The organism is Thermodesulfovibrio aggregans, from assembly GCF_001514535.1.
GTDB classification, from domain to species: domain Bacteria; phylum Nitrospirota; class Thermodesulfovibrionia; order Thermodesulfovibrionales; family Thermodesulfovibrionaceae; genus Thermodesulfovibrio; species Thermodesulfovibrio aggregans.
In genome coordinates this window covers 330,001-445,000 of sequence record NZ_BCNO01000001.1, presented here as the reverse complement: position 1 = coordinate 445,000, position 115,000 = coordinate 330,001, and the positions used below count along the sequence as shown (strand labels likewise).

At 36.5% G+C, this 115,000-nt stretch carries 124 protein-coding genes, 2 tRNA genes and 1 other RNA gene (2 of these 127 running past the window's edge); 46 read left to right on the top strand and 81 right to left on the bottom strand.

What is annotated here, in order from left to right; translation table 11 throughout:
* The 6 genes in view from TAGGR_RS02215 to TAGGR_RS10215 are tightly spaced (at most 44 nt apart) and all read right to left on the bottom strand, a layout consistent with a single transcriptional unit that may run on beyond the window.
* Positions 1-55, bottom strand: partial view of an MBL fold metallo-hydrolase gene (locus TAGGR_RS02215; protein ID WP_059175729.1) — the beginning only. 674 nt of this gene lie to the left of the window's left edge; the window shows 55 of its 729 coding nt (coding positions 1-55); its start codon is at positions 53-55; its stop codon lies beyond the left edge, outside the window.
* Positions 52-894, bottom strand: coding sequence for an Mrp/NBP35 family ATP-binding protein (locus TAGGR_RS02210; RefSeq protein ID WP_059175728.1), 843 nt, complete (start codon positions 892-894; stop codon positions 52-54). Before TAGGR_RS02210 ends, TAGGR_RS02215 begins: the two co-directional genes overlap by 4 nt.
* The gene (locus TAGGR_RS02205; RefSeq protein ID WP_059175727.1) at positions 891-1,208 is read right to left on the bottom strand and encodes a NifB/NifX family molybdenum-iron cluster-binding protein; all 318 of its coding nucleotides are present in this window, start codon (positions 1,206-1,208) and stop codon (positions 891-893) included. Before TAGGR_RS02205 ends, TAGGR_RS02210 begins: the two co-directional genes overlap by 4 nt.
* A 14-nt stretch (positions 1,209-1,222) precedes the next feature.
* Positions 1,223-1,582, bottom strand: a complete 360-nt coding sequence (locus TAGGR_RS02200) for a NifB/NifX family molybdenum-iron cluster-binding protein (protein ID WP_059175726.1) — start codon at positions 1,580-1,582, stop codon at positions 1,223-1,225.
* Between the two features lie 10 nt (positions 1,583-1,592).
* The gene (locus tag TAGGR_RS02195) at positions 1,593-1,970 is read right to left on the bottom strand and encodes a CGGC domain-containing protein (protein WP_059175725.1); all 378 of its coding nucleotides are present in this window, start codon (positions 1,968-1,970) and stop codon (positions 1,593-1,595) included.
* A 44-nt stretch (positions 1,971-2,014) separates the two neighbouring features.
* Positions 2,015-2,344: a DUF5320 domain-containing protein gene (locus tag TAGGR_RS10215; protein ID WP_082673525.1), complete on the bottom strand. Its 330-nt coding sequence runs from the start codon at positions 2,342-2,344 to the stop codon at positions 2,015-2,017.
* A 126-nt stretch (positions 2,345-2,470) separates the two neighbouring features.
* Between TAGGR_RS10215 and TAGGR_RS02185 the strand changes: the two genes are divergently transcribed.
* From TAGGR_RS02185 to TAGGR_RS02155, 7 genes are all read left to right on the top strand, one after another.
* Positions 2,471-2,875 carry a winged helix-turn-helix domain-containing protein gene (locus TAGGR_RS02185; RefSeq protein WP_059176538.1) on the top strand — a complete coding sequence of 135 codons (405 nt, stop codon included), beginning with the start codon at positions 2,471-2,473 and terminating at the stop codon, positions 2,873-2,875.
* 48 nt (positions 2,876-2,923) lie between these two features.
* The gene (locus tag TAGGR_RS02180) at positions 2,924-3,817 is read left to right on the top strand and encodes an ABC transporter substrate-binding protein (RefSeq protein WP_059175724.1); all 894 of its coding nucleotides are present in this window, start codon (positions 2,924-2,926) and stop codon (positions 3,815-3,817) included.
* Between the two features lie 38 nt (positions 3,818-3,855).
* A complete protein-coding gene (locus TAGGR_RS02175) occupies positions 3,856-4,659 on the top strand; it encodes an ABC transporter substrate-binding protein (RefSeq protein ID WP_059175723.1) in 804 nt (267 codons plus the stop codon).
* Complete coding sequence (locus TAGGR_RS02170) at positions 4,656-5,369, top strand: ABC transporter permease (RefSeq protein ID WP_059175722.1); 714 nt, start codon at positions 4,656-4,658, stop codon at positions 5,367-5,369. Before TAGGR_RS02175 ends, TAGGR_RS02170 begins: the two co-directional genes overlap by 4 nt.
* Positions 5,360-6,016, top strand: coding sequence for an ATP-binding cassette domain-containing protein (locus tag TAGGR_RS02165; protein ID WP_059175721.1), 657 nt, complete (start codon positions 5,360-5,362; stop codon positions 6,014-6,016). The genes TAGGR_RS02170 and TAGGR_RS02165 overlap by 10 nt, the downstream gene beginning before the upstream one ends.
* A gap of 72 nt (positions 6,017-6,088) precedes the next feature.
* Entirely contained in the window at positions 6,089-7,429 is a 1,341-nt protein-coding gene (gene trkA / locus TAGGR_RS02160) for a Trk system potassium transporter TrkA (RefSeq protein WP_059175720.1), read from the top strand.
* Between the two features lie 56 nt (positions 7,430-7,485).
* Entirely contained in the window at positions 7,486-8,871 is a 1,386-nt protein-coding gene (locus tag TAGGR_RS02155) for a TrkH family potassium uptake protein (protein ID WP_269083323.1), read from the top strand.
* 1 nt (position 8,872) lies between these two features.
* Here TAGGR_RS02155 and TAGGR_RS02150 read toward each other — a convergent pair whose 3' ends face one another.
* The 39 genes from TAGGR_RS02150 to TAGGR_RS01960 all read right to left on the bottom strand — a co-directional run bounded on the left by TAGGR_RS02150 (position 8,873) and on the right by TAGGR_RS01960 (position 44,359).
* Positions 8,873-9,691, bottom strand: a complete 819-nt coding sequence (locus TAGGR_RS02150) for an SDH family Clp fold serine proteinase (RefSeq protein ID WP_059175718.1) — start codon at positions 9,689-9,691, stop codon at positions 8,873-8,875.
* Between the two features lie 42 nt (positions 9,692-9,733).
* On the bottom strand, positions 9,734-11,863 hold the full coding sequence (locus tag TAGGR_RS02145; RefSeq protein ID WP_059175717.1) for a methyltransferase domain-containing protein: 2,130 nt from the start codon (positions 11,861-11,863) through the stop codon (positions 9,734-9,736).
* Complete coding sequence (fliW, locus tag TAGGR_RS02140) at positions 11,860-12,270, bottom strand: flagellar assembly protein FliW (RefSeq protein WP_153000417.1); 411 nt, start codon at positions 12,268-12,270, stop codon at positions 11,860-11,862. The genes TAGGR_RS02145 and fliW overlap by 4 nt, the downstream gene beginning before the upstream one ends.
* Positions 12,267-12,485: a carbon storage regulator CsrA gene (gene csrA, locus TAGGR_RS02135; protein WP_059175716.1), complete on the bottom strand. Its 219-nt coding sequence runs from the start codon at positions 12,483-12,485 to the stop codon at positions 12,267-12,269. The genes fliW and csrA overlap by 4 nt, the downstream gene beginning before the upstream one ends.
* Before the next feature lie 12 nt (positions 12,486-12,497).
* The gene (gene flgL, locus TAGGR_RS02130; protein WP_059175715.1) at positions 12,498-13,931 is read right to left on the bottom strand and encodes a flagellar hook-associated protein FlgL; all 1,434 of its coding nucleotides are present in this window, start codon (positions 13,929-13,931) and stop codon (positions 12,498-12,500) included.
* A gap of 3 nt (positions 13,932-13,934) precedes the next feature.
* Positions 13,935-15,575: a flagellar hook-associated protein FlgK gene (gene flgK / locus TAGGR_RS02125; protein WP_059175714.1), complete on the bottom strand. Its 1,641-nt coding sequence runs from the start codon at positions 15,573-15,575 to the stop codon at positions 13,935-13,937.
* On the bottom strand, positions 15,576-16,019 hold the full coding sequence (locus tag TAGGR_RS02120; protein ID WP_059175713.1) for a flagellar protein FlgN: 444 nt from the start codon (positions 16,017-16,019) through the stop codon (positions 15,576-15,578). It abuts the gene before it with no gap.
* Complete coding sequence (flgM, locus tag TAGGR_RS02115; RefSeq protein WP_059175712.1) at positions 16,003-16,302, bottom strand: flagellar biosynthesis anti-sigma factor FlgM; 300 nt, start codon at positions 16,300-16,302, stop codon at positions 16,003-16,005. Before flgM ends, TAGGR_RS02120 begins: the two co-directional genes overlap by 17 nt.
* A 91-nt stretch (positions 16,303-16,393) precedes the next feature.
* On the bottom strand, positions 16,394-17,122 hold the full coding sequence (locus TAGGR_RS02110) for a M23 family metallopeptidase (protein ID WP_059175711.1): 729 nt from the start codon (positions 17,120-17,122) through the stop codon (positions 16,394-16,396).
* A 7-nt stretch (positions 17,123-17,129) separates the two neighbouring features.
* A complete protein-coding gene (locus TAGGR_RS02105; protein WP_059176536.1) occupies positions 17,130-18,224 on the bottom strand; it encodes a flagellar basal body P-ring protein FlgI in 1,095 nt (364 codons plus the stop codon).
* Positions 18,225-18,272: 48 nt separating this feature from the next.
* The gene (locus tag TAGGR_RS02100; RefSeq protein ID WP_059175710.1) at positions 18,273-18,989 is read right to left on the bottom strand and encodes a flagellar basal body L-ring protein FlgH; all 717 of its coding nucleotides are present in this window, start codon (positions 18,987-18,989) and stop codon (positions 18,273-18,275) included.
* A complete protein-coding gene (flgA, locus tag TAGGR_RS02095; RefSeq protein ID WP_059175709.1) occupies positions 18,986-19,657 on the bottom strand; it encodes a flagellar basal body P-ring formation chaperone FlgA in 672 nt (223 codons plus the stop codon). The genes TAGGR_RS02100 and flgA overlap by 4 nt, the downstream gene beginning before the upstream one ends.
* 3 nt (positions 19,658-19,660) lie before the next feature.
* Entirely contained in the window at positions 19,661-20,449 is a 789-nt protein-coding gene (gene flgG / locus TAGGR_RS02090) for a flagellar basal-body rod protein FlgG (RefSeq protein ID WP_059175708.1), read from the bottom strand.
* A 12-nt stretch (positions 20,450-20,461) separates the two neighbouring features.
* Positions 20,462-21,181, bottom strand: a complete 720-nt coding sequence (flgF, locus tag TAGGR_RS02085; RefSeq protein ID WP_059175707.1) for a flagellar basal-body rod protein FlgF — start codon at positions 21,179-21,181, stop codon at positions 20,462-20,464.
* A gap of 117 nt (positions 21,182-21,298) precedes the next feature.
* Entirely contained in the window at positions 21,299-21,478 is a 180-nt protein-coding gene (locus tag TAGGR_RS02080; protein ID WP_059175706.1) for a hypothetical protein, read from the bottom strand.
* Positions 21,479-22,318, bottom strand: a complete 840-nt coding sequence (locus TAGGR_RS02075; protein ID WP_059175705.1) for an HDOD domain-containing protein — start codon at positions 22,316-22,318, stop codon at positions 21,479-21,481.
* Positions 22,319-22,327: 9 nt separating this feature from the next.
* Complete coding sequence (locus TAGGR_RS02070; protein ID WP_059175704.1) at positions 22,328-23,383, bottom strand: protein-glutamate methylesterase/protein-glutamine glutaminase; 1,056 nt, start codon at positions 23,381-23,383, stop codon at positions 22,328-22,330.
* An 11-nt stretch (positions 23,384-23,394) separates the two neighbouring features.
* Positions 23,395-24,579: a protein phosphatase CheZ gene (locus TAGGR_RS02065; protein WP_059175703.1), complete on the bottom strand. Its 1,185-nt coding sequence runs from the start codon at positions 24,577-24,579 to the stop codon at positions 23,395-23,397.
* Between the two features lie 11 nt (positions 24,580-24,590).
* Complete coding sequence (locus tag TAGGR_RS02060; protein WP_059175702.1) at positions 24,591-26,285, bottom strand: chemotaxis protein CheA; 1,695 nt, start codon at positions 26,283-26,285, stop codon at positions 24,591-24,593.
* Positions 26,285-26,689, bottom strand: coding sequence for a chemotaxis response regulator CheY (locus TAGGR_RS02055; protein WP_153000416.1), 405 nt, complete (start codon positions 26,687-26,689; stop codon positions 26,285-26,287). Before TAGGR_RS02055 ends, TAGGR_RS02060 begins: the two co-directional genes overlap by 1 nt.
* Before the next feature lie 12 nt (positions 26,690-26,701).
* The gene (locus TAGGR_RS02050) at positions 26,702-27,076 is read right to left on the bottom strand and encodes a response regulator (protein WP_059175701.1); all 375 of its coding nucleotides are present in this window, start codon (positions 27,074-27,076) and stop codon (positions 26,702-26,704) included.
* Positions 27,077-27,089: 13 nt separating this feature from the next.
* On the bottom strand, positions 27,090-27,941 hold the full coding sequence (locus TAGGR_RS02045; protein WP_059175700.1) for a CheR family methyltransferase: 852 nt from the start codon (positions 27,939-27,941) through the stop codon (positions 27,090-27,092).
* Complete coding sequence (locus TAGGR_RS02040; protein WP_059175699.1) at positions 27,938-29,818, bottom strand: HEAT repeat domain-containing protein; 1,881 nt, start codon at positions 29,816-29,818, stop codon at positions 27,938-27,940. The genes TAGGR_RS02045 and TAGGR_RS02040 overlap by 4 nt, the downstream gene beginning before the upstream one ends.
* Before the next feature lie 42 nt (positions 29,819-29,860).
* A complete protein-coding gene (locus TAGGR_RS02035) occupies positions 29,861-30,577 on the bottom strand; it encodes a sigma-70 family RNA polymerase sigma factor (RefSeq protein ID WP_059175698.1) in 717 nt (238 codons plus the stop codon).
* A 4-nt stretch (positions 30,578-30,581) separates the two neighbouring features.
* Complete coding sequence (locus tag TAGGR_RS02030) at positions 30,582-31,388, bottom strand: MinD/ParA family protein (RefSeq protein WP_059175697.1); 807 nt, start codon at positions 31,386-31,388, stop codon at positions 30,582-30,584.
* The gene (locus tag TAGGR_RS02025; protein ID WP_059175696.1) at positions 31,378-32,403 is read right to left on the bottom strand and encodes a flagellar biosynthesis protein FlhF; all 1,026 of its coding nucleotides are present in this window, start codon (positions 32,401-32,403) and stop codon (positions 31,378-31,380) included. The genes TAGGR_RS02030 and TAGGR_RS02025 overlap by 11 nt, the downstream gene beginning before the upstream one ends.
* Positions 32,404-32,413: 10 nt before the next feature.
* Positions 32,414-34,456: a flagellar biosynthesis protein FlhA gene (flhA, locus tag TAGGR_RS02020; RefSeq protein ID WP_236698881.1), complete on the bottom strand. Its 2,043-nt coding sequence runs from the start codon at positions 34,454-34,456 to the stop codon at positions 32,414-32,416.
* 5 nt (positions 34,457-34,461) lie between these two features.
* Positions 34,462-35,520: a flagellar biosynthesis protein FlhB gene (gene flhB, locus TAGGR_RS02015; RefSeq protein WP_059175694.1), complete on the bottom strand. Its 1,059-nt coding sequence runs from the start codon at positions 35,518-35,520 to the stop codon at positions 34,462-34,464.
* A 3-nt stretch (positions 35,521-35,523) separates the two neighbouring features.
* Positions 35,524-36,255: a flagellar biosynthetic protein FliR gene (locus tag TAGGR_RS02010; protein WP_059175693.1), complete on the bottom strand. Its 732-nt coding sequence runs from the start codon at positions 36,253-36,255 to the stop codon at positions 35,524-35,526.
* On the bottom strand, positions 36,252-36,521 hold the full coding sequence (gene fliQ, locus TAGGR_RS02005; protein WP_059175692.1) for a flagellar biosynthesis protein FliQ: 270 nt from the start codon (positions 36,519-36,521) through the stop codon (positions 36,252-36,254). Before fliQ ends, TAGGR_RS02010 begins: the two co-directional genes overlap by 4 nt.
* Entirely contained in the window at positions 36,518-37,528 is a 1,011-nt protein-coding gene (gene fliP / locus TAGGR_RS11055; protein ID WP_082673523.1) for a flagellar type III secretion system pore protein FliP, read from the bottom strand. Before fliP ends, fliQ begins: the two co-directional genes overlap by 4 nt.
* A gap of 8 nt (positions 37,529-37,536) precedes the next feature.
* Positions 37,537-37,944, bottom strand: a complete 408-nt coding sequence (gene fliN, locus TAGGR_RS11210; protein WP_059175691.1) for a flagellar motor switch protein FliN — start codon at positions 37,942-37,944, stop codon at positions 37,537-37,539.
* A 1-nt stretch (position 37,945) separates the two neighbouring features.
* Positions 37,946-38,914 (bottom strand): flagellar motor switch protein FliM, encoded by a 969-nt coding sequence (gene fliM, locus TAGGR_RS01990; protein ID WP_059175690.1) that lies wholly within the window; start codon positions 38,912-38,914, stop codon positions 37,946-37,948.
* A gap of 2 nt (positions 38,915-38,916) precedes the next feature.
* Entirely contained in the window at positions 38,917-39,417 is a 501-nt protein-coding gene (locus TAGGR_RS01985) for a flagellar basal body-associated FliL family protein (RefSeq protein WP_059175689.1), read from the bottom strand.
* Positions 39,418-39,581: 164 nt separating this feature from the next.
* A complete protein-coding gene (gene mutL / locus TAGGR_RS01980) occupies positions 39,582-41,189 on the bottom strand; it encodes a DNA mismatch repair endonuclease MutL (RefSeq protein ID WP_059175688.1) in 1,608 nt (535 codons plus the stop codon).
* Between the two features lie 11 nt (positions 41,190-41,200).
* Positions 41,201-41,770, bottom strand: coding sequence for a Slp family lipoprotein (locus TAGGR_RS01975; RefSeq protein ID WP_082673522.1), 570 nt, complete (start codon positions 41,768-41,770; stop codon positions 41,201-41,203).
* On the bottom strand, positions 41,709-42,107 hold the full coding sequence (locus TAGGR_RS01970) for a PleD family two-component system response regulator (protein ID WP_059175686.1): 399 nt from the start codon (positions 42,105-42,107) through the stop codon (positions 41,709-41,711). The genes TAGGR_RS01975 and TAGGR_RS01970 overlap by 62 nt, the downstream gene beginning before the upstream one ends.
* Before the next feature lie 3 nt (positions 42,108-42,110).
* A complete protein-coding gene (locus tag TAGGR_RS01965) occupies positions 42,111-43,283 on the bottom strand; it encodes a type IV pilus twitching motility protein PilT (RefSeq protein ID WP_059175685.1) in 1,173 nt (390 codons plus the stop codon).
* Positions 43,280-44,359, bottom strand: coding sequence for a type IV pilus twitching motility protein PilT (locus TAGGR_RS01960; RefSeq protein WP_059175684.1), 1,080 nt, complete (start codon positions 44,357-44,359; stop codon positions 43,280-43,282). The genes TAGGR_RS01965 and TAGGR_RS01960 overlap by 4 nt, the downstream gene beginning before the upstream one ends.
* Positions 44,360-44,418: 59 nt before the next feature.
* On the opposite strand from TAGGR_RS01960, the gene TAGGR_RS01955 reads away from it, so the two are divergent.
* Genes TAGGR_RS01955 through mazG form a run of 3 tightly spaced genes read left to right on the top strand, consistent with a single transcriptional unit; the run spans position 44,419 to position 46,560 of the window.
* Positions 44,419-45,060: an HAD-IA family hydrolase gene (locus TAGGR_RS01955; RefSeq protein WP_059175683.1), complete on the top strand. Its 642-nt coding sequence runs from the start codon at positions 44,419-44,421 to the stop codon at positions 45,058-45,060.
* Complete coding sequence (locus tag TAGGR_RS01950; protein WP_059175682.1) at positions 45,057-45,809, top strand: nucleotide-binding protein; 753 nt, start codon at positions 45,057-45,059, stop codon at positions 45,807-45,809. Before TAGGR_RS01955 ends, TAGGR_RS01950 begins: the two co-directional genes overlap by 4 nt.
* Complete coding sequence (mazG, locus tag TAGGR_RS01945; protein WP_082673521.1) at positions 45,793-46,560, top strand: nucleoside triphosphate pyrophosphohydrolase; 768 nt, start codon at positions 45,793-45,795, stop codon at positions 46,558-46,560. The genes TAGGR_RS01950 and mazG overlap by 17 nt, the downstream gene beginning before the upstream one ends.
* A gap of 13 nt (positions 46,561-46,573) precedes the next feature.
* On the opposite strand, the gene hisF is transcribed toward mazG, so the two are convergent.
* Genes hisF through hisA form a run of 4 tightly spaced genes read right to left on the bottom strand, consistent with a single transcriptional unit; the run spans position 46,574 to position 48,892 of the window.
* Positions 46,574-47,413 (bottom strand): imidazole glycerol phosphate synthase subunit HisF, encoded by an 840-nt coding sequence (gene hisF / locus TAGGR_RS01940; protein ID WP_059175681.1) that lies wholly within the window; start codon positions 47,411-47,413, stop codon positions 46,574-46,576.
* Positions 47,414-47,416: 3 nt separating this feature from the next.
* Positions 47,417-47,884: a hypothetical protein gene (locus TAGGR_RS01935; protein WP_059175680.1), complete on the bottom strand. Its 468-nt coding sequence runs from the start codon at positions 47,882-47,884 to the stop codon at positions 47,417-47,419.
* Complete coding sequence (locus TAGGR_RS01930; protein WP_059175679.1) at positions 47,881-48,180, bottom strand: nucleotidyltransferase family protein; 300 nt, start codon at positions 48,178-48,180, stop codon at positions 47,881-47,883. The genes TAGGR_RS01935 and TAGGR_RS01930 overlap by 4 nt, the downstream gene beginning before the upstream one ends.
* A complete protein-coding gene (hisA, locus tag TAGGR_RS01925; RefSeq protein WP_059175678.1) occupies positions 48,167-48,892 on the bottom strand; it encodes a 1-(5-phosphoribosyl)-5-[(5-phosphoribosylamino)methylideneamino]imidazole-4-carboxamide isomerase in 726 nt (241 codons plus the stop codon). The genes TAGGR_RS01930 and hisA overlap by 14 nt, the downstream gene beginning before the upstream one ends.
* Positions 48,893-48,913: 21 nt before the next feature.
* Between hisA and TAGGR_RS01920 the strand changes: the two genes are divergently transcribed.
* Genes TAGGR_RS01920 through TAGGR_RS01905 form a run of 4 tightly spaced genes read left to right on the top strand, consistent with a single transcriptional unit; the run spans position 48,914 to position 52,699 of the window.
* Positions 48,914-49,510: a class I SAM-dependent methyltransferase gene (locus tag TAGGR_RS01920; protein ID WP_059175677.1), complete on the top strand. Its 597-nt coding sequence runs from the start codon at positions 48,914-48,916 to the stop codon at positions 49,508-49,510.
* 33 nt (positions 49,511-49,543) lie between these two features.
* Positions 49,544-50,512, top strand: a complete 969-nt coding sequence (locus TAGGR_RS01915; RefSeq protein ID WP_059175676.1) for a KpsF/GutQ family sugar-phosphate isomerase — start codon at positions 49,544-49,546, stop codon at positions 50,510-50,512.
* Positions 50,512-51,567 carry an LptF/LptG family permease gene (locus TAGGR_RS01910; protein ID WP_059175675.1) on the top strand — a complete coding sequence of 352 codons (1,056 nt, stop codon included), beginning with the start codon at positions 50,512-50,514 and terminating at the stop codon, positions 51,565-51,567. Before TAGGR_RS01915 ends, TAGGR_RS01910 begins: the two co-directional genes overlap by 1 nt.
* Positions 51,568-51,601: 34 nt before the next feature.
* Positions 51,602-52,699, top strand: a complete 1,098-nt coding sequence (locus TAGGR_RS01905; protein WP_059175674.1) for an LptF/LptG family permease — start codon at positions 51,602-51,604, stop codon at positions 52,697-52,699.
* Positions 52,700-52,709: 10 nt separating this feature from the next.
* Here the strand turns inward: TAGGR_RS01905 and TAGGR_RS01900 are convergent, their stop codons facing one another.
* From TAGGR_RS01900 to TAGGR_RS01880, 5 genes are read right to left on the bottom strand one after another with little or no spacing between them, the layout of a single operon-like run.
* Positions 52,710-53,072: an LA_3696 family protein gene (locus TAGGR_RS01900; RefSeq protein WP_153000415.1), complete on the bottom strand. Its 363-nt coding sequence runs from the start codon at positions 53,070-53,072 to the stop codon at positions 52,710-52,712.
* Positions 53,073-53,112: 40 nt separating this feature from the next.
* Positions 53,113-53,451, bottom strand: coding sequence for a YraN family protein (locus tag TAGGR_RS01895; RefSeq protein WP_059175672.1), 339 nt, complete (start codon positions 53,449-53,451; stop codon positions 53,113-53,115).
* Complete coding sequence (locus TAGGR_RS01890; RefSeq protein WP_059175671.1) at positions 53,439-53,897, bottom strand: toprim domain-containing protein; 459 nt, start codon at positions 53,895-53,897, stop codon at positions 53,439-53,441. The genes TAGGR_RS01895 and TAGGR_RS01890 overlap by 13 nt, the downstream gene beginning before the upstream one ends.
* Positions 53,884-55,119, bottom strand: a complete 1,236-nt coding sequence (gene pfp, locus TAGGR_RS01885) for a diphosphate--fructose-6-phosphate 1-phosphotransferase (protein WP_153000414.1) — start codon at positions 55,117-55,119, stop codon at positions 53,884-53,886. The genes TAGGR_RS01890 and pfp overlap by 14 nt, the downstream gene beginning before the upstream one ends.
* A gap of 8 nt (positions 55,120-55,127) precedes the next feature.
* Positions 55,128-56,471 carry a class II fructose-bisphosphate aldolase gene (locus tag TAGGR_RS01880; protein WP_059175669.1) on the bottom strand — a complete coding sequence of 448 codons (1,344 nt, stop codon included), beginning with the start codon at positions 56,469-56,471 and terminating at the stop codon, positions 55,128-55,130.
* Positions 56,472-56,570: 99 nt separating this feature from the next.
* On the opposite strand from TAGGR_RS01880, the gene TAGGR_RS01875 reads away from it, so the two are divergent.
* The 8 genes from TAGGR_RS01875 to TAGGR_RS01840 are packed head-to-tail and all read left to right on the top strand — an operon-like array spanning position 56,571 to position 62,788.
* The gene (locus TAGGR_RS01875) at positions 56,571-57,080 is read left to right on the top strand and encodes a transcriptional repressor (protein WP_059175668.1); all 510 of its coding nucleotides are present in this window, start codon (positions 56,571-56,573) and stop codon (positions 57,078-57,080) included.
* Between the two features lie 30 nt (positions 57,081-57,110).
* Positions 57,111-57,527 carry a ferritin-like domain-containing protein gene (locus TAGGR_RS01870; RefSeq protein ID WP_059175667.1) on the top strand — a complete coding sequence of 139 codons (417 nt, stop codon included), beginning with the start codon at positions 57,111-57,113 and terminating at the stop codon, positions 57,525-57,527.
* A 2-nt stretch (positions 57,528-57,529) separates the two neighbouring features.
* Positions 57,530-58,750, top strand: a complete 1,221-nt coding sequence (locus TAGGR_RS01865; protein WP_059175666.1) for an FprA family A-type flavoprotein — start codon at positions 57,530-57,532, stop codon at positions 58,748-58,750.
* Between the two features lie 2 nt (positions 58,751-58,752).
* Complete coding sequence (locus tag TAGGR_RS01860; RefSeq protein WP_059175665.1) at positions 58,753-59,247, top strand: rubrerythrin family protein; 495 nt, start codon at positions 58,753-58,755, stop codon at positions 59,245-59,247.
* 41 nt (positions 59,248-59,288) lie between these two features.
* Positions 59,289-59,864, top strand: a complete 576-nt coding sequence (locus TAGGR_RS01855; RefSeq protein ID WP_059175664.1) for a flavodoxin family protein — start codon at positions 59,289-59,291, stop codon at positions 59,862-59,864.
* Positions 59,857-60,771, top strand: a complete 915-nt coding sequence (locus TAGGR_RS01850) for a radical SAM/SPASM domain-containing protein (RefSeq protein ID WP_059175663.1) — start codon at positions 59,857-59,859, stop codon at positions 60,769-60,771. The genes TAGGR_RS01855 and TAGGR_RS01850 overlap by 8 nt, the downstream gene beginning before the upstream one ends.
* A gap of 5 nt (positions 60,772-60,776) precedes the next feature.
* Positions 60,777-61,547 (top strand): ABC transporter ATP-binding protein, encoded by a 771-nt coding sequence (locus tag TAGGR_RS01845; protein ID WP_153000413.1) that lies wholly within the window; start codon positions 60,777-60,779, stop codon positions 61,545-61,547.
* Positions 61,538-62,788: a SufB/SufD family protein gene (locus TAGGR_RS01840; protein WP_059175662.1), complete on the top strand. Its 1,251-nt coding sequence runs from the start codon at positions 61,538-61,540 to the stop codon at positions 62,786-62,788. The genes TAGGR_RS01845 and TAGGR_RS01840 overlap by 10 nt, the downstream gene beginning before the upstream one ends.
* On the opposite strand, the gene TAGGR_RS01835 is transcribed toward TAGGR_RS01840, so the two are convergent.
* The 16 genes from TAGGR_RS01835 to accC all read right to left on the bottom strand — a co-directional run bounded on the left by TAGGR_RS01835 (position 62,780) and on the right by accC (position 78,742).
* A complete protein-coding gene (locus TAGGR_RS01835) occupies positions 62,780-63,700 on the bottom strand; it encodes an ABC transporter ATP-binding protein (RefSeq protein ID WP_059175661.1) in 921 nt (306 codons plus the stop codon). The genes TAGGR_RS01840 and TAGGR_RS01835 overlap by 9 nt on opposite strands.
* Entirely contained in the window at positions 63,701-63,979 is a 279-nt protein-coding gene (locus TAGGR_RS01830; RefSeq protein ID WP_059175660.1) for an HU family DNA-binding protein, read from the bottom strand. It abuts the gene before it with no gap.
* An 88-nt stretch (positions 63,980-64,067) separates the two neighbouring features.
* Positions 64,068-64,925: a signal peptide peptidase SppA gene (gene sppA / locus TAGGR_RS01825; protein WP_059175659.1), complete on the bottom strand. Its 858-nt coding sequence runs from the start codon at positions 64,923-64,925 to the stop codon at positions 64,068-64,070.
* On the bottom strand, positions 64,915-66,519 hold the full coding sequence (locus TAGGR_RS01820) for a 30S ribosomal protein S1 (RefSeq protein WP_059175658.1): 1,605 nt from the start codon (positions 66,517-66,519) through the stop codon (positions 64,915-64,917). The genes sppA and TAGGR_RS01820 overlap by 11 nt, the downstream gene beginning before the upstream one ends.
* Before the next feature lie 14 nt (positions 66,520-66,533).
* Positions 66,534-67,379, bottom strand: coding sequence for a 4-hydroxy-3-methylbut-2-enyl diphosphate reductase (ispH, locus tag TAGGR_RS01815; protein ID WP_059175657.1), 846 nt, complete (start codon positions 67,377-67,379; stop codon positions 66,534-66,536).
* A gap of 23 nt (positions 67,380-67,402) precedes the next feature.
* Positions 67,403-68,071, bottom strand: coding sequence for a (d)CMP kinase (gene cmk, locus TAGGR_RS01810; protein WP_059175656.1), 669 nt, complete (start codon positions 68,069-68,071; stop codon positions 67,403-67,405).
* Entirely contained in the window at positions 68,068-69,360 is a 1,293-nt protein-coding gene (gene aroA / locus TAGGR_RS01805; RefSeq protein ID WP_059175655.1) for a 3-phosphoshikimate 1-carboxyvinyltransferase, read from the bottom strand. Before aroA ends, cmk begins: the two co-directional genes overlap by 4 nt.
* 38 nt (positions 69,361-69,398) lie before the next feature.
* On the bottom strand, positions 69,399-70,214 hold the full coding sequence (gene kdsA / locus TAGGR_RS01800; RefSeq protein ID WP_059175654.1) for a 3-deoxy-8-phosphooctulonate synthase: 816 nt from the start codon (positions 70,212-70,214) through the stop codon (positions 69,399-69,401).
* A complete protein-coding gene (locus TAGGR_RS10790; RefSeq protein WP_059175653.1) occupies positions 70,211-71,191 on the bottom strand; it encodes an NHL repeat-containing protein in 981 nt (326 codons plus the stop codon). Before TAGGR_RS10790 ends, kdsA begins: the two co-directional genes overlap by 4 nt.
* Before the next feature lie 17 nt (positions 71,192-71,208).
* Positions 71,209-72,570 carry an adenosylmethionine--8-amino-7-oxononanoate transaminase gene (gene bioA / locus TAGGR_RS01790; RefSeq protein WP_059175652.1) on the bottom strand — a complete coding sequence of 454 codons (1,362 nt, stop codon included), beginning with the start codon at positions 72,568-72,570 and terminating at the stop codon, positions 71,209-71,211.
* A gap of 17 nt (positions 72,571-72,587) precedes the next feature.
* A complete protein-coding gene (locus TAGGR_RS01785; protein ID WP_153000412.1) occupies positions 72,588-73,040 on the bottom strand; it encodes a hypothetical protein in 453 nt (150 codons plus the stop codon).
* A gap of 3 nt (positions 73,041-73,043) precedes the next feature.
* Entirely contained in the window at positions 73,044-73,763 is a 720-nt protein-coding gene (locus TAGGR_RS01780; RefSeq protein ID WP_059175650.1) for a HesA/MoeB/ThiF family protein, read from the bottom strand.
* Positions 73,751-74,737: a tryptophan--tRNA ligase gene (trpS, locus tag TAGGR_RS01775; protein ID WP_059175649.1), complete on the bottom strand. Its 987-nt coding sequence runs from the start codon at positions 74,735-74,737 to the stop codon at positions 73,751-73,753. Before trpS ends, TAGGR_RS01780 begins: the two co-directional genes overlap by 13 nt.
* An 85-nt stretch (positions 74,738-74,822) precedes the next feature.
* Positions 74,823-75,482, bottom strand: coding sequence for a site-2 protease family protein (locus TAGGR_RS01770; RefSeq protein WP_059175648.1), 660 nt, complete (start codon positions 75,480-75,482; stop codon positions 74,823-74,825).
* On the bottom strand, positions 75,482-77,305 hold the full coding sequence (gene oadA, locus TAGGR_RS01765; RefSeq protein WP_059175647.1) for a sodium-extruding oxaloacetate decarboxylase subunit alpha: 1,824 nt from the start codon (positions 77,303-77,305) through the stop codon (positions 75,482-75,484). Before oadA ends, TAGGR_RS01770 begins: the two co-directional genes overlap by 1 nt.
* Before the next feature lie 21 nt (positions 77,306-77,326).
* Positions 77,327-78,742 (bottom strand): acetyl-CoA carboxylase biotin carboxylase subunit, encoded by a 1,416-nt coding sequence (gene accC / locus TAGGR_RS01760; protein ID WP_059175646.1) that lies wholly within the window; start codon positions 78,740-78,742, stop codon positions 77,327-77,329.
* A 79-nt stretch (positions 78,743-78,821) separates the two neighbouring features.
* Between accC and mqnE the strand changes: the two genes are divergently transcribed.
* From mqnE to TAGGR_RS10210, 9 genes are all read left to right on the top strand, one after another.
* Positions 78,822-79,895, top strand: coding sequence for an aminofutalosine synthase MqnE (mqnE, locus tag TAGGR_RS01755; protein WP_059175645.1), 1,074 nt, complete (start codon positions 78,822-78,824; stop codon positions 79,893-79,895).
* Positions 79,889-80,977, top strand: coding sequence for a cyclic dehypoxanthinyl futalosine synthase (gene mqnC / locus TAGGR_RS01750; protein ID WP_059175644.1), 1,089 nt, complete (start codon positions 79,889-79,891; stop codon positions 80,975-80,977). Before mqnE ends, mqnC begins: the two co-directional genes overlap by 7 nt.
* The gene (locus TAGGR_RS01745) at positions 80,961-81,902 is read left to right on the top strand and encodes an NAD(P)/FAD-dependent oxidoreductase (protein ID WP_059175643.1); all 942 of its coding nucleotides are present in this window, start codon (positions 80,961-80,963) and stop codon (positions 81,900-81,902) included. Before mqnC ends, TAGGR_RS01745 begins: the two co-directional genes overlap by 17 nt.
* A 4-nt stretch (positions 81,903-81,906) precedes the next feature.
* Entirely contained in the window at positions 81,907-82,323 is a 417-nt protein-coding gene (locus TAGGR_RS01740; protein WP_161936155.1) for a HEAT repeat domain-containing protein, read from the top strand.
* Entirely contained in the window at positions 82,320-82,730 is a 411-nt protein-coding gene (locus TAGGR_RS01735; RefSeq protein ID WP_059175641.1) for an archease, read from the top strand. Before TAGGR_RS01740 ends, TAGGR_RS01735 begins: the two co-directional genes overlap by 4 nt.
* Positions 82,731-82,771: 41 nt before the next feature.
* Positions 82,772-85,663 (top strand): intein-containing RtcB family protein, encoded by a 2,892-nt coding sequence (locus TAGGR_RS01730; protein ID WP_059175640.1) that lies wholly within the window; start codon positions 82,772-82,774, stop codon positions 85,661-85,663.
* The gene (locus TAGGR_RS01725) at positions 85,660-86,445 is read left to right on the top strand and encodes a menaquinone biosynthesis protein (protein WP_059175639.1); all 786 of its coding nucleotides are present in this window, start codon (positions 85,660-85,662) and stop codon (positions 86,443-86,445) included. The genes TAGGR_RS01730 and TAGGR_RS01725 overlap by 4 nt, the downstream gene beginning before the upstream one ends.
* Before the next feature lie 295 nt (positions 86,446-86,740).
* Positions 86,741-86,866: a hypothetical protein gene (locus TAGGR_RS10990; RefSeq protein ID WP_269083318.1), complete on the top strand. Its 126-nt coding sequence runs from the start codon at positions 86,741-86,743 to the stop codon at positions 86,864-86,866.
* Positions 86,863-87,300 (top strand): IS1634 family transposase, encoded by a 438-nt coding sequence (locus TAGGR_RS10210; protein ID WP_082673520.1) that lies wholly within the window; start codon positions 86,863-86,865, stop codon positions 87,298-87,300. The genes TAGGR_RS10990 and TAGGR_RS10210 overlap by 4 nt, the downstream gene beginning before the upstream one ends.
* Before the next feature lie 150 nt (positions 87,301-87,450).
* On the opposite strand, the gene ssrA is transcribed toward TAGGR_RS10210, so the two are convergent.
* The 5 genes from ssrA to purF form a co-directional block, all read right to left on the bottom strand.
* Positions 87,451-87,802: a transfer-messenger RNA gene (ssrA, locus tag TAGGR_RS01715) on the bottom strand.
* A 10-nt stretch (positions 87,803-87,812) separates the two neighbouring features.
* On the bottom strand, positions 87,813-88,256 hold the full coding sequence (smpB, locus tag TAGGR_RS01710; protein ID WP_059175637.1) for an SsrA-binding protein SmpB: 444 nt from the start codon (positions 88,254-88,256) through the stop codon (positions 87,813-87,815).
* Between the two features lie 39 nt (positions 88,257-88,295).
* A complete protein-coding gene (locus tag TAGGR_RS01705; RefSeq protein WP_059175636.1) occupies positions 88,296-88,481 on the bottom strand; it encodes a hypothetical protein in 186 nt (61 codons plus the stop codon).
* Between the two features lie 9 nt (positions 88,482-88,490).
* Positions 88,491-89,618 (bottom strand): aminopeptidase, encoded by a 1,128-nt coding sequence (locus TAGGR_RS01700; RefSeq protein ID WP_059175635.1) that lies wholly within the window; start codon positions 89,616-89,618, stop codon positions 88,491-88,493.
* Positions 89,615-91,027: an amidophosphoribosyltransferase gene (gene purF, locus TAGGR_RS01695; protein WP_059175634.1), complete on the bottom strand. Its 1,413-nt coding sequence runs from the start codon at positions 91,025-91,027 to the stop codon at positions 89,615-89,617. The genes TAGGR_RS01700 and purF overlap by 4 nt, the downstream gene beginning before the upstream one ends.
* A 75-nt stretch (positions 91,028-91,102) precedes the next feature.
* On the opposite strand from purF, the gene TAGGR_RS01690 reads away from it, so the two are divergent.
* The 10 genes from TAGGR_RS01690 to hepT are packed head-to-tail and all read left to right on the top strand — an operon-like array spanning position 91,103 to position 102,674.
* On the top strand, positions 91,103-95,176 hold the full coding sequence (locus TAGGR_RS01690; protein ID WP_059175633.1) for a PEP/pyruvate-binding domain-containing protein: 4,074 nt from the start codon (positions 91,103-91,105) through the stop codon (positions 95,174-95,176).
* A gap of 24 nt (positions 95,177-95,200) precedes the next feature.
* On the top strand, positions 95,201-96,418 hold the full coding sequence (locus TAGGR_RS01685; protein ID WP_059175632.1) for a type I glyceraldehyde-3-phosphate dehydrogenase: 1,218 nt from the start codon (positions 95,201-95,203) through the stop codon (positions 96,416-96,418).
* 13 nt (positions 96,419-96,431) lie between these two features.
* Positions 96,432-96,737: an MTH1187 family thiamine-binding protein gene (locus tag TAGGR_RS01680; RefSeq protein WP_059176531.1), complete on the top strand. Its 306-nt coding sequence runs from the start codon at positions 96,432-96,434 to the stop codon at positions 96,735-96,737.
* A complete protein-coding gene (locus TAGGR_RS01675; protein ID WP_059175631.1) occupies positions 96,734-97,570 on the top strand; it encodes a universal stress protein in 837 nt (278 codons plus the stop codon). Before TAGGR_RS01680 ends, TAGGR_RS01675 begins: the two co-directional genes overlap by 4 nt.
* A gap of 21 nt (positions 97,571-97,591) precedes the next feature.
* Complete coding sequence (locus TAGGR_RS10395; protein WP_059175630.1) at positions 97,592-98,026, top strand: MOSC domain-containing protein; 435 nt, start codon at positions 97,592-97,594, stop codon at positions 98,024-98,026.
* On the top strand, positions 98,023-98,505 hold the full coding sequence (locus tag TAGGR_RS10390) for a MogA/MoaB family molybdenum cofactor biosynthesis protein (protein WP_059175629.1): 483 nt from the start codon (positions 98,023-98,025) through the stop codon (positions 98,503-98,505). Before TAGGR_RS10395 ends, TAGGR_RS10390 begins: the two co-directional genes overlap by 4 nt.
* The gene (locus TAGGR_RS01660; protein ID WP_059175628.1) at positions 98,502-99,179 is read left to right on the top strand and encodes a cytochrome c biogenesis CcdA family protein; all 678 of its coding nucleotides are present in this window, start codon (positions 98,502-98,504) and stop codon (positions 99,177-99,179) included. Before TAGGR_RS10390 ends, TAGGR_RS01660 begins: the two co-directional genes overlap by 4 nt.
* A gap of 57 nt (positions 99,180-99,236) precedes the next feature.
* Entirely contained in the window at positions 99,237-101,789 is a 2,553-nt protein-coding gene (leuS, locus tag TAGGR_RS01655; RefSeq protein WP_059175627.1) for a leucine--tRNA ligase, read from the top strand.
* 23 nt (positions 101,790-101,812) lie between these two features.
* Entirely contained in the window at positions 101,813-102,259 is a 447-nt protein-coding gene (locus tag TAGGR_RS01650) for a nucleotidyltransferase domain-containing protein (protein ID WP_059175626.1), read from the top strand.
* The gene (hepT, locus tag TAGGR_RS01645; RefSeq protein WP_059175625.1) at positions 102,222-102,674 is read left to right on the top strand and encodes a type VII toxin-antitoxin system HepT family RNase toxin; all 453 of its coding nucleotides are present in this window, start codon (positions 102,222-102,224) and stop codon (positions 102,672-102,674) included. The genes TAGGR_RS01650 and hepT overlap by 38 nt, the downstream gene beginning before the upstream one ends.
* On the opposite strand, the gene recN is transcribed toward hepT, so the two are convergent.
* Positions 102,665-104,299 carry a DNA repair protein RecN gene (recN, locus tag TAGGR_RS01640; RefSeq protein WP_059175624.1) on the bottom strand — a complete coding sequence of 545 codons (1,635 nt, stop codon included), beginning with the start codon at positions 104,297-104,299 and terminating at the stop codon, positions 102,665-102,667. The two genes, hepT and recN, sit on opposite strands and share 10 nt — an antisense overlap.
* Positions 104,300-105,175 carry a 4-hydroxy-tetrahydrodipicolinate synthase gene (gene dapA / locus TAGGR_RS01635; RefSeq protein WP_059175623.1) on the bottom strand — a complete coding sequence of 292 codons (876 nt, stop codon included), beginning with the start codon at positions 105,173-105,175 and terminating at the stop codon, positions 104,300-104,302.
* 137 nt (positions 105,176-105,312) lie between these two features.
* Between dapA and TAGGR_RS01630 the strand changes: the two genes are divergently transcribed.
* The 5 genes from TAGGR_RS01630 to TAGGR_RS01610 all read left to right on the top strand — a co-directional run bounded on the left by TAGGR_RS01630 (position 105,313) and on the right by TAGGR_RS01610 (position 110,152).
* Positions 105,313-105,384 (top strand) — tRNA-Val (locus TAGGR_RS01630).
* Positions 105,385-106,357: 973 nt separating this feature from the next.
* Complete coding sequence (locus TAGGR_RS01625) at positions 106,358-107,794, top strand: alginate export family protein (RefSeq protein WP_059175622.1); 1,437 nt, start codon at positions 106,358-106,360, stop codon at positions 107,792-107,794.
* Positions 107,795-108,407: 613 nt separating this feature from the next.
* Positions 108,408-108,698 carry a GIY-YIG nuclease family protein gene (locus TAGGR_RS01620; RefSeq protein WP_059175621.1) on the top strand — a complete coding sequence of 97 codons (291 nt, stop codon included), beginning with the start codon at positions 108,408-108,410 and terminating at the stop codon, positions 108,696-108,698.
* 694 nt (positions 108,699-109,392) lie between these two features.
* Complete coding sequence (locus TAGGR_RS01615) at positions 109,393-109,959, top strand: hypothetical protein (protein ID WP_059175620.1); 567 nt, start codon at positions 109,393-109,395, stop codon at positions 109,957-109,959.
* Positions 109,960-110,078: 119 nt separating this feature from the next.
* Positions 110,079-110,152 (top strand) — tRNA-Met (locus TAGGR_RS01610).
* 71 nt (positions 110,153-110,223) lie between these two features.
* Here the strand turns inward: TAGGR_RS01610 and acsB are convergent.
* The 4 genes in view from acsB to TAGGR_RS01590 are tightly spaced (at most 9 nt apart) and all read right to left on the bottom strand, a layout consistent with a single transcriptional unit that may run on beyond the window.
* Positions 110,224-112,356, bottom strand: a complete 2,133-nt coding sequence (acsB, locus tag TAGGR_RS01605; protein WP_059175619.1) for an acetyl-CoA decarbonylase/synthase complex subunit alpha/beta — start codon at positions 112,354-112,356, stop codon at positions 110,224-110,226.
* Complete coding sequence (acsC, locus tag TAGGR_RS01600; RefSeq protein ID WP_082673519.1) at positions 112,353-113,696, bottom strand: acetyl-CoA decarbonylase/synthase complex subunit gamma; 1,344 nt, start codon at positions 113,694-113,696, stop codon at positions 112,353-112,355. The genes acsB and acsC overlap by 4 nt, the downstream gene beginning before the upstream one ends.
* Positions 113,668-114,627 (bottom strand): acetyl-CoA decarbonylase/synthase complex subunit delta, encoded by a 960-nt coding sequence (locus TAGGR_RS01595; RefSeq protein WP_059175617.1) that lies wholly within the window; start codon positions 114,625-114,627, stop codon positions 113,668-113,670. The genes acsC and TAGGR_RS01595 overlap by 29 nt, the downstream gene beginning before the upstream one ends.
* A gap of 9 nt (positions 114,628-114,636) precedes the next feature.
* Positions 114,637-115,000: the end of a dihydropteroate synthase gene (locus tag TAGGR_RS01590; protein WP_059175616.1), read on the bottom strand. Its footprint extends 419 nt past the window's final position; only the last 364 of its 783 coding nucleotides appear in the window; the start codon falls outside the window, past its right edge; the stop codon is at positions 114,637-114,639.

Below are 115,000 nucleotides of genomic sequence, written 5' to 3'. Positions count from 1 at the left end.
CAAACCCTTCCTCTGCATGATAGTTGTCAAAAAGAACAGTCAGGTCAATAATCATACTTTTAAGACTTCCGTAATTTTGTTGATTATATTTGAGAAAGCCTCTGCTGGTTTGCTATCCGGGTAGTAAATCATTACCGGTTTTCCATCATCTCCAGCCTGAACAATTTTTGGATCAATGGGAATTTTGCCGAGGAAGGGAACTTTATATTCCTGTGCAAGTCTTTCAGCTCCACCTGTTTTAAATATTTCAACAGTATTTCCGCAATGGGGACATACAAAGCCGCTCATGTTTTCAACTATTCCAAGCACAGGGATTGAGCCTTCAATACAAAATCTAATACTCCTGCGAACATCAGCCAGTGCAACATCCTGTGGTGTGGCAACAATCACTGCTCCATCAACCTTATCAAGAAGCTGAACAATTGATATTATCTCATCTCCTGTTCCTGGAGGTGAATCAACAACTAAATAATCAAGCTCCCCCCACCGAACATCGCTTAGGAATTGTTCAATCATTCTATGTTTTAAAGGTCCACGCCACACAATAGGAGTATCCTTCCCTTCAAGGAAAAATCCAATGGAAATAACGTGCAAATTATCATACATCTTTATTGGAAAAACTCCCATATCAGTTATCATCGGAGGGAATCCCTCAAGTCCAAGCATATTGGGAATATTAGGTCCATGAATGTCAATATCAAGGAGTCCAACATGATATCCCTTTTGAGATAATCCAACAGCAAGATTAGTGGAAACAGTACTTTTACCTACTCCGCCTTTTCCAGAAAGAACAAGAATTTTTTTCTTAATTGCAGAAACAGTTGCTTTTAAAGCAATTTCTTTTTTAATCGCCTGTCTTTCATCGCACTGGCAGCTTTCTTTTTTATCTGTCATTTAACTCCCTCCTGAAGTTTATTTACTGTATCTTTTATTTTACCATGAGCTTCAAAAACTTTTATTCCCGCTGCTTTTATAATCCGCTCCGCACCGGGTCCAATTTTTCCAGTTATTAGAGCCTTAACTCCTTTTGAAGCCACAAACTGCCCTGCCTGTGTGCCTGCTCCCTGCTGAGCATCCCTCCAAGGATTTTCAACTGCTTCATACTGCATTGTATCAGTATCAAGAAAAATAAAATACTTACAACGGCCGAATCTTGGGTCAATCTCTGAGTTTAAATCTTTGTCCTGTGAAGTAACACAAATTTTCACTATTTTTCCTCCTTTTAATGTTTACATTCATGCTCACCATGTTCACACAGACTTTCACCACCAGTTAATGTGCCACTGATCAATTTATCAATTACTTCTTCAACTTTTCCTGTAATTCCGACCAAAACCTGTATTCCGGATGCTTGAAGATTCATTACAGCATTTGGTCCCATTCCACCTGCGATAACGCAATTGACATTTTGATTTCTTAAAAACATTGGAACCTGACCGGGCTGATGTGCTTTGTAACCTGGATTTTCAACAAAGCTTTTATTGATAATCTTCCCATCTTCAATCTCAAATATTGTAAAACCTGGACATCTCCCAAAGTGCTGAGCTACAAACCCTCCGTCTGTTGCTATTGCTACTCTCATTTTAAACCTCCTAATTGCCAAAAATTGTTGCTGGTGCGTATTTATGGGTTCCTTCAATAACTTCAACTCCAGCCTTTTCTTTTACTGCTGCGATGATATCATCTTTTCTCGGACAGAACTTAATTATACAGGTTCCAATGTGAAGAACATCAACATTTTCTTTTAATGCAGAAAGTTGAGTTTTTAAAAGAAGAAGGCTACATATTGCTCGTGTTTTATTTCCTTCACAGCCACCACAGTCCATAATTCCAACAATTGCAGCATCTTCATTTTTATAACGCTCAAACTCTCCTTCTTTGCGCATAAAAGCAACAAGACATTTTGCATCCCCGGGACACAGATTTTGTTCTCTAATCATCTTACATGCTAAAATTACAATTTTCTTCATTTTCTATACCTCCTGAAAATTTAACCGGAGGCAAAGCCTCCGGTTTACCTTGCTTCACCTTTTTCAAGTTCGCTCAGACGCTTCTGCACTGCTTCAAGTTCACTTCTAAGTATTTCTGCCTCTTGTCTGAGTAAATCCACCTCCTCTCTTGAAGAAATTCCTCCGAAAAAAGGAGCTCTCCAGAACCATCTAAATCTAAATCCTCTTCCGAAACCTCCAAACCATCCAAAGCACCTCCATCCTCTGCCTCTTCCAAACCCTCTCCCTGGTGCAGGATTCATATATCCTGGAGTTGCAAAACCGCTACAAAATCCCAATCCTCTACCTGTTCTTGGACCCTGTCCTAAAGGTCCGGTTCTGTCTCCCCATGGCATACTAATCACCTCCCAAAATTTTATTATAATTTTATATTAATGAAAATCATTATCATTTGTCAAGAAAAATTTTTATACATGATTTTTGTTGACATTTCGTTATATTTTATTGTATATTTCCATACTATGAAAAAAAGGGGAAGAAAGCCTTTGAAAAACCCGCATCAATTCTGTGTAACAGGAAGTGGAAAACATGGAGACTATGAACTTAAAGGTAAAATATGGATTGAAGGTGGTGAGGGAACTTTTCTTGGCTATGGAAGGATTGCTTTACTTGAGAAAATCAAACAGCATGGCTCAATTTCAAAGGCTGCTAAAGCTCTTAACATGTCATACAGACAGGCATGGAGACTTATCAATTCCATGAACAGACAGGCTGGAAAGCCTTTTGTTGAAACACAGGTTGGAGGTAAGAGCGGTGGTGGAACAAAAATTACAGAGACTGCTGAAAAAGCAATTGAGCAGTTCTGGAGGATTCATGAGGATTTCAAAAAATTTCTTTCTGAGGAGATCAAAAATTTTAAAATTTAATTTTTTATGAGCATCGTTATATTTAATTAAATACAAGGAGGAGAGAAGATGAAAAAGGTTAAATTAAGCCTTCTTTCGAAAAATGGGAAAGTATTAGGTATTGTTTCTTTTTTTATTTGCCTGTTTTTTATTTTAGCAAAAGCTTATGTATATGCAGAAAAAAATTGTACAGAAGTTTACGGAAAGGGTGAAACCGAAATTGCAATTGCTACAGGAAGTCCTGGTGAACTTGGTCTTTTAAAGGTATTAATTGAAGAATTCAATAAAGAAAAACCTGTGAAGGTGTGCTGGATAAAAGCTGGGACAGGAGAATCTTTAAAGTTGTTAAAAGAAAATCTAGTTGATTTAGTTATGGTTCATGCCCCAGATGCTGAAAAAAAAGCTGTTACAGAAGGTTGGGCTACGAAACGAACACTTATTGGTTCTAATGAATTTTATATTGTCGGTCCAAAAAATGATCCGGCAAAAATTGCTGAAGCTAAAAATGTTGTAGATGTTTACAATCGTATCAAAGAAACAAAATCTAAGTTTATTTCAAGAGGTGACAACTCAGGCACTCATAAAAAAGAAATGGAAATATGGAAAAAAGCAGGTTATCTACCAGATCCTTCAAAAGATAAATGGTATATTGTTACAAAAGATTTTATGGCGGCAAGCTTAAAAAAGGCTAATGACGAAAAAGCTTATTTTATGACTGATAGCAGCACTTGGATTATGATGAAAAAAGATTTACCCAATTTAAAAGTTCTTTTCAAAGGAGACAAATTTCTTGTAAATGTATACCATGCCTTGTGTTCTAAGTTCTGTAAGCCTGAAGCTGAAAAATTTATAGAATTTCTTACTTCTGAAAGAGGGCAGGAGACTATAAGAAGTTTTGGTAAAGCTCAGTATGGAGAAGCCTTCTATAATGATTTAAATTATGCAAAGAAATATGCAGAATAAGATAAAATGCCTGCTTAAACTTAAAAGGAGGAGACAGAATGAAAACTTTTTTAATTTCATTGTTATTGTTGATTTTCGCAACTGCTGCAATGGCTCAGGAAAAGGAAATTGTTCTTGCTACCACCACTTCTGTTGAAAATTCTGGTTTACTCAATTACATTTTACCGATTTTTGAGAAAAAAACAGGCATCAAGGTTAAGGTCGTTGCAAGGGGAACAGGTGCAGCAATTGAGATGGGTAAAAGAGGGGATGCGGATGCTGTCTTTGTACATGCAAAGGAACTTGAACTTGAGGCTGTAAAACAGGGTTACTTTATAAACAGGCACGATGTCTGCTATAATGATTTTATTATTGTCGGTCCCAAAAATGATCCGGCAGGGATAAAGGGTCTTAAAAAAGCCCAGGATGCGTTTAAAAGAATTGCTTTATCTCAGAGTCTTTTCATTTCAAGAGGTGATAAATCAGGAACTCATGTGAAGGAACTACAGATATGGCAGATAGCAGGGATTAATCCTAAAGGGCAAAAGTGGTATCTTGAAGCAGGACAGGGAATGGAAAAGACTTTAAGAATTGCCAATGAAAAACAGGCATACACACTTACTGATAGAGGAACATGGTTTGCAATAAGAGACAAGCTTGATCTGGCAATACTTTTTGAAGGAGACCCTGTTCTCTTTAACCAATACGGTGTAATGGCAGTAAATCCTCAAAAGCACAAACATGTAAAATATAAAGAAGCCATGCAGTTTATAAACTGGATAATTTCAAAAGAAGGACAGGCAGCTATAGCCTCTTTTAAGGATAAGTCTGGAAATCAACTGTTTATTCCGAATGCAAAATGAACTTTATTTTTGAAGCTTTTAAACAGGCATTTTATCTTATTCTGCATCTTGACAGAGAACTGGTAGAGATAATCCTTTTGTCTCTCAAGGTTTCAGGCACAGCTCTGGCAATAGCAACTCTGCTTGGCATTCCTGTAGGTGCTTTGCTTGGATTAAAAAATTTTTTTGGCAGAAACACTCTCATAACACTGATTAACACTTTTATGGGACTTCCTCCAGTTGTTGTTGGATTGTTTCTTTATCTAATGCTATCCCGTAGCGGACCACTTGGTTTTTTAAGCCTGCTTTATACTCCCTCTGCAATGATTATTGCCCAGAGCATTCTTGCCTTTCCAATTGTTGCAGGACTCAGTCATTCAGCACTGATTAAGATTGATCCTTCAGTGAAACTCGCAGCAAAAACTCTTGGAGCTACTCCATTTCAGATAACGCTTACAATGGTAAGAGAAGCAAGATATGGAATAATGGCAGGTGTCTGCGCAGCATTTGGAAGGGTGATGGCAGAAGTTGGAGCAATACTTATTGTAGGAGGTAACATTGCAGGATATACACGGGTAATGACAACAACTATAGCGCTTGAAACAGACAAAGGTAACTTTGAGCTTGCAATGGCACTGGGAATTATACTTCTTACAATTTCTTTTGCAATAAATATTATTTTATTTTCAATTCAAAAAAAGGGAACGAAGGAGTCTATTCAATGGCTTTAAGCCTTACTGTTTCAAATATTCATAAATCTTACAATGGCAAGGTGGTGCTTGAAGGTTGTTCCTTTTCATTTGAAAAAAGCGGAGTATATGTTTTAATGGGACCAAATGGTTCAGGAAAATCAACTCTTTTAAGAATTTGTGCGCTCTTAGAAAACCCTGATATGGGTGAGGTTATTTATTACGAATACGGGGAAACTGCCGAGAATAATTTAAATCTAAGAAGAAGGATTACACTACTTTTACCAGACATTGGAGTTTTCAATACAACAGTTTTTAAAAATGTTGCCTACGGATTAAAAGTAAGAGGCATGAGTAGTGAGGAAATAAAGGAACGGGTTGAAAAAGCTCTTGATTTTGTTGGATTACTTCACAAAAAGAACCAGAATGCCCTCACTCTTTCAAGTGGAGAAGCAAAAAGAATGGGAATTGCAAGAGCGATTGTTTTACAACCGGATTTTCTATTTCTTGATGAACCGACTGCTTCGGTGGATCAGGAAAACACAGAAATAATAGAAAATATATTAATTCAGTTGAAACAAAAACTCAGTTCAATCATAATTATTGCCACCCACGATAAAGATTCAGCAATGAGAGTAGGTGATTTTTTGCTTTATTTAAAAGATGGAAGGATTTTTGCAAAGGACTAAAAATTTTCCTTTCAATTGCCCATTTTTATTTATTAATGCTATAATTTTTTCACTAATTCTTAAGGGATAACAATGAGAGTAATAATTGTTGGTGCTGGAGAAGTTGGATATCAGATTGCAAAGTTTCTCACCTATGAAGGTGTGGATGTTGTAATTATTGACAGAGATGGAAGTAAGCTCAGAAGAATTTCTGAAGAACTTGATATTGCAACCATTGAAGCAGAGGGAAGTGATCCTTCAGCATTTAAGGAAGCAGGTGCAGATAAGGCAGATCTGCTTCTGGCAGTAACAAACAGTGATGAAACTAACATGATTGCCTGCCTTATCGGTAAGGCAATGTTTAATATAAAACGAAAAATAGCAAGAATAAGAAATCCTGATTACTTTTTTAACAAAGAAATACTTGGAGAGGCAAACCTTGACATTGACCCTGCGATTAATCCTGAGCTTGAAGCAGCAGAAGCAGTTACAAGACTTGTTGAGAGTCCTTTTGCCAGTGAAATAATAGAATTTGAGCAGGGAAAAATAAAAGTTATAGGATTTAAAATTCCTCAAAATAGCCCGGTTACAGGGAAGAAACTGAAGGCAATCAAACTACTGCTAAAAAAAGACTTTATTGTTGGAATCATTGAAAGAGATGAAAATGTGATAGTTCCCTCTGGAGATGATATTCTGAATGAAGGAGACATAGTTTACATACCAGTAAGAAAAGAAGAGATTTTTGAGACTGCTCAAAATCTTGGAGTGCCTGTCAGTCCTGTGAAAAAAATTATGATTCTTGGAGGAGGTAGAATAGGATATTATATAGCAAGCAAACTAGAAAATAAAGCAGATATAAAAATTATAGAAAAAGATGCTGAAAGATGTAAGTTTTTAAGCAAACATCTGGGTAAATCATTAATTCTTCATGGAGATGGAGCAGATAAACAGCTCTTGATAGAGGAAAATATAAACAACATGGATTTATACATTGCCTGTTCAAATAATGATGAACTCAATATCATGGCATCTTTGCTTGCAAAAAAACTGGGGGTAAAAAAAGTCATAGCTCTTGTAAATAGAACAGACTATGTGCCCCTTGCGCACAATTTAGGAATTCAGTCTGTTTTAAGCCCAAGATTGATTACAGCGAGCATTATTCTCAGATATGTAAGAAGAGGAGAAGTGTTGTCTCTTACTGCAATTGCTGAAAATAAGGCTGAAATAATGGAAGTTCTGGTTAATAAGAACTCTTCCCTGATTGGTGTAACACTTAAAGACAAAGCTTTCCCAAAAAATTCAATACTTGGAGCTATAATAAGAGATGACCGTATTATAATTCCTACAGGAGAAGATTACATTAAGCAAGGAGATAAGCTAATTATCTTCACACTAAAAGACTCTATAAAAGAAATTGAAAAACTCCTCATATGAACTTTAAAACTGTAATAAATATCATCGGCATAATCCTTGTTATTCTTTCAATTTTTATGACAATACCCATTCTGGTCTCAATCATTAATCACTCTCAAGACACATTAGCCTTAGCACTATCATGTTTTATAACTTTCTTTTGCGGCACTGTTATGATTACCCTAACAAAACAATACAGACATGAAGAGTTGATGTATAGAGAAGCTTTTATGACAGTAACTCTTACATGGATAACTGTGGCTTTTTTTGGTTGTCTTCCCTATATCTTTACAGGCTCTGTAAACTCCTTTACAGATGCTTTTTTTGAATCCATGTCAGGCTTTACAACAACTGGCTCAAGTATCTTTGTAGATGTTGAGAGTCTTCCAGCAGGGCTTCTTTTCTGGAGAAGCATGACCCAGTGGATAGGAGGTATGGGAATTATAGTCTTTGTTTTGGCTGTTTTACCTATTATGGGAATAGGCGGAATGCAGCTATTTAAAGCGGAAGTTCCTGAGATAAGTGTTGATAAATTAAGACCAAGAATTATTGATACAGCAAAGGCTCTATGGATTATCTATATTGGAATTACGGGAATTATCATTTTTCTCTATTACATTGCAGGAATGGATCTTTATGATGCATTCTGCCACGCCTTTACAACTATATCAACTGGTGGATTTTCAACAAAAAATGCAAGCATTGCCCACTTTAAAAACCCTGCTCTCGAATACATATCATGCTTTGGAATGTTTCTTGGAGGAATAAACTTTGCTTTATACTTTTATCTCTTGAAAGGTAATTATAAAAGGTTGCTCAAAAATGCAGAGTTCAAATTTTATTTCTCGGTTATTCTTGTTACTATTTGTTTACTGACCATTGACCTGATTCCATATTATCCTTCTCTTTCAGAAAGCTTTAGATATTCAATCTTTCAGGTAATCTCAATAATGACAACCACAGGGTATGCCACTGCGGATTATCTAAAATGGAGTTCTTTTTCTCAGCTGACTTTGTTGATAATAATGTTTTTCGGAGGCATGATAGGTTCAACAGCAGGAGGACTAAAACAGGTAAGGGTATATCTAATGATTAAGCAGATATCAAGAGAATTCTATCAGCTTGTCCATCCCAAAGCTGTTTTATCGTTAAAACTGGATGATAAGTTTCTAAACAAAGAACTTCTTGGAAGTATATGGGGCTTTGTTTTTCTTGCCATATTTGTTTGTGCCCTGGCAAGTATTGCAATGACAGCTACAGGACTGGATTTGATAACTTCTTTCTCAACTGTTATTTCCTCAATGAATAATGTTGGACCGGCACTTGGTGAAGCAGGACCGGCCAGTAACTATTCCTCTATTCCTGCTCCTGGTAAATGGATTCTCATTTTCTGTATGCTTGCAGGAAGGCTTGAGTATTATACGGTTCTTATAGTTTTAACTCCTGCCTTCTGGAAAAGGTAATTTAGACTTTACTGCTTCTTCGTACAGGAATATACTCAACAGACTGTCTCACAGGCTGAGGATAGAGGTTCATGAGGAACATTATCTCCTTTGGCATTTCTGTTGATACCGGAAGTCCCAATTGTCTTGCCTCTTCTGCACTTATAGGATAATCATGAGTCCATTTTCCAGAGACAAGTTTTTCTGCAATCTCTCTTGCTTTATCTTCAGAATGACTGCGAGACATAATTTCTACTATTGTCTCTTTCATCTGTTTTATTGCCTTTTCAGCCTGATCAGCTAATATTAGAGTACTATCATCTATCTCTTCAAGCGGTTTTTTCTGAACAACACTTAAAACAGACACAGCCGGTTGTCCGGCGATCTGTGGGTCAAGTGGACCAAGTACTGCATGTTCACACATCACAATTTCATCTGCGGAAAGAGCAATAAGAGTGCCTCCTGACATGGCATAATGGGGGACAAATACAGTGACTTTTCCCTTGTGCTTTGAAAGGGCTCTTGCAATCTGTGTTGCAGCTATTGCAAGACCACCTGGTGTATGCACCACAAGGTCAATTGGCATATCATCATCAGTTAAATGAATTGCCCTTAAGACTTCTTCTGAATCATGAATATCAATATATCTCATAATAGGAAATCCGAGAAAGCTCATTGTTTCCTGCCTGTGAACAAGAAGTATAACACGGCTGCCTCGTTGTTTCTCAATTTCTGCAATAAGCTTAATTCGGGCATTTTCAAGAAGTTTTTGTCTTATAACTGGCTGAATTGCTATTATTATGAGAAAAATCCAGAAAAATATGGTTGGGTCAAAATGCATAAATACCTCTCCCTCTTGAGATTTTCAAAGTGAATAATTTTATCACATACCCCATATTATTTCAACTGCTGAAAATTTTATAGCTTTTCTTATAAGTTGCTCAAAATTGATTGTATTTTTGCCCTTTACTGCAATGGCATACTGAAAATTTCCAAGAATTCTTGAATTGAGATAAAGAGGCTTTAAAGTTTCAGAAACTATCGTCCTGGTTGTTTTACTATCAATGGTTATGACCTTTTCATCAGGTGTTTTAAGCTGAAAGCTGAGAGGTACCACTCCTTCAAAGACAGTTGCTGGCAAAAGAGGCTCTGTAAAAACATGTACTTCGCCAAATCCAGCTTTTTTCAGGGCATAATGAAGTGTCCATGGTTTCCATCTTGTTACATGATTGGGTGGATAATCACCATACCACCATTTATATTTTCTGTATCCTCTTGCTATGTTTTCAAATTTATAAAATGGTGGACAGCTCATAATAAAAATGCCATCTTCATCAAGAAATGAATAAATATCTTTTAAAAATCTCCCGGGTTCATGGACATGTTCAAGAACTTCAAAGGCTGTGATAACTTTATATGGCTTTTTAAACTCCTGAGGAAGTTCATCAAAGGTGAGAGCTCTGGCAACATTAAGTTTGTATTTATCCCTTGCAATGCTTACTGCTTTCTCTGAAACTTCCATTCCGTAGGTTTCAAATCCCATTTTCCTTGCAATGAGGAGAAAAAATTCTGTTGAGCAGCCAACATCAAGGAGATTCCCCTTTGGTAGATGCTGTAAAATCGGAATTAATACATTGAATCTGGGTAGCCTACTCCATTTTTCTATCTCTATTGGCTCATCCTCAACTTGAAGAAAGGATTCACAAGGTATGTTTGTAAAGCTTAAAAGGTCTTCATGTTCTTTTCTATAAGCTCTATCATAATCCATAACCTTCATGGGGTAGGTAAACTGCAAACCACAGGAGGGGCATTCAAAAATTCTTGCACCATTAATTACTTCAAAAAGTGGGATATTACCATTAAACTCGCAGACAATGCATTTTTCAGGAGTTTCAAATTCTTTTTGAGTAAGTAACTCAGCATCTTTAAGGGCTAAATATATAACCTTTGGTGGAATACTCTCAATGCAGGGGCTGTAAAACTGTCTTTTCACCTGTGCTTCTATGCAGGGCTCTGTTGTTGCATGTATCTTGCATGGAGAAACACAGGTCTGTCCTGTGTAGTTTGGAGTGACTGCAATAACTGTTGGATAGTTTGATGCTCTTAATTCGGCATCAATAGGTCCTGATACAAGCACAGTTGGCTTATCAAGCCCTGCAGCAATATGAAGGGTTGCTGTATCTGCTGTAATAACTGCATCAGAAAGAGCTACAGAGGCAATGAGATATCTTATATCATTCATGAAAACTGAAAGATTAGCTGCTCTTATTCCGTAAACATCAAGTGCTGTCTCAACTGTAATATCTTCCTCTGGTAAAGAGCATATTACTGGAACATATTCATCCCATATGAGATCCTCTATTTCTTTTAAAAGTCTCGGTGGAATTGTTCTGTGAACAGATGAGGCAAGATAATGGAATAGTAAAACTTTCTTTCCACCTGAAACTTCCCTTATTTTGTCAAATCGCTCTTTCATCTCAGCTAAAACTTTCTCGTCAATCAAAACATCAGGTGTTTCCCTTTCTGCCCTGTAAATGTAAAGCTTCCACAGATAGTAATCAATGAGGCTCAGATTGTCAAACTGAGGTGTGTTAACCATCTCAACAACTTTAACTATGTAATCAGCTCTTGATACTTCTTTGAATGGAACAGGCATTGGAAGGAGATTGTCAATATAGGGTAATCCTTCCAGAACAGGCTTTGCTCTACCTGAAATCGTTACATTAAGTGTCATATTGGGATACTTCTTTTTAATCTCTCTTAAAGCAGGAGTCATACATAAAGCATCACCAATAGCAGCCTGAGCTATCACAAGCAGAGTTTTACCGTTTAGATTTTCACCCTTATAAAAAGGGGGTAGAAAGCTGTGAGCCTGCTCAAAGGCTGATTTTACCTGTTCAGGAAGAAGATTGAATACATCATCGGCAAAGAGGTACTTATCCCCTGGTTTGATTTTAAATTCGTAACCATTGAAGCTCAAATCAAACTTTGTTTTTGCCTTCCAGACTTTCATTTTTTAATTGGCTCCTTAAAGCTATATTTTTCATCTTCAAGAAGAATCTGAACACCAATTTTTTTGTTTTTATTTATAATAAAAGGAGATTTAAGGTTTGCCGCAACTCCGTCATTATATTTAAGCAGAGCCACATAAACTTCTATGTCCTCTTCCTTCTCTGCTTCAAGTATTGATGAAATCTCATCGCTCAGTTCAAAACCATAGGTGGGGAAAAACTTAAATGGAGGCACAACAAGCATTGCTACATCAGGATCATCTACAGCAATAAGCCACTTTACAGGTTCTATGAGATCTCTCAGTATGAATTTTTCAAAGGGAATCCCGGGAATTCCGCAGGGAAAATTAATTATTTCATTTTCATCAATCTCAAGTTCACCGAATCTTGAACTTTGAATCTTTATCACTTTATCAAATCCTCCGGTCTTAATTCTTTTGAAGCCTTTAATGCTTCTATGTTACTCTCCTTAATTTTTTCATAAAGCTCTTCCCTGAATATAAGAACACCCTTAGGTGCTTCAATGCCAATTTTTACCTGCGAGCCATCAACATCTATAATCTTAACAATAATGTCATCACCTATTCTAATTGACTGACCTGTTTTCCTTGTAAGGACTAACAACAGAAAATCTCCTTATCTCAGGAAATCAAAAAGATTGCTGCGGAAAAAGTCTGTCATAGTAATCCTCATTGCCTGCAGCACCGTCATTCTCTGATTGAGCTCTGATATTACCTGAATGGCATCAATATCACGATCATTTGAGAGGGACTGCTTTGTATTTGTTTCCAACTCAAGGTTGTAGTCAGAAATACTCTCAATTTTATTAAGCCTTGCTCCGATAAGAGATTGTTGTTTGAAAAGCTTATCTGCAATTTTATCCATATAATCAACGGCTTTCTGAATTCTTCCCTGATCATTGTTCTCAAGAGCTACTTTGAGAAAATGAAATGCCCGTAAATAGTAGTTTTCATTGAGATAATTATTGTTAAAGCTGTAATAATTTGGGTCATTAGGGTCTGTGATGTAGTTATATCCATTTATGTTTTCCTGAAAACTCATTGAGACATTGCCAGATTCGGGATTGTAGGCTAAAAGGTTAAGTCCTGTAGCTGAAGCATCTGTCGTGGTTACATCAATTCTTATCATATCAGACTTTCCATTGGGAACACTTCCAATTACAAGACGGTAATCGGGAGAGATTGATGTTCCTGTATTTACAACCCATGCTTTAACATATTTGGAAGCCTGTGGATCATTGTTTATTGCATCTCTGATATCGTTCAAAGAAGCATTAGCTGAAACATTAACAGTTACAGCCTGATTATCGGCAAACTTGATTGTAAGAGTCCCTCCATTAATTGTAAAAGCTGTAGCTGGATCAGTTATTGCTCCTGATTGAGGCTTTGGCATAAGCAAAGCTCCGAGAGGGTCTGCATCGTAAGGAGCATTTGGGTCTGTAGTAAAATTATAGTTGTAAGGTGTTAAAACCTTAATGCTTCTATTAGGATCGGTAGGAGAAATCTGATATGTAAAGAATTCTGTAGCTGGAAGATTTACTGCAACATCAAGGAAAAAACTTATATCAAGATATTGAAGGTTTGTGTCAGATTCGTATAAACCGGTTGTTGTGTTTACAGGAGCTGTATCGGCTCTATATCCGGCAAATATATACCTTCCTGCTACTTTTGTATTAATTGTTTCAATACTACGCTGAATTAAGGTATCAACTTCTCGAGCCAGAGCCAGTCTGTCTGTTGCTGAAAGAGTGTCAGTTGAGCCCTGCACTGCATACTGTTTTGCTTTTATAACCATATTTTTAAGGTCATTAATTGCAGTCTCAATTGCAGAGTTATAGTTTTTTGCTGTATCCATCACTCTCTTATACTCATCGAGAGCGGAAATTTCTGAATTATATTTCACAATTCTTGATATGGCAACAGGGTCATCACCCGGTGATAGAATTCTCTTTCCTGTTGCAAGCTGTCTTTGAGCTTTAAACATGCCTTCAATTTGTTTGTTTAGGTCATTCAAAAATGTTTTGTAAAAAAAGCTTGATGTGACTTTCATTGTTTACCTCACCATTTCAAAAAGTGTTGCAAGTATTTCATCGGCAACTCTTATCACCCTTGCCGAAGCTTCGTACATCTTCTGATATTTAACAAGATTTACAGCTTCCTCATCGAGGCTCACGCCTGAAATATCCTGTCTTCTCTTTTCCATTTCCTGAACCAGAGCTTCTTGAAAGCTTTTTTGAGTTTGAGCACTTGCAGAGTAAACTCCAACTTCTGAAACAATGGCTCTGTAAAAATCTATTGGTCTGTAGTTGCCCACTATAGTTTTATCAAGCAGTCCATATATTGCCCTTGCATTTGTGTTGTCCATAGGACCGGAAGTAGAACCCGTAGGATCATTACCGGCAGCAGCGATTCTGTTTGTATCTGATATCGCCACATCAAAAAATAGCGCAGTATGATGCTTTATTTGAAAGTTGAAATCAAGACTGTTCGAAGGATTTTTTATTGTAACTTCCACATCATTAAAGCTTAACTTATAGTATGTGTCTGTTCCCTCTGTCCATGTAGTTACAGTAGGAGTAACAGAAGAACTTGTTGTGTTATCTGTAACTGTCCAGTTAGTTCCATCAAATTGAATTTGGTATTGATCATATGTGTTTGTATTGGTGTTATTTATCTTAAAGATAATATCATCAAATGAACCTACTGTTAAATTTAAATCATAAATCTGATTAAAAAAGTTATTCCCTGAACTTCCATCAAGTCCATATCCCTTTCTGTGTTGAGCATTTACCGCTTCTGCAAGATCAAATACAAGCATATTCATCCTATTCATATATTCAGGAATCACACTGTCCCTTAAATCGATCTCAGCTTTAAGTTTTCCTCCCTGAATTAACTCAGTTGCATCAATGTATCCAGAGGGTGTCTCAAGTCTAAATTGCATATTCTGATTGGCATCCAGTCCCAAGCTCATGTGATAAACTCTTCCACCATCAACCAATGGCATTCCACCAAGTAAGATAGAGTATCTGCCAGCATTGTCTTCAAAATAGGTAATCTGAACAATGTCATTGAGTTTTTTTACAAGATTTTCTCTCTGATCTTTAGCATCAAGAGAACCGGGGCTTGCAGCAATCTTTTCATTAAGCTCATTTATCTGGTCAATATATCTATTTATTTCATTAACAAGGTTTTGACTGTCCTGAAATATTTCGTATCTTTCATCAAGCAAAGATCTATAGGATACCTGAATTCTCTGAACAAGATAATTTGCCTTGTCAAGAAGCAAAGAGCGCTCTGCCGTACCGTTAGGATTTTGACTTAATTCCTGCCATGCATTAAAAAAATCATTTATTGCATTGCTGAATGCTACATCAGAGGCATCATTAAATATACTTTCAAGTCTAAGCATACCCTTTTGAATTACATCCCAGTAGGAATTCCGTGAGCTTTCTGTTTTTAGCTGAAGTTCTATGAAAGAGTCATACATTCTACGAATATCAGCAAGCTTTACTCCTCTACCTGAAACTCCACGGGCACTTATCGTACCTGATGGCATATTTTGAAAAATTACATCCTGCCTTGTATAACCCTCTGTAGCTGCATTTGATATATTGTGAGAGACAACTTCAAGAGCTTTCTGGTATGTTAGAACGCCTGTTTTACCAATATCAAAAAGTGCAGTCAGTGCCATCTATGCCTCCTTTGAAAGGCTCTGCTTGGCATTAATACCAAAGGTTTCAAGAAATTTTATTGCTGTTCCAATATGAATTATTGAGCGATCAATAAGCTGTTCATTTATTCTCTGTATCTCTGCAATTGCTGTGAGCATTGTTTTCATTGTTTTATAAAGTTCTCTAAGTCTTAGAGTATTTTCAGAGTTTTTATCAGCTGACTCTATAATCTTTTCAAGACCTGTTCCTTTGAGATTGTGTTTTTCAAGGAGTTTTTCTCTTTCCTTTTCCCACAAAGAAAGCTTTGTCAAAATTTCCTGTTTCTCTATGAGAATCCTTTCAAGTTCCTGAGAATCTAAACTCACAATAGCATCCCTCTCTTTTGAAACAGTGTCGTATAGAGCTTTCAAAAGCTTTTCTTCCTCTTCAAGAATTTTTACAAGCTCATCATGCCAGCCTGTCAATTAAAGCCTCCTTGATTATCTTACCTGCTATCTCACTTCCTCTGACTTCATAGGTGCCTGAATTAATCGCATTTTTAAGCTCTTCCACTTTATCTGCTCTGATATCAGGGATATTGCTTACTTCAACCATGAGTCTTGCTATATTTTTTGCAGCCTCTGATACTGTTACCTGGTCTTTTGTAAGGACCTCTTCACTCCTTTCTGGAGCCTTTCCTTGAGATTTCTCTGGTGCAATCTGAGTATTTGGTGCTATGCCGTCTATTCTTATTGGTCCGCCTATCATTTGAAACACCTCCTCCACCCTTACGGGTGATTCAAAGTTCAACCGCCTTACGGCGATTCAAGATTCAAAGTTCAAGGTTCAAATACTTTTTTTATAAAATCGGCGATTTATCATAATTATTTAACATAGCAACAGGATTCACAGCTACACCATTTTTGCGAACTTCGAAGTGAAGATGTGGACCGGTTGTTCTTCCTGTTGAACCGGAAAGAGCAATGACACTCTCTGGAGTAACAGTATCACCAGCTTTAACAAGATTTTTCGAATTATGGGCATAGATGGTCTGGATTCCATTATCATGCTCTACTATAACACATTTTCCATATCCACCTTTATAACCAGAGTAAATAACTTTCCCGGATAAAGCCGGTTTAACTGGAGTGCCCTCAGGAACTGCTATATCTATCCCATTATGATGCCTCAGCTTTCCATCTATTGGATCGATTCTTAATCCAAAAGATGAAGTTATTTTGCCTGATACAGGTAAAGAGATTTTTCCAGTCCAATTAAGTTTTATCTCTTTATCTTTATTTTCTACAGGAGGCTTAAGCTCAATTTTTTGATTCTTTGAGATGGTGTTTAAAAAATTGGCATTCTCAGTTAAGAAATTACCAATTCCTATTTCTCTTTCAGCCATCATCTCTGCTATTTGAGGAATAATCGCTGTCATATAGGTTGAAGTAGTTTTCCCTTCAGAAAAAGATGTATTCTCAAGCATAACTTTTAGCAGTTCCGTAAGAAATAAAGTTTCAATCTTTTTTGAAAGTTCCTTTTTTTCTGTAGCATCAATCAATATCTGTGTATTAACTCTATTTATCATGGTTACCTCACATTATGACTAAATCTGCCTTTAATGCACCTGAGGTTTTAAGTGCCTGAAGTATGGATATTAAATCCTTGGGTGTTACTCCAAGTGCATTCAGTGCTTTTACAAGTTCTCCTACGGTGGAACCCTGTACTTCTAATAGAGATGCCTGTTTTTCTTCAGCTTTTACTTCAGTTCTCGGAACAGTCTCTGTCGCTGCTCCTCTTGGAGCTAAAGGAGGCGGTTGAACAACTTCAGGAGTCTCCTTAATTGTAATTGTTAAGCCACCATGTGCAAGGGCTACAGGAGTTATCTTTACATGAGAACCGATGACAACAGTACCTGTTCTTTCGTTTATGACAACACGGGCTGGCAAATCAGTGGAAACTTCAATCTTTTCAACTTCAGCCATAAAATCAATCACATTTCCTCTATAGTTTGAGGGAACAGTAACTGCTATTGTGCCTGGGTCAAGAGCTTTTGCAATCCCGGCTTTAAAAGTATCATTTATTTTCTCAGCAATGTTTTTAGCGGTAGTTATATCTGGGAACTGAAGAAGAAGGTTAAGTTCACTCTTTGCATTCATATTAACAGGAACTGCTCTCTCTACAATAGCTCCTTCAGGAATATATCCAACATTTTGATGATTTTTTATAGCCTGAGCAGCCCGTCCTGCAGCAATAAACCCACCTATTGAGATCGGTCCTTGAGCTAAGGCGTACACTTCTCCATCAGGACCTGTGAGAGGTGTCATAAGAAGTGTGCCACCTTGAAGGCTCTTTGCATCACCAATTGATGAAACCTGTACATCAATCTTCGCACCCGGCTTAACATTTGTAGGAAGCTTTGCTGTAACCATTACGGCTGCAACATTTTTAACCTTACCTTTCAAATCCTTTACATTTACTGTAATTCCCATTCTGCTAAGCATGTTGGCAATTGGCTGATAAAGATATGTTCCATCTTTGTCTCCTGTTCCATTTAAACCAACAACAAGACCGTATCCCACAAGCTGATTTTCTCTTATACCTGACCAGTTTGCTATGTCCTTTATTCTTTCAGCATAGGAAGTAGATATAAGCAAAAAACTTAAGAAAACAATAATAAAATTCTTCATTCCAATTAGCTTTATTCTGGATGGAAATAAATTCATACTCTACCTCCTCTAAAAGGGCCAGATTTTGTCAAGAAACCTTACAAGCCAGCCCTGAGACTGTTTGTCACCAAGTGTTCCTTCACCAACAAGATATATCTGAGCATCTGCTACATACTGGCTTAGAATTGTATTGTTCTGACTTATATCGTCAGGTCTTATGATACCTCTTAAAACAAGAATTTCTTTTTCGTTGTTAACTATGATTTCCTTACGGGACTCTATGACAAGGTTGCCGTTAGGCAACACTTCAACAACCTTTGCTGTAATTGTTCCTGTAATTCTGCCAGTTCTTGCTGTGTCTCCATCTCCCTTAAAATCACTCTTCGCAGAACCTTTAATTGAAGGAGAAAAAACATTACCTGCTTTATAAAATCCGTTTATAATTGGAAGATTTTGTATATTGAAATCAGTATTCATTCCAAAAAATGTGTCAAGTCCGTAGTTTGTTGAAGAATCTCTTGATGCAGAGGTGGATGCTTTTTTCTGAGCTGAAGTTGACTCATTTATTATAATTGTAACCAGGTCATTTACTCTGCGAGCCTTTTTATCTTCATAAAGAGAAGCCCTATTCCTCCATAAAGAACCTTCAGTTGCTTCCTGAGCTTGAGGAGGCTCTGGATAGTATTTTGGCGGCATTCCAGCATTTTTAATATCTCTTACCTCTTTGAGTTCTGAACATGATACAAGAAAAATTATAAGGAGACTTGCTAAAAGTATTTTTTTCATAATTCCACCCTCACTCTGTCTTTATCTTCTAATTTCCCTACAATTTCCTTGCCAGTTTGAAAACACTGTACACGAGCACTTCCACCAACTACAGCGTCAGATTTTAAGACACCCTCAGTCATTATAGTGACCTGTCCAGCATCCACTATCACATTTACTTTACTTCCTTTTTTAACAGGTGTGTCAGGATAAAGATAGTCTTCCTTTATTATCAGTCCTCTTGCAAGATTTCTCTTTGCTACCTTTCCTATTATCAGGCTACGATCTGTAATGGTTCCAACAGGAATTCTACTCAAAGGTTTCTTGATTTCTAAAATATCCTCTTCTTTAACCGACTCCCCTCTTTTCAATGGTCTTTGGGTAACATAAATTGTAGTTAAAACCTCATAATTTGCCAGAGCTCTATACTGTCTGCCAGCACAAATAAAAGTAAACTCTACTGAGCTTGGTCTTTTTATCTCCCGAATTTTTAAGTTTTCTGGGATACAACTTCTCTGAGGTTCAAAACCTATAAATTTTATCTGCCCAATCTGAATTTCCCTGTCTGATGAAATTTTTTTTATTTCCCTTGATAAAAGCTGATATAGAAGGCTATTGTCAGAGGCAAAAATTGGCGAATTCACCCAGACTAAAATAAAAACTATTAATAAAATTAAAACTCTACCCATCTTTTACCTCTTAAGTGCTACTACTGTCTGTAACATCTCATCAGAGGTCTGCACTGCTTTTGAGTTAATGTCAAAAGCTCTCTGAGCAATTATCATATTTGCAAGCTCTTCAACTACATTTACATTGGACATTTCAAGAAAGCCCTGAACAATTCTTCCTCTTCCCTCTGTCCCGGGTGTTCCAGTTGTTGGAGCTCCTGAGGCATCTGTCTCAATAAATAAATTTTTACCAATTGCCTGAAGTCCTCCTGGATTTATAAATCTTGCAAGTTCAATTGTTCCAATCTGAACAGGCGCTACTGTTCCTGGCTGTAGTACTGTAACAGTTCCATCAGCTCCAACTGTTATTTTTAAAGCATCGGCTGGAACAGTAATTCCCGGTTCAATTGGATATCCGTCATTTGTTACAATTCTTCCATCTCTGTCAATTCTGAAATTGCCTGCCCTTGTGTAGGCAATTGTTCCATCAGGAAGAGTTACCTGAAAAAATCCATCTCCATCAATAGCTAAATCAAGGTCATTGCCAGTGTTTATAAGGTCTCCTGGAGTAAAGAACTTTGCCACAGCAACCGGTCTTACACCAAGACCAATCTGAATTCCTGTGGGATATTGAGTTCCATCATCTGAAGGTGCACCGGGATTGATAATGTTTTGATAAAGTAAATCCTGAAACTCTGCTCTTCCTTTTTTAAATCCCGTTGTATTAACATTTGCAAGATTATGAGAAATAACATCTAAATTCAACTGCTGGGCATACATTCCTGTTGATGCTGTAAAAAGAGACCTTAACATGGTTTACCTCCTTTATATTCTTGCAATCTCACTTACAGCTCTCTGTGCAAGCTGATCAAAAGTTGTAGTTACTCTCTGCGTAAAATCAAAATTTCTTATAGCCTGAATCATCTGAACCATTTCATTCATAGGATTTACATTTGAAGACTCTATCCAACCCTGCAAAATCTGCCCATTTGCCTGGCCTTCTTCTACTCCATCATATAAAGAGTGGCCGACATGTATGACTCTGTTAATTTTTACGAGCTTAATTCGTCCAACAGTATTACCATCAACCAGTATGTTACCATCCCGTCCAATTTCTATCTTTGTGCCATCAATTATAACCGGATTATTGTTTTCATCGAGAACTTTCAATCCTGTTTGTGTAACAAGAAAGTTTTCTCTGTCTCTTGTAAATGAACCTTCACGGGTGTATAGAATTTTATCTCCCTGTCTCACAGCAAAAAACCCTTCTCCCTGTATGGCAAGGTCAAAGGGATTGTGCGTTTGTTTTAAAGCACCCTGCGATGTATCAATGTACTGAGTTCCAAAGTAGGTTTGAGCTCTTGCATCCTGATAAATAGCATTGGGCTCATAAGGTCTTCCAGAAAGCAGTGGATAAAGTCTGCTTGCAAACTGCTGTCTTTTGTATCCTGTTGTGTTTATGTTAGCAAGATTATTGGCTACAGCATCAAGCTCATACTGCCTCATGCCCATTCCAGTCATTGATATGTAGATTCCTTTATACATTCACGCCTCCTATAAGTTAGCAAGCAATGAATATGCCAATGCAGCGTTATTGAAACTCTTTGTCTTTCTTTGAAATTAAACTTTACCAGAGGAGGAAATTTTTTCCCTTATGGAATTTTATGCTTCTATATCTATTCGGTGTTCTGAAGACTCTTTAGATGATGTTTTTTCTTCAGACTGTTGTTCTTTCTTTTTAATCTTTTTTCTTAATTTATACTTTGCAAAAACAGAACCTTCCCTTACTGCTCTTATACCTCTGTAATATCCCATAGGTTCTATTTTATCTTCAGGACTCATTCAGCCAAGTAAAAACTCTTTTTGTTGTTCAAACTTTATCTTAAATAGTCCCGCTACCTCAGTTATATTATCCTCTGTCATACCAAGTGATTCATAATCTATTGTAGTCTCAAAAGGCTCTTTTAGTCCTATTCCAAGATTAAGACATATCTGGTCTGCTACTCTTACAATATTACATATATCAGCAAATGCCTGGTCTTCATAGGCTGGATATGGATAGGTATGATGATGTGTTATTACTACTTCCAATTTTTCAGGAAGTTTCCATTTTTTTGCGATAAGACTGCCAATAATTGTGTGGTTAAAACCAAGTACTTCATTCTCAATTTCTATTATCGGCCGATGTTCTTCATACATTTTTTCATAAATCTGCATATACATCTCAGGCATGGCATTATTTATAACTGTTTTACCAACATCGTGAATTAATCCACATACCAGAGCTTCATCGGAAGTTGCCAGACGAGTTACCATAGCAAGTAAACTTGAACAGAGAGCTACACCAAGACTATGTTCCCAGAGTCTCTGTTCAAAAACTCCAAAATTCCTGTGCAAATCTTTCAGTGATGTGGCAATAACAAGTGACTTAAGAGTTTCAAAACCAATTAGAAGGATTGCCTGTGGAATATCTTCAATTTTTCGGTCACGACCGTAGTAAGGAGAGTTTGCTATTCTTAAAAGTCTTGTTGCAAATCCCTGATCACGAGAAATTATATCCTCTAAGGTCTTTAAAGATGCATAATCATCCTGAATAAGGCCCATGACTTTCATGGCAATTGGTGGTAAAGAAGGTATATCAACTGTTTTTAGAATTATTCTTTCAATAATCTCTTCCTGCAAAACTACCTCCTATACTGCATTTATTATTTCACCTGCCATTTCCTCAAGGGGTACTACTTTGTCAGCAAGTCCAGCTTCCACAACTGCTCTTGGCATACCATATACTACACAGGTTTCCTCATTTTGTGCAAATACTCTTCCACCTGTTTCTTTTATTTTTTTGCAACCCTTTGCTCCATCATTACCCATTCCTGTTAGTATTACCCCGAGTGTTCTTCCTGGATAGCATTCAGCTACAGACATCATTAAAACATCAACACTTGGTCTATAAATGAATTCTTCTTTATCTTCTGATATGGAAACATAAGTTTCAATTCCTCTTCTTTTAATTCTCATATGACCTCTTCCAGGAGCAATATAAACAATACCTGGTTTTATAGGTTCGCCTTCTTCAGCTTCTTTTACTGAAAGCTGACTCAGCTGGTCAAGTCTCTCTGCAAAGGGTTTAGTAAAATTAGGTGGCATGTGCTGGGCAATAACTACTGGCACAGGAAAGTCTTTTGGAAGTTTCGGAATTATCTCCTGAAGAGCTTTTGGTCCACCTGTTGATGTACCAATTGAGACTATTCCGACTTTTCTTTCTGTTGTTACCCTTGTTTTAGGCATTTCAATCTTGGGAACTTCAATTTTTGGTTCTGAAGGTTTAACAACTGGTTTTCTTTTTACAATTCCTCTTTTACCAATGGTTTTAATTTTATCAATAAGCATTCCTTTAATTTTGACTATATTTACAGAAAGTTCAGCAAGATTTTTAGGTATAAAATCAACTGCACCAAGCTCAAGTGCTTCAATAGTCACCTTTGCTCCTTCAGTAGTAAGAGAGCTGACCATGATAACAGGGACCGGACACTTTTGCATTATTTCTTTTAATGCAGTTATACCATCCATTCTTGGCATCTCTACATCCATCGTGACAACATCAGGCTTTAGTTCCTGAACCATCTGAACAGCTTCTAACCCATCTCGTGCTGTTCCTATTACTTTAATTTCAGGATCTTCCTGTAGCATTGATGTTATCGCTCTTCGCATAAAGGCAGAATCATCCACAACCAGAACTTTAATCATGTTAAAACTCCCTAAAAACCAAATTCTTTAAGAAGTTCATCAACATCTTCCTGTGAAACCTTCTCAATTTCTTTTTTAGCAATATCTTTTTCCTCAATCTTTAGTCCAAATGTAGTTATAAGACGGACAAGCTCAACTTCAAGATCTCCTACGAGATTGATTACCTTTTTAAGAACCTGTCCTGTAAGGTCCTGGAAGGACTGTGTTGTAAGAATCTCTGTTAAATCATCTTCAAGAGAGTTCTTAAATTCTCGTAAAAATTCTACACTCTCTTGAGGTCCTTGAAGTCCTCTAATATGGTTTGCCAGATCATCCATCTTTAAAATATACTTCTCAACGATTTCCATCGTTTTATTGGCTGCTTCCTCTGTTTTATCAATGACCATCTGAAGTTGATCAACAGCTCTTGGCATTTGTTCAGTAGCTATTTCTTTTAATCTTGGATCAAGCACTTCTCTAAAGCTTTTTAATGCGTCATGAAGTTTCCTTGCAACTTTTCCAACTTCTTTGAATAGATCACTCTGACTTTTTTGAATTATGTTATTCATTATTTTATCTGCCTGCTCGTAATCTCCTTGTGAAACAGCATTCATGAAATTGGTTATTTCTTCAATCAAAATATATTTTGGATCGTCCTTCCCTATACCTTTTTGTTCATAAAACTTAACTGGATCTATAACTTCAGTAACTGTCATTTCTCCACCTATTCCACTTATTTTTTTTATCACTTCTAACTTTTCTCCTTCATCATGAACCTCAACAATTTCTTCTTCAAAAAGGCTTTGATCTTCTGCAGGAATCAATTTTTTTGTGTCAAGCAGTATAAGCAGTCTATCATTTAGTCGGGCAACACCTTCTATTTGGGTCTGTCCATGTTGCATAAATTCCTCAGCAGGTTCAATAGTTTTTTCATCTATGTTTATTACTCCAGTAATATCATCAACTAATGCACCGAAAGTTATCTTTCCTGAGGAAATAACAATTACTTTTCCTGCATTGTTTTCTTCTGGAATACCGAGAATTCTTTTGAGATTAATAATCGGAATTACTCTACCACGAAGATTTGTTACTCCCTCTACATAATATGGTACTCCTGGCATTTTTGTTATCTGTGGGAGTTTGATAATTTCCTGAACCTTAAGAATAGGAACTGTGTATTCATTTTTCCCAAGAATAAATCCAATATACTGTCTCATTTCTCTCTCCTTTATTTTATTGCTAAAACTTTTCTTGAAAGTATAGCAAGATCAAGAATTAAGACAACCTTACCATCTCCTGTGATTGTAGCTCCCATTATTCCACACTCCTCAGAGTCTACACCATTTATGGTTTTTATCACAATCTCTTCCTGTCCTAAAACAGAATCAACAGATATACAGAATCTCTTATCTCCAACACTTGCTACAAGAATGTATTTTCTATCAGACTCAATGCTATTAGGTACTCCAAGAATTTCATTGAGAATGAAAAGTGGTAAAACTCTATCTCTTATAGTAAGTACCTTTTGCCCTGTAACTTCTTTTATGTCATTGATATTTATTCTTAATGTCTCTTCAATCATTGACTGAGGTATGGCATATACTTCATCTCCAACCTGAACCATCATTGCCTGAATTATTGCTAGAGTAAGAGGTAGACTTATCCTGAAAGTGGTTCCTTTATCTTTTTCTGTAAATATCTCTACATATCCATTGAGTTTTGCCACATTTGACTTCACAACATCCATTCCAACTCCTCTACCACTCAACTCTGTTGAAACATCCTTTGTAGAAAAACCGGGTAAAAAGATTAAATTTATTATCGCCTCTTCAGACATTTTCTCAGCTTCTTCCAGTGTAACAAGCCCTTTTGAAATTGCCTTTGCTCTTACTGCTTCAACATCTATTCCTTTACCATCATCTGAAATATCTATGACGATTTGAGTTCCCTTTTGATAGGCATTTATGACAATTTTGCCTTTAGGTGGCTTACCTTTGGAAAGTCTCTCTTCAGGTGATTCTATTCCATGGTCTATTGAATTTCTTATGATATGGACAAGAGGATCTCCGATGTTTTCAATTACTGATTTATCAACTTCTGTATCTTCACCAATGATCTCAAGATCAACCTCTTTTCCAAGAGTCCTTGCAAGGTCTCTCACCATTCTTGGAAATTTTACAAAAACTTTCTGTAAGGGTTGCATTCTCATTTTCATTACAGCGAGCTGAAGATCTGAGGTAACTCTATCAAGAAATGAGGTAGTTTCAACGAGTCCTTCTACATGTTCATCGCCTCCATATTTTGCCTCAAGTTTATTGGACAGATTAAGAAGTCTATTTCTGGCAAGAACTATTTCTCCAGCAAGATCCATTACTTTGTCTATTCTCTCAACATCTACCCTTAAAGTAGAAATCTCTTTTTCTTTCTCTTTTTCTTTTTGAGGAGCCTGTGCAGGTATCTCTTTTGGCTCGGTTGTTTCAACTTCAGTAGTAAACTTTTCTATAGGCTCTTTCTGTTCTGTAACTTCCTTCTTGGAAGCTCTTTCAAGTGCACTGTCAAGTAAATCTAAAACAGGCTGTATATTTTCAGTATATTCCTCTTTTGCCTTTACATGAGAAATCAACACCTTTAATGTATCTACTGCTTTTAAAATAGCATCAGTAAGTTCTGGTGAAATTGAAATCTCTCCCTCTCTTACTTTCTTCAATATTGTCTCAGCTCTGTGAGCAACATCAACAATATTCTGAAATCCTAAGAATCCTGCAGCCCCCTTTAGAGTATGCATTCCTCTAAATATTTCATTAATTATTTCAGGATCCTGCCCTTTATTTTCGAGCTCTACGAAGAGAGGATCAATTTGTTCAAGAATCTCTTCTGCTTCCAATATAAATTCATTTATTATCTCATCCATCTCATCAGCCATTACTGTCCTCCTTTAAGAGATGGTCTTTTCTGAGCAATCTTTTCCAGTTTTTCCTTTAAAACTTCTCCTGTGAAAGGTTTCACTATGTAATTGTCAACTCCTGCTTTTATAGCTTCAATAACCTTTTCCTTCTCTGCCTCTGCTGTAACCATTAAAAAAGGTAAATCTTTGAGTTTAGGGTCGCTTCTTATATGTTTTAAAAGTTCTATTCCTTCCATTACTGGCATGTTCCAGTCTGAAATAACAAGTCCATAGTCTCCACTTTTTAGCTTTTTTAAAGCGTCCTCTCCATTTTCTGCCTCTTCAACATTTTCAAATCCGAGCTGTTTCAAGAGATTTTTTATAATTCTTCGCATTGTTGGAAAATCATCAACTACCAAAACTTTTATTTTGAAGTTAAACATTTTTGTCCTCCTTTATTTCCCTAAAATTTTTTTCAATATCTTTTTCATACTTTCAGTAATCTGTTCAGCATTTGTAGGTTTTACTAAATAGTCATCAACTCCTGCTTCAAAGGCTCTCTTTTTTTCATCTTCATCAGCCTCTGTTGTTATCATAACAATTGGAATACTTGCAATCTCAGGATTTGACCTAACCTGTTTTGTAAACTCTATCCCATCCATATATGGCATATTCATATCTGTGAGAATTAAGTTTATTTTATCAATACCGAGTTTCTGTAATGCTTCAAGACCGTTCTCAGCAGTAACAACTTCATATCCTTTACTTTTCAAAATTAGAGAAATCATCTTTCGTGTTGTTTTATCATCATCTACCACAAGAATTTTCATAATATCCTCCTTATCAGACTTTTTGATATACTACAACTTTATTAATCACAACAGGACGAAATGCTCTTGTAATATTATGAAGACTCTCTGATGTTCCAACAAATAAATATCCTTTAGGTCGTAAAACATCATAAATTAAAGACACTGCCTTCTTTTTTGCTTTTTCATCAAAGTATATCAAAACATTTCTACAAAATACCACATCAATGCCCTTAAGCTGTTTAACTTCTTTTTCTTCTATGAGATTTATATTCATAAATTTTACCATTGACTTTACAGTTTCGGAAAGAACATAAACACCGCCCGAATCTTTAAAATACTTTGCCATATACTGTGGAGGCACATTGCGAATAGAATAGGAACCATACATACCTTTTCTTGCAGACATTAAAACTGATTCACTTATATCAGAGGCATATATTTCTTTTCTAAAAGAGACTAATTCAGGTTTTTCAAGCAATATCATTGCAATTGTATAAGGTTCTTCTCCTGTTGAACAGGCAGCAGACCATATCTTTATGTCTTTTCTTCCCATCTGTGAGTTTTCCTTGATTATCTGAGGGACAAGATTATTTGAAAATACTTCGAACTGCTGAGGCTCTCTAAAGAAAAAAGTTTCATTTGTTGTGATTGCATCAAAGAGCTTTGCAATATCATGCTTATTTGCACTGTATCTTAAAAAATAAAGATAATCTTCATAGCTACGAAAGTTTTTTTCTTTAAGAATCCTGCTAAGTCTGTTCTCAAGAAAGTACTTTTTATTGTCAGGCACATAGATTCCTGTTTTTTCATAAATAAAATCTCTCAGTTGCCTGAATACTTCATCATTTATGGATAAAGAAGAGGAAGCAGTTAATGTTGTCATATTCTCTGTAAAACCTCCTCTATTTTTTCTCTAACTCCTTTGTCAGGATGGTTCTTTTTAGATACTAAAATATCATAAATTTCTGCATTGACTATATCGGCTAATGCCTCCACAGTAGCAATTACTACAGGAGGGAAGGGATCATCTAAAAGAGGAAGCAGTTTTTCTCCTAAAATTTCTGGATCGCAGGCTTTACTCACAGCCTTTACAGTATAGTATCTTATCCAGGGATCTTCGTCGTTCAAACATTTCCATAGTTCTTCTGAACAGAAATTTGCCTCTCCAAGGGCTAATATCGCTGTCTTTTTTAACTCTTTATCATCAGATTTAATAAATTCTATAACCTTAGATATGGCTTCTTCTGTACCCAATACACCAAGTCTATATATGGCTGCTTTTTGAACTTCCTTGTCTTCGCATTTAGTAAGCATAGTTAAAATGTCCATTGAATATGCTATATCTGCAAGAGCCTTCTTTACTTCTCTTCTGTAGGACTTGAGGTTTTTTAAAAACTTTTCCTGATCAATTGATATAAGTGCTGAGACAATTTCTTCAATGATGTCTGGATATGTTTCTATTTCAAGTAAATGAAAGAGCGGCTCATAAGCTTCTGAAGCTCTTATCATTCCAAGAGCCTTTATCGCTGCTTTTCTAACATTTGCATCCTGATCCTCATGACTCTTTTTAATGAGAGATTGAATTGCATCTTTACTTCCGATTTCACCAAGTGCCTTTGCAGAGGCTATTCTTATATCTCTTTTTATGTCTTCAAGAAGTTTTAAAAGAACGGGAACTGCTTTCTTACTTCTCAGTTTTCCAAGTACTGTTATCACAAAAGCTTTTGCTCTATATCTAAGCTTATTTTTTTCAATCAATGCGATAAGTTCATCTTCTGAATCTATGGAAAGTAAGACTGACTCTAAAGTTTCAATTTTTTCTTCATAGTCAAAGCAGTTTGGATCAAGAGCTCCTGCTTCTTCTACAATTAACGGGACTGCTTCCACAAGATTTAAGAGTTTCACTCCTTTAAGTCCTATAAGCTTATCTTCCCATTCTTCTTCTTTAAGAATTGAGAGAATTTCCTCCTTTAAATCCTGTCCATCGGGTAAAACTCCTATACTGATTAAAGCTTTAACAATCTCCTTTTTTTCATCCCGTGTTGCAACAGTGAAATACTTTAAAAGAGGCTCCGCCACTTTCTCAGTTCCTAATTTCCTGAGAGTCTCTATTGCTTCTGATTTGATTAATAATGAATCTGTGCTTAAGAGAAGTTCACCAATTTTATCTATAGCATCAACTGCCTGAAGTTGAGCAAGAGCCTGTAAAACATAAAAAACAACCCACTCTTCATCCTGTAGCCTTTCAACTAAAGCAGGGATTGCCTCCATGTATCTAAGTTCTCCTAATGCATGGGCAGCAGCTGCTCTGACATTACCATTCGGATCATTTAACAATGGAATTATCCTTTCTCCATCAAATCCTGTTTTTATATCAGCAATTAAGTCAAGAGCAAACTTCCTAATATCAGGGTCTTTATCTTTAAGTAGTTTATAAATAAGTTCTGGTGACCTATGTCCAATTTCTTTAATTATTAAAAGTGCCGTATTCCTTAAATATGCCTCTTCTTCTCTTAACAAAGGAACAACCATATATGTGATCACTTCTCCTGAATTTATTAGAAATCTATCTTCACTTCCGAGAAAGATGAGAGATTGAGTTGCTGCTTCCTGAACCGCTGTACTTTCATCTCTTAATGCTTTGATTAGTGGATAAACTGCTCTCTCATCACCATTACTTAATTCTTCTGCTGCATGCCTGCGAACCGAAGGATCTGGATCATTAAGAAGCTTAAAAACCACATGCTTTATGTTTTTCATAATTGAACCTCCAAAATTACGCTTGATAATATTATACAAAAATTATTTTTCAATTAAACTATTTTCAAGAAAATTTTTTAACTTTAAAAGACTCTTCCCATGAATCTGACTAACCCTTGAAAGAGAAACTCCCAGAATATTTGCAATTTCTTTCATATTCAACTCTTCATAGTAATATAGAGAAATAACAATTTTTTCAATTTCTGAAAGACTCTCAATAGCAGCAGTAAGCCTTTCTTTAAGTTCACGAAAAGATATATCTTCAAAGATGTCCTTTCCATCTGATATAACTTCAGAAAGATTTAATTTATCCCCTTGGTGAGTGATTACAGGATTGTCCAAATCTATTACATCAGAAGCTGTTATGCTCTGATATATCTCCTGCAATTCTGTCGGGGTAATATTTAGAGAGGTTGCCAGTTCTTCATCTGTAGGTTCTTTCCCTGATTCTTTAAGAGTTTTCCATGCTTTTTTTAAATCTTCCACTTTTTTTCTGTATTCTTTGGAAAAAACATCAAGAGAGCGAATTTCATCGATTATAGCTCCCCGTATTCTGTATTCTATAAAAGAGGCAAGGGGTACATTAAGTGAAGGATTGTACTTATTTAATGCTTCAAGCAATCCTTTAATTCCAGCAGAGATTAGATCTTCAAGCTCAATAACGGAGTGAACAATATTATGATATCTTAAAGCATGGTGCTTTATTTTTGGTAAAAACTGTTTGATAATTTTCTCTTTTTCATCTTCAGAATAAAGCATAAATCTATTTATTTAAAGCTTTTTTGAGGAAAAACTGCATTCCTCCTTTTAATAAATCAACTTCTATTTTAAGAAACTGTTTTGCAATTTCTGCAAGTTTTTTTGAAAACTCTGATGTTGGATATAAAGTTATGTATGGTTTCTGGGAAATAACAGCTTCCTTTATTTTTTCATCGTATGGAAGTTCTCCAAGCCAATCAATTGATATTCCAAGAAATCTTTCGGTAACCATAGATAGTTTTTTAAATGTTTCTTTTGCCTCTTTATGATTCCTCACACTATTTACAACAATACGAAAATTCTGCTCACCATACTCTTTATAAAGTACCTTAATCAATGCATAGGCATCTGCAATTGAAGTAGGTTCAGGAGTAACAATTACAATTGTGTCATGGGCAGCAGAGCAGAAAAAAGTTACATTGTCTGAGATCCCTGCACCTGTATCAATCAAAAAAATATCGTAGTTTTTATCAATATTTTCAAGTTCTTCAATGATTTTCATCTTTTGTCCGTAAGAAAGCTGAGTGAGTTCTCTTATTCCAGAGCTGGCAGGAATAATATCAATTCCCTCAGAAGTTTTAACAATTATGTCTTTAATCGACTTTTCACCTGAAAGCAGATGTTTTATGTTGTATTTTGGTGCTACTCCGAACATAATATCAATATTACTTAAACCTATATCAGCATCCATAAGAAGAACTCTTTTTTGCATACTTCTAAAAACTAAAGCAATATTGACCACAAAGTTTGTTTTTCCAACTCCTCCTTTACCACTTGAAACAGCCACAATTCTTGGTATGTTAGTTTTCACAGACTCCTCCTACAATAAGATTAGGTATTGTATTTGGAGGAAATACCCGAGCCTGAGACTCACCAAAAGCTCCCGATGTAATAAAACTTACAGGCTTACCTGATAAAACTGAAAGATTATATAAAGAACCGTAATTCTGAGCTAAATCAATTTTACTAAAACCTATACAATCAACTGCCCCAGTGTCAACTTTCTTCAATGCTTTGGTATTTGAAGACATTGACATGGAAGCATCCATTATAAGACACTTTTTAATAGGCACATCCTTTAAAATACTTTTCAGCTCTGCTGCAACACTTATGTTTGTATCTCCGGGAGTATCAACGAGTATCTTTTTTCTGTCAATTTCCTTGTGTATTATTTTGTAAAGCTCTCTCATTTCACTTACAAATTTAGCCTCACACTTTAGCTTTAATGCTATTTCCTTTATGTAGGCTACAGAAGAAATTCTTGAATCAACTGAAAGAATCATTATTTTATCGTTAGTTGATCTCAAAATTTGACCCATTTTAAAAATTGTCGTTGTTTTACCTACGCCTGGCAATCCATAGAAAATAAAACCTCTTTCTTCATCAAAATTATTTTTACAGATTTTTAAATCCTTTTCAATTGCCTCCCTTAACTCATTCATATTATCAGCCTTTTCTATGAGCATCAGAGCAAGATATGGTTCTACATTATTTTTAATCAGAAAATTATAAAGTCCTCTCTTTGAAAGATCATCAAGACAAGGAAATAATTTTGTAACACTCTCTCTTAGAAGGCTTACTTCTGTTTTTAGCCTTTCTATCTCTTTAAAAAATGCAGAGTTAATTTCAGGATAAACTTTACTGCCTAAATCTTGAGCAGAATCTAATCCATCATCTATGGCAGCAGTAACCTCTATGTAAGAACGATTTGAAAGAGGTTCTTTTTTAGAAGAAGATGAAAGAATCACAGCATCTGGTCCCAATTCTTTCTTAACTATTTCCAACACCTCTTTAAAGCTTTTACCTTGAAACTTTTTTATCTTCATAAAAACCTCCTCAATCAGGCTTTACTGTAGCAAGCATCAGTATTTTTACTCCTGGAGAAATTTCCTGAGGCGATAAAACTGGTAAAGAAGGAGATACTCTCTCCATTGCTCTCTTTATAAATCTTCTTATAGCCTGTGAACAGATTAAAACAGGCTGATACCCTCTAATTGTCGCTTCATCAGCTACTGCTTTTACCTTTTCAACTGTTTTCTCCATTAACACAGGATCAGGAGCAAAAATCATGCCCTGAGGTGTTGTTTGCAAAGATTCAATAAATGTCTTTTCTAAAGAAGGATCAAGTAAAATCGCTGTAATTGAACCGTCAGGATTTTGAACACTTTTTGTTATTCTTCTTGACAGTGACTGTCTCACATACTCTGTTAAAATATCAGGATCCTTTGTGACATTAGCATATTCTGCAAGGCTTTCAAGTATGGTTTGTAGATCCTTTATTGAAACTCTCTCTCTCAGAAGATTCTGAAGAACCTTCTGAACCTGAGAAAGACTCAAAAGATTGGGTATTAAATCATCAACAACTCTTGGATGGGTTTTCGCAAGATTATCAAGAAGCCTTTGAGTTTCCTGTTTTCCGAGAAGTTCATAACCATAGTTTTTGAGAATTTCTCTAAGATGAGTAACAATCACTGATGGTGCATCAACAACTGTAAAGCCAAGCATCTGAGCCTTTGATACATCTTTCTGCTCAATCCATAAAGCATCCACTCCAAAGGCAGGGTCTTTTGTTGGAATCCCTTCAAGTTCCTGAGAAGGTTTTGCACCGATTGCAAGAAATCTTCCTGGAATTATCTCTGAAGTAGCTATTTCAACACCTTTTATAAGAATACTGTATTGAGAAGGTTTTAACATTAAATTATCTTTTATATGAATTGAAGGGACTATGTAGCCCATCTCCATGGCAATCTGCTTTCTAAGAGAGCGAATTCTTTCAACAAGAGAACTTTCACCTTCAACAAGTGGAATAAGGTTGTATCCAATTTCAAGAGAGATGGGATCAACCCTGAGAAGACTCTCAAGTTGAGCTTCCATTGTAATAGGTTTTTCTTCAGCTGGAGGAGGTGGCAATACCTCCTTTTCCTTTCTTTCCTTTGTAATCATAAGATAGGCAATAGCACCTGAGACAACAGCAATAATTATAAAAGGAAGATGAGGAAGTCCTGGAATTAATCCAAGTAAAAGAAGAACACCTGAAGCTGTGGCAAGAGTTTTAGGATTTTTAAAAAGTTGATTGAGGATATCCTGTCCAAGATTTGACTCAGTAGCTGCCCTGCTAACTACAATACCTGCTGCAGTTGATGTAATAAGTGCAGGAACCTGAGCTGCAAGCCCATCACCTATTGTTAAGATTACATAAGTCTGAACAGCATCTCCTATAGACATGCCTTTTTGTAAAACTCCGATAAGAATTCCCCCAATGATGTTTATAATCATGATAATTATTGCAGCAATAGCATCACCACGAATGAATTTGCTTGCACCATCCATTGCTCCATAAAAATCAGCTTCTCTGCTTATTTCTTCTCTTCTACGTCTTGCTTCTTTTTCATCAATAAGTCCTGCATTGAGATCTGCATCTATACTCATCTGCTTACCTGGCATTGCATCAAGGGTAAAACGGGCTGAAACCTCTGCAATTCTTCCAGCACCTTTGGTGATTACTATGAAGTTGATTATCACAAGAATTAAAAACACAATTAAGCCAACTACAAAGTTTCCACTTACAACAAATTCACCGAAAGCCTTAATTACCTTTCCTGCAGCTTCTGTGCCAAGTTCTCCTCGGGTAAGAATAAGTCTTGTTGAAGCTATATTTAAAGACAATCTTAACAATGTAGCAATCAACAAAATAGATGGAAAAACAGAAAAATCAAGAGGTTTTCTCACATAGGATGCCACAAGAATAATAAGAATTGAGAGAGTTATACTCATCGTAAGCGAAAGATCAAGCAGAAAAGGAGGAATTGGCACAATCATGAAAATAAGTATCAAAATTATGCCTACTGCAACCAAGACATCACTTCTTATGTAATTCATTATATTCATGCGATCTTCTTCCCTTTAAGGTTGTAAACTGTTGCTAAAATTGTGGCAACTGCTTTATAAAGTGCCTCAGGAATTTCCTCTCCAACAGGAATTTTATATAGAACTCTTGCCAGTGGTTTATTTTCATAGATTGGGACACCTGCTGCTCTGGCTAACTGTTTTATTCTTTCGGCAAGAATGTTTGCTCCCTTTGCAACAACCTTCGGTGCATTCATATTTTGAGAGTCATACTTTATACATACAGCAATATGAAGAGGGTTTGTTATTACCACATCAGCCTTTGGAACTTCCTGCATCATTCTTCTTCTTGCTATTTCTCTTTGCAGACTTCTTATTCTTGCTCTTACCATTGGTGAACCCTCTGTTTCCTTGAACTCTTCCTTTATTTCCTGTTTCGTCATTCTCAAATTTCTTTCATACTGCCATCTCTGATATGCAAAATCTATACCTGAAAAAACAGTCAGCATTATCAGGCATGCAAGAAAAAGTTGGTAGATTTTCTCAAAGCTCACTCCTACAATAGCTTTTATATCCATATCTATTAAAAGTGGCAAGATATTGATATCCTTCTTTAAAACAAAGTATATAACAAAACCGAGAGCTATCAGTTTCAAAACACCCTTTACTGTCTCAAACAAAGCATTAAGAGAAAACAATCTTTTTATTCCTTTAATCGGACTTATTCTTGATAAATCAGGCACTAATGGAGCTCCTGTAAAAAGAAAACCTGTTTGAATAAAATGAACAAGTAATACACTAAAAAGAACAACTCCTCCAAGTGGAGCAAACTGTAAAAAAAACCATTTTATCTCACTTTTTATTATGGCAAAGAGAGCACCACTTATGTAGTCAGGATTAAGTCTTGTAAATGACTCTTTTAGATGTTGTTGTAATGCAATAAAGAAACTTCCGGAGAAAACAAAATAGAGAAAAATTATCCATGGACTGACTATACTTGTAAGTTCCCGGCTTCTTGGAACTTCACCTTTTTGTCGGGCTCTTTCTCTCCTTCGCGGGGTCGCCTGTTCTGTTCGTTCTTGAAGTTCTTCTGGCATTTTTTACCTCAATAAAGCAGATAAAGCATCTTTAAAATTGATAAATGCCTTTGATATAACCATAGTAAAAATAGGAATGCTAAGCCACATAACAGCAATTCCTGTGGCAAGTAAAAGGGGAAAGCCAACAAAAAAAACATTTGCCTGAGGCATAATTCTTGATAAAAATCCAAGTCCTAAATTCATCAAAACCTGAACAAGCAGAACAGGGGCTGAAAGTTTCAGTGCTAAAGGAAATAAAAGATAGGAAAAATTAATTATATTTCCTGCAAAGGATAACCTGGATGGAACTTCAAAAGTTTTAACAATAATCTCTATTAGGCTTAAATGAAGATCAAGAGAAAAAAACAGAGCAATCATAAACATTTCATAAAAAACTGTAAGTGGTCCCATAAGTTCACCAAACTGAGGATTAAAAACATTTGCAACTGTAAACCCTATTTGCATACTCATCCATTGAGAAGCTGTCTCTACTGCTCCAATTATTACTCTAATCATAAAACCCATAGCTAATCCAAAAACTACCGCATCAAAAAGGGAAAGCAAAAAATTTTCCTCTCTCTGCGGAACATAGGGCATTATTGCAAGGGATAATGAGATTGCCAAAAAGAATCTAAAGGCTAAAGGAACTGTTCTACTTCCAATATATGGAATAAAAAAGAGAATTATCGAAATCCTGATAAAAACAGGAATAAATTTATAAATCTGAGATGTAAGCAAATCTAAGTAGTTCATTTTACATACAGTGGAAGATTTTCAAAAATTCCTCTTGTAAACTTTGTCATTATATTGACAATCCATGGAATAGTAAGAAGTATTGTTAAAAACACAGCTATAACTTTTGGGACAAAGCTTATGGTCATCTCCTGTAACTGAGTTATTGCCTGAAATAGACCAATCAAAAGACCTACAATTAAACTTACAAAAAGAACAGGACCACCAACTAAAAGTATTGTTTCAAAAGTTTGCTTTGATATGTAGTTTAAAAACTCTACCGTCATTTGAAACCTCCTGCAAGAGAGCCTATAATGAGCTGCCAGCCATCAACCAACACAAAAAGCAATATCTTAAAAGGCATTGATATCATAACTGGCGGCACCATAAACATACCCATTGATAGCAAAATGCTTGCCACAACAATATCAATAACAAGAAAGGGGAGAAAGATTAAAAAACCAATTTCAAAAGCTCTTTTTAACTCTCCAAGAGCAAAGGCAGGAACAACAATCTTCATTGGTAAATCCATTGGAGTTGCAGGTTTAACCTCTGTTTTTGAAAGTTTAAGAAACAAAGCAAGGTCCTTTTCCCTTGTTTGCTTCAGCATGAATTCTTTAAAAGGAACTGATGCTCTGTTTATTGCCTCTTCCATGGTTATCTCTTTTTTTGAAAGAGGAACATAAGCTTCATTGTAAACCCTATCAATGGTTGGAGACATTATAAAAAGAGTTAAAAAAAGGGCAAGTCCTATTATTACCTGATTTGGGGGAACTGCAGGTGTTCCTAAAGCCTGTCTTAGCAAAGAGAGAACAATAACAATTCTTGTAAAGGATGTCATCATTATAAGTATGGCTGGCAAAAAACTTAGAAGTGTTATAAAAACTAAAAGATCAACGGCTGATGAAAATCCAAAAAGCCCACCACCAGCTGGTTGTTGAGGAGCTGCAAAAGAGAAATGAGGCAATAAAACAACAAAAAGACTCAATAATCCTCCTTTAAAAATTTTCTGCCACACAGTTTTTCTTTCCTCAGAGTTGTCTTCAAAAATTGTTTTAATCTTTGAAGAGTCAAGCTTGCTTATGAGATTAATTCCATTTTCCGAGATTCCAACAAGAAGATACTCATCAAAGGCTTTCACAACTCCAATGCCCTTTTTATAACCTATTGGCTGATAGTAAATAACCTGAATAAATCCCTTACCTGAATTTATTTTATTTTTCATCAATCTAAGAACCATATAAACAGCAGCGATAATTAATAATAAGGATGCTATAATTTTGAAATACTCCATCAGTCACCTCATCCAAGCTGTTTTACTCTTTCCTGTGGACTTATAATATCAGTTATTCTAATGCCGAATTTTTCATTAACTACAACAACCTCTCCTCTTCCAATAAGCTTTCCATTAACATAAACTTCCATTGGCTCTCCTGCAAGTTTATCAAGAGCTACTACAGAACCCTGTGTTAGCTGAAGAAGTTCCTGAACGAGAATTCTTGTTGAGCCAATAACAACTGTTAGCTCAAGGGGAATATCAAGAATGAACTCTATATCTCTTATCTTAGGTTTTTCTTCCGTTGGAGTAAATTCATCTATCTTTGGAGTTTGCACCTTTTGCTTTTTCTCCATCTCAAGAGCTTTTGCCATATCAAGCTCTTCTTCAGAGTATTCCTCCATATCCTGCTGTTTAATCTCTTGTTCTTCCATTCTATGCCTCCCCTGTTATTTTTATTGCATAATTTCCTTTAAAAGTGCCGAGTTTACCTCTGAACTTTTTTACACCCTCAACAAGCACATCTACATCTTCGTCCACTCTTTTTTGAAGAGTTATTATGTCACCTGCTTTAAGATTTAATAGAGTGTTAAAATCTATTGTTACCTTGCCTAAAACTCCTTCTAATTTAACAGGAGATTGTTTTATCTGACTTTTTAGTCTTCCTATCCACTTCATATCCACTTCATCCCTGTCAGCAAGAAAAGCACTATAAAGTTTTTCTTTTATAGGTTCCACAGAAGAATAGGGAATACAAACCATAATTCTACACTCTCTTGTTTCAATTTCTATCTTAAACTCTGTCTCTATAACCACATCTACAGGAGTTACAATAGTAACAAACTGTGGATTCATCTCACTCCGAATATATTGAGGTTTTACCGGGAATACCGGTTTCCATGCTTCTTCCATAGCTTCAAGAAACATCATTACAACTTTGTGAATGATTCTCTGCTCAATTGGAGTAAACTCTCTTCCTTCAGGTTTATAATATCCTTTACCAGAACCTCCAAAATAAAACTCAATTAAACTGAAAATCATCGGTGCATCAAAAACAACAAGGCTAAAACCTCTCAGAGGTTCAAGCTTTATAATGTTCAAACTTGAAGGAAAGGGAACAGAGCGTAGAAAGTCATAAAACTTCGTAATGTTAACATTTACATTGACAATTTCTACAATTTTTCTTATGTCTGAAGAGAGGGATATTCTAAAGGATCTTGCAAGACGCTCATTAATAATATCAAGAGAGGGCATCTTACCACGAACAATTTTCTCCTGGGAAGTAAAATCATAGGGCCTTATCCCCGAAGGAGTTTCTGCTGTCTCAGTCTCTACTTCTCCTCCTGCAATGCCTTTTAGCAGGGCATCAATTTCTTCTTGAGATAAAATCTCTTCGCCAGCCATGGTTACTGCATCACAAAATCTGTAAGATAAACATTTTTAACAGCATTCTCACCAAGAATCTGACTCACTCTCTGTTTGATCTCATCCTTAAGAAGTAGTTTTCCCTCTGGAGTAATCAACTCATCGGAAGTCTTATTCGTTAAAAGAGTTATAATGGCATCTCTTATCTGGGGTGTTTTATTCTTTGCCTGTTCAGAGAGTTTTGCATCAGAGAGTTCAAGCTGAATTGAAACTTTAAGATACTTACTTCCACCCTGATCCATGAGATTAACAACAAAAGGTTCAAGAGCAAAGTTTACACCCTGAGATTCTTTTTCAGTGGCAGTTTTAGTTTGCTGAGAAGCAGGTTTATTCAATAGAAAAAAATAAGCTCCTGCTGCACCACCTAATAGAACAACTAAAGCAACGATAATTATTAGTAATTTACTTTTTTTCTTTGGTTTCTCTGCCTGTTCCTTCCCTTCAGTTTCATTATTAGCGGTGCTTGCTTTTTCCTTTGGCATAACTCAACCTCCTTAAGTTCTTTTCTAAATTTATAACATTTAGCATACTTTATGCCAGACATGAAAATTAAAGGACTCACAGCTTTTTCTCTATATAATGGGATACTTTCTTTAGAAATATATATGCCAATTTTTTGACAATTAAGACTGTGTTTGTGACAACTCTATCTTAAAAACCACTTTTTTATCTCATCTATGGGAAAATATTTTTTTATAGGTCTTCCATGAGGACAGTGTTCAGGATCAGAGGTTTTTTCAAGCTCCTGCAGTAAAGTTTTTATTTCTATAGAGTTGATTTTATCATGTGCTCTGAGAGAGTGATGACATGCAATGGTGGCTGCAATTTTTCTTTTTAAATCAGTAAAATCAACTTTACCAATGTCTTCTTTAATAGCATATGCAATATTTTTAATTATTCCTGCTATATCACCCTTTTGAATAATATCTGGCAAAGCTCTTACTATTATTGAGTTTTTACCAAAGTCATCAATCTCAATACCAAGATCATCAAGAGTAGAGAGGTTCTCTTTTATTAAAATATACTCTTCAGCAGCAAGATCTACAATAACAGGAAAAACGAGTCTTACAACCATCTCTTTCATTCCATTTAAAATTTTTTCAAAGTTTATTCTTTCATGAGCTGCATGATAGTCAAGAAAAATCACACCATCAGTCTCTTTGATCACTACAATGGAATTGCCAAGAGTTAAAAACTCAGGTTCTCTATTAAAGACTGGTTCTGTGAGAAATATAGGAATTTGCTCATTAGAAACTGGAATAACCTCCCAATGAGATGATTCTTCCGCAACCATGGATGAAGTAGATATATGCTTTTGTTCTGCTACTTTAAAAATTAGATTATGAATTTTTTGTGGATTTGCAAATCTAACCATGGTTTTAGCTGGATGAACATTGAAATCCACATCCTGTGGAGGTAAAGTTATAAAAATAATAAACTGTGGTTGCTGTAACTGAAAGGCTTTATATATGCTATTTACAATTGACTGCTCTCTTACATATCTTCTATTTACAAAAACTTTGTACCTTCCCTTAAGTCCTTCACCCCAAAAAATTTCAACTTTATAGTCACCCTCTGAAATCGCCTTAATTTTAAGAGTTTCAGCAGTCTCCAAACCAAAAATCTGACATATCCTCTCATAGTTCGTTTCTGACTCTGGAAGATTTAAAATCTCTTCTTCATCAATAAATAAAGAAAAGGAAATTTCTGGGAAAGCAAGGCAGTAATTCTGAACAACTTCAATAATATTTGCTTTTTCAGTGTAGGGTGATCTGAGAAACTTTCTTCTTACAGGAGTATTAAAAAATAGATCCGAAACCTCTATTGTTGTTCCTTCAGTAATTGCTGGTTTTTGCCATTTTAATTTACCTGCAACAAAATAAGCCTCTGTACCTATATTTTCAGCTCTATGTTGAGTAGTAATCTTTATTTTACTTACCTGTGCAATAGAGTAAAGAGCTTCGCCCCTAAAGCCAAGTGAAGAAATTCGGACAAGATCCTTTTCATCTTTTATTTTGCTTGTTGCGTGTCTTTGAAAAGCAAGTAACACATCTTCTCTGCCAATTCCTTCTCCATCATCAATTACCTTTATCTCAGCAATACCAGACTTTTTAATGTAAACAGAGATTGAGCTTGCTCCAGCATCTATTGAGTTTTCAATAAGTTCTTTTACAACACTTGCAGGTCTTTCAACAACCTCTCCTGCGGCAATTTTTCCTACAATGCTTTCAGAAAGTATTTGAATTTTTCCCATTATTTAGAGTTTCACCACCATCTGGGTCCGTATTCAAAATACCAGGGAGGATAGCCATACCAGAACCATAAAGAAGGATGCCAGTAGTATTCTCTATGTCTTTTTTTCCATAGATATGTTGCCTGAGCTTCAATAAAAGGAAAACTATAGGGCATCGTATCAATTTTACCCTCTTTTAGCCCTTTAAATTTACCCACTACTGTTAAAAGCCTTCCCTTTGAATAAACTGCACAGTCAAGGAAATTTTTTGAAATTACGATAAATCTTCCTTCTGAATCATCCCGCTCCTCTGGATAACCCTCTCTGTCAAGAGGTAAATAGAGAATTTCAAAGACCGTTCCCTCCTGAGTATTGGAGCAATTTGTGATTTTACCACCCCATAAAAGAGAAACATCTCTGTATTTATCAGGATTCTCTTTAACAACTCTGAATGGCACATCTCTTAATGCAGGAATATCCTGCAGGGGTTTTGGTAAACTCGCACAACCGAACAAAAATAAAAATATTAATGCCAGAGTTTTAGTAAAATGACTTTGCAAGAGTTTCTTTAAAAAGTCTATATGTTCTTTGATATTCAGCATAAGCTCTTTTAAAAATTGCTGGAAAGTTATTTATCTCTTTAAGATTTACAACAAAGTCAACGCCTTTTGCAAATGCAGAGATTCTATCCATTGTTGGTATTGAGTCACTAAGCAGAATCACGATAATATCTCTTCTCTGATACATTGGTAGTGAAGATATAGTTTCAAATATTTCATTAAATTGTTCTCCTGCTATAATTAAAGATGCATCTTCTATTGAATTAAGAGCTTCCTTTGAATCGGAAAAACCAACACATTCAAATCCTGCTGATTTTAAATAATCAGTTAAAACTCTCTGAACTTCCTGATTTGCTTCACAGATGACAGCCTTTGGCATAGGTCATCCTCTTATTTTTTTACCATAATCAATATCAAGTTTTAATCCCTCTATATCAGTTGTTTTTTCTCCACGAGCTGATTTCATTTTATCAATTTCCATAATCACATAAGATCTTCTTGATGCATAGGCTACTGCTGTTTCCTCTGTAATTATTCCCTTTTTATAAAGCTCAAGTATAGACTGATCAAATGTATGCATGCCAACAGCTCCACTTGTTGCAATTACATCATAAAAAGTTTTCTCAGCAGTCTCTCCATTTATAATTAAATCTCTTATTCTGAGGTTTTTTCTCATAATTTCTGTTGCTACTATTCTTCCTCCGCCAATTTTCGGTAAAAGTCTCTGGCTAACAACCCATTTGAGGGTATCAGAAACTCTAAGTCTTATGTAATTTTCATCCTGTGGTGGAAACATTCCAATCATTCTTCCAATTGTTTGTCCTGCATCAGTTGTATGAAGCGTGCCAAGAACGAGATGTCCTGTCTCTGCAGCCTGCATTGCTATTTCAAGGGTTTCTCTATCTCTTATTTCTCCCACAAGTATTACGTGCGGTGCCTGCCTTAGTGCTGCTCTAAGACCATCGGCAAAATTATGGAAATCTATACCAAGCTCCCTTTGATTGAATGTAGATTTTTTGTGCTGATGAATAAACTCTACAGGATCTTCAAGAGTTATAATATGACATGCTCTTGTTTCATTAATAATATCCAGAATTGCTGCAAGAGTTGTCGATTTACCTGAGCCTGTTGCTCCTGTAATTAAAACAAGCCCCATTCTTTCATTGGCTATTTCTTTAACTATCGGAGGTAACGAAAGTTCCTCAACTGATGGTATCTTGGTTGGAAGCTTTCTTAAAACAGCTGAATAGGCTCCTCTTTGAGAGAAAATATTCACTCTGAATCTTGCTTTTTGCGTAGAATAACTTGTATCGCAGTAACCATCTTTTATTAGATTCTCAATGAGCCTTTTCTGATTATTAATTAATGCAAGAGCTATCTTTTCTGTGTGAAAAGGCGTTAAAGACTCAATAGGAACATTTTTAAAATGCACAGGTTTTAACTCACCCCATTGAATCACCTGAAAGGGTTTTCCAACTGTAAATATAATATCTGAAAGTTCAGGATAGGTTTCACAGATTCTGTCAAGTATGTAGTCAAGTTCTTGTTTTCTCATACAACGCCTTCCCAGGGGGCTTCCTTAAGAAATCTGACAAACTTCTGTTTATCTGTTGCTCTTTCATAGGCATCCTCAGGTGTGATTTTGCCTTCCTGAAGAAGTTGTAACAAGGCATCATCCATAGTTTGCATACCGATTTTTTTACTTGTCTGCATAATTGAGAGTATCTGATGTGTTTTACCTTCTCTTATGAGATTTGCAACAGCATAGGTATTGATTAAAATCTCGCATGCTGCGACTCTTCCCTTGCCATCAGCTCTTCTTAAAAGTGTCTGTGCAACCACTGCCTGTAAAGACTCACTTAGTGAGGTTCTAACCTGTGCCTGCTGTTCAGGTGGGAAAACATCAATAATTCTATCAACTGTTTTAATGGCTGATGATGTATGAAGTGTGCTGAAAACTAAATGTCCTGTTGCAGCAGCTTCAAGTGCAAGCTGAATTGTCTCAATATCACGCATTTCACCAACAAGAATTATATCAGGGTCTTCTCTTAAAGCTGCTCTAAGTGCCTTTGCAAAGGATTCTGTATGAGTTCCCACTTCCCTGTAAGAAATAACACATCCTTTATTTGGATGAACAAACTCAATAGGGTCTTCAATTGTTATTATTCTTTCTTTTCTGTTAGTATTTGCATAGTCAATAATTGCAGCAAGAGTTGTCGATTTACCTGAACCTGTAGGACCTGTAACAAGAACAATTCCTTTTTTAAGCATTGCAAATTTTTTTAGAACCTGAGGCAGTCCAAGCTGATCAATTGTTTTTATCTCACTGGGAATATGTCTGAATGCAGCACCAATTCCTTCCTTATGCATGAAATAGTTAACACGGAAACGGGCAACACCGGGTATTTCATGGGCAAAATCAAGATCTCCTGTTTCTTCAAATACTTTGATTTTTTCTTCCGGCGTGATTTCATAGAGAAGTGCTCTCAGTTCCTGATTGTCAAGAACCTTATACTGAACTCTTACAAGCTCTCCATGAATTCTTAAAACAGGCTGACTTCCGGCAACAAGATGAAGGTCACTTGCCTTGTTTTCAAGCATAAGTTTAAAAAAGGCATCAATACGAGCCATGTTTAAATTATAGCATTATTTAAGTAATAAGTGAAGTCATGTTATACTAAAAAATTGCAATGGTTGAACTTATTATCTTTGACTTAGATGGCACATTGGTTGATTCCTGTGAGGACATAAAACAGGCATTGAATTACTGTTTAGAAAAAATAGGAATTTCAGGATTTTCAACAGAGGAAGTAAAAAGAATGGTTGGAGAAGGCGTTAATCGCCTTATAGAAAAAGCTCTAAAAGCCAGAGGTGTCAACCTACCATCTAATGAGTTAATTGATTGTTTTGTCAATTACTATAGAGAACACATGACTGATTTCTCAAAAGCTTATCCTGAAGTAAAAGAAACTCTTGAACAGTTAAAGGGATTTAAAAAGGCTGTGGTTTCAAACAAACTTACTGAATTGAGCGTTAAAACACTTGAAAATCTTGGACTTTTAAACTATATTGACTTTGTTGCTGGAAGTGACTTTTTTTCTGAAAGAAAACCATCTTCCGTGCCAATAATAGAGACAATTAAGAAATTCAATACAACTCAGGATAAAACAATAATTGTTGGAGACAGTGAACTTGACATTATGGCAGGACGATCAGCAGGAGTTAAAACAGTTGCAGTTACATACGGATACAGAGGGAAAGAACTTCTTAAAGATGCTGACTTTGTTATTGATAAATTCAGCGATTTATTAAAAATTGTGAGAAAACTATGAGTTATTTTATAGTTTTTGCAGGAAAAGGCGGAACAGGAAAAAGCACTCTTGCTTCTTTAACAGTAAAATTTCTCACCGAAAGAAAGCTTGGTCCTGTATTGGTGGTTGATGCAGACCCAAACTACTGTCTTCCAGAACTTTTAGGAGTGAATGTCAAGCAAACAGTAGCATCAGTAAGGGACAGTGCCTTACAAAATAAGCCAGATGGAATAAGTCTTGATGAATGGCTTGAAATTCAGATAAACAGGATTGTAGAAGAATCAGAAGGATTTGACCTTCTTGTTATGGGAAGACCTGAGGGAAGTGGATGTTACTGTGCTGTCAACAATGTTTTAAAGAGAATTCTTCAGGAAATTGCAGAACAATACAGATACATAGTTGTTGACAATGAAGCTGGCATGGAGCATATAAGCAGAGGAATTGTAAATAAAATTGACCTTTTATTTGTTGTATCTACTAGTGCTAAAAGTAGCATCCAGGCTGCTTTGAGAATAAATGAACTGATTAAAGAGCTTAATATATCTCCAAAAAAGAGAGTTCTTGTTATAAACATGGCTTTTAGAGAGTTTGAAGACTCTGAAGAACAGGAACTTCTAAAAAATTTTGACACCATCTATTATGTTTTCTTTGATAGAGATTTTTTGAAACTCAGTGAAAAAGGCAGGAATGTCTTCAGTCTTCCTAAAGGGGAGGCAATCTGGTTAAACTTTGAATGGATTCTGGAGGAAACAATTGAGCAAAAAATTTGATGAACTTGTAAAGATAATGGAAATACTTCGCTCTGAAAAGGGCTGTCCCTGGGACAGAGTACAAACTCATGATACTCTAAAAAGATATCTTCTTGAGGAAACATATGAACTCATTGAAGCAATTGAAAATAAGGAACCTGAGTCAATCAAAGAAGAGCTCGGAGATTTGCTTTTACAGATTGTTTTTCACAGTCAGATAGCAAAGGAAGAGTGCAATTTTGATGTAGAGGATGTAATACAGACAATTATTCAAAAAATGATCGGAAGGCATCCCCATGTATTTGGAGAAGCTGAGTTTAAAACACCTGAAGAAGTTTTAAACCAGTGGGATGACAGAAAAAGAGAAGAAGGAAAACTTCATGAATCAATTCTTGATGGAGTTCCAAAAGCTTTACCTGCTTTACTCAAAGCATACAAAATTCAATCAAGGGTTGCAAAGGTAGGTTTTGATTGGGATAACATAGGTGGAGTTATTGATAAAATAAAAGAAGAACTTGGTGAAGTTGAAGAGGCTATAAACTCTGGAGAAAAAGATAAAATTGAGGAGGAAATCGGGGACTTACTTTTCAGCATTGTAAATCTTGCCCGTTTTCTTAAGATTGATCCTGAGACAGCTTTGAGAAAAACAAACAGAAAATTTGAAAAGAGATTTAGAAAGCTTGAAAACCTTGCCAAAAACAAAGGCAAAACCCTTAAAGATATGACTCTGAAAGAAATGGACAACCTCTGGGATGAAATTAAAAATTCATGAAAGTTATTATAAACTAAGTTATTCTTACCTGAATTCCCTTCTGTCTTAAATATTCTTTCGCCTCTTTTATTGAGTATTCCCTGAAATGAAATATTGATGCAGCAAGAGCTGCATCTGCCTTTCCAAAGGCAAAGGCTTCATAAAGATGCTCAAGTGTACCTGCACCACCTGAGGCAATAACCGGTATTGTAACAGCCTCAGAAATCGCTCTCGTAAGTTCTATGTCATAGCCTTCCTTTGTTCCGTCTCTGTCCATGCTTGTAAGAAGAATCTCTCCTGCTCCGAATTCCTCCATTTTCTTTGCCCAGGCTATTGCATCAATTGGACGCATCAGTCTTCCACCATGTGTGGATAGAACAAATCGTGAGTCTTCTCTATAAAGCACATCCTGAAGTTCAGAGTCACTAAACCATGACTCAGGAGGATAGGCTTTGGGATTGAAGTTTTTGTCAACTCTCTTTGCATCTATGGCAATAACTATACACTGTGAGCCAAAGCGTGTTGATGCTTTCTGAATAAAGTAGGGGTCTTTGACAGCTGTAGTATTTATGGAAACCTTGTCTGCACCTGCATTTAAAAGATCTCTTATATCATCAAGACTTTTTATGCCGCCACCAACAGTAAGGGGCATGAAAACAACTGATGCGGTTCTTTCAACTACATCAATGATTATCTTTCTCTTTTCATGGGATGCTGTTACATCAAGAAATACAAGCTCATCAGCCTCTTCCTCATCATAGTAAAGAGCATTTTCAACAGGGTCTCCGGCATCTCTGAGATTGAGAAAATTCACACCCTTTACAACTCTTCCATCCTTAACATCAAGACAGGGTATAATTCTTTTAGCAAGCATAGCTCACTCCAGTATTTTTTTCCTTTCAATATATTTTAAAACTCCATTATATATCTCAAGAAGCCTGTAAGAGATCTTATAGAGCTTATTTATCCCTTCAACTATATCTTCAACTTTTTCACTGTATTCATGGGTTAATATATTTCTCAATTCCCTTAAAGTTATCCATTCCTGAGCATTTTCTATTATGCCAAGTTTTTCTGCCCTGTTTAAAACATCTATGAAAGGCAGTTGATAAATGTCCTCTTCAAGAATGTTTAATATTACTCTTAATAGCCTTCCCATTGTATCCTGAAGTTTGCCAAAACGATATGACATCTGGTCTATAAAGGAAATCTCCTGTTCTGTAAGGCTTTCATATTTAGAGACCGTAAATGGGATGAATTTCTCTAAATTTCTCAAAGAAGAGTTTAATCTCTCAGCATGTTTATCACATATTGAGATGTATGAGGAAAGTCTCTGTGTGGTCATATCTTTATTCCAGTTGTTCTTGCAACTTCATATACTGGATTCTCTTCAGGTTTGTCTTTGCTTTCAACGAGCAGGTCTATTTTTTGGTCTCCGATAGTCATCTTTAATTCAGCGAGAAACTTTGCTTTAAGTTCTATAAGATTTTCCTTTGAATCAGTTTTTATGTAAATATCAATATCTCCGCCCCTTTTTGAATTATCAATCCTTGAGCCAAAAATACGAACTTCGCAACTCTCTCCAAAATGTTTATTTGCCAGAGTTTTTATTTTGCTTAATACTTCTTCACTTAATCTCATTTATCATCTCAATTGCTTCTTTTAGATTTATTGCACCTGAATAGATTGCCTTGCCTGTGATAACTCCCCAGAGATTCGGAATCTCTGCAAGCCTTTTTATATCATCAATTGATGAAACTCCGCCTGAGGCAATTACAGGGATTTTTACAGCTTCAACTAATGCTTTTGTTGCCTCTATATTAGGACCTGTAAGCATACCATCCCTTGATATATCTGTATAGATAATTCCCCAGACTCCGTAATCCTGAATCTTCATGGCAAGCTCAGTAGCCTTTATCTCTGTAAGTTCAACCCAGCCTTTTACTGCCACAAGCCCATCCTTTGCATCAATACCTGCTATGATTCTGCCGGGAAATCTCTTGCATACATCTTTTACGAAATCTGGATTCTCTACTGCTACTGTTCCAAGAATGACTCTGTCAATTCCTGTGCTTAAAAGCAACTCAATATCTTCTATTTTTCTTATCCCGCCACCAACCTCTATTGTGCCAGTGAAAACTTCTCTGATTTTTTTTATTGAAGTAAGATTACTGATTCTGCCTTCTTTTGCACCATCAAGGTCAACAACATGAAGAATCTCAGCACCTTCATTCTGCCAGCGTAATGCAGCTTCCTCGGGTCTGTCATAATAAACTGTTACTTCATCAAATTTACCCTGACGGAGTCTTACGCATTTTCCATCTTTAAGGTCAATTGCTGGAATAATTCTCATTTTTTAGTATAACATAACAGAATGGATGAACTTGCAAAGGAATATGTAATTGACTTTTTTACTAAAAGGCTAATTCATTTTAAAGACTCTCCTGAATCAGTTGGATGGACACGCAGAGGTCAGTTGCTTAGATATGAAACTGTTCTTAAACTTATGGAACCTGAGGACAAAAGTTTGCTTGATTTTGGCTGTGGTAAAGGTGATTTTTATGGTTTTTTGAAGGGCAAAGGGATAAAATGCGATTATACCGGTATAGATATAAATCCTTCTTTGATAGAGTTGGCAAAGAAAAAATATCCTGAAGCAGAGTTTCATGTTATGGATATTGAAAATGAACCTTTAGACAGGGTTTTTGATTACACCATTGCAATTGGAGTATTTAATCTTGCAGTGCAGGATGTAAAAGAGCTCATGCAGAGATGTTTAAAAATCCTATTTCAGCATACCCGTGAAAGACTTATTCTTACATGTCTTAATCAAAAAACAAAACTTAAAGATATTTGTGTAACCTACTTCAGCAAAGAAGAGCTTGAAAGAATTGCAAAGGCATTAACAGATAATTATCAGGTGATAGATAATCTTATAGGTGATGAACTTTTCTTGATTCTCAAAGTTTGAATTTAGTTAAATAACTTACTTAAAATAAAACTTATGGAAAATCTCATTGAGGTAGCTAAAAAAGTCCTTTTAATTGAAGCTCAATCTCTTCAATCCCTGATAGACAGAATTAATGAAGACTTTGTTAAGGCTGTTGAAATAATTCATAACTCAAAGGGAAGGGTTGTTGTTACAGGGATTGGAAAATCAGGGCTTATTGGAAGAAAGATAGCAGCAACACTTGCATCCACAGGAACTCCTTCTTTTTTCATGCATCCTGCTGAAGCAAGCCACGGTGATTTAGGTATGGTTACAGAGGAGGATGTGGTTATTGCAATAAGTAATAGCGGTGAAACTGAAGAGGTATTGAGGCTCATACCTTTTTTAAAATATTTCAATGTAAAGATAATCGCACTTTCAGGAAATCCTCAATCAACACTTGCAAAACAGGCTGATGTTTTCCTGGATGTATCTGTCAAAGAAGAAGCCTGCCCCTTTGGTTTTATTCCAACAGCATCAACAACTGCAACACTTGCTATGGGTGATGCTTTAGCAGTTGCGCTGATTATGCGGAATGGATTTAAAAAAGAGGATTTTGCTATGTTTCATCCCGGAGGTTCACTTGGTAGAAAAATGCTTACAAAAGTTAAAGACCTGATGCATACAGGCGAAGAAATTCCAGTTGTATATCCAGATACGGGTATGATTGATGCAGTGTTAGAAATTTCTTCAAAAAGGCTTGGTGTAGTTGTGGTTATCGATGAAAATAAAAAAATTCTTGGAATTATTACTGATGGCGATGTCCGTAGAGGTGTTCAAAAATGGGGAAAAGAACTTTTTGATTTAAAGGCTTCTCAGATTATGACTAAAAGTCCAAAAACCATAAACGAAGAAGAGCTTGCAGCAGTTGCTCTTTCAACCATGCGAAAATATTCCATAACAAGCCTCGTTGTTCCTGCCAGTGATGGCACACTGAGGGGCTTAATTCATATTCATGATATTCTTAAAAAGGGCATTTTTTAATGAAAGTTATTTATAAAGCTCTCACCCGTGAGCTTATTCAAAATATTGTTCTTTCAATTGTGTTTTTAAATACTGTTTTAATTATTGAAAAGCTTTTTAAAATAAGCAAAATGTTTGCATCTGTTGGTATAGACCTGCCAAATCTTTTTATACTTTTGATTCTTTTACAGCCTCAATTACTTATTTTTACAATTCCAATGGCTTTACTTCTTGGTGTTTTGCTTACTTATGGAAGAACTCAAGCAGACAATGAAATGACAATTCTAATGGCAAGTGGAATGCCTTATAAAAAAACATTTAGACCCGCTATCTACATCGGAATAATTGCATTTTTTCTTACTACTGTGATGAGTTTTTATCTTGCTCCATTGGGAGTGAGCCTTGTAAGAGAGAAAATTTTCAGTATTCTTGCCCAAAGAGCACCCCTCGGACTGGAGGAAGGAGTTTTTAATCAAGGTTTCAAGGATGTAACAATATTTGTAAAGGAGAAAACTGATAAATTCCATTTAAAAGAAGTGGTAATATTTGATGAGAGAAAAAATGATACAAAGACAGTAATTGCAAAGGAGGGATTGATAAAGAAAGAAAAAGACAATATAATCTTGAACTTGATTGATGGTAAAGCCTACTTTAACAAAGGCTTATCTTTAAATGAGATAAATTTTAAAGAATATATATTCAAACTCTCTCCCAATATAGATCCGATAGCAAAAAAAATTAGTGAACTTTCTTTATTTGACCTTATTTCAAAAATTTATAATGAGGCCTCAAATAAAATTGATTATAAACTGGAACTTTATAAAAGAGTTGCTTTACCTCTTTTATGTGTTATAAGCGTTTTTTTAGCTCCCTCATTATGTGTTATTGTTGGGAAAAGTGGTAGAATTGGAGGGATTACAGTAGGGCTTGCTATATTCGCTGTATATTATATTTTCATGATCTATGGAGCAAATATGGCAAAAGCTGGAAAGGTTTCAGCAGAAACAGGCTCACTTATGCCGGTTTTAGTAATGAGTATTTTAGCTTTTGTTATCTATTTCAGAATAAAAAGATGAGATTCTTGAGACAAATTTGGGGACAGAGTAGAAAATGAATATTGTATGTAAAAGCTATTTAAAGGAGTTTTTAAAAGTTTTTTTTATTCTACTTTTTTCAATGTCTCTTCTTCTTTCAATTGTTGGTCTTGTTGAAAAGATAGATGATTTTATGCCTTATAAACCTCCCGCAACTTTCTTTATTGAATACAGCTTATATAGTATGCCAAGGTACTTTTTTTATCTCATACCTTTTGTCACGCTTGTCACCTCTTTATTTATTTTTTCAGTTGGCGTAAGAAATAGAGAGTTTTTAATTCTCTCTGTTTGTGGAGGAAGACTCAGAGCCATTCTAAAGCCTTTTTTAGTTTTAGGTATTATTATATCTATTTTCGGATTTTTTTTCGGAGAGTTTGTTCAGCCAGAATTCACAAAAAAAGTAAATGCTATGATTGAGAAAATAACCATGAAAGGTAAAGATTCAGTAAAAAAGGAAATTTTTCTTAGAGCTAAAGATGGAACCATAATAAAAATCGGACAATATTTATCAGAGCAAAAGAAAGCAAAGAATGTAAAGCTATTCATAATAAAAGAGAATTTTTTGATTAAAAAAATTGATGTTGAAGAAGCAGAAGTAGGAGAAAAATATTGGACTTTAAAAAATGGAGTTATTTATGACTTTTCATCAGGGAAAGTTGAAAACTTTCAACTAATGAACTATCCAATTAATTTAAAAATTTCTGTAGCTACTTTTAAAGATATTAAGAAAATTGAGGAATTTGGAGTAATGGAACTCATTCAAAAAAGAAAAGAGCTTAAAAGAGCAGGATTAAGCAATCCCAAAATTGATACTGATATAAGCGGAAGGCTTTCTTACAACTTTGTAACATTTTTTATGATGGTACTTGGAATTTCCCTGCCTCTTGGGGCTTATGAAAAGTTTAATTTTATTTTTTCTAAAGCCAGAGGAAGTGGTAGCGGAATAATAACTATTGGAATAGGACTTATTATAACAATACTATACTGGCTTGTTTACTCATTTTTTATGTTCATGGGATACTCTAAAATCTTACCTCCCTTTATATCACCCTGGATTACACCTTTAATTTTTGGATTTGTATCAATTAGACTTTATTATGCAATAAAAGAGTAAAGCTGATTTTTTAAAAAAACAGCTTGATTAACCCTGCAAAGATGCCGGCGAGAATAGCAGTCTGAGCAATTAAAAATCCTGCTACCCATTTAATTATATCCATCTTAAATTGAGCAAGTTTTATCTCAACATTTGCTTCGACTTCTTTGATTCTTACTTCAACCTCTTTTATTCTTGCTTCAACCTCTTTTATTCTTGCTTCAATCTCTCTTATTGTTGCTTCCAATTCTTTTATTCTTACCTCAACTTCCTTAATGTCTCTCTTTGTGGCGAGGTCATCTTTAATTTCTCTTTCGAATTCCTTTAAAAATTCGACAAAAGCATCTGTTGCTTCTTCTCCAAGCTTTTCTCTTACTGATTTTGGTAAACTCAATACAGGCATGTTTCAAAATAGCAAATTCAAAGTAAAAAAGTCAATAAAAGGCATTTTCAATGTGGACAATCTGTTTGTCTTTGATGGCTATTACATCAAACCTTACAGGATAGTCTTTCCCAAGTTTGCAGAGATAATAAAGGGCTAATTTTTTGAGTTTTTCCTGTTTTCTTTGATTTACTGCAATCTCAGGACTGCCAAAGTTCTCTGAAATTCTTCTTTTAACTTCTATGATAACAATATATTTTCCGTGTTTTGCAATTATGTCTATTTCACCGAAGTTAGTGCGAAAATTTTTCTCAAGAATTTTGTATCCTCTGGCTAAAAGATAATCAATTGCTAATTTTTCGCCTTCTTTACCTGTATCTATTCTTCCCACTGTCTTACATCAAGACTGTATCCAGCAATCCTTTTGAAAAGTGAGGGAATATCTTCTACTTCTGCAATTTCTTTTTGACAAAGTAATTTTAATAGTTCCCGAATAGAAGCAAACTCTTCCCACATTCCCTGTAATTCTTCTCCTACCTTTGAGTAAAGTTCTTCTCCTTTTGAATCCCAATCAAAGAGTAAAATAATTTTTTCATATTTATTGGCTATTGTCTCGGCAAACTCGTATATTGATTTTCCGCTATGAAGTGTAATTATCTCACCATCAAATCCTAAATCTCTTAAAGCTTTTTTGTCTTTTTTCCCTTCTACGATAATTGGCACAAGTTTATTAATCTCATAGAGATAGTGAAGAACTTCTCTTATTTTTTCTGCTCTTTCCCAATCTACTGGGACAAACTCTTTTTTGTTCCTTATCTGTTTTTTATGAAGTGACATAGTAAAATCTTTCTTTAAACTGATCTTCACTCATTTTTACTACACTGGCAAGAGCTTTTAGACGTTCTCCCTCAAAGTCTTCCTTTTCAAGTCTGATCATATACTTTCTTCCAACTTCATAGTTTTCTGAGGTTACATCAACCTTACGAATTTTAACCTTTCCTGTTTTGTAATCAATGAGCTCAACAAAAGGAATTGGTCGGAGATGTCCCTCTTCAAAGGTTATCATCGCACCTGTGCCACCTCTTAATAGATAACGAACTGCACCATAACCAAGATTTCTTGTATATTCAATGTCATAGGGAATGGGGTCTGCTGATCTAAGTTCATATCCTATGTTTTTGTCCACAATTGTTATTTTGATTCCCATCTCTTCAAGAGACTTTTTTACAAAGTTTTTCATTATTCTGCCAAGCTGAATTTCGCTGAGCCTTACCCTGCCTGTTTCATCCTTTTCGAGCTGTTCGTATTCACTCAATTCTTCAGGATCAAATTTTTCCGATAAACCTTCTGCAAGGATTGCAACACCATGATCCCTTCCCATGCTCAATCTCTTTATTACTGCTCCTGTAAGAATATCTGCTACCTTTCTGAATGAAATCTTTTCTTCTTTAAACTCTTCAGGAATTATTGTAAGGGTCGCACCTGCAGCTTTTCCAACACCTAAGGCAAGATGTCCTGTGTATCTTCCCATTATTGTAAGAAAATACCATCTTGCTGTCACTCTTGCATCTTCCATTATATTTTTAACAATCTCTACACCCCAGTGTCTTGCTGTTTCATATCCGAATGTAGGTGCACCACCTGGAAGAGGAATATCATTGTCAATTGTTTTTGGAACATGGACAACACTTATCTCTCCTCTCGCTTCTCTTTCTATCCAGTTCGCCATAAAAAGAGTCCCGTCTCCGCCTATGGTTATAAGATACTTTATGTTAAGAGCTTTCAATGTTTTCATCAAAACAGGAAATCTTTCCTTTACTCTTTCTGCATGTTCACGGGATGTCCTCAGAATTGAGCCACCCTTTGTATGAATTCTTGAAACATCATCAACAGTAAGAGGCATGGCACAGTTAAGATCCTCATCAAAAAGGGGCTTAAATCCACCCTTTATCCCGACAACTTTTTTACCCTGATTTATAGCTTCAATGGTTGCGGCACTGATTGTGCCATTTATTCCAGGAGCAGGTCCTCCACCAACTATAATCCCTACTGTCTCCATAATGCCTCCTAAATCTCTATATTTACAGGCACTCTAACAACTTTTACAGTTCTGTTAACAATATCTTTTGTGTTGAATACCTTTAACTTATTAAAAAGTAGTTCAAATCTGTCTTCAAGCTCTTTCATAATGGGGTCTTTTACCTCTTTTGGAAGATTCCACCACTCCTTTTTAAAAGGACCAAACCCTTTTTTACGTGTGCTGTAGATGAACTGTTCCTCTGTCTGTCCTTCCTTCCATTCAGAGGCAAATTGTTTTTTAAGAAACTCATATATCATCTTTCTAAAATCATCAGGAAGATATTTGCTATCATAGATTATATTCTGAAATCCTGTTGCAAGATGTATCTCTGATGTTCCTGTTTCAGGAAATTTATCAAAGGCTTCCTCTGGAAGTGTGCTTGCTCCATGCTGAACGCATCCACTTAATCCGTATTCTTTTCTTACAAGCTCAGACAGAACCCGCAAGGTTTCAAAGTCAATTTTAACCTGTGCGATACTTCCATCTGGAAGCACCACACCGCCATGTTTTGTTCCTGTTTGAACACTTAGTTTGCTTAAGCCCTTATTCCCCTTGTAAACATCTTTAAAACCATCAAGATAAGCTCTTGCCTCTTCAGGAGTTGAGTTTTTACCACCAATTTCTCCAATTTCTCCACCAATAGAGATAGTGATACCTTCAGGTTCAATACTGCGTACATATTCTGCAAGTTGAGCAGTATATTCAAAGTTTGGTCTTTGCTGTTCATATACTGTGTCCTTGCTCAGATCAACGAGAGTGGAAGTATCAATATCTATATTGTAAAACTCTGCATCTATTGCTTCTTTTATTAAACCTTTTACATAGTTAACCTCGGCTTCCCTGTCTTTTTCAAAATGTCTCCTTACTATCTGGAAGTGATCTCCCTGGATGAACACAGGTCCTGTAAATCCTTCCCTTACAGCAGCAGCTAAAACACAGGCTGAGTATTCAAGAGGTCTCTGTTTTGTATAGCCAATTTCAGAGCGGGCAATTTCAAATATCAAAGCACCAACATTTTTCTCTAATGCCTTTCTAAAGATTGCTCTTGCCACATCATATGTTAATCCTCTGATATTTATTGCAGGAACTGTAAATCCTGGAAATTCTCTTCCCATTTCTTCATATAATCCCTGAATTGAAGCTGGTATTGCTCCCATCTCTTTTGCAATCTCTTTGATTATTAAAAATTTTTTTCTTCTTACATCATCCACTTCCTCAAAAACTGCGTCAAATATGAGTTTATCCATTAAAATTCTGATCGATTCCTTATCTTTCAATGTAACTCTGCCATCTTTAATCTCTACAGCTTCATTAAATTTTTCAAAACTCATATTTCACCTCCACAAAATTTTTTATATTATACTCAATTTTGTCAGGATAAAATCCATAAAATTTGACAAATAAATTATTTTTTGTTTAGAATTATTTTAATGAAACCAAAAATAAAATGGACACCACAGAGGCTTGCTATAATAAAGTATCTTGAGGGTAATAAGCAACACCCATCAGCAGAGGAAATATATGCTTCTTTATCAAAAGATTTTCCAACAATGTCAGTTGCTACAGTCTATAATGTTTTAGAGTTTTTGAAAAGAACAAACAGAGTTAAAGAAATTTATATTGATCCTGAAAAAAGAAGATTTGATCCAGATACCACCGCTCATCATCATGCCATATGTGTAAAATGCAAAAAAGTTTTCGATATTTACAAGGAAATTGAAATTTCTGATTTATCTCAATATCTTCCCCAGTTTGAAATTCTTGATTCTCAATTAACAATATATGTTCTTTGTTCTAAATGCAAAGAGAAAAGGGAAATTAAAGTTGGATTAAAAGAATATAAATGTTCTCAATGTGGTTCAATTAGAACAGCGAAACATAAACCTCAGAAATGTCCCTCCTGTGGAAGCAGAGGCACTTTAGAAGAATTTAAAAACTAATAAAACAAAATCATAAAATGGAGGTGACTTATGATAAGCAATGAGCTTATGAGCAAGCTTCAGAAAGCAGTTGCAAGAGAACTGCAGGTAAGTATTCAGTATATGTGGCAGCATGTTCTGGCAAAGGGAATTAAAGCAGAGGCGGTGGGTAAACTTTTTAAAGAATTTGCAATTAATGAAATGATTCACGCTGAAAAGATTGCAGAAAGAATTGCTTTTTATGGTGGAACTCCCACAACTCATCCAGACCCGATTACAATTGGCAACAACCTGACTGAAATGCTTCAGATTGATAAAAAGGCAGAGGAAGAAGCTGTTGCACTTTACAAAGAAATTATCAAAATGGCTGAAAAAGAAGAAGACTATGTAACAAGAAAACTCTTTGAGCAGATTCTTGAAGAAGAAGAGATTCATCTTGATAAATTTAGTTCACTTCTTGAGGAGTAGAGATGAATCCGGTTGAGCTAAAGAATCAGATTTATTGGGTTGGAGTTGTTGACTGGGCAATAAGGGATTTTCACGGATATGAGACCCCTCGCGGAACAAGCTATAACAACTATCTCATAATTGACGATGAACCAACACTACTTGATGCAGTTCATCATGACTTTGTCCATACATCAATTGAGAATATATCAAGAATTATTGACCCAAGAAAAATCAAACACATTGTAATAAACCATATTGAAAATGACCACGCTACAGGTCTTGAAAAACTTCTTGAAATATTACCAGATGTAAATCTCTACATGACAGAAAAGGGCAAAAAAGGATTAAGCAGATTTATTGATTTATCCAAATACAAAGTAAATACTGTAAAATCTGGAGATACTCTTAAAATAGGCAAAAGAACTCTTCATTTTATTGAAACACCAATGATGCACTGGCCTGATTCAATGTTTACCTACATAAAAGAAGACAAAGTTCTCATAAGCCAGGATGCATTCGGTCAGCACATAGCAACAGTTGAAAGATTTGATGATGAGCTTGTCCAAAACCGTTCAATGGAAGAGCTTGAAGATGCAGTCATAGATTACTATGCAAATATTCTGATGCCATACGGAAATGTTATTAAATCAAAAATTGATGAAATTAAAAAGCTTGGTATAGAAATTGATATGATAGCTCCAGACCATGGAGTAATCTGGCGCACTCACATAGACAGGGTATTGAGCCTTTATTCAGAAATGGTTGATGCAAAAGCAAAATTAGGTACTGTAATTGTATATGATACGATGTGGCACAGCACTGAGCAGATGGTAATGCCAATTGCAAGAGGGCTTGAAGACGAGGGAATACCTGTAAAAATAATTAAACTTAGAGCAACTCCAAAGTCAGTTGCAGTAAAGGAAGCATGGAAAACAAGAGGACTTATTGTTGGCTCCCCAACACTTAACAACGGAGTTTTCCCATCAGTTGCAGAGTTTTTAACTTATCTTAAAGGACTTAGACCTAAAAAGAGGCTTTTTGCTGCCTTTGGTAGTTATGGCTGGTCTGGTGAAGCAGTAAAAGATATGTATGAGACTGCAAAAGCAATGAAGCTTGAAGTTTTTGAGCCAGGCATTAGAGTTTTATACAAACCTTCAGAGGAGGATCTGGCTAAATGCTATGAGTTTGGCATAGCCTTTGGAAAGGCTTTAAAAGAATATCATGCAAAAATGGAGGTGTAAAAATGGAAAAAACACTTAAGGATTTGATGGAAGCCTTTGCAGGAGAGTCTCAGGCAAACAGAAAATACCTTGCTTTTGCAAAAAAAGCAGAGGAAGAAGGCTATCCTGCAGTTGCAAAGCTTTTTAAAGCCGCTGCTGAGGCAGAAACTATTCATGCAATGAATCATCTGAAAGCAGCAGGTGGAATAAAAAGTACAAAAGAAAATCTTGAAGAAGCTATCAAAGGCGAAACATACGAATTTGAAAGCATGTATCCACCAATGATTAAAGATGCTGAAGCAGAAGGTGCTTCTCAGGCTAAAAGAAGCTTTTACTATGCCAATGAAGTTGAAAAGGTTCATGCTGAGTTGTTCAAAAAAGCCCTTGAAAATCTTGACAAAAAACTGGATGCTGACTACTATGTCTGTCAGGTATGCGGTCATACAGTAGAAGGTGAACCACCTGATAAATGTCCTGTTTGCGGTTCTCCAAAGAAGATGTATAAAAAGATTGAATAAACTTCAGCTCCCTCCACAGTGGAGGGAGCTTTAAAAGAAAGATGAAAATTCTTGCCATATTAGGCTCGCCAAGAAAGGGAAACTCTCAGATTCTTCTTAATAAAGCAGTTGAAATCTGCAAGCAACAAAATCATGAGATAACTCTTATAAAAGCTTGTGATTTAAATGTCTCAGGTTGTACTGCCTGTGATGGATGCAAAGACACTGGAGAGTGCATTATTCATGATGATATGGATAGAATTTATCCTCTACTAAAACAGGCTCATAGAATTATTATAGCATCTCCCATATTCTTTTTTGGTTTGCCTGCCCAACTAAAGCTTCTCATTGATAGATGTCAGTGCCTGTGGTATGAAAAGTATGTTTTAAAAAGACCAATTCCTGAAAAGGAATTCAAAAGAAAGGCTCTCAATATACTTGTTGGAGGAATGAAGAAAGGACAGATTGGAGTTACCTGTGCTGAGGCAACCCTTAAAGCCTTTCTCAGAACAATCAATGTTAATGAACACAGGACAATCTTTTATCTCGGATATAATGAGCCCGGTTCAATCCTGGAAAATACCACTATAGATAGTGATTTAAAAAATGCCATTGAAGAACTCCTGAAAAATGATTAATTATATACAGTTCTTTCCAACATTAAGATGCAATAAAGACTGTGAATTCTGCTTTAACAGAAAAAACCGTTATGTTAACTCCATTGATTTTCTATCAGAAAAGATTGAAGAATTTGTAAAAATAATGAAAGAAAACAAAATCTTCAGTCTTGATATCTTAGGTGGAGAACCTTTTCTTTATGAACCTCTTGAAAGTTTAGTAAAATTAGCCATCGATAGCGATATAAAAGTAACTATAAGCACAAATGGAAGTTTTAATGAAAAAATAGAGAGTCTTCTGAACATTATTAAAAATTCCAGACTGCAAATTGGTATATCAATCAATAATGAAATAGATCAAAGCCTTCTTGATTTAGTAAAAAAGCACAAGCTATGGATTAAAAGCGTTGTAACAAAAAATCAGCCCTTCCATAAAGAACTTATAGAGTTTGCAAAAAAATGTGGAATTAATTATTATTTAATTTACATGGATGCTTTAACCAAAAAAGATTTAGAACTCTCAATACCTTTTTATGAATTTATGGAATTAATTAAAGAGTTGCAGAGTCAATACTCAGGTATTCAGCCTGTTTATTGTAAAGGATTTATAGGAGGTGATGAGAAATATCGTTGTCCTGCTGGAATTGAAAAAATAACCGTCATGCCTGATGGTTCAGTCTATCCCTGTTATCTTCTATCCAGTTTTGAAGAATACTGTATTGGTAATATTTTTAAAAATTCTCTTCAGGAAATTCTTATGTCTGATAATCTTAGAATTTTTAAAACTTCTTTAAACAATTCTTGCGATAACAAAGTATGTAAAATAAAAAAACAGTGCAGAGGTGGATGTGTTGCTCACAGTATTATCCATTATACAGTGCCATACAAAGCTGACCCAAGATGTAAGATGAAAACTCAGGAGGAATAAAAACAATGATACAGTATTTAAAAAAAGGAGGAATAAAAATGGGAGAGATGTTAAAAGTTAAAAATCTCCATGTCTCTGTTGAAGGCAGAAAAGTTCTTGAGGATATTAATTTTTCATTAGATTATGGAGAAATAGCAGTTCTATTTGGACCAAATGGCGCTGGAAAAACAACATTTATAATGACATTGATGGGATTTCCTAAATACAAAATTGAAAAGGGCAAAATTATATTTAAAGGTGTTGATGTAACCAATATGGATGTATCAGAGAGAGCAAAGCTTGGTATGGGAATATCTTTTCAGAGACCACCTGTTGTAAGAGGAGTAAGTTTGAGGAAACTTCTTAAAATTATAGGAAATGGAAAGACAGATGAAGAAATACTTAATTATGCTGAAAAACTCAATCTTACAACTCATCTGGACAGAGATGTTAATGACGGTTTTTCAGGAGGAGAGGTTAAGAGAGCAGAGTTACTGCAGTTACTGATGCAAAAGCCAGAACTGGTTTTTATTGATGAACCGGAAAGTGGTGTTGACCTTGAAAACATTGTATTGATTGGTGAGATGACAAATCATCTTCTTGGAAGAGACCAGAGAGTAAAGGATGTAAAAAGAAGCGCAATTGTAATAACTCATACAGGTTATATTCTTGACTACATCAATGCTGATAGGGGTTATATACTCTTTAATGGAAAGCTTATGTGTAGGGGTAATCCAAGAGACATACTCTCTGAAATAAAGAAAAACGGTTACAGGAGGTGTGCAACATGCCAGTAAGCAAAAAATATATAAAACAAATTCAGGACAGAGCCAAAAAGGCAATAGATAAACCAGCTCTATACGGTGAAGACATAGATTTAAAACAATTTCAAAAATATATTGAAAGAGGAAAAATTGAGTCTCTTGAGCTTCTTCCAGAGCTTGCAAAAGAAGCTGCATTGATGGCAGGTGTTGATGTTGAGGAAAAAGAGCGTTCAGGCTCTTATCTGCAGATGGATCATTCAGTGGTATACAAGAGGCTTAGTAAACTTTATGAAGGCAAAGTAGAGCTTATGAGCACAAATGAAGCAATAGAAACCTATGACTGGCTTGAAGAATACTTCTGGAGAATTGTTCAGCCTGATACAGACAAATACACTGCTCAGGTTGCATTAAATCCAACTCATGGATACTTTATAAGAATACTGCCAGGGCAAAAACTTGATTACCCGCTTCAAACCTGTTTGATGATTGCAGAAGGTTACATAAGCCAGAATGTTCATAATATCATTATTGTTGAAGAAGGAGCAGAGCTTCATGTTATCACTGGCTGCACCCTTTCAAGGTCTGATGCAGTGGGAATACATCTTGGAATTTCAGAGTTTTATGTGAAAAAAGGGGGGAAACTCTTTTTCACAATGATCCATAACTGGGCAGAAAACTTTTATGTAAGACCAAGAACAGCTGTTGTTGTTGAAGAGGATGGAGTTTACGTTAATAATTATGCACTACTAAAACCTGTTAAATCAATACAGTCATTTCCCACAGTTTATCTAAAAGGTGACAGAGCTTCGGCAAGATTCAACACAGTGATTTACGGATTAAAGGACTCCTACATTGATCTTGGTTCAAAGATAATTTTTGAGGGAAAAGATACCAAAGGAGAGTCTCTTGCAAGAACAATAGCTGACCATAAAAGCGTGATTTACTCCCGTGGAGATCTTATAGCCAAAACAAAAGATTACTGTATGGGAAGACTTGACTGTAGAGGTATTATATTTTCAAATGACGCATCAATATACGCAATCCCTCAGCTTATTTCCTATGGAGCAAATAGAGCAGATCTTTCCCATGAAGCATCCATTGGGCCGATTTCTGAAGAACAGGTTGAGTATCTTATGTCAAGAGGGATGACAAAGGATGAGGCAACGAGCCTGATTACAAGCGGATTCTTAAATCTTGATATTCCCTTTTTACCTGAAATAATAGACAAACACATAAAAGAAGTCATCCAGATAACATCAAAGGAATCAATGTAAATAACATCGGACAAAATGTCCTGGTATTACTTCACGAAGAGAGGGAGGCTCAATTGGGCACTCCCTCATTTTGTATTTGCATCTTGGACTAAATACGCATCCGGAAGGTAATTTTTTAAGATCCGGAACATTTCCTGGAATTCCTTCAATTTTTTTACCTTCTCTTGGAATGCAATCTAAAAGAGCCCTGGTATAAGGATGCAGAGGATTTTTAAAAATCTCCTCGACTGAACCCATCTCCATAATTCTACCTGCATACATAACCATTAATCTGTCAGCATACTCACCAAGAATGTTTATATCATGAGTTATCAAAATCATAGCCTTACCCTTTTTTTTGATTAAGAGATAGAGCAGGTCAAGAATTTCTTCCTGAACTGTTACATCAAGTGCAGTAGTTGGTTCATCAGCTATAATTAGCTCCGGTTCACATGCAATTGCCATTGCTATCATTACTCTCTGCCTTAATCCTCCTGAAAGCTGATGGGGATAGTAATTAATTACATGTGATATTTTTAGCTCATTAAATATTTTTTCAGCATTTTTTATGGCTTCCTTTTTAGATAAATTATGGTGATAAATAAACATCTCTGCAACTTGATAGCCTACTTTTAACACTGGATTTAAAGAGACCATCGGATCTTGAAATATACATGAAATATCCTTGCCCCGTATTTTTCTAATCCAGGAAGAATCAAGAGATAGAATATCGTTATTTTTAAATATTATTCTGCCATCAACTTTGAAATAATCTGGTAAAAGATTCAGTATAGAAAGGCCTGTCAAAGTTTTTCCACTACCACTTTCTCCAACAATTGAAAATATTTCTCCTTTTTCAACATCAAAATTGATTTCCTCTATAATTGCAGAATTTTTATAAACTATTCTTAAGTTTTGAACCTTAAGTAGCACTTATTTGTTAAGAACTTCTCTGAGAGCTTTGCTCATCTTAAAACTTATTGCTCTCTGTGCTGGGACTTTAATCTGTTGTCCTGTTTTTGGATTTCTCGCAATTCTCTCAGGCCTTTCTTTTATTTTAAAATTAGCAAAACCTCTTATCTCAATCTTTTCTCCCCTTGCCATAGCTTCTGTCATAGAATCAAAAATCATATCTATTATTGTGCCAATCTGTTTTTTTGTTAAAATATCTACTTTTTGAGATACTCTGTCAACTAACTCTGACTTTTTCATATTTTATCCTCCTACGAATTTTTGATTTCTCCTCCATACCTGCTAAAGCAGGTGAAATTTTCTATTTAATTAAATTAGGAAAATTCACTCAGTTTTGTAATACCGGTGAATATAAATAAAAAACCTGTATATAAGGTAAAATCTTTTTTATTAATGATTCAGTATCACTCTTTAAAAGTTCAATTAACAATGTCGATTTTTTTGTTACTACCTGGGGTTCACCTTTTATTTTTCCAAGTTGAGCAGCAACCTTTATTGCGTAATCAAGGTCTCCTATTTCATCTACAAGTCCTAATTCTTTAGCTTTAAGTCCTGTAAATACTCTTCCATCAGCTATTTTTTTAACTTTATCTATTGGGATTTTTCTTCCTTCAGCCACTGCTTTAATAAACTGTTCATGGACATCATCTATTAGTTGTTGTAATACTTCTCTTTCATCGTTTTGTAACGACTTAAAAGGAGATGTAATGTCTTTATATCTACCACTTTTTATAACTTCTGCTTTCACCCCAATCTTATCAAGCAAACCCTTTATATTAGGTATTTCTATCAATACTCCTATTGAGCCTGTAAGAGTTCCTGAATTTGCAACTATTTTCGTTGCAGGACATGAAATATAATAACCCCCTGAAGCAGCAACAGAACCCATGGAAACAACAACAGGTTTTACAGAAATTGTCCTTTTTATCTCTTCATATATTTCCTGTGAAGGTACAACTGCTCCTCCAGGACTATCCACTCGTATTACAATGGCTTTTATTGTAGGGTCTTTTCTGTATTGTTTTATTTCATCAATTGTTTGTCTGGACTCAACAATTACACCTTTGATGTTAACAACAGCCACTTTACCAGTAGAAAATCCACTCTCAATAATTGTTGCAACAAAACTCACTAAAAGCAAAATTCCAATAACTATAAAAAGTATTTTCAGACTTTTACTCTTCATTTTCACTTAATTTTTTCATGCTCAATCCGATTTTTCTCTTATCCTTGTCAACTTTGACCACTAAAACCTTTACTTCATCTCCTTCTTTAACTGGCTTGTTTTTATCAATCTCAGAATTGTAAACAAGTCCTTCAACAATTCCTTCAATATCAACAAATAATCCATGTTCTGTTCTTTTAATCACTTTAGCGTTGTAAACTTCGCCTACCCTAATCTTTTCTGGAATTTCTCTAATCCAGGGATCTTCAACAAGTTGTTTTATTCCAAGTGAAAGCTTTTCCTTGTCAGGCTCTAAATTTAATATTACAGCCTCAACTTTTTGACCTTTCTTAAAAAATTGTGAAGGATGATCAACATGTTTTGTCCATGAAATGTCAGATATATGAATGAGTCCATCTACTCCTTCAGGAAGTCTAACAAATACTCCAAAATCTGTTATAGTTTTTACTTTTCCTGTGACTTTATCTCCCACTTTATATTTCCTGGCAACAACCTCCCAAGGTTTAGGCTTAAGTTCTCTAAGACTTAATGAAATTTTCCTGTTTTCTTTATCAATATCAAGGATTTTTACATTTATCCATTCGTCAACTTCTGCATAATAGGTGGGATGCTTTGGAGATACCCAATCAAGTTCACTTGTATGGACAAGTCCTTCAACTCCTTCTTCAAGTTCAACAAAAAGACCAAAGTCTTCAATCCTTGTTACTTTTCCTCTGACCTTCATACCTGGTTGATATCTTTTATCAATATTTTCCCATGGATCAGGCTTTTTTTGTTTATATCCAAGTGTTATTTTTTCAGCCTCTAAGTCAGCTTTCAGCACAATAAATTCATATTCTTTACCTACTTCAAAATACTGGGAAGGATGTTTAACTTTACCCCATGATATATCTGAAATATGAAGGAAACCATCTATTCCGCCAAGATCAACAAAAACTCCATAGTTTGTTATATTTTTAACAATGCCTTTTACTTTAAGCCCCTCCTTAATTTTTTCAGATAATTCTTTTTTAATTTTTTCCCTCTCTTCCTGTAAATAAGCTTTCCTTGAAAAAATTACAGTAGTTTTGAGATTTCTCCAGGGACCATATAAATTCTTGGGTGGTTCAATTTTTTCTATTTTTACTTTGAAAGTTTTTCCTGTATATTCATCAAGATTGCTTGATTTCTTTAGATCAAGAAGTGAAGCAGGTATAAAACCATTTATGCCATAAAAACGGGCTGTAACACCCCCTTTTGTTTTCCCTGTAATCTTTACTTCAACAGGTATGCCTTTTTCATAGGCATCCATGAGAAATTCCCAACCTCTTATTTTTAGAGCTCTGTCTTTTGATAAAACTATCATTCCCTGGGTATCATCTATTTTTTCAATAAAAACTTCTATTTCTTCTCCTTCTTTAATATTGCTCAGTTCATCCTCTGAAAACTCATTATGTGGAATAATTCCTTCAAACTTATATCCCACATCTACTATTACTCCGTCATCTCTTACTCCCATTATTTTTCCTTTTATAATTTCTCCTTTCTCCACATGTGCGAGTGCACCTTCATAGAGACTTTCCAATTCTTGCTTTTCACTAATCTCACTCTGCATGGCACTGTTCCTCCTTAATTTGTAAACTTTTTAATTTTATCAATAACTTCATCAATTATCCATTGAGGAGTGGATGCTCCTGCTGTAATACCAATTTTTTTAGCAGACTCAACCCATTCTTTGTCAATTTCCTGAGCATCTTCTATATGGTATGTTTTTACTCCAATACTCTTACAAAGTTTTGCAAGCTGAGTTGTATTTGCACTGTTTTTACCACCGACAACAATCATTACATCCACCTGTTTTGCAACTTTTTCAGTTGTCTCAAGTCTTCTTGATGTAAAATTACATAGGGTGTTAAAAATTCTAATCTCTTCAAATTCATTATGAGAATTTACGATTTTGCTTACTATCTCCTTGACCTTTGACATTGGTTGGGTTGTTTGCTGAATTATACCAATTTTTTTATTTAAAATAGGAAATTCATCGGAGCTTATTACAACAGCCTTTTCACCGGCATAACTGAAAATTCCCTTAACTTCTGGATGTTCTTTGTCTCCAATTATCAGAACTTGATAACCTTCAGAGGCCAACTTTTCAGCAAGATTTTGAGCTTTTTTTACAAAGGGGCATGTAGCATCAATGACTTCAATGCCAAGCTTTTTAATTTCTTCAAATTTTTCTTTTGGAATTCCATGAGCTCTAATGATTAATGTTTTTATATTCTGACCATAAATATCATCTATGGGATAGACACCTAAATCTTTTAATTTTTCAACAACCTGAGGATTGTGAATTATTGGACCTAAAGTAAAAACACCGTCTTTATGTTTCTTGGCAACATCAAAGGCTATGTCAATAGCTCTTTTTACACCAAAACAAAAACCCGAGCCTTCTGCAAGAACAATATCTTTTAACATACTGTTTTTGATAATACAAGATATCAGTCATCCTCTGCAACTTTTTTTAAAACTAGTGAGATAACTTCTTGTATTGTAAGCTCTGATGTATCAATATAAAAAGCCTCTTTACTAATCACTAAAGGAGCATTTTCTCGTGAAGAGTCTCTTCTGTCTCTTTCTATTACATCCTTTAATGCCTCTTCAAATGTTATTTTTTTTCCTGACTTGATCAGTTGTTCATATCTTCTACGAGCTCTCACATCAACAGATGCATCAAGGTAAAATTTTTTCCATGCATCAGGAAAAACAACTGTTGTCATATCTCTTCCTTCAGCAACAATGTCCATTTTTTCTGCAAAACTTCTCTGAAGAGGGAGTAAAAAATCTCTTATAACCTTTTTAGCAGAAAGTTTTGAGGTAACAGCACCAACCTCTGGATCTCTGATTAAATCTGAAATATCTTCACCTGATAGATAAACTCTACCATTTTCGTAGTGAATTTTTATCTTAATAAGTTCTCTTTCTATCTCTTCCTCGGGTAATAATGAAAAGTCATCAACATTCTTAAAATTTTTATAAAAATGATATGCTACTGCTCTGTATAAAGCGCCTGTATCAAGGTATAGAAAACCAAGAGATTTTGCTACCTCTCTTGACACAGTACTTTTCCCTGCACCAGAAGGACCATCGATTGCTATTACTCTTTTCATCTCTGAAGCATCTCCAGTAAGTCATAAAACTCAGGGAATGATATATCTACACAGTCTGCTTCTTTTATGACTGTTTCACCTTCTGCAATAAGTCCTGCTATGCTTAATGCCATTGCTATTCTGTGGTCTTTGTAAGAGTAAACTTCTGCGCCTTTAAGCCTGCAAGGACCTTTTATCTCAACTCCGTCTTCAAATTCTTTTATAGATACACCCATCTTACTTAGCTCTGAAGTCATTGCTTTTATTCTATCAGATTCCTTTGCCCTCAGGTCTTTAGCATCTCTAATGATTGTTATGCCTTCAGCCTGAGTTGCAACAACGCATAAAACTGGAAACTCATCTATAAGTCTTGGAATAATTTCACCCTCAACAGTAACACCCTTAAGAGCAGCTGAACTTCTTACAAAAATATCTCCAACAGGCTCACCTGCCTGCTCTTTAATATTAAGAATTTCTATATCTGCACCCATTGATTTTAGAATTTCAAGAAATCCTGTTCTTGTTTTATTGAGGCAAACATTTTTAATCAATACTTCAGAGTTTGGCACAAGACAGGCTCCTGCAATAAAAAAAGCTGCCGATGAGAAATCATTAGGTATGGTTATGTCAAACGGTTTAAGTGAATGTAGTGGTGGATTTATCCTTATCGTATTGCTTTCTATTTGAATCTCCGCACCCATGCTTTCAAGCATCTTCTCAGTATGATCTCTGCTTTTATAGGGCTCTGTTACAGAAGTTTCACCCTCTGCATACAGCCCTGCAAGTAAAATTGCACTTTTTACCTGCGCAGAGGCAATGGGCATATTATATTTAATTCCTTTAAGAGAACCTCCCTTTATAACAAGGGGCGGAAATCTATTTTCTGCTCTTCCAACGATGTTTGCTCCCATAAGCCTTAATGGTTCAATAATTCGCCTCATTGGTCTTTGTCTAAGAGAGTCATCACCTGTAAGAATGCTTAAAAAGGGTTGACCTGCAAGTATTCCGCTTAGAAGTCTCATTGTTGTGCCAGAGTTTCCACAATCAATAACATTTTCAGGTTCTTTAAGAGAATGTAATCCTTTGCCATTTACTATAATTTCTTTTGAATCTGTAATTGTGATTTCAACTCCAAGTGCTCTCATTGCATTAAGACTACTCAAAGGGTCTTTTGCCCATAGAAAATTTTTTATCTTTGACTGTCCTTTTGCCAGAGAGGCAAACATAACTGCTCTGTGTGATATGGATTTATCAGGTGGAGGTGTTATCTCACCTTTAAGTGCCTTTGCCTTTTTAATTAGCCTGTCCATAAATATGTTATTATAGCAGATTTGAATAAAAGCCTGTATTAAAACTTTTTTACTGTGTTATGAATCTCAATGAGAGTTTCAAGTAAATTTTTGAAGTCCTTAACAGGAAACATATTAGAACCATCGCACAGAGCTCTGTCAGGATCAGGATGAACCTCAAAAAACAATCCATCAACACCGCAGGCAACAGCTGCTCTGCTTAAATAGGGAACAAATTCTCTCTGTCCTGATGAGCATGTTCCAGCCCCTCCAGGCAGTTGAACAGAATGAGTTGCATCAAAAACCACAGGAACACCCATTGAACGAATTATAGGAAAACTTCTAAAATCAACAACAAGATTATTATAGCCAAAGCTTGTTCCTCTCTCTGTAATAATTATTTTTTCGTTTCCTGTTGATTTAATTTTTTCAACTATGTTTTTCACATCCCATGGTGCAAGAAACTGACCTTTCTTAACATTCACAGGCTTTCTTGTTTTCCCTGCTTCAACAACAAGGTCTGTTTGTCTGCATAAAAAAGCTGGAATCTGGATTACATCAAGAACTTCTCCTGCAATCTTTATCTCTTCTACAGAGTGAACATCACTCAAGACAGGGATTTTAAAAGTCTCTCTCACTTTATTAAGAATTTCGAGTCCTTTTTTTATTCCAGGACCTCTGTAAGAATTAATTGATGAACGATTTGCCTTATCATAGGAAGATTTGAATATAAATGGAATTTTCAACTCTTGAGTAATTTCTTTTAATGTTTCAGCAGTTTTGAATACTACCTCTTCAGACTCTATAACGCAGGGTCCTGCTATCAGGAAAAGTCTGTTTTTTTCAATCGCTATGTCTCCAATGGAAAACATCATTTTTTCTGTTGAAGTTCAAAAGCTTTTTTAGCAGCCTCAGCAGCACGCTTTGCCTCTTCTGCAGCACGTTTTGCTTCTTCTGCAGCACGTTTTGCCTCTTCTATGTCTTTTTCAGTCTCTTTTTTCTCTTCTTTTGCCTCAATCTTCTTAGTAGCAGGTGATTTTTTTGCAAGTTTATAGTTTTTCTCATCCGAGGAAGGTGTACCCCAATCACTAATTTTTACAATGTAACCAGAATTTCTATCAGAAATCCATAACTTTCCATCAACCCATACCATTCCTGCTGGATAGGAGATATAGCGAGAATTTGGTATATCCTCAACAACTCTTCCTGAAGATGTATCAAACCTGACTATTTTTACATTATCCGATGAATCTGATGGAACAGCATGCTCTTTAACTCCAGCAACTATCAAATACTTTCCATCCCATGTTATGGCAGAAGGATAGTTGACTGGTGATAGATATTCTTCAATTATTGAACCATCTTCTGTGGTTATTTTAAATAGTTTTCCTCTTTTGGAGTCGGCAATCCATAGATACTGTCCATCAAAAGTCATATCTTCAGGATAGATTGAAGTAAGAGAAAGTTTTCTTACAACTTCACCCTGTGGAGTAACCTTTAAAAGTCTTTTATTCGCAGCATCAGCAACCCAAATAAATCCCGTATTTCCCGAGGTTTTTTGCCATGCAACTCCTGTTATATAGACTGGATTGTCTTTTGAGGTTATTGTTATTGGATAGTTATTGAGAAAATAATGACCTTCATATCCTATGAAAGAGCCAGCAGTAGCTGTATCTATGTTGTCTAAAAAAGCGATTATGCCTTCCTTTGCAACTATAAGATTTTTACCATCCCATGCAATTGCTGAAGGAGCTGTGGGTAAGGTTTCTCCAACTCCTGCAATATCTGTTTTTACCTGCTCTGTACAGGCAATGGCAAATATTAAAGATACTGCTAAAAATAATCTCCACATTTTTAACCTCCTACATTTTAAGATAACCCTATTATACAATCTTTGATTACATCAAGCAATCTTTCCAGATTTTTCTCTGAAACAACAAGCGGTGGCATAATTACAATAACATCGCCGAGTGGTCTTAGCCAGACACCGTGTTTTCTTGCTGCTCTTACAACTTTCCAGCCTGTCTGCTCATTATATGGAAAAGGTTCTTTTGTTTTTTTATCTTTTACAAGTTCTATTCCTGCAATCATTCCTTTTTGTCTTACATCTCCTGCATGGGGAAGTTCTGCTATCTCTAAAAGCTTTCTCTTTAACAGTTCAATTTTTGGTGGCAGGGTTTCTATGGTTTTATCCTTTTCAAATATTTCAAGATTTGCCACAGCTGCTGCACAGGCTAAAGGATTTCCCGTATAGGAATGACCGTGATAAAAGGTTTTTCTTTCTTCAAGTTCGCCTAAAAAGGCATTGAAAATTTCTTCATTAACTGCAGTAACCGCAAGTGGCATATAACCATTCGTTATTCCTTTGCTTAAACATATAATATCAGGAGTAACCTCTTCGTGTTCACAGGCAAACATTCTGCCTGTTCTTCCAAAACCTGTTGCTACCTCATCGGCAATTAGCAGAATATTGTATTCATTGCAAAGTTTTCTTAATCCCTTGAGATAACCCTCTGGCCATACAATTATGCCACCAGCGCATTGAACAAGAGGTTCAACTATTACGGCGATAATTTTTTCATGATTTTGTTTGATTATTTTTTCCATCTCACCGAGACATGCCAGTCCGCATGATGGATAACTGAGTTTCAGCTCACAACGATAGCAATAAGGTGCAGGAGCCTGAATGGATTTGTTCAATAGGGGCTTATAAACCTCATGGAAAAGTTCAACTCCTCCAACACTTACTGCTCCTATTGTGTCTCCATGATAGCCTTCACGAAGGCTAACGAATGTATCTTTATCTTTTATCCCCTGATTTACCCAGTATTGATAAGCAATCTTCATGGCAATCTCAACTGCTGTTGAGCCATTGTCAGAGTAAAATATCTTTGTAAGGGGTTTACCCCATGGAAGTTTTGTGGCAAGCAGTTGAGCAAGCCTTTTAGCAAGCAAAATACTTGGCTCATTACATGCACCAAGCAATGTGGAGTGGGCAAGTTTATCTATCTGTGCTTTTACTGCCTCATCTATTTCAGGTCTTCTGTGTCCATGAATATTTACCCATAGAGATGATACTCCATCAAGATACCATTTTCCATCAACATCCTTTAAAAAGCAGTCTCTGCCTTCAATGAATATAGTAGGCTCATCACTGAGCCAGTATTTCATCTGTGTAAATGGATGCCAGATGTATTTTTTGTCCCACTCAATTAGAGTTTTTTTATCCATAGTGCCTCCGGAATAGTTTAGATATTAGAAAGTTTAAGGGATAAATCGTAAAGATATTGCTGAAATTCTATCTCTGAAAGACCCTTAGGGACAGACTCATTTATAAGCATAGCTCTGAACATTTTTGTTATCAACTCAGAGGGAGCAAACTTTTTTATTTTTTCTCCCAGAGATTCTGTATAGTTGTGAATTAAAAAAGACTCAGTATACCACAGGTCTTCATTTATAGGTTTTACATGCTGGCAAAGGAGATTTTTAACTGTCTCAGGTGAAGCTCCGTTTTCAATTATGATTGCCCTTATGTCGTTGTTTAAGGTTTGAAGTCCCTTTACAGCAGGGTTCTGTCCCAGCCTGTGTCTTCCCTTTGTAATTGGTGAAAACTTTGTTAGGTTCACACCAGAGCAATAAATGTGCTTGCCATCCTCGAGAGGCTTTATTATAAAATACATGAAATCGTTAACATATTCCATGATTTAAATTTTACCACAGACAGGGCATGCGGGGTCCTTTTGTGCTTTAAAGGTTTTGAAGTCCCCGCTCATGCCATCCCATACAAAAAGCTTGTTTTTAAAGAGTTTGCCAATGCCAACAATGTATTTTATTGCTTCCAATGCCTGAAGTGCTCCTATCACACCAGGTGTTGCACCAACTACTGGAAAAGTTTCTTTTGGTGGAGCTTCAGGGAAAAGACATTTTAGACAGGGTGTTTCTGGTGGCTTAATAAAGCTTATCATTCCCTGAATACCATAAATTGCACCAAAGACAAGTGGAATGTCTTTTTTTATGGCAACTTCATTGAGAATATACCTTGTCTCAAGATTATCCATGCAATCCAGAATTATCTGTGAATCACCAACAAGTTCAAAGGCATTATCCTCTGTAATCTTTTCAGTAATTGGGATTACTTCAACATCGGGATTTATGGCAGTAAGAGTTATCTTTGCTGAAAGGGCTTTATTTATTCCAATTCTCGTATGACTGTGAAGTATCTGTCTGTTTAAATTGGTTATCTCAACTGAGTCAAAGTCACATATTATTATCCTGCCCACTCCTGCAACAGCAAGATAGATTGATACAGGACTTCCAAGACCACCTGCACCAGCAACAAAAACTGTAGAATTTTTTAACTTTTTCTGTCCTTCCTCTCCCCATCCATCTATGAGCATCTGTCTGGCATATCTTAAGAAATCCATCCTATGACCTCCTTCATCTCTTTGAGAGTTTCACCTGCTACTTTTTTTGCTTTCTTAGAGCCTTCCTGAGCAATATCAATAAGAAGCGATGGATTATCAATAAGCTTTTGCCTCTTTTCCCATATTGGTTTCAATGTTTCTATTACATGTTTTATAAGAATTTTTTTACAGTCAATGCATCCAATTTCTGCTCGGGTGCAGCCAGCTATTACTTCTTTTCTCTCTTCTTCTGTAGAAAATATTTTATGCAGGTCAAATACAGGGCATTTCTGAGGATCGCCTTTGTCTGTTCTTCTTTTTCTTGCCGGGTCTGTGACCATTGTTCTTATCTTTTCTGTAACTGTTTTCTCATCATCGCTTAAATATATTGCATTACCATAGCTTTTTGACATTTTTCTTCCATCTACTCCAGGAACTTTTGGGAACTCTGTAAGCAAAGCCTCAGGCTCAGGGAAAAACTCTTTTCCGTAAAGGTAGTTAAACCTTCTTGCAATTTCACGGGAAATCTCAAGATGGGGAATCTGATCAATCCCAACAGGCACATACTTTGCCCTGTAAATAATTATATCTGCTGTCTGAAGCACTGGATATCCAAGAAATCCATAGGTATCAAGGTCTTTATCTTTAATCTGCTCTTTTTTTTCTTTATAAGTGGGAACTCTTTCAAGCCATCCAAGAGGAGTTATCATGCTTAAAAATATGTGCAGTTCTGCATGCTCGGGAACCTGTGACTGAATAAAAATTGTTGATTTTTCTGGATCAAGACCTGCAGCTATAAAGTTCATAAGAAGATCAATCGTGTATTCTTTTATCTGTGAAGGATTTCCATATCCTGTGGTTAAGGCGTGCCAGTCTGCAACGAAAAAGTAGCACTCATATTTGTCCTGAAGCTTTACCCAGTTTGAAAGCGCTCCAATAAGATTTCCAAGATGAAGTGGTCCGCTTGGTTGCATTCCACTTAATACTCTATCCATTCGTGCCTCCTCTCCACCCTAACGGGTGATTCAAAGTTCAAGGTTCAACCGCCCTGCGGGCGATTCAAAGTTCAAAGTTCAAGGTTCAATAAAAAAGTGAAAGAATGTTGAAAAAAAGCTTTACCAGTGGCCATACAAAAACACTGGTCAAGCCTGTAATAATCATTAATATAACAATCAAAGAGCCGAAAGGTTCAATTCTTTCCATCAATTGAGAATACCTAAGTGGTAACACACCCATTAGAATTCTTCCTCCATCAAGAGGTGGAATAGGAATTAAATTAAAGGCTGCGAGAACAATGTTAATCATGATTGTTGCTTTAAGAATCAAAACAATTGGATCAAATATAAAATCAGGTATAGCACCCATAAGCGGTAAAATGAGCCATTTAATTAGAATTGTACAGACTATTGCAACGGCAAGATTTGCCGCAGGTCCTCCTGCTGCACATAGAGCCATTCCTGCACGGGGATTTTTGAAGTTGTAAGGATTTACGGGAACGGGCTTTGCATAACCAAAAACCCATTGCCCACTTGTAAGTATCAGCAACATAAAAGGCATTATTATAGTTCCAAAAGGATCAATATGAGATATGGGATTTAGAGTGAGTCTTCCTGATAGTTTTGCCGTATTGTCACCAAGTTTGTATGCGACCCAGCCATGTGCAAGCTCGTGAAACACGATCGCAATCAATACGGCAGGCGCTGAAATTATAATCTGTCTTATAATGCCTGTAAAATCCATTATCTTATCCTTATCATCACTTCATCAGGATTTACCATGTCACCCTCTTTTATGTAGATTTCTTCAACTACACCATCAATTGGTGAGTGAATCTCATTTTCCATCTTCATTGCCTCAACTATTACAACAGTATCTCCTGCACTGACTTTATCACCTTTTTTGACCTTAATTTTCACAACTGTTCCTGGCATTGGTGAGGATATATCACCTGGCTCAGATGGTCTTGGTCTTATAGATTCCTTTGGTTTTATCTCAACCTTGCCTTCTTCACTTGGCACAATCTCCTGCAATGGTTCAACTATGACTTCAACAAGTTGATTGTTTACATAAAGAAAATAGGGTCTCTTTCCATCAACTTTATGTCCTTTGCCTCCAACCTTTACATGATAGGATTCACCGTATAGATTTATCATAAACTCTGTTGGAGCAAGACTTGGAGCAGGTTTAGCCTCCTCTTTTTTCGGTGCCGGTATCTCCTCTTTAATCCCCTTTTCCTTTGCTTCAAGAAATTCGAGATATATTTTAGGAAAGAGACAATAACTGAGCACATCTTCATCGGAACGGGCTTTATCTTTTAGTTCTGCCTTTGCTTTTTCAAACTCAGGCTCAAGAAGATCTGCCGGTCTGCAGGTTATAAATTCTTCATCACCAAGTATTTTTTTTCTGACCTCTTCATTTACCGGTGCAGGTGGTTTACCATAAAGACCTTTAAAATAATTCTTTGTTTCTGTAGTTACCATTTTATATCTCTCACCGGTAAGCACATTCAAAGTTGCCTGTGTTCCCACAATCTGACTTGAAGGAGTAACCAGAGGTGGATATCCAAAGTCCTCTCTTACTCGTGGAATTTCCTCTAAAACTTCTTTCATTCTGTGCAGAGCATTCTGTTCTCTTAGTTGATTAACAAGATTACTTAACATTCCACCCGGAACCTGATAAACAATAACTTTTGGGTCTGGCCCAATGTATTCACTTTCAAGGGATTTATACTTTTTTCTTACTTCATAGAAGTAGTCGGCAATTTCATCAAGAAGTTCCATATTAAATTTAGGGTCTCTTTCAGTTCCTTTTAGTATATGACATATTGTTTCAAGCGGAGGTTGAGATGTTCCACCAGCCATTGTTGAGATGGAAGTATCAACTATATCAACTCCTGCTTCAATTGCCTTGATTGTAGTTGCAACTGCCATACCTGCTGTATCATGAGTATGAAGATGAATTGGTAGATCTATCTCTTCTTTCAATCTTTTTATAAGTTCATAGGCTGTATATGGATCAAGAAGCCCTGCCATGTCCTTTATGCATATTATATGAGCCCCCATGTCTCTAAGCTTTTTTGCAAGTTCAACAAAGTAATCTATGGTGTAAATGGGTCCTATTGTATAGCAGAAGGCTGCCTCTACAGTTCCACCATACTTTAGTGTTGCTTTTATAGAGCTTTCCATATTTCTTAAGTCGTTGAGAGCATCAAAAATTCTTAAAATATCTATGCCGTTTTCAATTGTTTTTTCCACAAACTTCTCAACCACATCATCGGGATAATGTCTGTATCCAACAAGATTCTGTCCTCTTAAAAGCATCTGAAGTTTCGTATTTTTAACAAGTGTTCTTATGGTTCTCAATCTTTCCCAGGGGTCTTCCCTTAAAAATCTCAAGCAACTGTCAAAAGTTGCACCACCCCATACTTCAAGAGAATGAAACCCTACCTGATCCATTTTTTCGGCAATCGGGACTATATCTTCAAGCTTCATTCTTGTAGCATGAAGGCTCTGATGGGCATCTCGAAAAGTTGTATCCATAATTTTAACAGGTGAATTAGACATCTTTACACCTCACTAATTTATTTAAACTCTGCTGTGTGCAACAATTGCAGCAGACAATACCACTGCAAGATCAAAGGGATCTTTTTCTTCACTATAAATAAGGCTCGGAAGTTTTTCTTCTAAATACTTTGTGCTAAAGTTGCCTTTACGGAAGTCTTCATCTTCCATGATTTTTATGTATAAGGGGATTGTTGTTTTAACTCCTCTGATTATATACTCACTCAAAGCACGGTGCATTCTTCTTACAACTTCCTCCCATGTGCGACCACGAGCTACAAGTTTTGCTAAGAGAGAGTCATAATATGGTGGAACATGATAACCTTCTGTAACATGTCCGTCTATTCTTATTCCAAATCCTCCTGGAGAATAATAGGCAGTGACAACTCCTGTAGATGGAAGAAAGTCGTTTAAAGGGTCTTCAGCATTAATTCTACACTGAATCGCATATCCACTTAGCATTACCTCATATTGTTTTATGCTCAGAGGTTCACCACAGGCAATCTTTATCATGTTTTGAACAAGATCAATGCCTGTAATTTCCTCTGTTATTGTATGCTCAACCTGTATTCTTGTGTTCATCTCAAGGAAGTAGTAATTTAGATTTTCATCAACAAGAAACTCAACTGTTCCTACATTATCATAGCCAACTTCATAGGCAAGTCTCTTTGCTGCTTCACCCATCTGAGCTCTTACCTTTTCTGTAAGCAAAAGAGAAGGAGCTATCTCTATTAACTTTTGATGCCTTCTCTGTATTGAGCAGTCTCTCTCTCCGAGATGAATTATGTTGCCGTATCTGTCAGCCATAATTTGAATTTCTATGTGATGTGGTCTTTCAAGGTATTTTTCTATAAAAAATCTCTCATCACCAAAGGCTTTTTTTGCCTCTGACATGGCAATTGGTATCTGTCTCCGTAAGGATTCTTCATCATAGCAGATTCTTAAACCTCTACCACCTCCTCCTGCAACAGCTTTAATCATCACAGGATAGCCAATTTCTTTGGCTGCAGCTACTGCCTCATCAATGCCTTTTAAAGGAGGAGTGCCCGGTAAAAGCGGAATGCCAAGCTTTTCAGCAATCTTGCGTGCCTGATCTTTAAGCCCCATTTTTCTAATTGCATTTGCATTAGGACCAATGAAAGTTATTCCAGCCTGTGCACAGGCTTCAGCAAACTGAGGATTTTCAGCAAGAAAACCGTATCCTGGATGTATTGCATCAGCTCCAACATTTTTTGCAAGCTCAACTATTCCATAAATATTAAGATAACCTCTCAGCGGACCCGGGGTTACAAGATAGGCTTCATCGGCTTTTTTTACATATCTTGCAGTTGCATCAGGTTCACAGTATATGGCAACAGTACGTATGCCGAGCTCTTTACAGGCACGGATTATTCTTAATGCAATCTCTCCTCTGTTTGCAATCAAAACTTTTTTAAACATAGCCCGCCTCTTAATGGTAAATATAAAAATTTTAAATTAAAACTTAAAATAAATCAATAAGCAGTGCTATAATAAGCTTATGTTTGGCGAAATAAGAAGAAAAATTAAAGAAGGAGAGAGACTTTCCAGAGAGGAAGCACTATTTCTTTTCAATTCAGACAATATTTACGAGCTCGGTGAAATGGCAGATGAGGTTTCAAGAAAGTTCAATTCAAACAGAGTTTATTTTATCGTAAACAGACACATTAATCCCACAAATATATGTGTCAACAGATGCAGATTCTGTGCCTTCTCTCGGTCAAAAGGACAGGAGGGTGCTTATGAACTAAGTATTGATGAGATAATAGCTCAGCTTAAAGATGCTGAGAGGGAAATTGGCTATCTAAGCGAAGTACATATTGTATCAGGACTTCATCCTGACTGGCAGTTTGAATACTATCTTGAGATGCTTTCTACTATTAAAAAAGAATTTCCTTCAATTGGGATAAAGGCATTCACAGCAGTAGAGATTGATTATTTTGCAAGGAAATCGGGTTTAACTGTAGAACAAACCCTAATTAAACTTAAAGAAGCAGGGCTTGATTTAATGCCAGGGGGAGGAGCTGAAATTTTCAATTCTCATGTAAGAGCTAAAATATGTCCAGAAAAAATATCAGGCGAAAGATGGCTTGAGATAATAAAAACAGCCCATGAACTTGGAATTAAAACAAATGCTACAATGCTTTATGGACACGTTGAATCATATGAACACAGAGTTGACCATTTAATGAAATTGAGAGAACTTCAGGATCAAACAGGAGGCTTTCTTGCCTTTATACCTTTGAGTTATCAACCTGAAAACAATGAGATAAAAGTTCCCTATCCAAGTGGAATAGATGATTTAAAAACAATAGCTGTTTCAAGGCTTGTGCTTGACAACATTCCCCATATAAAAGCTTACTGGATAATGCTTGGAGAAAAACTTGCCCAGCTCTCACTGCTTTTTGGTGCTGACTGCCTTGAAGGAACAGTAATTGAAGAGAGAATTGCCCATTCAGCAGGTGCTCGTTCGAAAAAAGGTAATACCATCGAGGAACTTGTTCATCTAATAAGAGAGACAGGCAAAGTTCCTGCTCAGAGAGACAGTTTCTATAATGTGATAAAGCTATGGTAAGAGTGAGCAAAAAAGAAGCCCTTGAGATGCTAAAAGAAGCCTCAATTTATGAACTTGGAAAAGCTGCTGATGAAATAAGAAAAAAAATTCATCCAGAAGGCATTGTTACCTTTGTTGTTGATAGAAATATTAACTATACAAACATATGTATTAATCGCTGCAAATTCTGTGCTTTCTGGAGACCGGAAGGACATCCAGAAGCCTATGTTATTACAAAACAAGAGCTTGCAAAAAAAATTCAGGAAACAGTTGAAAAAGGCGGAACCCAGATACTTCTTCAGGGAGGAGTTCACCCTAAGCTCGGGCTTGATTTTTACATTGACATGCTTAAATTCATAAAAAACAATTTCAAAATTCATGTTCATGGATTTTCACCCCCTGAGATTTCTTTTTTAAGTAGAAAAGAGGGTTTATCAATAAAAGAAGTTCTTGAAAAACTAAGACAGGCAGGACTTGACTCAATTCCTGGTGGCGGTGCAGAGATACTCTCTGACAGAGTAAGGCAACTTCAGTCTCCCAATAAAATAAAAACAGCGGAATGGCTGGAAGTAATGCGTCGGGCACATCTTATTGGAATGAAAACCTCAGCAACAATGATGTTTGGCAGCATTGACACAGAAGAAGACATAGTTGAGCATCTTGACGCAATAAGAAGACTTCAGGATGAAACCTCTGGATTTACAGCATTTATTCCATGGAGTTTTCAGCCCGGTAACACGGAGCTTAAAAAAGAAAATCCAGAACTCATGCCCTCTGGTGCTGTTAAGTATCTGAGAGTTCTCGCATTAAGTAGAATTTACCTCGACAACTTTCCGAACATTCAGGTTTCATGGGTAACGCAGGGAATAAAAATTGCTCAGGTAGGATTACGCTTTGGTGCCAATGACTTTGGTTCTACAATGCTTGAGGAAAATGTTGTGAGGGCAGCAGGAGTCTGCTATCGTGTGAGCATGGAAGAGATAATTGAAGCTATAAAAGCTTCAGGATTTAGACCAGCCCAGAGAGATACATATTACAATATTTTGAGATTTTTCAATTTTAAAACTTTTATAGTAGGAGGTAAAAATGACAGAAATTTATGATGTAATAATAATAGGTGGAGGACCTGCGGGACTTACTGCAGGAATATACTCGGCAAGGGCAAATTTAAAAACAGTTGTACTTGATAAATCAAAGACTGCAGGAGCTCTTGCCTATGCCTCTTTGATCGAAAACTATCCTGGTCTTGAGAAACCTTTAACTGGTAAGGAACTTCTTGAAAGAATCAGGGCACAGGCACTATCCTTTGGCGTTGAATACAGGGAAGAACAGGTTGTTGGGGTTGATCTGGTATCTGAAACAAAGGAAGTTGTAACAATGGCTGGTAGTTATAGAGGAAAAGCAGTCATAATAGCAACAGGCTCTATGGGAAGAAAGCCAACAATCAAGGGTGAAGGAGAACTTCTTGGCAGAGGTGTAAGCTACTGTGCAGTATGTGATGCTCCCTTTTTCAGAGGAAAGACTGTGGCAGTGCTTGGTGACAGTGAAGAAGCTGCTAAAGAAGCATTGTATTTAAGAGAATTTGCTGATAAGGTTTTTCTGATAACTTCCTCTTCAAAATTAAAGGTAGAATCTGGTCATCCTGTCTATGAGAATCCAAAAATTGAGATATTAACTTCCCATTCAATAAAAGAGATAACAGGAACAGATTTTGTTACAGGAGTGTTATTAAAAGAACCTGAAGGAGCAGAAAAACATATTGAAGTTTCAGGAGTTTTTGTTTATATTCAAGGTTCTCAACCAATTACTGATTTTCTTGGAGAGACTATAAAGGTTGATGAAAAAGGATTTATTGTGGTAGATAATTTCATGCAAACAAATATTCAGGGAGTTTTTGCAGCAGGAGATGTGGCAAGTCCTCATACAAGACAGGTTGTCATTGCCTGTGCTCAGGGTGCAATTGCCGCACTTTCTGCAGAAAAATACATAAGAGGAAGAAGTCGTATAAAATCTGACTGGCATGGGTGAGAATATGAGCAATAATGGTAAAAGTTTTAGCAACTGGGAAGGTGAAGCCTTTGAGGAGATGCTTTTTGATTATCTTGACAATGGCTATCTTGAAAACATAATTACCTTTTTTGAGCATGAACCTGAGCAGATTAAGTTAATACCGAAAATGATTGCTGATGAAAGATTAAGAGTTAAAGTGGGAGCATTTGCAATAATTGAAGAAATAAAGCTAAAAAATCCTGCCTTACTGCAGGAAATCGTGCCTGATATTATCAGACTCTTAAAATCAGAAGGAAAAAACATTCGGGGAGATGCAGCCTATGCTCTTGAAATAATTGGTGATTCTTCTGCAAAACCTGCATTGATTGATGCTTTATCAAAGGAAGAAGACCCTCAGGTTAAGGAGTTTATTGAAGATGCATTAAGAAGCATAAAATGAGTTACAGAGCTATAGATGTCGCAGGAGATATTGGATTAAGAGCAGAAGGAAAAACCCTTGAAGAATGCTTTGTAAATGCAGGATTGGGTCTTTATAGCTTAATTACTGATATAAATCTTGTAAAACCTGCACAGAAAAGCGAGATTTCTATCTCAGAAGAAACACTCGAAGACCTTCTTGTAAGCTTTCTAAATGAGCTTATTTTCCAGTTTGATGCCTATGGATTTATTGGAAGAGAAATAAAATTAGAGCTTAAAGAAAAAAGTCTAAAGGCGGAAGTCTATGGCGAGAGTTTTAACCCGGAAAAACATGAAAGAAAACTCCTCGTAAAAGCCGCCACATATCACAATCTTGTTCTAAAAAAAGAAAACGATTACTGGATAGCAGAGATAATTTTTGATATTTAAAGCTATAATAAAATTAAAGCCAGCCTCAAAGGAGGTGTCCCATGCCAAAAATAGAAGGAACAGAAAGAATAGACCAATACAGGCTTAGAGTACCAAAGGGATTTGTTCAGGGAATGAGAACTGAAGGAATTATTTTTGTAGATGAAACCCTTGAACAGGAACTTGAGCTTGAATCCGTAAGACAGGTTGCCAATGTGGCAACTCTTCCTGGAATTGTTGGAAAATCTCTTGCAATGCCAGATATTCATACAGGCTATGGCTTTCCTATTGGTGGAGTTGCAGCCTTTGATGCAGAGGAAGGAGTTATCTCTCCTGGAGGTGTGGGATACGATATTAACTGCCTAAGTCCGGGGTGTAAAATTTTAACTGAACATGGTTATTGGATAAGTATTGAAGATGTCTTTGATAAATATAGAGGGGAAAGATTAAAGCTATTTAATTCAGAAGAAGGACACAATGACTGTTCTGATGTTTTACTTGCTACCAGAAGACAAATAGATGAAAAGGAATCTGCTTTGAGAATTGTTACTGAAACAGGGAGATTAATTGAGGGGAGTAAGGAGCATCCCATTTTAACACCTCAAGGTTATGTGAGCTTAGAAAATATCAAGGAAGACGACTATATTGTAGTTTATCCCTTTGAAGGAGTTGAATATGAGGAAAAAGAAGGAGTGATTATTGATGAAGGCAGTTTTCAAGGAGAAGATCCACAGATTATTCAATATTTAAGGGCACGAAAAATTCTACCTCTCAGATGGAATGACTCTTTCGCTGGAATCTTGGCAAGAGTTATTGGATTTGCTTTTGGACACAGGCATTTAGGAACTATGCAGGGGAGACTAACAGTCAGCTTTTATGGAAAGGCTAATAATCTAAATGAATTGATGAAAGATTTAGAAAAAATTGGAATTTCTTCAGTTTTACATGTGAGAGAGAGAACATACTCAATTGAAACTGTAAGCGGAAATTATGAAGGAAAATCTAAATCTGCTGAATTAAGAATTGCGTCAAGAGCCTTTGCCCTATTACTCAAAAAACTTGGTGTTCCATTTGGTAAGAAAACAGAAATAGCTTATGATGTTCCTGACTGGATAATGAAAGCACCTTTATGGATTAAAAGAAATTTTTTAGCAGGATTTTTTGGTGCTGACGGTAGTATTTTGAATTTTAAAAAATGCACTCCACTGCCAATTAATCTTACACAGGCGAAGAAAAAGGATTTAGAGGATAGTCTTTTTGATTTTCTGAAAAGAATTAAAAGCCTTCTAGAAGAATTCGGAATTCACTGCATTATATACAAGATTAAATCAAAAAATAATGTTACCTACAGGCTTTCTATTGTTGGAGAGGAAAACATAAAAGTTTTTTTGGGAAAAATAAATTATGAATATGACTTAGAAAAAAAAGAAAGGGCGCTTTTTGGATATGCCTATCTTACAAGAAAAACACTAATTAAAGATTTAATAACAAAGGCATATGAAACTGCTTTAAAGATCTATAAAAATACTAAAAGCTTACAAAAGGCTCACGATTCAGTTAAAGATCTTGTAAACAGAAGATTTGTTGAAAGACATTTATACAGGAGGCATAGCAAAGTAAGAGTTCCTAAAACATTCCCAGAATTTAAAGAGTTTGTAAAAGAATTTGGAGTCAAAGGGGGTTTTGTAAAGGAAAAAATTATCCAAAAAAAAGAAATAATCCCTGAATATAACTATTTTTACGATATAGGGGTATACCACAGGGCTCACAATTTTATAGCAAATGGAGTGGTTGTTCATAACTGTGGAGTCAGGCTTCTTAAGAGCAATCTCACAAAGGAGGAAGTTGAACCGAAACTTAAAGAGCTTGTTGATTTACTTTATACGCATATTCCCTCAGGTGTAGGCTCAACTGGAAAAATAAAACTTAATCATGAAGAGCTTAAAAAAGTGGTCCGTAAAGGTGCTATATGGGCAGTGGAGCACGGCTATGGTGAACCAGATGATCTTCAGAGAATTGAATCCTATGGATGCCTTGAAGGTGCTGATCCTGAAGTTATCAGTAAAAAAGCCTATGAGAGAGGTAAAGATCAGTTAGGAACTCTTGGTTCAGGTAATCACTTTCTTGAGATTCAGTATGTTGATGAAGTTTATGAACCAGAGATTGCTCAGGCTATGGGATTGTTTAAGAATCAAATTACTGTAATGATTCATAGTGGATCTCGTGGTTTCGGTCATCAAATATGTGATGACTATGTAAAGGAGATGTTGCAGGCAGTAAAAAAATACGGAATAGAACTTCCAGACAGAGAGCTTGCCTGTGCTCCATTTCGAAGCAGAGAGGGTGGAAAGTATTTTGCTGCTATGAAAGGTGCTGCTAACTATGCATGGGCAAATAGACAGTGTCTTATGCACTGGACAAGAGAGGTATTTCTGATGCTTTTCAGGTTATCACCTAAAGATCTCGGAATGAAGGTTGTCTTTGATGTTGCCCATAACATTGCAAAAGAGGAGTTTCATACAATAAATGGCAAAAAAATGCGTTTAATTGTTCATAGAAAAGGTGCAACTCGAGCATTTCCAAAAGGTCATCCAGAATTACCCGAATGCTATAAAGAAATTGGTCAGCCTGTTATTATTCCAGGAGACATGGGTAGGGTTTCCTTTGTTCTTGTCGGACTTCCTAAAGCAATGGAAGAGACCTTTGGTTCAACCTGTCATGGTGCAGGAAGGCTTCTCAGTAGAAATCAGGCGATAAAACAGGCAAAGGGAAGATCGATCAAACAAGAACTTGCTGAAAAAGGTATTATCGTGAGGTCTGCTGGCAAGGAAACACTGGCTGAAGAGATGCCAGATGCTTATAAAAATGTATCAAATGTAGTTGATGTTGTTCATAATGCAGGAATTGCAAAAAAAGTTGTAAAACTTAGACCAATGGGGGTAATTAAAGGATGAAGTTAAAGGTTGGCTGGATTCAGTATGCAAATGTTTATCCCATATTTTATGTTCTTGAAAAGGAAGGTTTAATCACAGAAGACATTCATTTCGTAAAAGGAGTCCCTTCTCAGCTTAACTGGGCATTGAGAAATGATTTAATTGATTTAAGTCCTTCTTCCTCAGTTGAGTATTTACTTAATCAAGAGATATATGACTATGTTGATGGAATTTGTATAAGCTCAAAAGAATATGTTGGAAGCGTACTTTTTTTCAGTGATTATGATTTAAAAACCCTTGATGCTAAAAAAATACTGCTTACAGATCAGTCAGCCACTTCTCATCTATTATTAAGGGTAATATTAGAAAAATTTTTAGAATTAAAACCAGAGTATGACATCTCATCAGCACCTTTCACTGGAGAGTCTTTCTTGCTGATAGGTGACGATGCTCTAAAATATAGAAAAATTCTAAATAACAAAAAAGTTTATGACCTTGCAAATCTATGGTATAACTATACGGGACTTCCCTTTGTTTTTGCATTATGGATTGTTAGAAAAGAAATCACAAAGCCTGATAATGAGCTTTACAGAATTTATCTCAAATTTAAGGAAAATCTAATTTATGCAAAAAATCAATGGATGAAATACTCTGAAGAGATGGTGGAAGCCTATAACTTAAAAAAATTTATGACAAAGGATGAAATACTATTTTACTGGAAAGAAAATATGGATTATAACTTCACAGAAACACACAAAAAAAGTTTAAAACTTTTTGAATCTTATATCAGTTCACTAAAATAGCGAGAGAACCAAGAGGATGTTCATACTATTTTCCGTAAAGTCTTCCTGACTTTGTCAGTTGGAGGCTAATTTTTGCAATTTTATCGTCGTAAACCGTTGAAAAATCTACATTCTAATTTTTTACCCGACTTTGACAGTTTTAGCTCAAAATTACCCCTTTCACAAAACCTAACTCTTTGATTTTTTCTACATTTTCATTTTTTAACTTTATAATTTTTCTCCATTTTGTAGTAACATAAATTATCTATCTTTATCGCACCTTACCATTGTAGTAATCTAAATCAGGAGCACAAATATGTTTATCCGAAGAGTAAAAGGTGGCTCAAAGCACAAACCAATAACATATCTACAGCTTGTCCATTCCTACAGGGATGAACTTGGCTTAAGAGAAAACTCAATCAAGGTCAAAAAAGCCTTATAAAGCCCTCTTACAGCAAATACCTGAGAGTAAAGCATAAAGAGGTATCCATAGATGAAGAGAAAATAAAGCAGGAGTCCCGATGGGATGGATATTTTGGATATGTAACAAACAACAGCCATCTTACAGAGGAGCAAGTTGTTGGAGCATACAAAATGCTTTACAAGATAGAGGAATCATTCAGATGCATGAAAAGCAGTCTTGACCTGAGACCCGTGTATCACTGGACTGAAAGAAGGATAAAGGGACATATAATGCTATGTTTTTTAAGCTTTTACGTATTAAGAGTAATACAGAGGAAGTTAACAGAGGCAGGGCTTTACATAACGGCAGAGCAAGCGATTGAGGAACTTGACAGAGTAAGAGCGATAAAGATAAAGACGGAAAAAACAGAGGTTTATGCAAGGACAGCTGCAGAGAGAGTAATCAGATATTGAGAGCCTTAGGAGTAAAAATCCCGCCAGTAATCCTCAAAGAAATTGTAGTGGAGTAAACAGGACAGGTGCGCCCTAACATATTGAAAATAAAGGATTTTAAATTTTTAACTGTCAAAGTCGGGAAAAAATTATTGATTTTTAAGACTTTTTTGGTGGAGGCGGCGGGAATCGAACCCGCGTCCGAAGGTGCTACCACTAAGCTTCTACATGCTTAGTGGAAGTTTTGAAATTCGGAACTTAGCTCGCCCTTCCACTGGCTCTCTAAGTTCCTACAACCCTGAGGTCTTCTCTTAAGCACCGGGTTAAATGCTTAAGAGGAGCTCTGATTTATGACGTCTTGCCTGAGCCTCAGAGCAAAACTCAGGAAGACGGCTGCTTTTAATTAAGCAGCGAGTGCCAATTCAGAGTTGGCAGTTGTGTTTTTCCCACCTTTTTTACGTGGCGGTGAGGACCACGGCATGCAGCTTAGCTCTCACTACCTCCGTCGAGTCCTTTCGCCCCCTTGTTAAAGATCACTTGTTTTTAATGGCACGCTCAATTTCTCTTTGAGCCTCTTTCTTTTTAATTATATCTCTTTTTTCGTATTTCTTTCTACCTTTTGCAAGGGCTATCTCGACCTTAACATAAGGACCTTTGAAATATAGTTTTAATGGAATAAGAGTATAACCCTGTCTTTGAACTTTACCGCTGAGTCTTTCTATCTCTTTTTTATGTAAAAGAAGTTTTCTTGTTCTTAATGGGTCATGATTATAGATATTTCCATGACTGTAAGGGCTTATATGACAGTTAAGAAGCCAGGCTTCTCCATCTTTTATTATTACATAACTGTCTTTTAAGTTTGCTTTTCCTTCTCTTAAGGACTTTACTTCAGTTCCAGTTAGAACAATGCCTGCTTCAATTGTTTCTTCAATGTGGTAATCAGCGTATGCTTTTTTATTCTGGCAGATTATTTTCATTGAAACTTCCTTTGCTTACAGCAAAGGATTCTTTCTTCTTCAAGCAACTACCTTATTTTCCTGAACTATGCATTTTTCTGTTACTGTTCCATTTGGCGTGAATATTTGAAATCTGGCATCATCAATCATGTCAAGAGTTTTAAATGTTTGAATCATCTCCATGATGGCTCGTTGAATTTTCTCAACCGGTAAATCTTTAAACTCTATCTCTATCTGTGCTTTCATAACTAAATATTATACCAGAAAAGAACCGTTTTCAAGAATTTTTATCTTCTCTCCCTTATCGGTAATACCATAAAGTGTTGGTTTAAAAAATATATAATCCTGATGAAAGGGAGTTCTGATTTTACCACCAAAAGATGAGTTATCCCCAAAAGCAATATGAACTGTACCAAGAATTTTTTCTGACTCAAGTATGTTGTCTGGTCTGCTTGCTTTATCATTAATACCTATGCCAAGCTCAGCAATATTGTTGTTTTCTGGTGCTTCATTCAGTTTTCTTTCAAGCTCATCTTTATAAGGGTCGTTTCCTTCTATTGAGACAACTTTACCATGTTTAACATTTAAAATCAAAGGTGAGTTTAGTTTTCTCGTAGGTGCCCACTCTATAACGAGTCTTCCCTCTGCTGTACCCTCAAGAGGAGCTAAAAAAACTTCTCCTGCCGGTAAATTTCCGAAGGCTCCTTTTCTGGTTAAAATTCCTGAATCAACATACACTTTTCTTTTTCCCTTCAATAACTTAATCTCTGTGCCATTTGGTGTATTTACGTGAATTTTTGATATGCTGTCAAGCACTCTCTTTAATGCCACTCCTCTTTTTTTGATTTGTTTCCAGTCTGCACACATTGCTCCATCAAGCATTGAAATATCAAAAAGTGGCATGCTGGCATATTTTGTACCACAGAGTTTGGTAAGTAAATCTCTAAAATTTGTGTGACTGGTAGAAAAATTGGAGAGGGCAATTACTGCATTGATAGCGTTACTAAAGTTTTCTTTGATTATTTTCTTTACCATGAGTTTTTCTTTTTTAGAGATATTTTTACTGAGAAGTTTTTCAAACAATCCTGTTTTTTTAAGATTATCTATAGCTCTGTCTCCAAAGGCAAGTCTCCATATTTTCTCCGGTGGTTCCATTCCATGAACTCCAAGTGATGGATACTCTGCATAGATGACTTTTCTACAAAAAGTTTTTCCTACCTGTTGAAGTTTTTTTGCCACTTCCAACAGTGCATTTCTTCTTGTTCTTTCATTTTCTGGGATAACTTCGTCTTCCCTTATGGTGTCAGTAAAAATAAGAACATTCTCATCTTTCTTGATTTTAAGATTTGTTTTATAAATATTTATAAGAGGTTCTACATTCATGAAAAAAGCTCCATCTGAGTGATTTTCTTATGTTCAAACTCGATGGGATATTTACAGTTAAAGCATGCCATGCAGTAAAGGTCAGAATTGGGAATGATTTTTTTCAATCCTTCAAGGCTTAGATAACCAAGCGAGTCTGCAGTGATGTATTTTCTTATTTCTTCAATTTTGTGAGATGAAGCAATAAGCTCCTGTCTTGTTGGTGTGTCTATTCCATAAAAGCATGGTCCTACGGTTGGTGGGGAGCTTATTCTCATATGAACTTCCTTTGCTCCTCCAAGTTCTCTTATCATTTTCACGATTTTTTTTGAAGTTGTACCTCTTACAATTGAGTCATCAATTACAATAACTTTTTTACCTTTTAAGACTTCTCTTACAGGATTAAGCTTTATTTTGACACCAAAGTGTCTTATACTCTGTTTTGGCTCTATGAATGTTCTTCCAACATAGTGATTTCTTATTAAACCAAACTCAAAGGGGATTCCACTTTGTTCAGCATATCCCAGTGCAGCAGGAACTCCACTGTCTGGGACTGGAATAACTATGTCAGCATCAATGGGATGTTCTCGTGCAAGTTGCCTGCCAAGTTCTTTCCTTATTGTGTTTACGCAGGTGTGGTCAAATATATAGCTGTCCGGTCTTGCAAAGTAAATAAACTCAAATACACAGTGAGCTTTCTTGACAGAGTTAAATATTTTTATGGATCTGGCTCCATTTTCATCTATTATCAGCATCTCACCTGGTTCAATGTCTCTTATATAGGTGGCACCAATTAGATCAAAAGCACAGGTCTCTGAAGCTAATACATAGGCATCTTTTAGCTGTCCTAATGATAATGGTCTTATTCCAAAGGGATCTCTGATAGCTATCAGTTCTTTTTCATTCATAAGAAGCAATGAAAAAGCTCCTCTTACCTGTCTTACTGCATTTGCAATTCTTTCGTGCACCTGTCCATCTTTAGCTCTTGCAATAAGATGTAAAATTATTTCACTATCAGAGGTGGTTTGAAATATTGCTCCATCTTTTTCAAGTCTGCTTTTCAATCCATCTATGTCTACGAGGTTTCCATTATGGGCAATGGCAATACTTCCGAGCGAATATGTTGCCATAAGCGGTTGCACATTTTCTATGGTGCTTGAACCAGTTGTTGAGTATCTATTGTGTCCAATTGCTATGTGTCCTGGTAGATTTCTTAAGACTTTTTCATTGAATATTTCAGCTACAAGTCCGAGGGATTTTTCAAGATAGAGCTTCACTCCATCGGATGAACAAATTCCAGCACCTTCCTGCCCGCGATGCTGAAGAGCATAAAGTCCCAAATAGGTTAGGTTGGCAGCTTCAGGATGCCCGAAGATACCGAAAATGCCACACTCTTCATGAATATCATGAAAAAGATTGTTTTTGTTCATCTTCCTGTGAAATCTTTTTTAATTTTAACATACCATAGCTTCTCATTACTATAAATTTGATATAATTAAAATGAAATGAACCAAACTATTGAGAAAAAGCTTGATAAAGTCCTCCATATTTTTTCCCCTTATCCTGGTATCCTGAAGAGTGCCGTTGATTTAGTTGAAAAGCTTAAATGTTCTCCTTACAATTCATGCGGAGCTCAGGATATAGAAAATCATTATCTAAAATACGCAAGCTATTACTTTAAGGATTCTTATGGATATGAGGCAACCTGTGCTTTAATTAGATACTTACTTGAGGGATTTCAGCAAACAGATGAAAAACAGGCATTTTTAAAGTCTATCTCAAAAGTTATTTTAAAGTTATTTGAAGAAGGCAAGGTTACCGAAAATTTTCTCAATGAGACCATATTAGAAGTTTTTGATTATTTTTCCTCAATTCCTCTTACAGATTACATTCAAAACCTTGAAATTCTGAAAAGCATAGCAAGAGAAATCATAAGAAAAGATATTAAAGACCCGCGGTTGTTAAACTCTTTTACAGTTCTTTATCAGAAATATCTGTTTTCGCTTTATTCATCTTTTCTCTCAATTCAAAGAGTTGATGAGTACTTTAAAAAATTTTTACCTGCTGGAGCGATGTTTATAAAACATGCAAGCGAATCTCTATTTAATGAATTAGAGTCAGCATTCCAAGAAATCTCTAATACTCATGATCTTAACAAACTTTTAAAGATTCCTTCCCAGACTGAGCTTTTAAATAAATTAAGAGAACTTCCAAAGAATTTCTCTGATTCCGGTGATTCATTATTAAATCTTCAAATTACTGTTTACTATCTATTTTGGATATTGGATACTGAACATTTAAAGGATCTTCATGAGTTTTCTTTACGAGAACTTGGACGGGTTATAAAGAATTTCTTGCTGAGTTTTAACAGAGCTGATACTCAAAAGCTAATTTTACTTTTAAGTTCTGTTTTCCAAAAACTTGATAAGTTCTTTTATGTGCTACCTGCTTCTGTCATATTCTGTCTTGAAGAAGTTGGCAATGCTATTTATAGATTGAAAATACCTGAAATTCTAAATTTTTATATAGAAAATCTGATTCTGTTAGGTTTTCATACACCTCAATTTAAAGGATTTTACAGAGATTACACGATAAATATCAATCAATACCACATTGCCAATCTCAGGTTATGGTTTGATTTGATATCAAAAAATCCTCAAGAATCAAAAGAGCTTATTTCAGCACTTACTATCTATTTATTTCTTGGTGGTATTCATATAAAGGATACTGATCTTTTCCAGAGAGATGTGACAAAACTTCTTAACTCTGAAATCTCGCAAGTATTTTATCTTATAAAACCGCTACTTAAAAAAATTCCTGTTTATTTTAACGAGATAAATGCCGAAGGACTTTTAAGAACGGTCTCAACTCAGGTCGATGAAATCTTCAAGAGAAAAGACCCTCTTATGCATTTTATAAGAAAACAGATTCATGTAGAAAGTAGCCCTCTGTTAGTTGATTTAATTGAAAAGACAATACAATTCTGGATTACCGCTGATAGAAAAGTTCTGGAGCCCTATGTTTCAGAAGAAATTTTGGAAGAGCTCAAATTAATAGATGATCATCTAAAAGAGCTACAGCTCTTATTTAAGGGACTTTTGAATGATTTAACTACTGAGCAGATTCTTTTAACACCAATAGATGTACTGGTAAATAAAGTTGAATCCTTCCCTGTAAGTGAGATTGTTAAAAATAAGGCAATGCTCACAATAAGACTTTATCAACTTCTTCATGCAAAATACAAAACAGAAGTTATTGAAGTTGAAAGTTTTTTAAAAGAGGCTTTTTATCATGGATTACCTGATGCAAGTTATCTGGTTGACGTTTTACAGGATAGCTCATTATTCAAAAAAGTTGATGCTCTTGTAACTTATCTTGAGAGTCTTAAAAAAATTATGCTCTCATCAGAAAAATACGAAGCCTTTGAAGATATAACACACAAAAGGCATATTGTTGCAGGAATTCCTTCAGTCTCAGGAAGATATAGTGAGAGAAAATTTAATGCTCTTTCTGTTTTTTTAAGACTTGAAAATTTACTTAACAGTCTTCTTGATGAAGTTGAACAATCCATAGACCTTAGTTTCATAACAAGAGCAACTCTTTTCAGGATAGAGAAGTATCTCAAGCTTTTTGGTAGAATTCTTGAGCTCAATGGAATCTCTTCCCAGAAATATATCAATACATTATCAATGCTTTCGGTTGCTTTAGAAATAAGAAGATTTACATTTTCTCAGTACATGGATATCTTTAGAAATCTTGCTGAATCTGTAAGCGATATTGTAAACACCTACTGCACAGCTCCATATAAAAAGTGGCTAAAGAAAATAATAATGAAGTTTCCAAAAGATGCAGAACAGGGCGAACTTAAAGATTTTGAATTGGTGAATGTTCTATCTGAGAAATTTTTAAGGGAAATTGTTACTGAGTATCCCGGTTTAAACCAGCTTGACCGTCTCATCAGCAGAGTTATAAAGGCTTCCTATAATCAGGCAGAAAAATTAAACTATAAAGACCTTGATCTTTTAATGACCTATGATCCGAAAAAGATTTTATGTGATATCTATCATCCAAGGGAAGAGATAAACGATAGAATTCATCTTGGAAACAAAGGACACAACTTAATCAAGCTTGCCCGTAAAGGAATCTCTGTTCCTCCAGGATTTATCTTGACAACAGAGGTTTTTCGTTGTAAAGAGGCAATAAATAACTTTGAGCCAGTTAAAGAACATTTAAACAAAGAGATTCACTCGGCAATGAAAAGACTTGAAGCATTTACAAACAGAAAATTTGGAGATGCATCAAATCCTTTACTGGTTTCTGTAAGAAGCGGTGGTGCCATATCCATGCCCGGAATGATGAATTCGTTCTTAAATGTAGGGATAAATGAAAAAATCATAGAGGGACTCATCAAACAAACAGGCAAGCCATGGTTTGTTTGGGACAGCTACAGAAGATTTCTGCAGTGCTGGGGAATGTCATTTGGCTTGGATAGAGATGATTTTGACAGTATCATTAACGATTTCAAGAAAAAATACAGGGTAGAATTTAAAATTCAGTTTACACCCTCACAGATGAAAGAAGTTGCGATGGCATATAAGGATTTCATTTTATCCAGAGGTATATACATAGAAGAAGATCCCTGGAAACAACTGGAGACAGCAATCTCTCAGGTTTTTAACTCTTGGTACTCTGCCAAAGCAAAGGCATACAGAGAAATTCTCGGAATTTCAGAAGATTGGGGGACAGCTGCGATTGTTCAGAAGATGGTATTCGGCAATCTTGATGCAAACTCTGGCTCTGGTGTTTTATTTACAAGAAATCCTAAGGATTCTACTGACACACTTGTGCTATGGGGTGATTATACTCCTGGAGCTCAGGGTGAGGACATTGTCTCTGGACTTGTGAAAACCTATCCTATATCTGTTGAGCAGAAAAATGCTGAAGGCAGGCTCAATGAAAAATCTCTTGAGGAAGCTTTTCCTGAGATTTATGAATCTTTGATTGAGATTGCAGACACTCTGATTTACAGAGAAAGATGGGATCATCAGGAAATTGAGTTTACTTTTGAAGGAAGGGGTAAAAATGATCTGTACATTCTTCAGACAAGAGAGATGAGTTATGCGAAAAGACAGCTCATGACAGTATTTATTCCGGGAAACTCCTTGAATGAAAGCAAACTTGGAACAGGAATAGGAGTAAGTGGCGGAGCTCTTTCTGGTAGAGTTGTCTTTGATATTGATGACATAAGGGAATTTAAGCAAAAAAATCCCCATGAGGCTGTTATTCTCGTGAGAGCAGATACTGTTCCAGATGATATTGTTCACATTGCCTCAGCAGATGGAATACTCACTGCAAGAGGAGGTTCAACATCTCATGCCTCAATAATTGCAACAAAGCTTGGCAAAACCTGTGTTGTTGGTTTTTCAAAAATGATTGTCTATCAAAATGAGAAAAAATGTAGAATTGGCAAGAAGATACTTAAAAAAGGAGACTACATAAGCATTGATGGCAGAAACGGAATGGTCTATTTTGGAGTTCATCAAACACAAACAATTTATCTCTCTTCAGAGTATTTTTAAACTTAAAGTATAAGGAGGTCAAAAATGATTTTAGGAATTAATGGTTTAGGAAGGATTGGTAAACTTACCCTGTGGCATCATATTGGAAGAAAGCATTTTTCTCAGATTATTGTTAATCTCGGTAGAAAAGCTGGACAATCACTAAAAGACGTGGCTTTTTATATTGAGCATGACTCTACCTATGGCAGACTTCACAATTACCTTTATGGCTATCGTTCAAAATCAGTCATAGAAAAAATTGACGAGGCAAATTCAACAATTGTAATAGATGGAGTTCCGGTAAAAATTCTTACAGAAAGTAGAAATCCTAAGGAAATTGGATGGGAAAAGTATGGTGCAAGGCTTGTGGTTGACACAACAGGAAAGTTTCTTGATCCCACTTTACCCTCTGATGCAAAAGATGGCTCAGTAAGAGGACATCTTGAATCCGGTGCATACAAGGTCATAGTGAGTGCTCCTTTTAAAATTAAAGATAAAACAAAGGACATTCCCGATGACTCAGTTACAGTAATAATGGGCATTAATGAAGAAATGTATGACAGCAAAAAGCACATCATTATTTCCGGCGCTTCCTGCACAACAACTTGTCTGGCTCATATGATGAAGCCCTTACTTGATTACTTCGGGCCAGAGAGAATTCTCAGTGTTTCAATGGCAACAGTTCATGCAGTAACAGCATCTCAGCAGGTACTTGACAGAGTTCCAAAGACAGATGCAAAGGATTTAAGAAAAATCCGCTCTGCCATGAACAACATTATTCTCACAAGCACAGGAGCTGCCAAAACTCTTGCACTTGTTTTACCTGAGATGAAAAACATTGGGTTTATTGCCCAATCTGTAAGAGTGCCAATTGTAACCGGTTCATTGATAATACTTGTTGTAGCATTTAGAGATGAAGAGAGCAATATAATTGATGGAGACCTGATAAACAGGATTTACAAGGAAGCAGCTGAAAGAGAAAAAAGAGGTTATCTGCTTTTCACAGAGGATCAAAAAGTATCAACAGACATAGTTGGATACTTTGGCCCTGCAGCAATAATTGAAGGAAGTGAGACACATACAAGAACAGCAATGATTACACTTGATATATCAAAGATGTGCAACATTGGCTCACCTGTCACTGATAAACTTCAGATTCCCGTAACTCAGGCTGTTATTTATGGTTGGTATGACAATGAGCTTGGCAGCTACACAAACATGCTTGGTGACCTTACAGTAAAAGTCGCTGAGGATGTATACTGAGAAGGGGGGAAAAATGATTGCCCAATTTAGCATAGTTCCATTAGGAGTGGGTGTAAGTGTCAGCGACTATGTGGCAAAGGTAATAAAAATTGTTGATGAAAGTGGAATTTCCTATAAACTTCACGCAATGGGGACAATTTTAGAGGGAGATTGGGATGAAGTAATGGCTCTCATTAAAAGGTGTAGAGATGCATTGATGGAAGAGGTGGAAAGAGTTGTGATTGACATTAAGATTGATGACAGAAAAGGTGCTAAAGGAAGAATTGAGGCAAAGGTTAAATCTGTTGAGGAAAAACTCGGTCGCACGGTGAAAAAATGAAAGTAGAAAAAATCTATGTAGCCTTAGACTTCAAATCTGCTACCAAAAGCGTGCTTTCCCATGCATTGTGGCTCTCTCAAACCTTTGACTGTAAAAAACTCTGTCTTTTTCACATCATGGAATATACTCTTACTCCACCGGCATATCTTATGCCTTACATTAACAAAGAAAAGCAGAAAGCTGAGGCAACCCTGAAATCGCTGGTTGAAGAAATTGCCATATATAAATTAGATGTGGATATTAAAGTGGTCTTTGGAAGACTTATTGAGAGCATAAAGGAAGTAATCAAAGATGAAAAAGCTATTGCTGCAATAGGATTTAAGACACATATTACAAGACCTTCCACATCAGAAAGGATTCTCAAAGGACTTAGAATACCTGTTTTGATTGTAAAAGGAGAAGATTTTAAAGAAATCAGCCCTCAAGCAATAAAGGTAAAGAGAATTTTATGTCCTATTGATTTTTCTTCCTATTCTTTGAGAGCTCTTGAGATTGCAAAGGAAGTAGCAAAAAAATGGAACTGTCAATTAAAAGTTTTACATGTTGTGCCAGAGCAAAAGATAAAAATGATTATTGAAGAACCTTCAGAAGTGGAAAAATACATTGAAAATCTCAGGGAGGAAGCTTCAGGAGAGATTGAAAAAATTGATAAAAACTTGCAGTATGAAATTTTATCAGGCAGTCCTGCAGAGGAGATTCTTAAAAAATCAAAAGAGACTGATTTAATTGTTATTGGTTCTAAAGGAAGATCTTACACTGAGGCAGTGATAATAGGAAGTGTTGCTGAAGCGGTGATAAAGAATTCTTCAACTCCTGTTTTGCTTGTTCATTAGCTATTGTTCTATAATTTTATTATGCAAGGAGTTGTGGTTTCAATAAACATAAGTAAAAATAAAGGCACAACAAAACAGTCTATAAAAGAGGCAATGGTTATTGAGAATTACGGGATTGAAGGAGATGCCCATGCAAGCTCCCACTGGCATAGACAGATAAGCCTATTAGCGCTTGAAAGCATTCAAAAAATGATGGATAAAGGCTTAACCCTGAATTACGGAGATTTTGCAGAAAATATTACCACTAAGGGAATAGAGTTGCTCAGTCTTCCTGTTGGTACAAAATTACAGATTGGTGAAGTAATTTTAGAGATTACACAGCATGGCAAAAGCTGTCACAGTAAATGTGAAATTTTTAAAATTGTTGGTAACTGTATTATGCCAAAAGAGGGTATCTTTGCAAAGGTTTTAAAGGGAGGAAAAATTAAAGTGGGAGATGAGATTAAAGTATTATGAAATACAGAGTTGCTATAATTACAGTCTCTGATAAAGGTTCAAAGGGACAGAGAGAGGACCTAAGCGGAAAAGTTATTGAAGAGATAGTCTCCCAATGGGCAGAGGTTGTTTTTTATAGGATAGTTCCCGATGAAAAGGAAGAGATAAAACAGGCAATTCTTGAGGCAGTCTCTCATGCAGATTTAGTTCTTACCAATGGAGGTACAGGACTTTATCCAAGAGATGTAACTCCAGATGCAACCCTTGAAGTCATTGAAAAGGAAGTGCCGGGAATTGCTGAAGCGATGAGAATAGCAGGTCTTGCAAAAACAAAGACAGCCATGCTCTCAAGGGCAGTTGCAGGAATCAGAGGAAGAACTCTAATAATTAATCTTCCGGGAAGTCCAAAAGCTGTAAAGGAATCTTTAGAAGCCATTATAGATGCACTTCCCCATGCAATTGATAAACTCAAAGGCGATCCCACCGAGTGTGGTAGATGAACGAGATAACATTTACTACCTCTTTTATAGGAGGATTTATAAGCTTTTTTTCTCCCTGTATTTTACCTTTACTTCCTGTATATGTCTCTCTTTTTTCTGGACTTTCAGTAACTGAGATTTATCAGGGTAGTTCTAAACTTCGTATTTTGTTTCACACTCTTTTATTCATTGCTGGTTTTTCAACAGTATATCTTGCTCTTGGAGCAGGAAGTTCTTTTCTTGGAAGTCTTTTTTTTGACTATCAGGATTATCTGAGAGTAGCTGGTGGTATTATGTTAGTTCTATTTGGTTTTCTTCTTATTGGACTCATAAAATCTGGAATTTTTATGCGAGAGTTCAGACTCAATATAAAACTACAGAAATTTGGCACACCAGTAGGTGCTTTTTTAGTTGGAGTTGGTTTTGCTGCAGGATGGTCTCCCTGCATAGGTCCTGTTCTTGGAAGTATTCTAATCTATTCAAGCATGAGCGGAAGTGTGTTAACAGGTATGAAAATGCTTGGAGCATATTCACTTGGGATAGCAATACCCTTTTTAATTTCTTCTGTCCTGATTGATACAGCCATGCGATATTTGAGAAAATTTATGAAAGTTTTTAAATGGATTAACTATATAATCGGAGTTTTGCTCATAATTCTCGGATTGGTAATGATTTTGGGCATCTTCAATATTTGAATTTTTGCAATTTTTCTCTATATAATACTGCAAATAAATTGTTTTTCTGGAGGCACCATGAGGCAAAACTATGATTTTAAAACCATAGAGAAAAAGTGGCAGGATGAATGGCTCAAAAACAGAGTTTTTGAAGTTGACGAGTCTCCTTCAAAGCCTAAATTTTACTGTCTTGAGATGTTTCCATATCCGTCAGGGAAAATTCACATGGGGCATGTGCGTAACTATGCAATTGGTGATGTTATTGCAAGATACAAAAGGATGAAAGGCTTTAGTGTGCTTCATCCAATGGGATGGGATGCCTTCGGACTTCCTGCTGAAAACGCAGCCATAAAACACGGTGTACATCCAGCAAAATGGACATACGAAAACATAGAATACATGAAATCCCAGCTTATAAAACTTGGCTTGAGCTATGACTGGAGACGTGAGGTAACCACATGCACTCCTGAATACTACCGATGGAATCAATGGATATTTCTCAAGCTTTATGAAAAGGGGCTTGCCTACAGAAAATCATCCTTTGTTAACTGGTGCCCTTCCTGTGCAACAGTTCTTGCCAATGAGCAGGTGATTGATGGTGCCTGCTGGAGATGTGAATCCTCTGTTGAGCAAAAGGAGCTTGAGCAGTGGTTTCTGAAAATCACTGCATATGCTGAAGAGTTACTCAAGGACTGTGACAGGCTCACTGGCTGGCCTGAGAAGGTTCTCACAATGCAACGTAACTGGATTGGAAAAAGTGAAGGCGTTGAGGTTGACTTTCCAATTGAGGGAATGAATGAAGTCTTGAGAATCTTTACAACCCGTCCTGATACGATCTTTGGTGTAACTTTTATGTGTATCTCACCAGAGCATCCACTTGCTGAGAGACTTTGTGATGACAAGGAGGCTTTAAAAAAAATAAGAAAGCTTCAGCGTGAGCCTGAAGTCAAAGAAGGAGTATTCACAGGCAGATACGCAATAAATCCTCTTAATGGAGAAAAAGTTCCCATATGGATTGCCAATTTTGTGCTAATGGAGTATGGAACAGGTGCAATAATGAGTGTTCCAGCCCATGACCAGAGGGATTTTGAATTTGCCGTAAGATACGGACTCCCCATAAAAGTCGTTATAAAGCCTGTGGATAAAGATTTGACCGAACCTCTCACAGAGGCATATGAAGAAGAGGGAGTCATGGTTAACTCAGGAGCATTTTCAGGTCTTCCATCAAAAGAGGGCAAGAAAGCAGTGGCAGACTACATTGAGCAAAAAGGTCTTGGCAAGAAAACAGTCAATTACAGACTTCGTGACTGGGGAATCTCAAGACAGCGCTACTGGGGTACACCAATTCCAATAATATACTGTGATCACTGTGGCATTGTTCCTGTGCCTGAAGAAGATTTACCGGTTATTCTTCCTGAAAATGTGAACCTAACAGGCAAGGGTGAGTCTCCTCTTAAATATGTCGATGAATTTTACAGGACAAAATGTCCACGCTGTGGCAGAGATGCCCGAAGAGAAACTGACACTATGGATACCTTTGTCGATTCCTCATGGTATTTTGTAAGATACTGCTCTCTTCGTGAGGAAGAAGCTTTTCACAGAGAAAAAATAAAATACTGGATGCCCGTTGACCAGTACATTGGTGGAATTGAGCATGCAGTGCTTCATCTGCTTTATGCAAGATTTTTTACAAAGGTGCTTCGTGATCTTGGGATTGTTCCCTTTGATGAACCCTTTCAGAGGCTTCTTACTCAGGGAATGGTTTGCATGGAAAGTTATCGCTGTCCTGAACACGAATGGCTTTTCCCAAAAGAAGTGAAGGATGGAAAATGCATTCACTGTGGAAAGCCTGTTTCTGTGGGCAGGGTTGAAAAGATGTCAAAGTCAAAGAAAAACATCGTTGACCCAGATGAGATGATAGAGACTTACGGAACAGACACAGTAAGAGTCTTCACCCTTTTTGCAGCTCCACCTGAAAAAGACCTTGAGTGGTCCTCTCAGGGAGTTGAAGGCGCACACAGATTTCTAAAGAGAGTTTATGCCCTTGTTTATAAACATCATAAATGGTTAAAAGAGATAGATAGTGATTTAGAGCCTTCTACCCGTCATTCCGAGGCACAACGTGCCGAGGAATCTCCATCCTCTATCCTCAGCCTCATACACAGAACAATAAAGCGTGTAACCCTTGACATTGAAAAGGAATATCAGTTCAACACAGCAATTGCAAGGCTTATGGAGTTTGTAAACGAGGTTTACAACTATGAACCAAAAACCGACGAAGAACGCCGAGTATTCAAATTAGCCCTCAAAAACTTTCTTATACTTCTCAGTCCCTTTGCACCACACATTGCTGAGGAGCTATGGAGAGAGAGCGGTGAAAAGGGATTCATCCTTGAACAACCCTGGCCACCATACGATGAAGAGCTTGCCAGAGAGCAGATGATTGAGCTTGTTGTCCAGATAAACGGCAAAGTTCGTTCAAAGATGATGATTCCTCAGGGCATGACCGATGAAGAAGTTGTAAAAATAGCCCTTGATGATGAAAAAGTAAAGCAGTGGATAGATGGAAAAGAAATCCTCAAAGTAATTCCTGTCAAAGGCAAACTCGTAAATATTGTTGTTAAGGGTTAAATAAAAAGTGGTATCATAATCATATGCTTTCAATTACTGAAATTGCCGAAAAATACAAAATTTCTATGATTTATCTTTTTGGCTCTCAGGCTGAGGCAGGTAAGAGATATATTGATGGATATGAGGTTTCTTCAGAGCCTTACTCAGACCTCGATGTTGCCGTTTATTTTGAAGAACTCCCTGATAATCCAATTCTCACCTATGGAGAGCTTTACAGGGATTTCTCAATTCTCTTTGAGCCTTTTGAGATAGACCTCGTATTCATGCATGAGCAGGACTCACTTTTCCAGTATGAGATAATAAAGGGAATCCGTATTTATGCAAAAGATGAAAATTTTGCCGATGAATACGAAGAACTTATCATGAAAAAAGCTTCTGATCTGGCTTTCAAGCAAAAAGAATTTATAGAAGACATTTTAGAGGCAATAGATAATGGTTATTTCCAGTTTGAATATAAAGCGAATAATTAATCTAATTGGCTTTATTGAGGAATGCCTCAATGAATTAAGGTCATTTCAAGTCATGGATGAAGAGGAATTTCTTTCCGATAAGAGAAATCCAGCTTTTGTTGAAAGCTATCTTAGAAGAACTCTTGAAGCTATATTTGATATTGGCAGACACATTCTGGCAAAAACCTACGGTTATAAAGAGCTTGAATATAAAAAAATTGCCAAAGAACTGGGTAAGAAGGGAATTGTCACACAGGAACTTTCAGAAAAACTATTTATGATGGCAGGTTATCGTAATAGAATGGTTCATTTTTACAGAGAAATAACTCCAGCAGAGTTATTTAAGATTGTCAGGAATAATCTCAACGATATAGAGGAATTTCTAAGACAAATACGAAATTTCATTAATGCCTATCTTAAAGAAACTCAACCCTGAAGGAGTTCCTCAGCGTGAAAGAGTGAACTTTCCGTAATCCTTCCGCTCAGCATGCGGGCGATTTCTTCTTTTCTCTTAGCTTTATTTAGCAATTCAACTTTTACAGTAGTCTTCTCATCCCATATAATTTTTTCCACTTTCAGATGATGCTGAGCTTTTGCTGCAATCTGTGGAAGATGAGTTACGCAAATTACCTGATGATGCCTTGCAAGTTCACGAAGTCGCTTACCCACATTTTCTGCCACAGTTCCTCCGACTCCTGAATCAATCTCGTCAAATATCAAAGTCATTGATTTTATGTCTTTTTTAGCCTCCTTTAGTTCCACACACTTAAGGGCAAGCATAAGACGGGAAAGTTCCCCTCCTGAGGCAACCTTGCTCAGAGGTTTTGGTGGCTCTCCGGGATTTGCCGAAAAATAAAACTCCAGATCGTCTTTACCTTTTGGCCATATTTCTCTTTCTCTGATCTTTACTTCAAATCTGGGATTACTGAATCCTACCTCTTTAAGCTCTTCATTAACCAGAGTTTCAACCTTTGCTGCAAGCTTTTTTCTCTTCATTGAAATCTCCTCTGCTTTTTTATCCATTTCAGCCTCCAGACTTACAAGCTCCTCCTGAAGTTTTTTCATCTCATCCTCTGAAATACTGATACTGCTCAGTTCCTTTTCTATGTTTTTTCCGTATTCAATAATCTCTCCAACAGAACTGCCATATTTAGACTTAAGCCTGTTTATAAGAGTAAGTCTTTCCTCTATTTTTTCAAGGGTAAAAGGATCTGGCTCATAGGTGTCTTTTAGTTTTCGTAAAGAATAAATAGATTCATCAATCTGTGCAAGACTTGATTCAATAAGATTTTTTATCTCCTCTGCCTTTGAATCAAAACGAAGAAGTTCTTTGATAACCATGAGTGTTTTAGAGAGATTTTCATGAACTGAGTTCTTACCGTCATAAAGAAGGCTGAATGCATCTTCAGCAAGCTCTTTAAGCTTAAGAACATTTTTAAGTATTCTCCTCTGTTCATTCAACTCCTCTTCTTCTCCCTCTCTGAGCTGGGCAGATTCAATCTCCCTAAGTTGAAACTCAATGAGTTCCTTTCTCTGCTTTTTTGCGATAAGTTCATTTTTTAGGGATTCAACTTTTTCTCTTAATTTGACAACTTTTTCATAGATTTCGGTAAAATTCTTTACCTCTTCAGTTAATCCTGTGATTGTGTCAAAAAAATCAATGTGATTCTCTCTCCTTAAAAGATAAGTATGCTCATGCTGCCCATGAATGTTTATAAACTGGGATGCAACTTTAACAAATCCTTGAGATGTATAAATTGAATCATTAACATAAGACTTTGTTTTTCCATTAACAGGGATGACTCTCTTGAGAATTACAAAATCCTCATCTGACTCAGAAATCCTTACATCACCGAGCACAACCTCCACAATAGCCTCATTTTTACCGTGTTTTACAAAATCAGCGGCTGATATTTTTTCTTTAAGTAAAACTCCAATTGCATCAACAATTATTGATTTTCCAGCTCCTGTCTCACCGGTAATAACATTAAACCCCTCTTTCAACTGAATTGAGAGACTATCAATGATTGCAAAGTTTTTAATTCTTAATTCTTCAATCATTTAGCTGATAAGATCGGCGCTACGCAAAACCTCAGCAAGCTTTTGTTTATTTGTCTCAGACATCTCACAAAGAGGAAGTCTGAACTCTTCCTTTATTTTACCCATCATTGCAAGAGCTGTTTTAACAGGAATCGGATTTGTCTCAATAAACATTGCTTTATTAATTGGTTCAAGCTTGTAGTGAATTTCCCTTGCTCTGGAAATATCTCCTCTTTCCCATGAATTAAATAGTTCAGCCACATCTTTTGGACAAACATTTGCAGTAACTGAGATGAAACCTCTTCCACCGAGAGCAAGAAGAGGTAGATTTGTAAAGTCATCTCCAGAGATAACAGCAAAATCGCTTCCACAGAGTCTAATAATCTGACTCACCTGTTTCATGTCTCCTGTAGCCTCTTTAATTCCCACTATTCTTGGATGCTCGGCAAGACGAGCCACTGTCTCTGGCAACATGTTTACAGAAGTTCTTCCGGGTACATTGTAGAGAATCATTGGCAGCCCTGTTTTGTCTGCAATCTCTTTGAAATGCCTGTAAAGACCTTCCTGAGTAGGCTTGTTATAGTAAGGAGTAACGGAAAGAGAACCATCCGCACCGAGTTGTTCTGCTTTACGAGCAATCATTATCGCCTCTTCAGTTGAGTTTGAGCCAGTTCCAGCAATAACAGGAACTCGTTTGTTTACCACCTTTACAGTAATTTCAATAACTCTGTAGTGCTCTTCATAGTCAAGAGTTGATGCCTCTCCAGTAGTGCCACATGGCACAATGGCGTGTGTACCTTCTTTTATGTGCCACTCTATGAGTTCCTCAAGAGCCTTTTCGTCCACTTTTCCATTTTTAAAAGGTGTAACAATTGCCACCATTGAACCTTTAAACATGCTAAGCCTCCTTTGTAATTTTATTTTTTGTTCTAATTCTTTTCTATCTGAGACGACTTTGTCAAGAGGAATTTCACAATTTTTATTTTACCAGTTGACAATTGGAACAGAAAATTATTTATAATTAACAATACTTAAGGCGCGTAGCTCAGTGGGAGAGCGCTTCCTTGACGCGGAAGAGGTCGTGGGTTCGATCCCCTCCGCGCCTATTATTTTGGGGAAACTTCATTGTATACTTTTTTCAACAACTGTCTAAAAAAATATACATAGCCTGCAAACAAAACTCGCAAAATCCTTACATTTTATCTGGCACTCAAATTGCATGAGTGTGTGGTGATTGTTGTTCTTTGAAATAGTTATTTATTCCGTTGATATGACAGGACAATCTCAAGGGATGCAATTACGAGGTGCGTCTCTCTCAGTCCTTGCGAGCGCCTCCCCTTTCTTTCATTGTAAGGAACTTCCTTTTCCTGTCATTGCGAGGAGCGTCAGCGACGAAGCAATCCCCACAGTCCGTCATTGCGAGCACCTTTTTCCTGTCATTGCGAGCGCCCCTTTCCTGTCATTGCGAGCCGAAGGCGAAGCAATCTCTCATTTTAATATCACGGAGTCCTTCTGACTGCTCCTATTGACACTATGGGCGTCATTGCGAGGAAGCCGAGCCAGAGGCGAGGCTGACGAAGCAATCTCCTCTTTTCATTATCGCAGGAAGTCAGAGACTGCTTCGGGACATCGAGTCCCTCGCAGTGACAGAAAATGTGGTATTGTGGGGAGAGAGAGATTCCTCGGGGCATCGAGCCCCTCGGAATGACGGAGAAAAAAACATCGAGTCACTAGGAATGACAGAAAAAGTGTCATTGCGAGGAGCGTCAGCGACGAAGCAATCCCATACCCCTTGACAGGGAAAAAAAAGTATGATAAAATGTCTAAAAACTTACACTCAAAAAAGGAGGTGATAAGACGAACACGGTGCATGGGGTAACCCCCAAATTCTCAGTCGCTAACTCCTCAATGATTGCAAGGAGATTCTTCCTCATCATTGCGAGGAGTATATTCCTTAGTCATTGGGAGGAGTTTCCCTTCCAGTCATTGCGAGGAGCGTTAGCGACGAAGCAAACTCAATCTTAATGCCTTACCACCGCCCTTGGCGGTGTAACTGAACTAACCGATGGAGGTTAGGAAGTGAAAAAATATGCAAGTATTTTAGCAGTATTGGTTCTTCTCTTGGGTCTTGCTGCACTCAGCTATGCAGCACCGGCAGAAATCCCATCAGACACAACAGCAGTCATCGCAAAAGGAAAAACCCAGATAACCCTCGGCGGTGAGCTGAGATTCAGAGGAATGTATGGAAAAAATTTGAATGTAAAGGAAGATGATACTTATGAAGATTCCAAGTCTTACTACGACTATCGTGTAATACTCAATATGGAAGCTAAGGTATCTCCAAATACAACTGGATATGTTGAACTGCAAAGTGGAACATATGACACAGACAATGTTAATTGGGGTTCTCAGGCAGGTGGTGCAAGAGGTAACTATGCTTTTGGTAACACAAAAGAGTCCAATGTAACAATTCGTCAGGCATGGATTCAGTATCAGGGTTCAGGACTTCTTGGTGTTCCAGCAGGATTTAAAGTAGGCCGCCAGCTCATTAAGCTCGGGTATGGTCTCTTCTTTGATCACACATACTTTGGTGATGATGCAATCCTCGTATTCGTTCAGCCAATGAAAGAGCTTACCATTGCAGCTCACACAATCAAATTCAGAGAGGGTAGTGAAACTCTTAACGATGACTCAACAGCATACGGAATTCTTGCAGCCTATGCAGGTAAAGGCTTTGGCTTAAGCGCAGATGTAACATATGTTGATGACCAGAATTTGAGAGGATATTATTTAAATTTAGACAATAATTTTATCTCTAGTAAAAAGCCACAAAATTTTGAAGACCTTACAAATTCTTCTATCCACCTCTGGAACTTTGGTTTAAGAGGCAATGTTGATGACATTGCTGGAACAGGCTTGAACTTTAGAGCTGATGTAGAGTTTCAGACAGGTAAATTAGATAGAACAACAGGACACGATCCAAAGTTCAAAGGCTGGGCAGCTCTTGCAGGACTTGACTACAAATTCAAGACAATACCATTAACACTTACCGCAGAGTATGCAATCGGTAGTGGCAATGACGATTCAGAGGATATTAAAGCATTCATCACAGCACTTGGTCAGGAACAGCACTATACATTCATATATGAATATTTAGCACCTTCTGCATGTAACTTTGGTGCTAACTCAAGAACAGGTCTCTGCAACACCCAGTACGTAAAATTCGGCGGTGCCTATGACATTACAAAGGACCTCAAGGCAGAGCTTTATGGTTACTGGTTAAGAGCAGTTGAAGATGTAGCAATCAATAAGAATGTAGGAACAGGAACCGCACCTTCTCCAGACAAAGACCTTGGCTGGGAAGTTGATGCAAAGGTAACCTATCAGATTGACAAAGGTCTCAAGTACTGGGTAGAGGGTGGATACTTCTGGCCTGGCGATGCTTACAAACTCGCTGGTGGCAAAGATGCTGATGATGCCTGGGCAGTAAGACACGGCATCCAGCTCAACTTCTAAAACAAAAGACAACGCACCGTGTTCGTCATAAGGCGGGGCCCTCCCCCCGCCTTTTTTATTGCCTTTTCTCTGTCATTCCAAGTGACTCAATGTTTTTTTTCTTGTCATTCCGAGGGGCTCAATGCCCCGAGGAATCTCTCACTCCCTCAATTCCACCCTTTCCGTCACTGCGAGGGACTCAATGTTCCAAAGCAGTCTCTGACTTCCTGCGATAATGAAAGGATGATATTGCTTCGTCAGCCTCGCCTCTGGCTCGGCTTCCTCGCAATGACGCTTTTTCCGTCATTCCAAGTGACTCGATGTTTTTTCTCTGTCATTCCGAGGGGCTCGAAGCCCCGAGGAATCTCTCACTCCTACAATTCCACCCTTTCCGTCACTGCGAGGGACTCAATGTTCCAAAGCAGTCTCTGACTTCCTGCGATAATGAAAAGGCGAGATTGCTTCGCCTTCGGCTCGCAATGACGGACTGTGGAGATTGCTTCATCGCTGACGCTCCTCGCAATGACGCTTTCTTTGTCATTCCGAGTGACTCGATGTCTTTCTTTTTTGTCATTCCGAGGGGCTCAATGCCCCGAGGAATCTCTCACTCCCTCAACTATGATAAAATATTCCCATGTCTAAAAAAGGCTATGTCTATATAATGACAAATCCTGCCAATACAGTGCTTTATACCGGTGTTACCTCTGACCTTAAAAAGAGAGTATATGAGCATAAAAACAAACTTGCCGATGGATTTACAAAGAAGTACAATGTGGTGAAACTTGTTTATTATGAGGTTTATGAGAATATAACTGATGCAATCATGAGGGAAAAACAAATCAAAGGAGGCAGTAGAAGGAAGAAGATTGAGTTGATAAATAAATTCAATCCTCAATGGAAGGATTTATATGATGACATTTTATGAGGCGAGATTGCTTCGCCTTCGGCTCGCAATGACGGACTGTGGGGATTGCTTCGTCGCTGACGCTCCTCGCAATGACGCTTTCTATGTCATTCCGAGTGACTCGATGTCTTTCTTTTTTGTCATTCCGAGGGGTTCGATGCCCCGAGGAATCTCTCATCCCTACAATACCACCTTTTCCGTCACTGCGAGTGATTCAATCCTTTTCTTGTCATTCCGAGGGGCTCGACGCCCCGAGGAATCTCTCATCCCTACAATTCCAACCTTTCAGTCACTGCGAGGGACTCAATGTCCCGAAGCAGTCTCTGACTTCTTGCGATAATGAAAGGATGAGATTGCTTGCCTTCGGCTCGCAATGACGGACTGTGGGGATTGCTTCGTCAGCCTCGCCTCTGGCTCGGCTTCCTCGCAATGACGCCATAGTGTCACTAGGAGCAGTCAGAAGGACTCCGTGATATTAAAAGGCGAGATTGCTTCGCCTTCGGCTCGCAATGACGGACGGTGGGGATTGCTTCGTCGCTGACGCTCCTCGCAATGACAGGGAAAAAATGACCTCGCAAAAGCAATTATAGGGAAAAAAGCAATGAATAGGAAAAAACGAGTGACAGGGAAAAATGCCCTCGATATGACAGGGGGGAGAGCAATGACAGATAAAAAAGTAAAATGGTATAATTAAAAAAATTTTGGAGGTTCTCTGATGGATATCGAAGCCATTGCAACTAAACTTAAAGACCTAATTCTTGGAGAATTAAAAGAGGAATTCAGAGACTTCAAAGCCACAGTTACAGGACAGCTTGAAGGATTTGCTATTGCCATTCAATCAATTAATGCAAGGATGAACTCTCTTGAGTCAAGGCAGGCAAATATTGAGTCTGAAATCAGGGACATAAGAAGGGCAATTGATGAGACCAACAAACGAATTGACGAGACCAACAAGCGAATTGATGAAACCAACAAGCGCATTGATGAACTCAGGGTAGAGCTCAAAGCTGAGATAATGGCAAATACTCAGCGAATTGATGAGACCAACAAACGAATTGATGCACTCAGAGTAGAGCTCAAATCCGAAATCATTGCAAATACTCAGCGAATTGATGAGACTAACAGGAGAATTAACGAGACAAACAAACGTATTGATGAATTATTTAATGCGGTGACGCATATAAGAGGAGACCTTAATAAAGCACTCTCTCAGAAAGAAGTAATTGACGACGTGCTTATAAGAATTCAGAGGCTTGAAGAGCGAGTTCTTGCTACAGCATAACCGTCACTACGCTGGAAAAATTATTTCATTCTGAGTACAAAAATTTATCCAGAAGCCTGATAAATAAGCGGTTAAATATTTGCCAAAAGAGGGATGATTTTGATATATTATTTATGTTTGGCGGCGTAGCTCAGCTGGTCAGAGCAGACGGCTCATATCCGTCGTGTCAGGGGTTCGAATCCCTTCGCCGCCATTTTTTATTTTATTAATTCCGAGAATGGTACGAACTTTACAAATATAATACGTCTTTAAAAAAATTTCGACTTATTTTATTATCGGTTCCATCTCTAAGGCAGGATGTCCAACTTGAGAGAGATAATCAATCAGGCACTCAACATCTTCACAGACTGTCTCATCGGCAATTTTCTGAAGAAGATCAGGCACACCTTCTTCCTCTGCTCTTTTTTGAAAGTTCTCTTTTATTCTCTCTTTTAATTCTTTTGGCATCCAGACAATTCTTTTTATACCACCATCACCTTTGAGAAACTTTCTTGAAGTAATGTAGTTTACACCAACTCCCATAAATCCCGGCGTCTGAACTCCTCCACCAATCATTCCTGCAATTGTGGAAAACTTCATTCCGATAGGTGTCATACCACTGTATCCACGATTTACTATTAAAACTCCATTTGCTTCAGGCACAACTGCAACAATGCATTCAAAACATCCGCATGAAGTCATGGGATTTTCCATGATTGAGTAAAGATTTATTGTTTCAATTTCTCCACCTGAATGTTTCTTTACATACTCATCAACTCCGCTGTATCTTCCATAAACAGGATCAATGAGTTCACCTTTTTGCACAGGCTGGTTTCCACCTGTTGGCTCAATTTCATAAGCTGCTTTTGCATCAAGCCATGTAAAGGCTCCGCAGAGTCCTGGACGTTCGGGTGTAATCACGCATACATGTTTTGGGGCAAAACTCTGACAGAGTAAACAGGAATAAAACTCTTCAACCTCTTCATCAACAAGTGAGGCAAGCCTGAGGTCTCTTTTCCTGTACTCTTTCCTCGCCTCTTCTCTCAATTCTAAAACATCCTTTTCATCAACATAGAGCAAAACTTCAACCCTGTCAACGATGCTGCGAAATCTTGCCTTTGTCATGCTCATTATTATCAATCCAAGATGTTCAAGGCTTATGCCTGCTTGCTTTGCTTTTTTGCTTATTCTTATCCAGTTTATGTCTCTCTGACCAATATGCCAGAGTCCTTCAGCTTCATTTATGAATGTATGAATCTGACGCTCTATAACAGGTTCAAAATCTTTCTGCATCTTTTTGCCTGCCACATTTACGATAATTCCAAGGGGCATTCTACCGCCCTGTTCATAACGGCTACACCAGTCTGTGCCGATTATCTCAACCTTTTCATCTTCAACCTCTGAAGCCTCCATCATTCTGACCCATTCAAATGCAGGGGTTTTCTGCCCGCCAAACTCTATAAAAGTGTCTTCCTTCCTCACTCTTTCACCTTCAAAAGCTGGACCATAGGAAACAGGAATAGGAGGTTTTTCCACAACTATCTTTAATCCCCTTGTCTCAATCGCTTTCCTGACAATCTTTGAAAGTTCTTTTTCTGAAGTCAAAAGAGGATACTCAGCAATTTCAGGGATTGAAACATCCGGCAAGCTCTGGTCAGTTATCACCGGAATTGCCAGCACAGCAGCTCCCAATGCCATGGCAACTGCTCTTTCATTAAGGTTTCCAAAGGCTATAGCAAAGGCATTAACTCTCTTTCTTACATAATCAATAATTGCATCTTTATCTCCAGCGGTTTGTCCCCCAAAAATCAACGATGCCCTTACAGCCCAGTCAATAACAAAAACTGTATGCTCTGTTTCTGTGCCAACGGGTACTATATAGGCTTCAAAGCCGTATCTTTCACCTGTTTTAACGAATTCATCTGCAACAGGACCGATTAGAAAAGTGAGAATCCTTTTTTCCTGAAGTTCTTTAACTATTGAAAGAAGTTTGTCATCCTCAAGTCTGCCAAGCAAAACCGCCACTGCAGGGATTCTGCCATCAACAAGCTGAACTCCAAGAGTTCTCTGAATTGTGTCTCCAAGAAATCCATAAAATGGCTCACTTTGAGATGATGTTATGTAGTCCAAAGTAACTGAAATCTCTGAAATGTAAAGATAATTTAATGCAAAAGTTACTATATCAGTTGTTTGACTGAGTTGTCCTTTTATTCCTTCAAAAAATTTTTTAATCTCTGAAAGATTATTGATTTTGAATCCCTCTAAAGCATAAATAAGAGGAAGTCCATAGGCTGTATCAGGAAGTTCAAAGTTGAAGTTTTCCCCTTTTTCTGATAGCACTCTTTTCAATTTCTCTTCTGTTTCTTTAAGTAAGTTTTCAGAGCCCTTACTTGCTATTTCAATTAATTTATCTATCATCCTTTACTCCTTACATAATTTCTCAAAAAAGCGGGAATTCCACTTGCTTCTTTTGTTCCCACAATAACCTTCCAGTCAGGAAGTTTATCCTCAATGGCGCCTTTAAGCATGGCAACATATCCTGGAATAATGAGTTCTCTGTGATTTAACCTTTCTTCAATGCCGCTTTCCTTTATAAACTGAGCAATCTTGCTCGCTGAAAACTTGCCTGCTGCCCATGCAGTAAGAACGCTTAGACCATCACAATCCATTATTGCAAGCCATGCAGGAACTTTGCTGTTTTCTATCTCTCCTTTTACAAGAAAATAAGTTAAAGCAAAGTTGGTGGTAACTATAATGGGACTACTCTCATCAGGTTCTCCCACTTTGTATATGTCTTGCTTTACCTGCATGGGAACCTGTGGGTCTGAATATATGTTCTGTCTCAGCGTAAAAAGAATAAGATTTTTCCATCTCGGAATTTCATTTAAAACAACCACAGATGAATATTTAAGAATAGCAACTGAGGCAAGAACTGTCTCATAAAATGGATCATCTTCTTTAAGAACTGTTACTATTGGAAAACCAAGTGCTCTAACTCTCTTTTTCAATGAAGCACGCCTTATAATTGTGTTGTCAGTGAGAAGTTCAATAGCGCTTTCAGGTTGAGTATCAATAAGTAACTTGTCAAATCCTGAACTCATAATTTTTTCATTAAGTGAAATTACTTTATCCAATCCCTTTGCAGTAACTGTGAGCGGAACATCGTATTTTTTAGCTATATTTAGCATTTTATCAATGTTTTCTTCGGAAACTCCGTAAAGAATTGGTTTAATTTTAGGGAAACTGCTTAAGACTAAATCTGCTGAGTCTGGATTAAATGTTCCAAGTATCATGGGTATCTGAGCTCCGGTAATTATCTTTTCTACTGCTTCTTTGAATTTCAATGGTTCATTGGACTCATTTTCAAGAAAAATTGCATCAATTCTGAGTATTTCACCAACTCTTTCAATTTGAGAGTTTAAAACATCATTCAGTTTTTCCTCTAATTTTTCATCTGTGTCTTTTATTTTTAATGCAAGAACTGGGGAATTGAAGAACTTTTTTTCATGCCTGAAAAGACACTGTTCTTCTCCGATTTTTATGGATTGGTTTTCTGTGCCAAAAACAATTCCCCTTATTGCAGGGGTTGATGCTTCTTTAAGTTTTTCTATTACCTCTGCTGATGCTTCTGGACATTGCTCAATTTTTGCCTGCCCCTGAGCTACTTTCATTGCAAAGGCAAGGCAAGTAGGAAAACCACATTTTTTACAGTTTGTTTTTGGAAGAAGTTTAAATATTTCTATTCCTGTAAGTGCCATATATATCCTCTATAAACTTTTTTGTTATTTTTATTGCCTCTGGATGCCTCATTATTAAAAGTTCTGCACCGGAAAGCAGGAACGAACAGGCTGTTACAGTTTCCCACATAATAGCTCTTTCATAACGACTTCCCCACTCTGGAATCTCTTGTTCAGTAGCCTGCACTTCTTTTGTTTTCCACACATAAAAGCCCACATCAGCAACCATTGGAACAGAAAGCATCTGATCTGCCTGTATAAGTCCTGCAATTTTTATTCTCTCCATTACAGAGTAGGTGTATTCAAAACCATATCCAAGTGCAGAGCACATGGGATCAATAATTATTCTCTCTCTTGGAAATCCTATCTGGGTAATCAAAATATTTAACTGCTTTGCAAGATTTACATCAAGCTCAGACATAGCAATAAGACTATGCCTTCCCGCAATTGCAGCAGCTGCTACAGTTTTATAATTTCCTTCCTGTGCCTTTCCAATTATGCAGTTATAATCTCTTGAAGCATCAGCCACTACAGGCAGAACTTCGGCATCTTTTTCAGTATGATTACTCCCAAGAATTATCAAAGGTAAATCTATCTGAGAGAGAACTTTTTTTACTACATCAGCAGCCTCTTCAGGTTTCGAATCTTTGCTGTCAGGATGGGTGCTCATAAGTCTCAGCGCAATTGCCTCTGCTCCCAAAGACTCGCAATACTTAGCCCATCTTACTGGATCATCCCACACTGAAGAATAGAGCTTGGCAAGCTCATCAGGATAGTCATCAGGGACAGCATCCTCAATCTCAAAGGCAATCAAAGGTTTATGGGGAAATTCTCCTTCAAAAAAGTGAAAGGGAAGGGCAGATTCTCCACCAAAGAAAGCTTTCCTTTCTTTTCCAAAATTGATTTCAGGAATTTTCCCTGAATAGGTCTCTTTAGGAATTGAGAAACTCATTTTCACTCCTTAAATCTCAAGATAGGAATGGGCATAAAGTGTTTTACCCATTATGATTTCTATTGTTTTTATAGTCTCAATAACTTCAGAGGGATTTACGATAGCAGCTGAAAGTCCTTCATACATCAGAAGAGCAAGAAAGTGTCTATTTAAAATAGCCCGTAGATGCTTTGGACATCCATTTGAGAGGTTGCTAAGTCCAACTATTGTTTTCATTGGAGGATCATTTAACTCTTGAAAAAGTTTTACGGCTCTTAAAACTTCTTTTGCTTGATTTTGAGAAGTTGAGATCTGTAAAACTAATGGATCAAGATATATGTCTTCCAGAGGAATCCCGTACTCCATAGCCTTTTCCATGAGCTGAGCAGCTATC

Coding starts and splice junctions, on each gene's coding strand:
- purF (WP_059175634.1), bottom strand. CDS start 91,027: ATGAACAAAAACAATCTTTTTCATGATATTCATGAAGAGTGTGGCATT.
- TAGGR_RS01705 (WP_059175636.1), bottom strand. CDS start 88,481: ATGAAAGCACAGATAGAGATAGAGTTTAAAGATTTACCGGTTGAGAAA.
- TAGGR_RS01955 (WP_059175683.1), top strand. CDS start 44,419: ATGGTTGAACTTATTATCTTTGACTTAGATGGCACATTGGTTGATTCC.
- TAGGR_RS01740 (WP_161936155.1), top strand. CDS start 81,907: ATGAGCAATAATGGTAAAAGTTTTAGCAACTGGGAAGGTGAAGCCTTT.
- TAGGR_RS01960 (WP_059175684.1), bottom strand. CDS start 44,359: ATGGCTCGTATTGATGCCTTTTTTAAACTTATGCTTGAAAACAAGGCA.
- aroA (WP_059175655.1), bottom strand. CDS start 69,360: ATGGACAGGCTAATTAAAAAGGCAAAGGCACTTAAAGGTGAGATAACA.
- TAGGR_RS10790 (WP_059175653.1), bottom strand. CDS start 71,191: ATGTGGAGATTATTTTTAGCAGTATCTTTAATATTTGCCATTGCCTGT.
- TAGGR_RS01875 (WP_059175668.1), top strand. CDS start 56,571: ATGAAACCAAAAATAAAATGGACACCACAGAGGCTTGCTATAATAAAG.
- TAGGR_RS01985 (WP_059175689.1), bottom strand. CDS start 39,417: ATGCCAAAGGAAAAAGCAAGCACCGCTAATAATGAAACTGAAGGGAAG.
- kdsA (WP_059175654.1), bottom strand. CDS start 70,214: ATGATGTTTTCCATTGGAGACATAGCGATTGAAAAAAACAGACTTTTC.
- TAGGR_RS02145 (WP_059175717.1), bottom strand. CDS start 11,863: ATGAAAGTCTGGAAGGCAAAAACAAAGTTTGATTTGAGCTTCAATGGT.
- TAGGR_RS01820 (WP_059175658.1), bottom strand. CDS start 66,519: ATGCAGAGTGAGATTAGTGAAAAGCAAGAATTGGAAAGTCTCTATGAA.
- flgF (WP_059175707.1), bottom strand. CDS start 21,181: ATGTATAAAGGAATCTACATATCAATGACTGGAATGGGCATGAGGCAG.
- TAGGR_RS01870 (WP_059175667.1), top strand. CDS start 57,111: ATGATAAGCAATGAGCTTATGAGCAAGCTTCAGAAAGCAGTTGCAAGA.
- TAGGR_RS02165 (WP_059175721.1), top strand. CDS start 5,360: ATGGCTTTAAGCCTTACTGTTTCAAATATTCATAAATCTTACAATGGC.
- TAGGR_RS01860 (WP_059175665.1), top strand. CDS start 58,753: ATGGAAAAAACACTTAAGGATTTGATGGAAGCCTTTGCAGGAGAGTCT.
- TAGGR_RS01930 (WP_059175679.1), bottom strand. CDS start 48,180: ATGAGATTAAGTGAAGAAGTATTAAGCAAAATAAAAACTCTGGCAAAT.
- TAGGR_RS01770 (WP_059175648.1), bottom strand. CDS start 75,482: ATGGATTTTACAGGCATTATAAGACAGATTATAATTTCAGCGCCTGCC.
- TAGGR_RS01730 (WP_059175640.1), top strand. CDS start 82,772: ATGCCAAAAATAGAAGGAACAGAAAGAATAGACCAATACAGGCTTAGA.
- TAGGR_RS02110 (WP_059175711.1), bottom strand. CDS start 17,122: ATGATAAATAGAGTTAATACACAGATATTGATTGATGCTACAGAAAAA.
- TAGGR_RS01850 (WP_059175663.1), top strand. CDS start 59,857: ATGATTAATTATATACAGTTCTTTCCAACATTAAGATGCAATAAAGAC.
- TAGGR_RS10395 (WP_059175630.1), top strand. CDS start 97,592: ATGCAAGGAGTTGTGGTTTCAATAAACATAAGTAAAAATAAAGGCACA.
- flgK (WP_059175714.1), bottom strand. CDS start 15,575: ATGGCACTGACTGCACTTTTTGATATTGGTAAAACAGGCGTTCTAACA.
- TAGGR_RS01830 (WP_059175660.1), bottom strand. CDS start 63,979: ATGAAAAAGTCAGAGTTAGTTGACAGAGTATCTCAAAAAGTAGATATT.
- TAGGR_RS10990 (WP_269083318.1), top strand. CDS start 86,741: ATGTTTATCCGAAGAGTAAAAGGTGGCTCAAAGCACAAACCAATAACA.
- TAGGR_RS01735 (WP_059175641.1), top strand. CDS start 82,320: ATGAGTTACAGAGCTATAGATGTCGCAGGAGATATTGGATTAAGAGCA.
- TAGGR_RS01965 (WP_059175685.1), bottom strand. CDS start 43,283: ATGAGAAAACAAGAACTTGACTACATACTTGACAGAATCTGTGAAACC.
- smpB (WP_059175637.1), bottom strand. CDS start 88,256: ATGAAAATAATCTGCCAGAATAAAAAAGCATACGCTGATTACCACATT.
- TAGGR_RS02180 (WP_059175724.1), top strand. CDS start 2,924: ATGAAAAAGGTTAAATTAAGCCTTCTTTCGAAAAATGGGAAAGTATTA.
- TAGGR_RS01915 (WP_059175676.1), top strand. CDS start 49,544: ATGGAAAATCTCATTGAGGTAGCTAAAAAAGTCCTTTTAATTGAAGCT.
- flhA (WP_236698881.1), bottom strand. CDS start 34,456: ATGAATTACATAAGAAGTGATGTCTTGGTTGCAGTAGGCATAATTTTG.
- TAGGR_RS01785 (WP_153000412.1), bottom strand. CDS start 73,040: ATGGAATATGTTAACGATTTCATGTATTTTATAATAAAGCCTCTCGAG.
- fliN (WP_059175691.1), bottom strand. CDS start 37,944: ATGGAAGAACAAGAGATTAAACAGCAGGATATGGAGGAATACTCTGAA.
- TAGGR_RS02185 (WP_059176538.1), top strand. CDS start 2,471: ATGAAAAAAAGGGGAAGAAAGCCTTTGAAAAACCCGCATCAATTCTGT.
- TAGGR_RS02195 (WP_059175725.1), bottom strand. CDS start 1,970: ATGAAGAAAATTGTAATTTTAGCATGTAAGATGATTAGAGAACAAAAT.
- TAGGR_RS02070 (WP_059175704.1), bottom strand. CDS start 23,383: ATGATTAAAGTTCTGGTTGTGGATGATTCTGCCTTTATGCGAAGAGCG.
- trkA (WP_059175720.1), top strand. CDS start 6,089: ATGAGAGTAATAATTGTTGGTGCTGGAGAAGTTGGATATCAGATTGCA.
- TAGGR_RS02080 (WP_059175706.1), bottom strand. CDS start 21,478: ATGAGTCCTGAAGATAAAATAGAACCTATGGGATATTACAGAGGTATA.
- TAGGR_RS02045 (WP_059175700.1), bottom strand. CDS start 27,941: ATGACAACATTAACTGCTTCCTCTTCTTTATCCATAAATGATGAAGTA.
- TAGGR_RS02175 (WP_059175723.1), top strand. CDS start 3,856: ATGAAAACTTTTTTAATTTCATTGTTATTGTTGATTTTCGCAACTGCT.
- TAGGR_RS02055 (WP_153000416.1), bottom strand. CDS start 26,689: ATGTTTAACTTCAAAATAAAAGTTTTGGTAGTTGATGATTTTCCAACA.
- fliM (WP_059175690.1), bottom strand. CDS start 38,914: ATGGCTGGCGAAGAGATTTTATCTCAAGAAGAAATTGATGCCCTGCTA.
- TAGGR_RS02210 (WP_059175728.1), bottom strand. CDS start 894: ATGACAGATAAAAAAGAAAGCTGCCAGTGCGATGAAAGACAGGCGATT.
- flgL (WP_059175715.1), bottom strand. CDS start 13,931: ATGAAAGTCACATCAAGCTTTTTTTACAAAACATTTTTGAATGACCTA.
- TAGGR_RS02155 (WP_269083323.1), top strand. CDS start 7,486: ATGACAATACCCATTCTGGTCTCAATCATTAATCACTCTCAAGACACA.
- TAGGR_RS01780 (WP_059175650.1), bottom strand. CDS start 73,763: ATGGATTTCTTAAGATATGCCAGACAGATGCTCATAGATGGATGGGGA.
- acsC (WP_082673519.1), bottom strand. CDS start 113,696: ATGGCACTTACAGGAATAGAAATATTTAAACTTCTTCCAAAAACAAAC.
- ispH (WP_059175657.1), bottom strand. CDS start 67,379: ATGTTAAAAGATATTGTTCTTGCAGAAGGCTCGGGTTTTTGTTTTGGT.
- TAGGR_RS01700 (WP_059175635.1), bottom strand. CDS start 89,618: ATGAATGTAGAACCTCTTATAAATATTTATAAAACAAATCTTAAAATC.
- TAGGR_RS01840 (WP_059175662.1), top strand. CDS start 61,538: ATGCCAGTAAGCAAAAAATATATAAAACAAATTCAGGACAGAGCCAAA.
- TAGGR_RS02025 (WP_059175696.1), bottom strand. CDS start 32,403: ATGAAGATAAAAAAGTTTCAAGGTAAAAGCTTTAAAGAGGTGTTGGAA.
- TAGGR_RS02150 (WP_059175718.1), bottom strand. CDS start 9,691: ATGCATTTTGACCCAACCATATTTTTCTGGATTTTTCTCATAATAATA.
- TAGGR_RS01650 (WP_059175626.1), top strand. CDS start 101,813: ATGCTTTCAATTACTGAAATTGCCGAAAAATACAAAATTTCTATGATT.
- fliP (WP_082673523.1), bottom strand. CDS start 37,528: ATGGAGTATTTCAAAATTATAGCATCCTTATTATTAATTATCGCTGCT.
- TAGGR_RS01950 (WP_059175682.1), top strand. CDS start 45,057: ATGAGTTATTTTATAGTTTTTGCAGGAAAAGGCGGAACAGGAAAAAGC.
- flgM (WP_059175712.1), bottom strand. CDS start 16,302: ATGATAGGCGGACCAATAAGAATAGACGGCATAGCACCAAATACTCAG.
- fliQ (WP_059175692.1), bottom strand. CDS start 36,521: ATGACGGTAGAGTTTTTAAACTACATATCAAAGCAAACTTTTGAAACA.
- TAGGR_RS02100 (WP_059175710.1), bottom strand. CDS start 18,989: ATGAAAAAAATACTTTTAGCAAGTCTCCTTATAATTTTTCTTGTATCA.
- cmk (WP_059175656.1), bottom strand. CDS start 68,071: ATGAAAAGAGTAATAGCAATCGATGGTCCTTCTGGTGCAGGGAAAAGT.
- TAGGR_RS01890 (WP_059175671.1), bottom strand. CDS start 53,897: ATGTCACTTCATAAAAAACAGATAAGGAACAAAAAAGAGTTTGTCCCA.
- TAGGR_RS01935 (WP_059175680.1), bottom strand. CDS start 47,884: ATGACCACACAGAGACTTTCCTCATACATCTCAATATGTGATAAACAT.
- TAGGR_RS02040 (WP_059175699.1), bottom strand. CDS start 29,818: ATGAAAAACATAAAGCATGTGGTTTTTAAGCTTCTTAATGATCCAGAT.
- leuS (WP_059175627.1), top strand. CDS start 99,237: ATGAGGCAAAACTATGATTTTAAAACCATAGAGAAAAAGTGGCAGGAT.
- flgA (WP_059175709.1), bottom strand. CDS start 19,657: ATGGGTAGAGTTTTAATTTTATTAATAGTTTTTATTTTAGTCTGGGTG.
- TAGGR_RS01690 (WP_059175633.1), top strand. CDS start 91,103: ATGAACCAAACTATTGAGAAAAAGCTTGATAAAGTCCTCCATATTTTT.
- TAGGR_RS01855 (WP_059175664.1), top strand. CDS start 59,289: ATGAAAATTCTTGCCATATTAGGCTCGCCAAGAAAGGGAAACTCTCAG.
- TAGGR_RS01905 (WP_059175674.1), top strand. CDS start 51,602: ATGAATATTGTATGTAAAAGCTATTTAAAGGAGTTTTTAAAAGTTTTT.
- TAGGR_RS01910 (WP_059175675.1), top strand. CDS start 50,512: ATGAAAGTTATTTATAAAGCTCTCACCCGTGAGCTTATTCAAAATATT.
- TAGGR_RS01680 (WP_059176531.1), top strand. CDS start 96,432: ATGATTGCCCAATTTAGCATAGTTCCATTAGGAGTGGGTGTAAGTGTC.
- TAGGR_RS01660 (WP_059175628.1), top strand. CDS start 98,502: ATGAACGAGATAACATTTACTACCTCTTTTATAGGAGGATTTATAAGC.
- TAGGR_RS01685 (WP_059175632.1), top strand. CDS start 95,201: ATGATTTTAGGAATTAATGGTTTAGGAAGGATTGGTAAACTTACCCTG.
- TAGGR_RS01595 (WP_059175617.1), bottom strand. CDS start 114,627: ATGAGTTTCTCAATTCCTAAAGAGACCTATTCAGGGAAAATTCCTGAA.
- TAGGR_RS01865 (WP_059175666.1), top strand. CDS start 57,530: ATGAATCCGGTTGAGCTAAAGAATCAGATTTATTGGGTTGGAGTTGTT.
- TAGGR_RS01920 (WP_059175677.1), top strand. CDS start 48,914: ATGGATGAACTTGCAAAGGAATATGTAATTGACTTTTTTACTAAAAGG.
- TAGGR_RS01880 (WP_059175669.1), bottom strand. CDS start 56,471: ATGAGTTTTGAAAAATTTAATGAAGCTGTAGAGATTAAAGATGGCAGA.
- TAGGR_RS01620 (WP_059175621.1), top strand. CDS start 108,408: ATGTCTAAAAAAGGCTATGTCTATATAATGACAAATCCTGCCAATACA.
- dapA (WP_059175623.1), bottom strand. CDS start 105,175: ATGTTTAAAGGTTCAATGGTGGCAATTGTTACACCTTTTAAAAATGGA.
- flhB (WP_059175694.1), bottom strand. CDS start 35,520: ATGCCAGAAGAACTTCAAGAACGAACAGAACAGGCGACCCCGCGAAGG.
- TAGGR_RS02065 (WP_059175703.1), bottom strand. CDS start 24,579: ATGAGACAGTATATTGGATTTATTCTTGGGAAAAATGAATACACAGTT.
- accC (WP_059175646.1), bottom strand. CDS start 78,742: ATGTTTAAAAAAGTTTTGATTGCAAACAGAGGAGAGATTGCATTAAGA.
- flgG (WP_059175708.1), bottom strand. CDS start 20,449: ATGTTAAGGTCTCTTTTTACAGCATCAACAGGAATGTATGCCCAGCAG.
- TAGGR_RS01745 (WP_059175643.1), top strand. CDS start 80,961: ATGACAGAAATTTATGATGTAATAATAATAGGTGGAGGACCTGCGGGA.
- hisF (WP_059175681.1), bottom strand. CDS start 47,413: ATGCTTGCTAAAAGAATTATACCCTGTCTTGATGTTAAGGATGGAAGA.
- oadA (WP_059175647.1), bottom strand. CDS start 77,305: ATGTCTAATTCACCTGTTAAAATTATGGATACAACTTTTCGAGATGCC.
- mqnC (WP_059175644.1), top strand. CDS start 79,889: ATGGTAAGAGTGAGCAAAAAAGAAGCCCTTGAGATGCTAAAAGAAGCC.
- mutL (WP_059175688.1), bottom strand. CDS start 41,189: ATGGGAAAAATTCAAATACTTTCTGAAAGCATTGTAGGAAAAATTGCC.
- bioA (WP_059175652.1), bottom strand. CDS start 72,570: ATGGATAAAAAAACTCTAATTGAGTGGGACAAAAAATACATCTGGCAT.
- mqnE (WP_059175645.1), top strand. CDS start 78,822: ATGTTTGGCGAAATAAGAAGAAAAATTAAAGAAGGAGAGAGACTTTCC.
- TAGGR_RS02170 (WP_059175722.1), top strand. CDS start 4,656: ATGAACTTTATTTTTGAAGCTTTTAAACAGGCATTTTATCTTATTCTG.
- TAGGR_RS01845 (WP_153000413.1), top strand. CDS start 60,777: ATGATACAGTATTTAAAAAAAGGAGGAATAAAAATGGGAGAGATGTTA.
- pfp (WP_153000414.1), bottom strand. CDS start 55,119: ATGGAGACAGTAGGGATTATAGTTGGTGGAGGACCTGCTCCTGGAATA.
- TAGGR_RS02035 (WP_059175698.1), bottom strand. CDS start 30,577: ATGCTTTATTCTGAAGATGAAAAAGAGAAAATTATCAAACAGTTTTTA.
- TAGGR_RS02050 (WP_059175701.1), bottom strand. CDS start 27,076: ATGAAAATTCTTGTGGTAGATGATGATAAAACAACACGAAAGATGATT.
- TAGGR_RS01970 (WP_059175686.1), bottom strand. CDS start 42,107: ATGCCAAAGGCTGTCATCTGTGAAGCAAATCAGGAAGTTCAGAGAGTT.
- TAGGR_RS10390 (WP_059175629.1), top strand. CDS start 98,023: ATGAAATACAGAGTTGCTATAATTACAGTCTCTGATAAAGGTTCAAAG.
- trpS (WP_059175649.1), bottom strand. CDS start 74,737: ATGGATAGAGTATTAAGTGGAATGCAACCAAGCGGACCACTTCATCTT.
- acsB (WP_059175619.1), bottom strand. CDS start 112,356: ATGATAGATAAATTAATTGAAATAGCAAGTAAGGGCTCTGAAAACTTA.
- TAGGR_RS02105 (WP_059176536.1), bottom strand. CDS start 18,224: ATGAAGAATTTTATTATTGTTTTCTTAAGTTTTTTGCTTATATCTACT.
- hisA (WP_059175678.1), bottom strand. CDS start 48,892: ATGAGAATTATTCCAGCAATTGACCTTAAAGATGGAAAATGCGTAAGA.
- sppA (WP_059175659.1), bottom strand. CDS start 64,925: ATGAAGAGTAAAAGTCTGAAAATACTTTTTATAGTTATTGGAATTTTG.
- TAGGR_RS01675 (WP_059175631.1), top strand. CDS start 96,734: ATGAAAGTAGAAAAAATCTATGTAGCCTTAGACTTCAAATCTGCTACC.
- TAGGR_RS02200 (WP_059175726.1), bottom strand. CDS start 1,582: ATGAGAGTAGCAATAGCAACAGACGGAGGGTTTGTAGCTCAGCACTTT.
- recN (WP_059175624.1), bottom strand. CDS start 104,299: ATGATTGAAGAATTAAGAATTAAAAACTTTGCAATCATTGATAGTCTC.
- TAGGR_RS02060 (WP_059175702.1), bottom strand. CDS start 26,285: ATGGCTGATGAGATGGATGAGATAATAAATGAATTTATATTGGAAGCA.
- TAGGR_RS01725 (WP_059175639.1), top strand. CDS start 85,660: ATGAAGTTAAAGGTTGGCTGGATTCAGTATGCAAATGTTTATCCCATA.
- TAGGR_RS01615 (WP_059175620.1), top strand. CDS start 109,393: ATGGATATCGAAGCCATTGCAACTAAACTTAAAGACCTAATTCTTGGA.
- TAGGR_RS02010 (WP_059175693.1), bottom strand. CDS start 36,255: ATGAACTACTTAGATTTGCTTACATCTCAGATTTATAAATTTATTCCT.
- TAGGR_RS10215 (WP_082673525.1), bottom strand. CDS start 2,344: ATGCCATGGGGAGACAGAACCGGACCTTTAGGACAGGGTCCAAGAACA.
- TAGGR_RS01975 (WP_082673522.1), bottom strand. CDS start 41,770: ATGCTGAATATCAAAGAACATATAGACTTTTTAAAGAAACTCTTGCAA.
- hepT (WP_059175625.1), top strand. CDS start 102,222: ATGGTTATTTCCAGTTTGAATATAAAGCGAATAATTAATCTAATTGGC.